Raw genomic sequence first — 113,877 nt, 5'->3', positions numbered from 1 at the left:
ATGGCCGAGCGAGCCCGCAACGAGCAGCCCCAACCCTGAGATCATGACGCCATGGAACATGCGCGGCAGATGGTCAGTTCCGGCTCGCCACTTGAGCCCGAGATCGGATTCTCCCGAGCTGTCCGCAAGGGGAAGCACGTCGCGGTCGCCGGCACCGCACCCATCGGCGACGACGGGGGGACGGTGGGGCGAGGCGACGTCCACGCCCAGACGGTGAGGTGCCTGGACATCGCGGAAGCCGCGCTGAAGGTAGCCGGGGCGTCGCTGGAGGATGTCGTGCGAACCCGCGTCATGCTCACGGACGTGACGCGATGGAAGGAAGCCGCGAGGGCGCACGGCGAGCGGTTCGCATCCGTGCGCCCGGCGTGCACCTTTGTCGAGGTCTCACGTTTCATCGACCCCGACTGGCTCGTCGAGCTGGAGCTCGACGCCATCCTCGACTGATCAACAGCGCCAGAAGCTGACGTCCCCGCCGGCGCCGCTCACCACACCGAGCAGACGCTGCGTACGGTCGGGCCGCGCCCGGCGGGGGAGCGTGAAGAGTACTTCTCCGGCTGCCGACGCCAGCCCGTCACCCAGGGCCCCGTCCCGGGGTGGGGGAAGCGGGCCACGTTGATGTGCTTCCCCACGCCCTGGATGTCGGCGACGTTGAAGGCGATCGTGGCGGCCGGTCTCCCCTCGGTCGACTGCCAGCGGTAGATCAGGTGGCGCCGGGTGGGGTCGATCGTCGCCGACACCCGGTACACCCCTGTCCGCGGCTTGTGGATGGCGGTCGTGGCCGGGCTGGAGGCGTCGGCCGAACCGTTCGCGACGTACGGGATACGGGCGATGGCCGTGGCCCATTCGGTGCTGCTCGGCAGAGCGTCGGTCCACAGGTGGATGACGAACGGCGTCCTGGCGCCCTGGCGACAATCAGGGCGCCAGGGCGTACTCCTTTGCTGACCTATGGTCCGGGTACGTACCCGGACCCGGACCCGGACACATCCTGGAGGAACGCGGACCAGGCGGTGGGGGAGACGGTGAAGGGGGGCAGGGTGGTGTCTTTGGAGTCACGGACGTGGACGGTGTGGGGGCAGGTGGCGATTTCGACGCAGTTGCCACCCTGCTCGCTGCTGTAGGAGGACTTCGTCCAGGTGACGGCGACCTCGATGCAGGCCCCGCCCTGTTCGCTGCTGTAGCTGCTCTTGAACCAGTTGAGGTCGGTGCTCATAGCTCTCGTGCCACCTGTTCGATCAGTCGTACGGACTCCTCCGGCGTGAGGGCCTGCGCTCGCAAGGCGCTGTAGCGGGCGAAGACGTCACCCACGTCCGGCTGTTCGCTGAGAAAGTACCTGCCGCCCTGTCCTTCGACATAGACGATTTGGCTCTTGCGCTCCTCAGTCTCCAACAGGATGAAGGGCCCGCTGAGTCCTGCGTGAGTCTCCCGGCCTTCCGGCATCACCTGGATCGTGACGTTGCGCAGCTCCGCGCACTCGCACACGTACAGAAGGCACTTCCGCAGTACATCCGAACCGCCGAGCGGTTTGCTCAGCGCGGCCATCTCCAGGACGAACGTGACCAGCGGCGTGGGCTTACGGAAGAACACCTGCTGCCGCTTCAGCCGGGCCGCGACACCGGCCTCTATGTCGTCGTCGTCCAAGGCTGGGACGGCGCAATTGAAGACGGCACGGGCGTACTCCTCCGTCTGGAGCAGACCCGGGATGAGGTGGGTCTCGTACCAGTGGATGCCCGCCGCCTTCTGCTCCTCCTCCAGGTAGTCCTCGAACCACGCCGCCACCCCGCTCGCCGTCACCTCCTCCGCGACCTCCAGTAGTGCACCTTGTGCACCCAACAGCTTGTCCACGGTCTCTACGAAACGCCCTCGCGGTCGACGCTCACCGCGCTCGATCATCGCCACCTGGGACTTGGAGTATCCGGTCTCCTTGCCCACCAGCTCCTGCGACACCTTCGCTCGCTCCCGGTGGAAGCGAAGGAGCCTGCCGAAGGCCTTCGCGGCCCCCGGGCTCCCCGTGTTCACGTTGTTCACAGACCGCCTCCCCTAGTGCACAGTCCGCCACAAACAGCCTGTGGCGCTGGTCACAGTAGAGCGGTACCGGAAAGCTGGCCGCATGAATTCGCGCAAGTCACTTGACAGCGTGCCCTCTTGGGTGCCCGCCACCGGTCATGCCCTCCGTCACGCGGGCGTGCACTTCGATGCCGTACGGATCGGGGGGTTCCTCGGTGAGGACGTGGCGTACCGGCTCATGGAGTTCACGGATTTCCAGGCCGGGCCGATCGTGCGTCAGCTGACGGGGGAGCGGAACTCGTACTTCCTGCTGCCCCCGAAGACCGCCGCCGCGTACGCCTGGCCGGCCCCCGCGCGGGCGCTGAGCAGGGAGGGGCGGAGTGCGGCCTTCGTCGGCATCCCCGCGCTCGACGGCCTGACCTGGCCCCTGGACTGGCGCTCCCGGCCCACGGTGGAAGACCCCTTCGTGGAACCGGACTTGTTGCACAAGATGGTCATCGATGCGGTACGGTGACCGCGACATCACGCTCCGTGAGAAAAGGAGCGGTCCCCGGGGGTGCGCCAACACCGTCCGAGGACCTTCACTTCGAGTGCTGCTTCGGAGGCACCCAAAATGCTTCGGCATGCTATCGCGCCTGCTCGCTGCTTCACCAAGGTCTCGCACGATGTCGTGCGCCATCCGCGTCTCAACAGCGACGCCAAGCTCCTGATCATCTACGTGCAGGGGCTCCCCGAAAGCCTGGCCGCCAAGCCGCTCGGCGAACACGCCACAGCCCTGGGGATGAAGCCCCGGGCATACCAGCGGGCCAAGGAGTCCCTGACTGCCTGCGGCTTCCTCCACGAGTGGAGGTGGCAGGGCGGGCGCGGTCACTGGATCACCGACCAGCTGCTCTCCAACGTCACCCTCACGCGTGAGGAGGCGAGCGCCACTCGCGACGGCCGGTCACCGACTGCCGTGGATCCGACGGTCGGTTCTCCGAAGGGCCCATGCCTCGGCTGTCCTCCTCCGGAAGAGAAAGACGGTGGGAAGAAGAACCTTCCCCACCCACCCCCCGAAGAGCCGGACTTGAATCCGGAGCCCGAGCCGGAGCCGGTGCCGCAGCCCGACCAGGCTCCGGCACCGGACCCGGCCCAGGCTCCGGCCCCGGAGGCCGTACCCGCCCCACCCGCCGCACCCGAGCCCGACCCGGCACCGGCACCCGCACCCGCACCCGCGTCCGAAGTCGTCCTGGCAGAGCGCGTGCTGCTGGAGCTACGCCACCACAACCGGGATCTGCTTCTCGGGGCCCGCGAGGCGCGCGGTCTCGCCGAGGTGGCGGCGGAGTGGCTGCGGCGCGGGGTGTCCGTGGCCGACCTGCGGCATGCCCTGACCAACTCCCCGCCGCCCACCATCCGCTCGGCGGTGGGCTTCCTGCGCCACCGCCTGACCGTGAAGCTCCCCGCCCCGGTGCCACCGCCCGCGCCGGCCGAACCGAACGCCTCCGCCGCCGCTCCCGCCCCCGGGGCGCTGGTCATCTGCGACGGGCCCGGTGACGACCACGTGTTCCGGCCGGTCGCGGGCGAGACCCGCTGCCGCCGTTGCCGTACCGAAGCCGCGCGGCCCCGGACACCCGAGCCCCGGCCGGCTACCGCCCGGCCCTCCTGGCGCGCCCTCGTGGCCGGGACGTGAGGGTCACCCCTGCCCCCTCGTCACTGGCCGACCCGCCCGTCGACGCACTCGCGCAGCAGGTCGGCGTGCCCGCAGTGCCGGGCGTACTCCTCGATCCTGTGCACCATCAGCTCCCGGACCGTGATCCGTTCCCTCCCCAGGCGCTCACCCAGGTCCGGGTGTTCGGCCAGTACGGCGTCGACCTCGGCCTGCTCGCGGGCCAGCGCGGAGTACGCCTCGTCGACCACGGCCTGGTCGGCGACGGCTCCGTCGAAGTCACCGTCGTCCTCGCCGTACAGCGTCGGCAGCGGGTCGTCGTCGCTGATCCAGTTGCGCCAGTCCCGCTCCACCTCGGCGAGGTGCCGGATCAGGCCGAGCAGCGACATCGTCGACGGCGGGACCGAGCGACGGGCCAGTTGCTCCGGGTCCAGGCCCTCGCACTTCATCAGCAGCGTCGTGCGGTAGTCCGTCTGGAACTCCAGCAGGGTCGCCAGCTCGCCGTCGGGGCCGTCTCCTTCTCTGTGGCGGGGGTCGTCGTCGGGGTCGGCCCACATGTCGGGGTAGACGGTGGCCTGGGTCCATCGCACGGGTTGGTCGCTCATGCGCGCCATGGTCGTTCGGGGGTGCCCGGGCCCGCAACGGCTTTAGCGCCGGATGCGGAGAGCCGCCGCCACGATTCCGGACGGCGGAAGGCCGCCCGGTGGATACCGGGCGGCCTCCGTATGGGCGTGCGGTGTCACCGCACCGGGTCAGACCAGAGGTACGGCGTCGATCACCCGCTGCGGAACCGTCCACACCCCGGTCGTCACGTCCGTCGCGGTCCGGCGGCCCTCGGTGATCAACCAGAGGTCCGGCGAATCGGGGGACTTCAGACGGGTGCCGTCGGCGAACTCCGTGGACAGCGACTGCCAGACACGGTTCGGCACCACCTGCATGGGATCGTCCGCGTACCCGCTGGCCGTCAGCTCCTCCATGCTGTGGAACGGGACCTTCGCCCCGCCCACGACCGCCGCCTGGCTCAGCGAGCCGGCATCCTTGATCCGGGTCCCGTCCGCGATCTTCGTGGTCATGCCGTCCCAGACCCGGACGGGGATGACCAGACGCGCCTTGGCGCCGTAACCGGCGGCCTGGAGTTCGTCCATGGAGTGGAAGTCGACCCGGGCGCCGCCGACCACCGCCGCCTCGGACGTGGCCCCGCTCTTGGCGATCCGGGTCCCGTCCGCGATCCTGGTCGTCATGCCGTCCCAGACCCGGACGGGGATGACCAGACGCGCCTTGGCGCCGTAGCCCGCCTCGTTGCGCTCGGCCTCCGTGTAGAAGTCGACGCGCGCTCCGCCGACCACCGCGGCCTCCGACGAGGCCCCGCTCTTCGCGATCCGGGTGCCGTCGGCGATCTTCGTGGTCATGGCGTCCCAGACCCGTACGGGGACGACCTCGCGCGGCTTGCCGCCGTAGCCGGCGTCGTTGCGCTCGGCCTCGGTGTGGAAGTCGACCCGGGCTCCGCCGACCACGGCGGCCTCCGACGACCAGCCGCTCTTGGCGATCCGGGTGCCGTCGGCGATCTTCGTGGTCATGGCGTCCCAGACCCGGACCGGGATCACCTCGCGCGCCTTGCCGCCGTAGCCGGCGTCGTTGCGCTCGGCCTCGGTGTGGAAGTCGACCCGGGCTCCGCCGACCACGGCGGCCTCCGACGGGGACCCGCTCTTCGCGATCCGGGTGCCGTCGGCGATCTTGTTCGGGAGCGCGTCCCACACGCGGTCGGGGATGGTCCACATCCGCTTCTCGCCGTACCCGCAGGCGATCAGCTCGTCCATCGACACGAACGGCACCTTCGCCCCTCCGACGATGCCGGCCTGCGAGCTGCTGCCCGCCTTCTTCACGCGCGTGCCGTCCGAGATCCGGTCCGGGATGAGGCTGAACGCCCGGCCCGGCAGCGCGCGGACCTTCGACGCCCAGTCCGTACCGAAGCCGGAGTCGATGACCTCCTGCGGCGAGGCGAAGTTGACCCGCGCACCGCCCATCATCGCGGCGACCGGCGTACTGCCGCCGGTGCCCTGGATCAGGATGCCGTCGTCGGGCACGTCGGCCCGGATCATGTTGAACGCGCGCGCCGGGACCGTGCGGACCTTGCTCGCCCAGTCGGTGCCGAAGCCGGCGTCGATGACCTCCTGCGGGGAGGCGAAGTTGATCCGGGCGCCGCCGAGCATCATCGCCACCGGCGTCGGTACGCCGTTCGCGATGCCCTGGACGAGCGAGCCGTCCGGCGGGATGTCGGCGTGGAACTCGTTGAAGACGCGGCTCGGGATCGCGCGCACCTTCTCACGCCAGTTGGTCCCGTATCCGGTCTCGACCACTTCCTCGGGCGAGAAGAAGTTGATCCGCGACCCGGCCACGAACATGGCCACCGGCGTCGAGGAGCCACCGCCCGTGCCCTGGACGAGCGTGCCGTCCTTCGGGATCGTTCCGAGGTTGTTGAACGAGTAGTCCGACACGATGACGACCTTGCTCGCCCAGTCCGTGCCGAAGCCCGTGTCGATGACCTCCTGCGGCGAGGCGAAGTTGAGCCTCGCCCCACCGACGGTCTGCGCGACCGGTGTCGCGTTGCCGGCGTTCCAGCCCTGCACGAGGTTGCCGTCGGCCGGGGCCTGGTTCATGTGGTCACGGGCGTCGATCGACCAGTCCGAGATCTTCGGCGGCCGGCCGCAGTTGACCGGGGAGTTGCAGTGCGACTGATGCAGTGGCGCACCGCCGACGAAGATGTAGATACGGCCGCGCTGGTCGATGGCGGACGAGCCGTTGCGCGGTGTCTTCGGACCCGCGTCGATGACCGACTGGTACGTGGGGCGGGGCGTGGAGTCGCAGATGCCGCTGTCGCACGTGGCCTGCCAGACCGGCGCGCCGCCGACCATCTTGTAGATGCGCTTGGTGTCCGTGGTGTGCAGGATCGTACCGTCGGCCAGGCCGTGGACCGAGGTCACCGGCTGCGGCTGCGGCGGGGCGGGCGGGTTGGTCGCGCCGGGTGTCCCGAGGCCGCCCCGGCCCGGGGACCGGGTCTCCTTCTTGAATCCCTCGCTCTTCGGGAGCTGCACCCACATGGAGCTCGCGAAGCTCTGAAGCGTGTACGGCCATCCCACGTTGCAGCCGGCCGGGGACCAGTTGCGCATCATGAAGACGCGTTCGGTGAAAACGCCGTAGGAGACGTAGGTGATCTCGTGGGCCGGGGACACGGTGTTGGTCTTCAGACCCACCGAGCTCGTCCACGAGGCCTTCGCGCTGATGCTGATCTCGGCGTTGACCGTGGCCACGAGCTTCTCGGCCGATATGCCGGCGGTGAACTGGGCGCCCACCTCGATGGTGCGGGACTTGGTGACGGTCACCTCGAGGTTGTCTCCGGGAGCCACCCGCCAAGGCCCGTCGGCCGGTGCGAACTCCTCGTAGTGCTTGCTCACATACCAGGGGCCCGGTTCACAGGAGGGGACCGGGAAGGGCAGGGGTGGTGGATCGGCCTGGGCGACCTGCGGCGTCGTCGCCACAAGTCCGCCGGCCATCAAGATGCCGACCAGCGCGGTGAGCGCCGGCCTCAGTCTCTGTCTGAGCATCGTGGCTTCTTTCTCTGTCGAGGTATGACGAACCACCCGCTGGGCGTGCGGGTGTCCGGTACATGTCATCGGTGCGGGGACCGGGTACGGCCTTCTCCAGGCTCAGCCGCTCGCTTGCCGCGTGAGGGCAGCCCACTGCCCACCAGGCGACGTCGGGTCAGTAGCCGTCGAACCGAGGACAGGCGCCTGGAGCGCGTTCAGCGCGCGTATCGGCGGCTGCCCCGGTCGGCCTGGGCAGTGCTTTTCGTGTGAAGCCGCATGCGGTGCCGGCTTGCTGAGGCTGCGGTCAGGGCAGCACACATCGCCATACAAACGTTCCCCCCGTTGAGAGCCACACCCATATGACCCCGTGGGTGCCGGCTCCTTTGGCGCAGTACAGCTCGGAGGTTAGACCTGGCCGCTCCTGCTCTGTCAATGCCTGTCGACAAACTGCAGCATTGGCGCGGCCCGGCACCCTCCCCGGATCTACGAGGAGCTCTCCTTCGGGTCCTCGGCGTTGCGCCAGATCGTGAGGTCGAGGGTGATGTACTTACTCGGGTCCTTGGCGCCGGACTTGCCGCGGTAGGTCGCCACCGCGATGTGGCCCGCGTCGCTCAGGACGCAGACCTGCGAGCCGTTCGTCAGCTGGTCGAGGCGGATCTTCTCGGTGAAGCGCGTCTCGCTGCGGCAGGTCTCCAAGGAGCCCTGCTGCGCGTTGGTGAGCAGGACCAGCTTGCCGTTGGCCGTGCCGACCTTGTCGTCCTCGAAGAGCGTGTCGTGGTAGTAGTACAGGTCACCGTTGCCGTAGGCCACGCCGCTGCCCGTGTCCTCGGCCGGGCGCGGCGGGTTGTCGGCGAGCATGAGGGAGTAGTTCCCCGTCACGTCGACGTTCTTGTACGAGACCGGCTTCGGGTCGGTCCTCGGCTGGGCCTTGCCCGAGGAGCCGCTCGAACCGCTCGAACCGCTCGAACCGCCCGAAGCGCCCGCGCTCGTACTGCCGCTGGACGACGCCGAGTTCTTGCCGTTCGGAGTCTTGGGGAGCAGCGATCCGATGATCACGAGGCCGATCACGCCTGCCGCGATGGAACCGCCGACGATCAGCCCCGTCCGCTTGGGCTTCTGCGGGGCGGGCGCGAAGCCACCGGGATGGAACGGGGGCGGTGTGTTGTAGCCCGGCGGCACATAGCCGGGCGCCGGGGTGCGGTAACCGGGCGGCATCCCGCCCGGAGCACCCGGAGCGCCGGGGGCTCGGGGCGGCATCATGCCGGGGGCGCCCGGGTATCCGCCGGGCGGCATCCCACCGGGGACGCCCCGAGCGGCCTGTGTCGGGGCGTGGGACACACCGGCACTGGTGGGCGCGTACGGGTGGACGCCCCCCGGCGGCGTCGGGGCCTGCGGGGAGCGCTCGGTCGGCGTCGCGGTCGGCGGGGCGGGCGGCTGCGTGGCGGGCGCGGTGGGCGGCGGGGTCTTCGCCGGCTCGGGCAGCACCAGGCGCTCGGTGATCGAACCGGCGATGGCCCGGGGCAGCCAGTCCTCGCCCTGGCGCAGCGGGACCGGCGAGACGGCGTGGCACAGCTCGATGACCTCGCTCAGGGCCGGGCGATCGGCCGGGTCCCGGCTGAGGCACCGCGTCACCAGCGGCCGCAGCTCCTCGGGCAGCCTGCTGAGGTCGGGGTCCTCGTGGACGATGCGGTAGAGCACGGCGTGTGAGGGACCGTCACCGAAGGCGGGGGCGCCGATCGCCGCGTAGGCCGCGATCTGGCCGAGGGCGAAGATGTCCGTGGCCGCCGTGACCGTACCGGCCGAGGCCTGTTCGGGCGCCATGAACGCGGGTGTACCGACGCTGACGCCGGTGCTGGTCAGGGAGGTGGTGTCGGCCGCGCGGGCGATGCCGAAGTCGATCACGCGCGGGCCGTCGGAGGCCAGCAGGACGTTGGCGGGCTTCAGGTCCCGGTGGACGATGCCCGCGCCGTGGATGACATGGAGGGCCTCGGCCACTCCGACGGTCAGCAGCAGGACGCTCCGCAGCGGCAGTCCGCCGTGCTGGGCCACGGCGAGCGCGAGGGACGGGCCCGGCACGTAGGCCGTGGCCAGCCAGGGCTGCGAGCCGTCGGTGTCCGAGTCGATGACGGGCGCCGTGTACAGGCCCTGCACCCGCTCCGCGGCCCGCACCTCCTGCTGGAAGCGCCGCCGGAACTCCGGGTCGCCGCTGAACTCCGGGCGGATCACCTTGATGGCGATGGGCCGGCCGCCCGGCGTGTACGAGAGGTACACCTTGCCCATGCCGCCGGTGCCGAGCACGGCCGCGAGGCGGTAACCGCCCACGACGGCCGGGTCGTCCCCCTGGAGAGGCTGGAAAAGGTCGGCCGAAGGCACATTGCCCATCTGGAATCATCCCCCTGCTAGCGGCGATCCGGGGGCTGCCGACGCCCTGCCGACGCCCCGGAGTCGAGCGAGAGCGTACCGAAGAACCGGCCCCTCCAAGCCGCCCGGGGCCAACCCCCGTACAGCGCGCAGGCCCCCACCCGGAGGTGGGGGCCTGGAGCCGACGCGGCGGGAACACGCTCCCGCCGCCCGGAGGGAGGCTCAGAACGAGAGGACGGCGCTTTCGGCCACCCGCGTGCGCATCTCGCACGTGTTGGAGTACGTGGCCGACCAGCTGACGCGCTTGCCCTGCCACACGCCGTCACCGGTCACCGTGACCGGGTCCCACTCGCGGGTGCAGGGGCGGTCGCCCGGTAAGGCCGTCAGCCGGTTCAGGTCACCGTCGGCCGCGGCCAGTTCCTCGCAGGCGGCGGCGGGGGAGGGGTGGCTGCCTCCGGGGACGGGTGCGCACTCGAGGGTGACCGCCCGCTCGACGGTGGCCGTCCCGGCGGCCTCGCCCCTGGCGACCGTCAGCACGAGGGCCGACGGCGAGTAGAGGGAGGCCGGCTGCGCGGCCCCGGCGTACGCGATGCCCGAGGTCGCCGTGCCGACGCAGGCGAGGCCGGTGGCGACAGCGATGGCGCCGAGGGTCTTGCGGAGGTAACGCACGAATGACTCCTTTTCGGATAGAGGTGCGATTGCGGAATGGAGTCTTGTCGGGGCGCACCGTGATCGCACATCCGCCGCTGTTTTCCGGCCGCATACACGTATAAACCACTGACCGATCGGTCGTTCGGGCAGTTCGGGGCGTATGCGCACCCTGGTCCGAGGGGTCCCGGGACGGCGGGAGCTGACGGCAGTTCAACCCGAAACGACCGTCTGACCTGCTGCTTCGTCAGAACGGTTCTGTTTTGGAGTACTTACGGCACCGCCTGGTCGACCGGAAGACTCCGCTCCCACCCCGGCTCCAGGCGGAACCGCCTGCCCTGCGCGCAGTCGTCGCACGGCTCCAGCAACCGGGCGTCCAGCAGCGGCAAGTGGCAGCCCTGGGTGAACGACGCCTCGTAAGAACGGGACGAAGACAGGCCGCCGTTTCCTCCCGGGAAGTGGCGGCCTCCCCCTCGGCTGAGCCTCCTCAGCCCTTGCTGACCGCCGCCAGGATCTCCGGCAGCCGCGCCGCCGTCCGGGGCGCCGCCAGCCTCAGGCCGCCCCAGGCGATCAGGGCGCCGTACACCGCCCCGACCGGCAGCAGCATCCACGACGAGGACTGCTCGTCCGCCACGTGGAGGTAGATCGCGGTCCCGATGAGCGGGGCGCACATCAGCGCTGCCACGATCACCCCGCCGAAGATCGAGATCCAGGCGAGGCCGCCCTGCCCCGGTGCCACGTTCTTGAAGGCGCCGTCCTGCGGGATCGAGTACGGGAACAGCGCCGAGGCCAGCGCCCCGACCGCCACCATCGCGCCGAGCAGCGCGAGCGCGAGGCCCAGCGCCTCCGGCAGTGCCGACCAGTCGCCCGAGACCGCCGCCGTCCCCGACGTCACCAGGACCGTGAACGGAACGGTGATCAGCAGCAGCGCCAGCGCCCGCGCCCGCAGTTCGGCGTACGCGTCCGCGGGCGTGGAGATCGTCTGCGCGACCATCCAGAAGGCCGAGGTGTCCTGCCCGAACTGGTTGTACATCAGCATGCCGAGCATCCACGAGGCGAAGACGGCCCAGTAGACCGAGCCCGTCCCCTGGAGCGCGTTGAACATCGGCACGATCGCACCGATCACCAGCGACGTCGTCCACGCCGCCTTCGTCTTCGGGTCGCGCCAGATGTAGCGCAGGCCGCGCTCCATCACCGTGCCCGTACGCCCGCCCGGCAGCAGCCGCCCGAGAAGGCCCGTACCCGCCCGGTCGCGGCCCGGGGCCGAAGCGGCGCCGATCGTCGAGCCGTCCGGTGTCGTCATCAGCTTCACCAGGCTCCGCTGCCACCAGTACAGCAGCCCGCCGAGAGCGACGACCGTCAGCAGCAGCCGGCCCGCCGCGAGCGCGTAGTCGCCCTCGCTCGCCGAGTCCACCGCCGCGACCGCCGAGGCGGGCGGCAGCCAGCTCACCACCGCCGCCGCCGGTTCGAGCGCCTCCAGGCCCCCGGCGCGGCTCAGCCGCTGCGCGCCGAAGTTGACCACTTGGATCCCGACCGCGATCAGCAGACCGCTCAGCACCGCCAGGTCACGGCCCTTGCGCGAGGTCAGCAGCCGTACGTTCGCGGCGGCGACCGCCCGCGAGAGCGCCACGCACACCAGGACCACCAGCGGCACGGCGAGGACCGACGCCACGACACCCGCCGCGCCGCGCGCCAGCGCCAGCGCCGCGCCCACCGCGACGATCAGGGTGAACGCGGGGCCGGTGCCCACCAGCGAGGCCACCAGGAGCGAGCGCACCAGCGGGCGCGGGCGCAGCGGCAGCATCACGAGCCGCGATGGGTCGAGGGTCTCGTCACCACCCGGGACGAAGAGCGGCATGACGGCCCACGACAGGGCGAGGAACCCCGTCAGCAGGGCGGCGACCGAGTCGGCGTCCGCGTGGCCCCGCAGCAGGACGAACGCGAGCAGCACCGCCGCTCCGAAGAGAACGGAGACGACGATCGACGTCACATAGGCGGCGGTCCGCCCGGCCGACTGCCGCAGCCCGTTGCGCAGCAGCGACAGCTTGAGCCGTACGAAGACCGAGGTGATGGATTCGGGCGCGGGAGCCGTGGCCGTCATCGGGCCGTCCCCCCGCCCAGCCAGTCCAGCGAGTCCCCGGTGTCCCGCCCGTTCGCCCCGACCAGCTCCAGGAACGCGGCCTGCAGGGACGGCGCCTCCCCCCGTACGGCCGCCAGCGGGCCCTGTGCGCGGATCCGGCCGGCGGCCATCACCGCGACCCAGTCGCACAGTGACTCCACCAGCTCCATCACATGGCTGGAGAAGACGACGGTCGCGCCCGAGGCGGTGTACCGCTCCAGAACGCCCCGGATGGTCTGCGCGGACACCGGGTCGACGCCTTCGAACGGCTCGTCGAGGAAGAGCACTTCGGGGTTGTGCAGCAGCGCCGCCGCGAGCCCGATCTTCTTGCGCATACCGGTGGAGTAGTCCACGACCAGCTTGTGCTGCGCGCCCGCCAGGTCCAGTACGTCGAGCAGCTGCGTGGCCCGCTTGTCGACCTCCGCACCGGGCAGCCCCCGCAGCCGCCCGCTGTACGCCAGGAGTTCACGCCCCGAGAGCCGCTCGAAGAGCCGCAGGCCCTCCGGCAGGATGCCGATCCGGGCCTTGACCTCGGCCACCGATTCGGCGTCGGCCCAGACGTCGTGGCCGGCGACCAGGACGCGTCCCTGATCGGGCCGGAGCAGGCCGGTGATCATGGAGAGGGTGGTGGTCTTGCCGGCGCCGTTCGGCCCGACGAGGCCGATGAACTTCCCCGCGGGCAGCACGAGATCGATACCGCTCACCGCGATCTGCTGGCCGAAACGCTTCCACAGCCCCTCGACACGAACGGCGGGCGTCGCACCGTCGCCCGGTGCGCTGCCCGCCTGTTCGAACACTCCGTCAGATGCCTGGTCAGGCATATCCCTTCAACCCTTCGGTTGTCCCCGTGCAGTGGGGAACAACCTTACGGTGGCGGTCCTGGCGGCCGCCCCGTCACGGACGCCGGGCGCGCGCCGCCGCCGCTTCCCGGCCACACGCGTACGCGAGCGGACTGATCAGCTCCTCCGCGTCGGGCAGCCAGCGGTTGGCCGGAGTGGGCCGCCGCGCCCACTGCACGGCCCCGTGCCCGCCGACCCGGGTGGGCGGCGCCGCCACGAAGTGCCCCTCGCCGCGCGTGACCAGGTCGATCGAGGTCGGGGCCCACCCCAGCTTGCGGACCAGGTCGGGCACCTTGGCGGCGGCGCCCGGCAGGACGAAGAAGAACATCCGGCGGTCCGGGGCGCAGGTCACCGGGCCGAGCGTGAGGTCCATCCGCTCCATCCGGGCCAGCGCCAGGAAACCGGCCGACTCCGGCACGTCGATCGCGTCGAAGGTGCGGCCGGTCGGCAGCAGGATCGACGCCTTCGGCTGCTTCGACCACATCCGCCGCGCACCGACGGCGCTGCCGGTCGCCTGGGTCGACCAGTCGGGCCGAGCCGGGTGGGCGCCGGGAGCGGCACAGCTCTCGACGCCGCAGGAGCAGCGTTCCCTGCCCTCCACGGCCTCCAGCCAGGTCCCGGGGAACACGTCCCAGTGCCGCTCTTCCGCATACCGCACGGCGCAGTCCAGCAGCTGCTCGCCTCGCTGCTTGGGGATGTGTGCGGCTTCCGTGACTCCGATGGTCTCTTCCACGGTGAACTCAACTCCCGCCGTCACCGGGGGTTACGGCCGTGCGCGAAGAGCGGTGTGGAGCATCGATCCTGCATGCGGGGCGCATGGGTGCATGGGCGGGGGCGCGCGGGGGGCCGGGGAGCGGCGGCGGGGTAGCCAAGGGCGGGGGCATCGGCAATGGTGACATCGCCGACGCGTCCGGTTTCGCGTGTTCACATCGGCATTGACCGGATATCCGTCGGGCAGTGATCAGTGCGATTCAGTCCAGTTCCACTGATCGCTCACGGCCTCAGGGGGTAGTCATGGCAGCCAGGCCACTCGTTGCCCGTCAGCCGAACGAACGGCTGCAGGCACTCATCCAGGAGGCCGGGTGCTCCAACGCCGGCCTCGCTCGCAGAGTGAACATGGTCGGGGCCGAACGCGGCCTCGACCTGCGGTACGACAAGACGTCGGTGGCACGCTGGCTGCGCGGGCAGCAGCCGCGCGGCCGGGCGCCGGGCATCATCGCCGAGGCGCTGGGCCGCAAACTGGGGCGCACGGTCACGATCGACGAGATCGGCATGGCGAACGGCAGGAACCTCGCGTCGGGCGTCGGGCTCCAGTTCTCGCCGACCGTGCTGGGCGCGATCGAGCAGGTCTGCGAGCTGTGGCGCAGCGACGTGGGCCGCCGGGACTTCCTGTCGGGGTCGACGGTGGCTGCCTCCGCCCTTGTCGAGCCGAGCCGGGACTGGCTGATCACCGGCGCGGACCCACAGGTGGCCCGGTCGGCCGGGGCCCGGGTCGGCACCGCCGACGTGGAGGCGGTCCGGGCGATGACGGCGGCGCTGGTCGACCTCGACCGCCGGTTCGGCAGCGGGCACGTACGGCCGGTGGTGGTGCACTACCTCAACAGCGTGGTGTCGGGGCTGCTCTCGGGGTCGTACCGGGAGGCGGTGGGGCGGCAGCTGTTCGCGGCGGTCGCCCGACTCACGGAACTGGCCGGGTACATGGCGGTGGACACCGGTCAGCCGGGGCTCGCCCAGCGTTACTACATCCAGGCGCTGCGGCTCGCGCAGGCGGCGGGCGACCGGGGTTACGGCGGCTATGTGCTCGCGGCCTCCATGAGCCATCTCGCGGCGCAGCTCGGAACCCCCCGCGAGATCGCCCAGTTGGCGCGGGCGGCGCAGGAGGGGTCGCGGGGACGGGTGACGCCGAGGGCGGAGGCGATGTTCTACGCGGCGGAGGCCCGGGGGCACGCCCTGCTCGGGGACGCCCGCTCCTTCGAGGTGGTGGCGGGACGGGCCGTACGCGCCCTGGAGCAGGCGGACCCGGAGTCGGGCGACGACCCGGACTGGATCGCGCACTTCGACCACGCCTATCTCGCGGACGAACTGGCGCACTGCTACCGCGACCTGGAGCGGCCGGAGGAGGCGGCGAGGGCGGCGCAGGAGTCGCTGGACGGGCATCCGGAGACCCGGGCGCGGCGGCGGGCGATCGGACTGGTGCTCCTCGCGTCGGCGCAGATCCAGCGGCGGGAGGTGGAGCACGCCTGCCACACGGGCACACGCGCGCTGGAGTTGCTGGCCACGCTGCGGTCCTCGCGGGGCGCGGAGTATCTGGACGACCTCAAGGGCCGCCTGTCGCCCTTCGCGCGGGAGACGGCGGTACGGGAGTTCGGGGTGCGCCTGGAGACGCTCGCCGCGTGACGGGGGCGGGCGGACGCCGTTGTCGCGGGTCTCACACGCGTGTGCGGAGCGCTGGACGTACCCGGTAGCGTGAGCCGACGATTCCGTAGGTCCATCAGTAGGAGTCCCGGTGACGCAAAGCGGACAGGGTCCGGAGCCGCAGTATCCGCCGGCGGTTCGGCCCGCGCACGAAGGTGTCGTGCTGCCCGCCGAAGGCGGCGCGGAGGGCGGCCCCGCCGCCGGCCCGGCCGGCGGCCAGCCGTGGGGCGGCGCCTGGGGCCCCGGCGGCGGACAGCCGGGCGGTGCGCAGCCCCTGCCGCCGGCGCAGCCGCTGCCGCCGGAGGCCGTACCGGGCGGCGCCGCGGACATGCAGGCGACGCAGTACCTCGCACCGGTCCCGCCGACGCAGGGTGGACCGGGACCGATGCCGGGTCCGATGCCGGGTCCGATGCCGGGGCAGTACCCGGGACAGGGGCAGTTCTCGGGGCAGGGTCAGGGGCAGGGGCCGTACGCCGGGCAGGGTCAGGGCCAGGGGCCGTACGCCGGGCAGGGTCAGGGCCAGGACCAGGGGCCGTACGCCGGCCAGGGCCAGGGCCAGGGGCCGTACGCCGGGCAGGACCAGTTCCCGGGCCATGGCCAGGGGCAGGGGCAGGCTCCGGGGCCGATGCCCGGGGCTCCCGGGGAGATACCCGGGGCGCATCCCTTGCCGGCTCCTCTGCCGCCGCAGGGCGGTTACGGCTATCCGCCGGTCGCCTCCGCCGCCGACATGCAGGCCACCCAGCACATTCCGCCGGTCGCGCCCCAGGGCGGCGGCTCGGACACGCAGTTCCTCGGGACCGGGCCGCTGGGCCGGCAGCCGGGCGCGCCCGCTCAGCCGGCGGGCGCCTCCGACGCGACCCAGTACATCGCTCCCGTACCGACGCAGACGCCCGGTGAGCGGCAGCCGCCGGCCGAGTTCGACAACCTCTTCCGCAGCGACTCGACGCAGCACCTGCCCCAGCCGCCCCACCCGCAACACCGCCAGCCTCAGTACGCTCCCCAGCCCCAGGCACCCCAGCCGCCCCCGCCGCCTCAGCGGCAGGGATACGGGTTCGAGGACGCCTACTACGACGACGGCGACGAGCCCGCGCCGCGCCGCAAGTCGCCCGTCGCCCTCATCGCCGCCGTCGTCGTCGGCTGCGCGATCGTCGGTCTCGGCGCCGGGGCGCTGCTCAGCGGTGGCGACGAGGACAAGAAGCAGGGCCCCGGCCAGACCGTGGCCGCGAGTTCGAGCGCCCCCTCCACCGCCCCGACCGAGAAGCCCGTCGACCCGGCCGAGACGCAGGCGCAGGCGCTCGACAAGCTGCTCGCGGACAGCAGCGACAGCCGTGACGCGGTGATCCGCTCGGTCGAGTCCATCAAGCAGTGCAAGAACCTCGACCAGGCCGCCACCGATCTGCGCGGGGCCGCAGCCCAGCGCCGCCAGCTGGTGACCCGGCTGCAGGGCCTGTCCGTCGACAAGCTGCCGGACAACGCGGCGCTGACCACCGCCCTCACCAAGGCGTGGCAGGCGTCGGCCTCCGCCGACGACCACTACGCCGCCTGGGCGGTCGAGACGAAGGGCAAGAAGGCCTGCAAGGACGGCGAGGCCCGCAGGACCAAGCAGACGTCCGCGGCGGGCAAGAAGAGCAGCGAGGCCACCGTCGCCAAGCGCCAGGCGGCCGCTCTGTGGAACCCGACCGCCAAGAAGTACGGACTGCCGCAGCGGACGCCCACCCAGCTCTGACGGGCCGGGCCCGCGTCAAGGCGCGCTGAGCACCGTCTCGCCGACGTCGACGAAACCGGGCTTCTGCGCCACGAGCCGCCCCTGGCGGACCACTTGGAACGTCACCTCGCCGTTGACGATCCGCGGGAAGCCGGGGGCTCCGAGCATGTCCTCGTAGTGCCAGCGCAGTTCGGGCGTGAGACCGCCGGTGTCGATCCGTACCCCCCGGTCGAGGGCGTGCGAGACGGCGCTCGCCGAGATCGATTCGCTGTCGAGCGACTCGATCACCTGCCTCAGGACGGTGTAGGCGATCCAGGTCGTCTGGACGCCCGCGTCGGCCGGGTCCACGCGGTTGTCGGCGAAGGCGTGCTCCTGGATGACCTTGCGCATCGGCGTCCAGCGGGCGTCGTTCGCCTCCGGGTACCAGCCGGTGACGTACGCACCCTCGAAGGGGCTGCGCGCGCCGCCCGTGCGGTCGATGACGGGCTGGCTGACGCTGCCGAGCACCGAGGAGATCCGTACGCGGGACGGGTTCTCGGAGCCCTGGCCGGCCTGTCCTGCCTGCCCCTCCCCGTCGTCGTCCGCGGGCAGCCGGCGGAAGGAGTCGAAGAACGTCTGGGTGCGCTCGCCGAGCACGGCGGCGACGCAGCCGTTCCTCCCTCCGGCCTTGCTGCGGGCGCGCCCGGCCGGCTGGGTGTACTCGGCGGCGTCCTCCAGCGCCGGGATGTCCGTGGCGCTCCCGTGCCGGGACGTGCGCAGACCGGAGTTGAGGAGGTCGGGCAGCTTGTCGCCGGCGATGGTGTCGGGACGGACGAGCGAGACCTTGCGGCAGGACTCGGCGAGCTGCATGCCGTGGCCGGCGAGGAGGGACGCCTGGCCGCCGTTGACGGGGTAGGAGAGCGGGCTGGTGAACTCGTCCTCGGAGATGCCGTAACCGCCGATGTACGGGATTCCGGCTGCCTCCAGAGGCGCCATGAAGGCGCGCCCGTTCTGGCTGTAGGAGCCGACCACGGCGACGACCTTCTCGCGGACGGCCCGGCGCGCGCAGGCCGCGGCGCCGGCGGAGGTGTTCTGCTCGTTGCAGGTGAGGATGCGCAGCTCGTGGCCGTCGATGCCGCCGTGGGCGTTCGCCCAGCGGGCGTACGCCTGGGCCATGGCGGGCATTCCGGGCATGTTGGTGGCGCGGGTTCCGTCGGGGGCCCACGTCATCACCGTGACGGGCTCCCTGGAGCCCCCCGTGGTCCCAGGGAGCACGCCACAGCCGGCGAGCAGCGACGCCCCGGCCGCTGCCGTCGTGACATACGCGAGGAGTGAGGTCAGTCGCCTACCGGTCATGGGCATGCACAATTCCGCCTCACGGGTAACGCGGGAGTGAGCATGGTTCAACGCTGGGTGACACGAAGGTGAATTGCGGGGGCCGGTCCGTCCGTGGGGATGGGGAACGTACGATCGAAACGTGTCCAGTCCACTCTCCAGTTCGGTGAACTCTTCCCGTCGCGGCCGTCGCTCCTCCACCATGGGCGGCATGCCGCTCAATGACATGCCGTGGTGGCGCTGGCGCAGCAATGTGCGCTCGGCGCTGCACATGCTCTCCGACCCCGGGTTCCACGAGACGACCTGGCTGGCGGGCCACGAGGGGTACGGCGATGTCACCGACGCCGTCTACCGCCTGGTCGAGGACACCTGGCTGGACAACTGGTCCGCCGAGAAGTACGTCGGGACGATCTTCCGCGACTCAGGTGAGGCCGCCCTGGTGGACGTGGCCGTGCTGCGCGTGCTGCGGATCATGCACCAGGTGGGCCCGGACGCCCCGGTCTCGGCGTACATGGAGCACCACGGCTGGCCGGAGGCGGTACGCGCGGCCCGCGAGGCACACGTACGGATGGCGTCGGCGGACGGCGAGGACCCGGACGTACCGCCGCGCTCCCTCGACGTGCTCCGCATCATGACGCGGTCCGCCTGACGGACGCCGTCCCGGGCGGCCCCGCGCCGTGTGGCAGGCTAATGGGATGACCGACCAGTACGTCCTCACTCTTTCCTGCCCCGACAAACAGGGCATCGTGCACGCCGTGTCGAGCTACCTCTTCATCACGGGTTGCAACATCGAGGACAGCCAGCAGTTCGGAGACCGGGACACGGGTCTCTTCTTCATGCGGGTCCACTTCTCGGCGGAGGCGCCGGTCACGGTGGACAAGCTGCGGGCGAGCTTCGCGGCGGTGGGCGACTCGTTCGGGATGGACTGGCAGATCAACCGGGCCGACCAGCGCATGCGCGTCGTGCTGATGGTGTCGAAGTTCGGGCACTGCCTGAACGACCTGCTGTTCCGCTCGCGGATCGGGGCGCTGCCCGTCGAGATCGTGGCGGTCGTCTCCAACCACACCGACTTCGCGGAGCTGGTGGGCTCGTACGACATCCCGTTCCGGCACATTCCGGTCACGAAGGACAACAAGCCGCAGGCTGAGGCGGAGCTCCTGGAGCTGGTCCGCTCCGAGGAGGTCGAGCTGGTGGTGCTCGCCCGCTACATGCAGGTGCTCTCCGACGATCTGTGCAAGCAGCTGTCGGGCCGGATCATCAACATCCACCACTCCTTCCTGCCGAGCTTCAAGGGCGCGAAGCCGTACCACCAGGCGCACGCGCGCGGCGTGAAGCTGATCGGCGCGACCGCCCACTACGTGACGGCGGACCTCGACGAGGGCCCGATCATCGAGCAGGAGGTCGAGCGCGTGGGCCACGAGGTCACCCCGGACCAGCTGGTGGCGGTCGGCCGCGACGTGGAGTGCCAGGCGCTGGCGCGCGCGGTGAAGTGGCACGCGGAACGCCGCATCCTCCTCAACGGCCGCCGCACGGTGGTCTTCGCGTAGGGCCTCTCGTTCGAAAGACCCTAGGCCTGCCGCCCGGTCGCGGGCTCCGGCCCCTCCGCTTCGGCCCCCGTCTCTCGCCCTGCCCTCGGCGGCGCTATGGTTCCGCTCAAGATCGCGTACACCTGAGGGGGACCACATGATCGGAACGCGCACCATAGGCTCCGTCCTGGCCACCGCCGCGCTGGCGGCCACGACCGTCGTCGGGGCCGCCGGGGGTGCCTCCGCCGCGCAGGAGCCGGCGTTCAGTGTCAGGAACGCCAACAGCGGGCAGTGCCTGCTGGTCCAGGGCTTGGAGAACGGCAACACCGCCGTGCAGTACGAGTGCGGCGACTGGGCCGATCAGAAGTGGGTGCTCGACGAGACCTATGTCGAGCACCCCGGCGGCTACCGCCTCAAGAACGTCAACAGCGGCAAGTGCCTGGTCGTGCAGGGCATGGAGAACGGCAACACCGCCATGCAGTACGACTGCGGCGAGTGGCGCGACCAGCTGTGGCAGAAGATCGCCGTCACGGACGACACCTTCAAGCTGCGGAACCTCAACAGCCGCAAGTGCCTGGTCGTACAGGGCCACGACTACGGCAGCCGGGTGTTCCAGTACGACTGCGAGGACCACGCCGACCAGAACTGGTACATCCGCTGACGCACGATGTCACGGTGCCCGACGCGGGACGTCGGGCACCGTGACATCGCGCGTTCCGCCGGACAGACCCTAGAGGCGGCTCAGGTTGGCCGCGGCGAAGAGGACGTCGCGGATCGCCTCCCGGTCGCCGTCCTGGCCCGCCGCCGCCTCTCCCGGAGGGACGTGGCCCGCCACGAGCTGGCAGAACTCGACGCCGTCCATCGCCACCTGTGCCACCGCGTGATCGGGTGAGCCGACGGCCGCCGGGGAGTCCAGGGCGATGTACCAGTGGCCGCCGCCCGCGCCCTCGACCTCCAGATGGAGCGAGCGGCCCGGGGCGCCCGCCGTCACCAGGTGGCGGGGCGGACCGGCCAGGCCCGAGCGGCGACGTTCGGCCAGGGCCGCCGGAAGCAGCCGGGCCGCCAGGTCGATCATGCCGTGCAGATGCGCCCCGCTGGGCGGCTCGTACGGATAGTCCACCGCGTTCGCGATGTCCTCCGCGTGCACCCAGCACTCGAAGGCCCGCTCGAGCAGCGAGTCCCGCAGGGGGAGCGCGAAGTCCCCGTACGTCACCGTCAGGTCAGCGACGCCCCGGCCCGCGAACGACACCGTGCGGATCAGTGTGTGCGTCTGCTCGCGCCACGGCTCGCGGATCCGGCGCGTCGGCGGGTGGTACGCGCCCCTCCAGTACGCCTCCGTGCGCTCCGTCGGCGTCAGATCCCGGCCCGCCACGCCCAGCGGGTCGTCCAGGCCCAACGCCGTCGAGACCAGGCCGTCCACGGTCAGCAGATGTCCGATCACTCCCGCCACGGTCGTCCTGCGGCTCACCGGGCCTTCGCCCTCGAACCACTTCAGGCGCACCGGGGCGTGCCACTCCGATTCGCCGATGTCGCGCAGCAGCGCGTCCAGCCGGGCCGACTCCGCGTCGTACGGAGTCGCCCAGGCGGGCACCGGGATACGGGCGGGGCGGCGGCCGAGGCAGTTCTCCAGGACCCGGGAGCGCAGCAGCGGATCGAGGTCGAGGTCCCGCTCGGCGTGCAGCAGGCCGACCGCGTCACGCAGGCGCAGCGCCTCGTCCGCGCACGGGGCGCACTCCGTCAGGTGCTCCTCCACGGCCTGGGTCTCCTCCGGCGAACACGCGGACAGCGCCCACGCCCCGAGGAGGGACTTGAGCACGGCGTGCGTCGGAAGGGACGGAGGGGACGGCGGCGGGGGTGGCGGAGGCGCTACGGCCTCGGCCACGGACTCGGTCACGAGCTCCGCCACAGGCTCCGGCTCCGCCCGTACCTCGGCGTCCGGCCGTACCTCGGCGTCCGGCCGTACCTCGGCGTCCGGCCGTACCGCCGCCTCCGGCCCTGTCCGTACCGCGCCCGACAGGTCCGCGTGGTCGTCCGCCGCCCACCGCGGCCCCGGTATCCGTGGAGCGCGTGCGACCTCGTCCGGGTCGTCGTTCGCCCCGCTCACAGCGTGCGTCCGTAACCGGGCGGCGAGGACCCCTCCAGCGGGCGGGTGTTCGCCGTCGACAGCAGCTGCAGACCGAGCCGCAGCCGGCGCCGCGCCTCGTCCTCCGTGACCCCGAGGTCGGCAGCCGTCTGGCGGTAGTCGCGCCGCTGGAAGTAGGCCAGTTCCAGCGCGGCGCGCAACGGAGCAGGCATCGACGTGACGATGTAGTCCGCGCGGGCCGCGACCGAGGCCCGCCGCACCTTCTGCTCCAGCTCCTCCGCCGAACCCTCGCCGGTCTCCGCGTACGCCGTCGCCTCCGTCTGCCGCAGCCGGTGCACGGCCTGCCGCTGGGTCAGCTTGGCCACCCAGGAGCGCATGTTGCCCTGCCTGGGGTCGTACGCGTCGGGGTTCTCCCAGATGTAGCCGAAGACCTCGCGGGTGACCTGGTCGGCGGCCGCGTCGTCGTCGAGCACGCGGTGGGCGAGGCTGTGCACCAGGGAGGCGAACCGGTCGTACAGCTCTCCGAGCGCGGCCGCCTCACCGCGCGCCAGCCGCTGCTGCATCCTGCGGTCCCAGCGCGGTGGTGTGTCCTTCGCCATACGAAGCCCTCCGGAGCTCTTCGGCTGCCCTCCCGACCCGAGTTCACCGTCCAAAGTAATGGGCCGCGCCGTTGTGCACCCCCCTTTGCGACAAGTGCGCCCCCCGGCGGAGCCGGGATGGTAAGGAAAGCGTCAAGCCGGGACAGAGGGGTTTCAGGGTGTCGAGGCAGGGCAGCCGGAGGGACAGGAAGGCCTGCCTCCGCTTGAAGGGCGCGATGCGTGACGCTCCATGTCGACGAAGACGAGCAAGGCCCTTGGACCGTGCTGCGCGTCCAGGGCGAACTCGACCTGGTCACCTCGCCGCAGGTCCGCAGACATGTGCACGACGCCGTCGCGGGTGGGCGGCACCATGTCGTCCTGGACCTGTCCGGCGTGCTGTTCTGCGACTCCAGCGGGGTGGGTGTGCTGATCGCCACCCGTCGGCTGATGCGTTCCTGCGGCGGCCGGCTGCACATGGTGCTCCCCGCGCGCGGTGAGCTGGAAGGCTCGCACGTCAACCGGGTCATGGCAGCGCTCGGCGTCCGGCGCCTCTTCGATGTGTACGCGGACGCCGCCGACGCGGTCGACGAGCGGGCGCGGCCCCTCCCCGTGGACTCCCTCGCCGGACAGACCGCCTCCGTGCCCGAACAGTCCTCCCCGTCACGGCGCCTGGCCGCTCCGCCCCTCTCGGCATAGCGGCCCTCCCCGTCGTAAGGTCCGCACATGCAGCCCATGGAACCCGAGCAGCAACCTGTGCAGCAGCTCCACCAGCGCCGGATCGCCTCCCGCTTCGCCGCGTTCGACCAGGACGGTGACGGGACGATCTCGCGCGAGGACTTCAGTACGGCGGCGAAACGGCTCCTCACGGAGTTCGACACATCCTTCCGCTCCGACAAGGGCCAGGCGCTGGTCACCGGCGCGGAGGCGTTCTGGCAGGGCCTGGCGGGGATGGCGGACGTCGACGGAGACCAGCGGGTGAGCCAGCAGGAGTTCGTCGGCGGCGCGATCAAGCGGCTGCACGACCACCCCGACCGCTTCGCCGAGATCGCCCGCCCCTTCCTGCGCGCCCTGCTGGTCCTCGCCCCCACCCGGGCCGACGTGGAGCGCGCGCTGCGCGCGCTCGGCATCGCCCCGGAGGCGGCCGCGCTGAGCGCCCGGTCGCTGCCGACCGACGACTCGGGACGGGTCGAGGAGGAGGCGGCCGTGTCCGCGTTCGCCCGCTACTTCATGACGGAGGACCGGCCGGACGCCTCCTAGGGCCCGCCTGGAGGAGGTGGAGGCGGTCGCCCCGCAACCGCCGCCGCCGCCGCTGTGCCGCCGCCGGGACTCCGGCGCTCACGGAGCGTCGATATCGGGTTGTGTCCTTCGGGAGGGCCGTCACGGCCCGGAGTCGGGGCCCTGCTCCGGTACCCTCCGTGGGATGCGAGTGGTTGAGAGCCCGGTTCGTCCCGGTGCTGCCCGTGCGGCGGCTCCGGCGCGGGGAATGCCCGCCGCTCGCGCCCCGTGGAGGCGCTGTGCGCGCCCTTGTTCGACTATCCGCAGCGTGCGTCGCACAGTATGGACCATGCGTACTCCTTCGCGCTGGAATATGCCTGAAGCGCTTGTTGCGGTGACTGTACGTCAACCATGCTGCTTCACAAGGAATTCACGTTCCGTAAGGGCGTCGATGGCTGTGAGGCGCGAGGCGATGTGTCCGCCGGTTCGGATGGTGTGAGCGGTGCAGGTGCTTCAGGTTCAGTTGGAAGTCGGGCCCGACCCGGCAGAGGTGGGACGAGCCCGGCGATGGGCCCGTTCGAGGCTCGCGGGATCGGGCATAGAGGATGACGAGCCGCTGGCCGAGACGCTGGTGCTGCTCATCTCCGAGCTCGTGACCAACGCCGTGGTGCACACCGGCTGTCCGGCCGTGCTGCGGATGCTGTTCGGCGCGGGCGTCCCGGAGGCCGGGACGGTGAGGGTCGAGGTCGCCGACCGGAGCGACCGGCCGCCGCGACCGCGCCACGCGGAGGGCGAGGACTGCAACGGGCGCGGCCTGGAGCTGGTGGACGGCCTGGCCGACCGGTGGGGGTGGCAGCGCGAGGGCATGGGCAAGAGCATCTGGTGCGAGGTGGACCGGGGAGCGCCGATGGCGCCCTCGGCCGTCCCGCCCTCCGCCGGCCCTTCCGTCACCGCCACGCTCCCCGCCGCCCCTTCGGCCTCGTCCTCCGCTTCGACTTCCGTCTCCGCGGCGCGCTGTTGACGGTTCGTGGGGATTTGTTCACCCTAGGGTGAGCGATTCGTCGCGAGGGGAGTCGAGGGCGGAAGCCCTCGACGAGTACGGATCGCGACCGGGTGGCGGCCTCCCCCGCAGTGCGGCAGTGATGTGCGCGCGGGGGATCCCCATGCGCCGCGCTCGCCGTGCTCGGGGCGCGCGCGAGCGCGCCGCCACCCGTCAAGGCGCCCGTCAAGAAGGAAGGCGTACCGCCCCCGCGCGGAAGGTCCGGCGGTAGGCGCTCGGCGTCACCCCGATCGCCGCCTGGAGGTGGGAGCGCAGCGACTGCGAGGTGCCGAAACCGGCGTCCCGCGCGACCTGGTCGACCGGCAGATCCGTCGACTCCAGGAGGTGCCGGGCGCGTTCCACCCGCTGCCGGGTCAGCCACTGCCCCGGGCTGACCCCCACCTCCTCCCGGAAGCGGCGGGTGAACGTCCGTACGCTCATCGACTCCCGTGCCGCCAGGTCCCGTAGCTGGATCGGCTCGTGCAGCCGCGCCAGCGCCCACGCCCGCGCCGCCGTCGTGGTCGCCGTCCCCGGCTCCGGCAGCGGGCGCGCGATGTACTGCGCCTGGCCGCCGTCCCGGTGCGGCGGTACGACGGTCCTGCGAGCCACCTCGTTGGCGACGCCCGTGCCGTGGTCCTTGCGCACGATGTGCAGGCAGAGGTCGAGCCCGGCGGCCACGCCCGCCGAGGTCAGCACGTCCCCGTCGTCGACGAACAGGACGTCCGCGTCGACCCGCACGCTCGGGAAGAGCCGCTGGAAGTGCGCGGCCGAGGCCCAGTGCGTGGTGGCGGGCCGGCCGTCGAGGTATCCGGCGGCGGCCAGGACGTACCCGCCCGTGCAGATGGACACCAGCCGGGTGCCGGGCCGGATGTGGGCGAGGGCGGCGGCCAGCTCGTCGGTCAGCCGTCCCTCCTCGTAGACCGGCCCGAGTTCGTAGGAGGCCGGGACGACGACGGTGTCCGCCGTGGCGAGCGCCTCCGGGCCGTGGTCGACGTGGATGGAGAAGTCCGCGTCCGTGGGGACCGGGCCGGGGACCGCGGCGCAGGTCACGATCGTGTACAGCGGACGGCCCGCCGAGTCCTTGGCGCGGCCGAAAATCCGGTGGGGAATGCCCAGTTCGAAGGGGAGGAGGCCGGGCAGGGCGAGGACGACGACGCGATGCGGCACAAGAAATCCCCTTGGTGGTCCAGACCAGTTGGTGCTAGAAGTCGGGTCCGTGACGGACAAGCAATCGGAGCACTGCTCGTACAAGTCTGAGGTGCGGGAGCCCATTCCCGCGCCGGTCGGGGCACCCACCCTCTGGAACCGTAACTTCCGCCTCTTCTTCACCGCCCGCGCGGCCGCCGTTTTCGGCGAGGGCATGGTGCCCGTCGCCCTCGCCGCCGGACTGCTCGGAGCGGGGCACTCCGGCTCCTCCGTCGGATACGCGCTCGGTGCCTGGATCGGCCCCTTCGCGCTCTTCGTGGTCGTCGGCGGCGTCCTCGCGGACCGTTTCACCGCCCGTCGGATGATGATCCTCGCCGATGTGCTGCGGCTGCCCGGCGCGGCCGTCCTCGCCGTCTCCTTCGCCGCAGGCGGCCCGCCCCTGTGGAGCGTGTACGCGCTCTCCGCCGTCAGCGGCGTCTGCGCGGCGCTCTTCCAGCCCGGGGTCGCCTCCACGATCCCGCGCGTCGCCCCCGACGTGCAGCGCGCCAACGCCGTCCTGCGGGTGGTCGAGTCCCTGATGACCATGGCGGGACCGGCCGTGGCCGGCCTCCTCGTCGCGCTCTCCGGCGCGGGAGTCGCCTTCGCCGCCAACGGCCTGACCCTCGCGGTCAGCGCCCTCTGCCTCGGCCTGATGCGGATTACCCCGGTCCCCGGCGACACGGCCGCGCGGGGCTCTCTCCGCGCCGAGATGGCCGTCGGCTGGCGGGAGTTCACGGCCCGGAGCTGGCTGTGGGGGGTGATCGCGATCTGGACGGTGTACGGACTGACGGTCGCCGGGCCGATGGTGCCGCTGACCGCCACCCTCGTCACCGGGGACCACGGCTCGGCGGCGTACGGCGTGCTGATGGCGGTCAACGGCGCGGGCAGCGCGGCCGGCGGTCTGCTCGCGCTGCGGCTGCGCCCGCGCCGCCCGCTGGCGGCCGGAGCGGTGGCGCTGCTCGGTCTCCCGGTGAACCTCGCCCTGCTCGCTTCGGGCGCGTCCGTGGCGGTCCTCGGCGTGGGGCAGTTCCTGGGCGGGGCGGCGTTCGCGTTCTGGCTGGTGATGTGGTCGACCTCGGTCCAGACGCATGTGCCGCAGGACGCGCTGAACCGCATGCACGCGTACGACGTGGCCGGTTCGCTGCTGATGATGGCGGCGGGCCGCGCGCTGGCGGGCCCGGTGGCCGAGGCGGTGGGGACGGAGGAGGTGCTGCTGGCGGGAGCGGGGGCTGCGGTGCTGGTGGTGGTGGCGTTGCTGGTGGTACGGCCGATCAGGAGGCTGCCGAGGGTGTGACCGCTCCGGGCCGCCCCCGGGCCGCCCCCGGGCCGCCCCCGGGCCGGTCCTGACCCTGGGCCGGTCCCTGACGGGCCGGCCCCCGGCCCGATCCCTGGCTGGACCCCTGGCCTGATCTCTGCTCTGCTCCGTGGCCCGATCCTTGCGAAAGCTGTCATCCGGGCCAGTGGTCGGGGCAGCCGCCGCTCACGATGCTGTGTGACGTGACCCAGACAACCGAGACCGCCTCCTCGCCGCCCGCCCCCCTCCGTACCCCGCGAGTGCACCGTGCCTGGTTCGTCGCGGCCGTCACCTTCGTCACGATCATCGGCGCCGCGGCCTTCGCCTCGCTGCCCGGACTGCTGATCGAGCCCCTGCACCGCGACTTCGCCTGGTCGCGCGGCACGATCGGCTTCGCGGTCTCGGTGAACCTCGCGCTGTACGGCCTGACGGCACCGTTCGCCGCGGCGCTGATGGACCGGTTCGGCATCCGCCGGGTCGTCGCCCTCGCGCTGAGCGTGATCGCCCTCGGCTCCCTGCTGACCGTGTGGATGACGGCGGCCTGGCAGCTCGTGCTGTTCTGGGGCGTCCTCGTCGGTCTCGGCAGCGGCTCGATGGCCCTGGCGTTCGCCGCGACGGTGACCAACCGGTGGTTCGTCGCCCGGCGCGGCCTGGTGACCGGCATCCTCACCGCCGCCGGCGCCTCCGGCCAGCTCGTCTTCCTGCCGCTGCTGGCCTGGCTGGTGGAGAACCACGGCTGGCGCCCGGCCTCGGTGACCGTCTCCCTGGCCGCCCTCGCGGTCGTCCCCTTCGTCTGGCTGCTGCTGCGCGACCACCCGGCGGACGTCGGCCTCGCGCCCTACGGCGGCGAGTACGCCGAGAAGCCGGCCCCGGTGCCGGGCGCCGCCCGCCGGGCGGTCGCGGTGTTGCTCAAGGCCGCCCGCACCGGCCCCTTCTGGCTGCTCGCCGGGACCTTCGCGATCTGTGGCGCCTCCACGAACGGTCTGGTCAAGACGCACTTCGTGCCCGCCGCCCACGACCACGGCATGCCGATCACGGCGGCGGCCTCGCTCCTGGCCGTCATCGGCGTCTTCGACGTCGTCGGCACGATCGCCTCGGGCTGGTTCACCGACCGCTTCGAGTCCCGGCGCCTGCTGGCCGTGTACTACGCGCTGCGCGGTGTGTCCCTGCTCTTCCTGCCCCTGCTGCTCGCGCCCTCGGTCCACCCTCCGATGGTCTTCTTCATCGTCTTCTACGGCCTCGACTGGGTCGCCACGGTCCCGCCGACGATCGCCCTGTGCCGCGAGCACTACGGCGAGGACAGCGCGATCGTCTTCGGCTGGGTCCTCGCCTCCCACCAGGTGGGCGCGGCCGTGGTCGCCTTCGCGGGCGGTGTGGCCCGGGACGTCTTCGGCTCGTACGACGTCGTCTGGTACGCCTCGGGCGGCCTGTGCGCGGCGGCCGCCCTGATGGCCCTGGTGATCCGGCGGCGACCGGCGGCGGCGAGCACCGCGGCGTGAAGCGGCCGTGGGCGGTCGGCGGGCAGCCGCTCGCCGTCCCGTACCGCCCGGAGCCGTGGCCCCGGGCGGTGCTCCACGGCCGTGGGCGCACCGGCCGAGCTGGGGTATCGGACGGCGTGGCCGCCAATTTGGCGTGTCCCATCACCTCGCCATTGAAGCTGACGAGGTGTCAGATAGGAACCTCCCGGACCTTCCGGGGCGCCCCGGCCGCGCACGGCTCAGATCAGCGCGTCCTTGTACGCGATGTTCACCCGGCGGTCGCCCGACTCCCCGGACGCGAAGCCGAAGGACAGCCGGGGCAGATAGCCACCGGGCCGCGCCGGGTCGGGGACGAGCATGATGTTCATGCCCTCCGGCTCCCGGTAGACCAGGCTCTTCAGGGCGCGGGTGAGAGCACGCTCCGAGGTTCCGGTGTTCAGATCGACCTTGGTGATGTACGTGGTGCCCTCGTCCGTCGTGTCGGTCGGCCCGCCGCTGGTGTACGCCCCGCCCTCCAGCATGTACATGTACGAGCCGTAGAGGCAGAACCCCTGCGAGGAGTACACCGGCCTGGGCAGGTCGGCGAAGTGGTGCAGCGGCGCGCCCAGCGGTGCGGCGACCGCCGTGTCCAGGTCCCAGACCGCGCACTGCAACTGCCCGTTGCGGTTGAACCGCACCATCACCCGGCGGTGGTGCATGTCGACGACCGGCCGCGGCGCGCTCAGCGTCGTCCCGGCGCCCGGCAGCTTGAGCGGGTCGGGCGTACGGTCCTTGAAGTCCATGGCCGTACGGTCCGCGGCACTGTCCCAGTGGAAGCTGCGCGGCGGCTGGTCGGCCGCCGGGCCCATGTACTTGATCCGGCACAGCTTGGTGCCGAAGCCGGTGTCGCCCGCCGCGTTCGGCTCCGAGTCGTACTCGATCCAGATGTACGGAGCGGAGCCCGCGGCCGTCGGCTCGATGCCGATCTGGGCGGCGTGCCCGAAGCCGCGCAGGTACATCCGGCCGAGCTTGGTCGAACCGTCCGCGCTCAGCTTGGTGATGGCGATGTCGCCCTCGCGCTTGCGCGTCGCGTAGGACACCCCGTCACCCGGGTTGTACATGACCTGGGCGACGTACCAGTGCTTGTTGATGTGGTCGTAGCCCGCGCACTGCATCACCGTGGGGCACCAGGCCTGTTTGTGCATGAACGCGGCGGTCGACCCGTCGGCGAGGTCGAAGGACAGCGATCCGGGCAGTGCCGTGGCACCGGCTTCCCCGGTCAGGCTCCGCGCCTGTGCCGGCGAGGCCGCGGCCCCGCCCAGCACCAGGGCGGCGGCGGCACCCCCGCCGAGCCGTATGAGCCTTCGTCGACTGACCGGATCCGTACCGAAAGCGCTCATCATGTTCCCCTCGTGTCACAGACGTTGAGGGGACAACCTACGTCGCCAAGCGCCCGCCCGCACGCGGTGAACAAGCCTGGATCGCGTCCGGAGGTCTCGCCTGGTGCGCGACGCCCCTACCGGCCCCGGTCGCCCGCCACGGTGGTGCCCGGTGTCCCGGGATGCCGGGCACCGCGCTCGCGTCGCTCAGGGCCTCGCGGACGGCTTCGCGGCCCGGCGGGCGATGCCCCGGGCGATCTTCTCCGCGTCGATCGCCATCTCCCGCAGCATCCCGCTGATGGGGTTGGTGAACCCGGTGAAGTAGAGCCCGGGCGCCCGGCGCGAGGTGCGGGCGCCGTGCGTCATCGGCAGCCCCCGGTCGTCGAGCACGTCCAGGTGGCCGACGAGGGGTTCCAGGGCCCGGCGGTATCCCGTCGCGGCGATCACGGCGTCCGGGCCTATCCGGGTCCCGTCCGCGAGCACGACCTTGTCCCCCTCGAAGGACTCCACCGCGGCGACCACCTCCACCTTCCCGGCGCGTACGGCGTCGATCAGGCCCACGTCCTGCACCGGGATCGCCCCCTCGCGCACCCGCGAGTACAGCCCCGTGTCCGGGCGCGGAAGGCCGTGCTCGGACAGGTCCGGTACGGAGACCCGGGCCACCAGCGCGCCCGCCCGGTCCACCAGGCGCACCGGCAGCCGGCGCACCAGGATGCCCGTGCGCTGCGCGGGCCAGCCCGCCGTCGAGCGGCGCACGATGTGCGGCACCGTGCGCACCGCGAGCCGCACCCGCCCCGCCCCGCCGTCGGCGAGATCGGCCGCGATCTCGGCGCCGGTGTTCCCGGCGCCGACGACGAGCACGTCCCGGCCGGCGTAGGGCGAGGGGTCGCGGTACGCGCTCGCGTGCGCGAGTTCCCCGGCGTACGAGGGGAGGCCCGGCCAGTCGGGCAGGCGCGGGGTGTGGTTGTAGCCGGTGGCCACGACGACGGCCGCGCCGGTGAGCCGGCGTCCGCCGGTGGCGTGCAGGAGCCAGTTCTCGCCGTCCTCGGCGCGCTCGACACGGGAGACCTCGACGCCCGTCACGATCTCCAGATCATGGAATTCGGCGTACTTCTCCAGGTACCGCACGACGTCCGCGCGGGCGACCCAGCGGCCGAAGGAGCGGGGCATCGCGAGACCCGGGAGCGCGGACAGCCGGCGGGTGGTGTGCAGCCGCAGCCGGTCGTAGTGGGAGCGCCAGGACGCCCCGACGGCGTCCGACCTCTCCAGGACGACGGCCCGCACGCCCCGTCGGCGCAGGGCGGCGGCGACGGCGAGCCCGCCGGGGCCGCCCCCGATGACGTACACAGGGTGGCCGGGTCGGGCGTGGGGGGTGTGGTCCATGAATGCTGAGCGTAATGACGCGCTCACTTGTTGGGTCTCGGTCAAGAGGGGGTTCGGTTGCGAAATGGTCACGCGTGCAAGGGCCTTGCGCGCGTGGTGTGAAGTCATGGCGGAACTGACATACCGTCAGATGTGTTGTCGCGGACGAGTCCGGAGAAGAGACCGGGAGGTCACGTTCCGGGCAGAGGGCGGATTCCGGCACCCGGTCTTCACGCCGCGACGACGGTGACCCGCTCGCCGCAGAGCTTGATCAGGTCGTCCGCGTCGGATGTGACGATGATCCGGGGCCCGCTGTAGCCGAGAGCCGTGGCTGCCACGACGGAGTCGATCGCGTACTTGTGGCCGTGCAGGTTCGCGTTGCGCAGCAGGTCCAGGGCGCGCCAGGTGATCGTCTCTCCGACGCCCAGTTCTGGATCTCCGGTGTCGGCGGGCCGATCTCCGCCTCCACGTCGTGGAGCAGCTCTTCGAGCCGGTCGCGCTGTATCCGCCGCTCGTCCGCGCGGCTCCGAACGAGTGGACTCGCCGGAACACGCCGGGCGGACGCCTCCGCGACGGGTACCGGTGGTCATGCCGCCTCCGAGCCCGTGACCTGGAAAGGCAACCCCGCCGTGCGACGACGTAGCCCCCACAGCCGCCTGTTCGCCGCAGCACTGCTCGCGGCGGCCGCGCTGACGCCGATGACGGCGGCCCCCGCCACGACCGTCCACGCCGCGCCCGCTCCGCCCGCGCCGACCGCCACGACACCCACGACGGCCCCACCCACCTCGCCCGCCGCGACGCCTCCGACCGCCACGACCGCGCCACCCACGCCGCTCGCCGCCACACCCCCGCCCGCCACGACCGCCGACTGGTACGACCACGACGACTGCCACCGGGACGGGTTCAGCGCCGAGCTGATGGCCCGGCTGGACAGGACGATCGAGGACGTCCGCCGGAAGGCGAAGATCCCCGGCGCGGTCGTCGGGCTCTGGATGCCGAACAAGGGGTGCTACGTCCGCGCGTCCGGCGTCGCCGACACCGCCACCCGCAAGCCGATGTTCGCCGACACCTTCGTCCGGATCGGCAGCGAGACCAAGACCTTCACGGTCACCGCGCTCCTCAAGCTCGTGGACGAGCGCCGCGTCCGGCTGGACGACCCGATCTCGAAGTACATCCTCGGCGTGCCGAACGGCCACCGGATCACGCTCCGCCACCTCGCCGAAATGCGCAGCGGACTGTTCCCGTACACCTCCGACCCGGACTTCCTCCGCGACCTGCTGAGCGACCCCCGGCGCACCTTCACCCCGTGGGAATCGCTCGCGTACGGCTTCAAGCACCCGAACACCTTCGCAAGCGGCAAGCGGTTCCAGTACTCCGACTCCAACCTCGTCCTGCTCGGCCTGGTGATCGAGAAGGCCAGCGGGACCAAGCTCGCCGACTTCATCGGCAAGCGGGTGCTCGGCCCGGCCCAACTGCGCCACACGCTCTTCCCCGAGGGCGCCGAGTTCCCCGAACCGCGCGTGCGCGGCTACACCGACCGGACCAAGAGCGGTGCGGTCGCGGACGCCACGGACTGGAACCCGAGTTGGGCGTCGGCGGCCGGGGCGATGATCTCCAACCTGCACGACCTCCACCGCTGGGCCAAGATCCTCGCCACCGGGGAGCTGCTCAACCCCGAGACCCAGGCAGAGCGGCTCAAGACGCTGCCGACCGGTGCCCCCGGCACCACCTACGGCCTCGGCATCTTCCAGACCAACGGATGGCTCGGGCACAACGGCTCGATCCCGGGCTACGAGACCGTCACCGTCTACCTGCCCGCGCAGAAGGCCACCCTCGTCATCATGATCAACACGGACGCCGAGAGCCAGGGCCAGGAACCGTCCACGCTCCTGGCTCGGGCGATCACGGCGGTCGCCACGCCGGGCAACGTCTACGACGGCGCGGTCGCCACCCCGTAGGCCGCCTCTCGTGCGGTCACGCAGCGGACGCCACGGCCACGAACGCCGCCCAGGCGGAGGGGGCGACGGCGAGCTGGGGGCCGTGGGGGTTCTTGGAGTCGCGGACGTGGACGGTGGTGGGGTGGGCGGCGACCTCGACGCAGTTGCCGCCTTCGGCGCTGCTGTAACTGGACTTGCGCCAGTGGTAGGCCACTTCGATGCAGTTGCCGCCTTCGCCGCCGCTGTAGCTGCTCTTGAACCAGGCCAGTTCCGTCGTGCTCATAGCTCTCCCAGCATCTTCTCGATCAAGTCCAGCGACTCGTGGGGCGTGAGTGCTTGTGCGCGGATAATCCCATAGCGCTCGGTGTACATGCGCACTTCTTCCGGGTCGGTGATCAGCCGGGCGTGACTGTAGCTCTCGGTGTACGCGACCTCTCGCCGCCCCCGGGGTGTGAGAAGGGTGAACGCGCCTTCCAGGCCCGGGTGTTCCTGACGGTCGGCGGGCATGATTTGGAGGTGTGCGGTCCGCAGCCTGCCGACCTCGATGAGGCGGCGCAGCTGCTCACGGAAGGCATCCCGGCCGCCCAGTGGGCGGCGCAGCACCGCCTCCTCGATGACGAAGCTCAACGTCGGGGCCGGCCACTTCTCGAAGATGGCCTGGCGGGCGAGTCGGTCGGCCAGGCGCTTTTCGATCGTCTCCTCGTCGTACAGCGGACGGCGGTAGCGGAACACGGCCTCTGCATAGGCGGGGGTCTGCAGAATGCCGGGCACCGCCTGCACCTCGTAATAGTGCAACGCCACCGCCTCCGCCTCCGCCTTCGCGAAGTCCCGGAACCAGTCCGGGTGCCGCGTCCGCGCCCGCGCCAGTGCCTCCCGTACGTCGTCCACCGCCGCCGCCAGCACGCCCCCCGCCCCCAGCGCCCGGTCCGCCCGCAGCAGGAAGTCAGGTTGAGGCGTCCGTACCCCTCGCTCCACCGACGAGACCAGGTCCTCGCTACAGTGCGTGGCCTCCGCCAGCTCCGCCTGGCTCAGGCCCGCGTTCCTGCGCAGGACCTTGATGATCTTTCCGAGCGCACTGAACAGATGCGCCGTTCCGTCGACTTCGGACGGCCGTTCCGGCCGTTCCTCCCGGTTCCCCGACATCCGTACCGCCTTCTGGGCGTGCTCGTACCACTACTCAGCGTCGTGCCGTCGTCGCTGGTCAGCGTACGGCCGGGACGCCAGGCTCGACCCCATGAAGTCCGAAATCTCCACTCCAACCGGTGAGTTCGCGCAGCGCCTCTCGGCCACCCGCCGTGGCGCCCGCCTCGCCCGTCTCCTCGCCGTGCGACAGCTCCACGACTGGGGCGTGACCGCCACCGAGGCGGCCGAACTGGTCGTCGCCGAGCTGGCCAACAACGCGGTCACCCACGGGCGCGTCCCGGGCCGCGACTTCGAGGTGCGCCTGGTCCTGTCCGCCGGCCACCTCCGCGTCGAGGTCTCCGACGCCCGGGGCGAGCGGGAGCCCGAGCCCGTCTCCGTACCGGACGAGGGCGGCTACGGACTGCTGCTGGTCTCGGCCCTCGCCACCGCGTGGGGCGTCAAGTCCCGCTGCGTCGGCAAGACGGTCTGGGCCACGCTCCCGCTCTCCCCTCCCCGGCCCGCCCGGCACGATGCCGAGCGGGCCGGCCGGGACAGGTCGGTCTGACCGTCACCGGGCCCCCGGAGCTACCGCCGCTCCACCAGCCCCCGCACGTACGCCGCCTGCCCCGCGTGCTGGTTCTCCTCCGCGATCACGCTCACCAGGCGGACGCCCAGGGTGACCGGCGGGTCCCAGGAGTCATCGACGATCCGGTCCAGGTCCGTGTTGGTCACCGAGGCGAGGTGTTCGAGGGAGCGCTCGTGCACGGCGTCGTAGTAGCCGAGCAGCAGCTCCGCCGGGGCGCGGACCTGGCCGACCTGCTTGCTGGAGTGGCCGTAGCCGGTCGCGTTCTTCGGGAACGGGAGGCCGAAGCGGGACGACCAGTCGTCGGCGGTCCACAGCTGCTCCGTGCCGAAGGCCCCGGCGATGTGGTCGTCCTGGATGCGGGTCAGGTGCCAGACGAGCCAGGCGATCGAGTTGGCCTCCTCGTCGACCCGGACCGCGAGTTCCTCCTCCGACAGGCCCTCGACGGCCCCGTGCACCGCGTCCTGGACGCGTCCGAACAGATCCAGCAGCAGGTCGGCACTCTTCATGTCGGTCACTCCTCGTCGATCGGCTCATCCGTCAGCGCGTTCAGCTCGGCCAGGGCCTCGTCGTCGAGGCGGAGGCCGGCCGCCGCGATGTTCTCCTCCAAGTGGGCCACCGATGAGGTGCCGGGGATGGGCAGAACGGCCGGGGACTGGGCCAGGAGCCAGGCCAGTTTCACCTGGGCGGTGGAGGCGTCGTGCCGTGCGGCGATCCGGGCGAGGGTGTCGACGGGCTCCGGGCGGCCGAGCGGGTCGAGGGAGAAGAACGGCACATAGGCGATCCCCCGCTCGGTGCACACGTCGAGGACCGCCGGCTCGGGGCGGTGGGTGACCGCGTACATGTTCTGCACGGCGGCGACCGGGGCGATCCGCAGCGCCTCGTCGAGATGGGCGGTGGTCACGTTGCTGATGCCGAGGTGCCGTATCAGCCCCTGCTCGCGCAGCTCGGCGAGCGCGCCGAACAGCTCGGCCATCGGATTCCCGGCCAGCTGGGACGGCAGCAGCCGCAGATGGACCAGGTCCAGATGGTCCCGGCCGAGTTCGCGCAGCGAGCGGTGGACGTCCTCCCGGAGCCTGCGCGGGTCGGCCGGCTCCATCCAGCTGCCGTCCGGGTTCCGCCCCGGGCCGACCTTGGCCGCGATCACCAGGTCGTCGGCGTAGGGGTGGAGCGCCTTGCGGATCAGGTCGTTGGCGGCGATGTCCTCGTGGAAGTAGAACCACGCGGTGTCGATGTGGTTCACGCCGAGATCGACGGCGCGCCGCAGCACCTTCACCGCCGTCTCCGGGTCGTTCGCGGGGCCTTCCCATCCCCGGGCCGGGAGCCGCATGGCGCCGAAGCCCATCCGGGTCACCGGAAGATCGCCGCCGAGAAGGAATCGAGTGTCGCTGGTTGTCGTCATGAACGAGATCTTGCGGGCCGCTCGCACGACGTGCGAACAACCCGCGATCCGGACCACTGCCAGCGTCGCCGCGCTCGGCGGTCCCACCGGTCACCGCTTACCGGCCGGGGTTCTGGCGTCCCGTCCGCCACTCCTCGACCGTGGCCTCGACGTCGAACGGCTTGAGGTGCAGCGGCGGCCCCGCCGGCGGGCGCTTCAGCGCCTCGGTGATCTTCTTGTTGATTTCGGTGAGGATGCGGCGGACCTGGGGTTCCGAGACGGCCCGGCCGATCGCCTCCGCCGCGTCCTCGGCCTCCTTGCGGAGGGCGAGCGAGGGCGGCAGGACGGACGCGCCCTCGCGGTGCAGCTTTCCCTTGATCCACCACAGCTCGTCATAAGGAGCGCGGTCGTCGTCGAGGGGCCGTCCGAAGCCGGCCAGCCGCTGGAACTCGCCTCGTTCCTCGGCCTCGCGGATCTGCTTGTCCACGAATGACTCGAAGCTGACGCCGGGCGGTTTGCGTTCGGTCATGCGTCCAGCGTAAAAGGCAGGAGCCCCGCTCGTGCCCGAAGGCGCGGAGCGGGACTCCTTGGGTACTTCTCTAGCCGTGCGCGATCGCCGACCCGGGCAACTAGGCCGGGGTGACGTTCTCCGCCTGCGGGCCCTTCGGACCCTGCGTGACGTCGAAGTTCACCTGCTGGTTCTCCTCAAGAGAGCGGAAACCAGACGCGTTGATCGCGGAGTAGTGGACGAAGACATCCGGGCCGCCGCCGTCCTGGGCGATGAAGCCGAAGCCCTTTTCAGCGTTGAACCACTTGACGGTTCCGGTAGCCATAAGCCCTCCTTGGGCCAAAGGGTTGCCCTGCTCCAGAACCTGCAAAGAAGTCTGAAAACTACAAAAGCCTGCGGGTCACATGCTCCGCAGGCTCTGTACTGCAAGGGAAACCAAACTGCAACTTGCGAGGAGCGTAGCACGCAGGGTGCGTCACGCACTAGAGGTAAAGATCACGTCACTCGCATGTTTGAAAGGCTCGCCAGGTGCTGACGGGCCGAGGCCCGGCCCCCGGCGATGTCCACCGTACGAGACGGGGCTAGCCTCGCGTTGTGGACAATGCGAACGACGACCACCAGCGCAGCCGGCCCCGCGTCGGACACATCCAGTTCCTGAACTGCCTGCCCCTCTACTGGGGCCTGGCCCGCACGGGAACGCTTCTCGACCTGGACCTGACCAAGGACACCCCCGAGAAGCTCAGCGAGCGGCTGGTGCGCGGCGATCTCGACATCGGCCCCGTCACTCTCGTCGAGTACCTCCGCAACGCGGACGATCTCGTCGCGCTGCCGGACATCGCCGTGGGGTGCGACGGTCCGGTGATGTCCTGCGTGATCGTCTCCCAGCGTCCGCTGGAGCACCTGGACGGGGCGCGGGTCGCGCTCGGTTCCACCTCCCGCACCTCCGTACGCCTGGCGCAGCTGCTGCTCGCCGAGCGGTACGGCGTCGAGCCCGACTACTACACGTGCCCGCCCGACCTGGGGCTGATGATGCAGGAGGCGGACGCCGCCGTCCTGATCGGCGACGCCGCCCTGCGGGCCTCGCTGCACGACGCCCCCCGGCTCGGCCTCCAGGTCCACGACCTGGGGCTGATGTGGAAGGAGTGGACGGGCCTTCCGTTCGTCTTCGCGGTGTGGGCGGTGCGCAAGGACTATCTCGCCCGGGAGCCGGAGACGGTCCGCGAGGTGCACGAGGCCTTCCTCGCCTCGCGTGATCTGTCGCTGGTCGAGGTCGCGAAGGTCGCCGAGCAGGCGGCCCGCTGGGAGTCCTTCGACGCGGAGCTTCTGGAGCGGTACTTCCGGACGCTGGACTTCCGCTTCGGGCCGGAGCAGCTGGCGGGCGTCCGCGCGTTCGCCCGCCGGACCGGCCCGACGACCGGCTTCCCGGCGGACGTACGGGTGGAGCTGCTCGGCTCCCTCCGCTAGGGAGTCCGCCCCCGCCGGCTGCCCCTACGGTGCGGGGACCGGCCCCTGCATGTGCTGGCTGATCCAGGCGATCGAGCCTTCCTCCATGCCCTGCATATACGTCTTGGCGTTGTGCCCGCCGCCCTGGATGACCTGGAGGCGGGTCTTCACCGGGCCCTTGGTGTAGTTCTTCATGAACGCCTTGAGCCGGGCCATGCCGGATTCCTTGGTGCCGATCTGGAACGCCAGATACGTCGCGTTGTCCTTGGTGTCCGGCTTCGTGCCGAGCGCCTTGGCGAGCTTCTCCGGGTTGTTCGCCTGCCGCTCGGCCTCGTGCCCGGCCCACAGCGGCGAGTCGGGGACGGTGTCCGGCCCGGACGCGATCACGGCCTTGAACCTGTCCGGATGCTGGAGGACGGACTTCAGCCCGACGAAGCCGCCCGAGGACGATCCCATGAAGGCCCAGCCGTCACGGGACGTGAACGTACGGAAATTGGCGCGCACGAAATCCGGCACGTCCTCGGTCAGCCAGGTGCCGATCCTCGGCCGGCCCGGGATATCACTGCCGTCGTAGTAGTACTTGTCGTCCGGATTGAGAACGGGCATCACGACGATGAACGGAAGGCTCTTCCCCTCCTGCGACCACCGGCTGATGCTCGACTGGAGTTTGAGGTCCGTGCCCATCCAGTAATTCGTCGGATAGCCCTTTCCGCCCGGCAGGGCGATGAGCACCGGGAAGCCGCTGTCGGCGTACTTCGGGTCGAAATACTGCTTCGGCGCCCACACCCACACCTTGCCGGTGAACCCGGACTTCGCGCCCGGGAGCGTGGTGACACCGATCTTGGTGCCGTCCTCAAGGGTGTTGGCGGTGGTGAAACTCGCCGCCGGACCGGTGGGGAGAAGCGTTTCGGGGCCGCTCGCGCGCCGGGTCTGCCGCGGGGTCCGCTCCGGCTTTTCGGCCGTGGCCGTGGCCGTGGCCCTCGGGGTGTCGAAGGTGAGCGGCGCGCCCTCGTCGGAACAGCCGGTGACCAGAGCGGCCGCGGAACCGAGGGCGAGGGCGGCGGCGGCGAACCTGGGCAGGCGCTTCGGCGGACGCGTCGGCAGGCGTTTCATGGTGGGGCTCCGGGTGCTTCGGGACACGACGGGTGATTACGGAAGGAAGGAGGGGCGGGAGAGGGGATCGGTTGACTCGGTACCGTTCCGAATCGTCGTGATCCGGCCCACGAAGCGCTCCGCGCTGCTAGAAGGGGAGACATGCAGCCGCTCGAAGCAGGGGAACCGAGGACCATCGGCGGCTACCGCATCCTCGGCAGACTCGGGTCCGGCGGCATGGGGCGCGTCTACCTGGCCCGCAACGAGGGCGGCCGGACCGTGGCCGTGAAGATCGTCCACCCGCACTTCGCGCTCGACGAGCAGTTCAGGGCCCGGTTCCGGCGCGAGGTCGAGGCCGCGCGGAGGGTCGGCGGGCGGTGGACCGCGCCCGTCCTGGACGCCGACCCGGAGGCGGCCGTGCCGTGGGTGGCGACCGGATACGTCGCCGGCCCGACCCTCGACCGGGCCGTGGCCCGGGTCGGCCCGCTGCCGGAGACGGCGGTACGCGCCCTGGGCGCCGGACTCGCCGAGGCGCTGGCGGGCGTCCACGCCCTGGGGCTCGTCCACCGTGACGTGAAGCCGTCGAACGTGCTGCTCACCCTCGACGGTCCCCGGCTCATCGACTTCGGCATCGCGCGCGCCATCGAGGGGACGGCGTCCCTCACCGCGACCGGCGCCTCCATCGGCTCACCCGGCTACATGGCGCCCGAGCAGGTCCTCGGCCGGGAGGCCACGGCCGCCGCCGACGTCTTCTCGCTCGGCGCGGTCCTCGCGTACGCGGCGACCGGCACCCCGCCCTTCCGCGGCGACACCTCGGCCGCGCTCCTCTACAAGGTCGTCCACGAGGAGCCGGAGCTGGGCGCGTTGGGGGAGCTGCGGCAGCTGGTGGCGGGCTGCCTGTCCAAGGACCCCGCCTCCCGCCCGACCCCGGCAGCCGTCGCGACCCGCCTGGCCCCGAGGGGCGCGGCGTCCCTCGTGACGACCGGCTGGCTGCCCGGACCGCTCTTGGAGGAGGTCAGCCGCACGGCCGTCCGCCTCCTGGAACTGGACGCGGACGGGCCGTCTGCCGAAGGGGAGCTCTCGGGCCGGGGGGTGGCGGCGCCGTCTCCGGACGGGGTCCTTTCGCGCTCCGGGCGGCCTGGCGTCGCGTCGCCGTCCCCCGACGCGGCCGGCCCCCGCGCGGACGATCCGTACGCCTCGGGACCGGTGCCGTTCACCGCGCCTTCCGTGGCGCCCGCGGCGGGCTTCGGGCCGCCGATGGAGCCGGCACCCGGCCTCTGGCCCGCCGCCGGCCCCGGGCTCCCGAGCGCGCCCCCCACCCCGCGGGACCTGCCCACCACCGGCCCGGCGGCGACGGCCACCGCGCCCGGTGGCTCCGCCCGGCCCGCTGACGTGCGTACCCCCGACACCGGGCGGAAGCTCTCCTTCTCCTTCGCCGCCGGGCGGCGGGTCGGGTGCACCGCCGCCCTCACCGTCACCGCCGCGCTCGTCGGCGTCACCCTGGGCGCCGGGTACCTCTTCGACCTGATGCCCGGCGGCCGCAGCGACACCAGCGCCGACAGGACCGGGAGGACGCCCAGCGCGAGCCCGCCCGCCGCCACCGCTCCCGCCGGCTCCGTGCCCCCCGCCTTCCTCGGGACCTGGACCGGCCCCACCACCGAGCGCAACGGCTCCCCGCACGGCGACTTCACCGCCGTCATCGGCAAGGGCAGGACCGGCGAGGACGTCGTCCGCACCAGCCACGTCATCAGCGTGCTCGGCACCACCGTGAAGTGCCACGGCATCGGCAGGCTCACCTCCGCCACCGCCCGCGAACTCCGCATCGCCGACCGCACCGACCCCGACCGCCCCGGCACCGCCGGCCTCTGCACCGGCGGCACCTCCACGTTCACCCTCACCCTCACCGCCGACGGCACGCTCGCCTACCGCTCCCACGAGGAGGCCGCCGGCCGCCCGACCGGCACCCTGCGGAAGTCCTGAGAAACGCTGGCGTACGCTGGTTCGGTCCGTCCAGCGACCCTCCGAAGGGACTCACCCGGTGACCGAGAAGGCCGACCTTCAGTCCGTCCTCGACCGCGCCGCCGAGGGTGGCCGGATCACCCCCGAGGAGGCGCTCGACCTCTACCGCTCGGCGCCGCTGCACGCGCTCGGCTCGGCCGCCGACGCCGTACGCCGCCGCCGGTACGCAGGTACGGAGCACATCGCGACGTACATCATCGAGCGGAACATCAACTACACCAACGTGTGCGTCACCGCGTGCAAGTTCTGCGCGTTCTACGCCCCGCCGAAGGACACCGCCAAGGGCTGGACCCGCGACCTCGACGACATCCTGCGCCGCTGCGCGGAGACCGTGGAGCTCGGCGGCACGCAGATCATGTTCCAGGGCGGGCACCACCCGGACTACGGCGTCGAGTACTACGAGCAGCACTTCTCCGCCATCAAGAAGGAGTTCCCGGAGCTGGTCATCCACTCCCTCGGCGCGTCCGAGGTCGAGCACATGGCCCGGATCTCCAAGGTGTCGGTCGAGGAGGCCATCCAGCGCATCCACGCGGCCGGCCTCGACTCCTTCGCCGGCGCGGGCGCCGAGCTGCTGCCGGCCCGGCCGCGCAAGGCGATCGCCCCGCTCAAGGAGAGCGGCGAGCGGTGGCTGGAGATCATGGAGATCGCCCACGGCCTGGGCGTCGAGTCCACGTCCACGATGCTCATGGGCACCGGCGAGACGAACGCCGAGCGGATCGAGCACCTGCGGATGATCCGCGACGTGCAGGACCGGACGGGTGGCTTCCGGGCCTTCATCCCGTACACGTACCAGCCCGAGAACAACCACCTCAAGGGCCGTACGCAGGCGACGATCTTCGAGTACCTGCGGATGATCGCGGTCGCGCGGCTCTTCATGGACAACATCGCCCACATCCAGGGCTCCTGGCTGACCGTCGGCAAGGAGGCCGGCCAGCTGTCCCTGCACTACGGCGCGGACGACCTGGGCTCGATCATGCTGGAGGAGAACGTCGTCTCCTCGGCCGGTGCCAAGCACCGCTCGAACCGCATGGAGATCATCGACCTGATCCGCAAGGCGGGCCGGGTCCCGGCGCAGCGCGCGACGACGTACGAGCACCTCCTCGTCCACGACGACCCGGCGAACGACCCGGTCGACGAGCGCGTCGTCTCGCACATCTCCTCCACGGCGCTCGAAGGCGGCACGGCGCACCCGGAGCTGAAGCTCCTGAACGCCAACTGACGCACCCGTGCTGACGATCCACGCGGCGGACCTGGTCCTGCCCGGCGGCGGGCAGGCGCCTGTGCCGGGCGGCGCCGTCGTCGTGCGGGGCACGGAGATCGCCGCGATCGGCCCGTACGAGCAGGTGGCGGCGGACCACCCGGACGCGCGGGTACGCCGCTGGCCGGGCGTCCTGACGCCGGGGCTCCGCCAGTGGCACGGCCTGTGGTTGCTGACCAGGGTGTACCACCCCGATCCCCGCGAGGCCGACGAACTGGGCACCGCACCGCTCTCGGGACCGGCGTTCGCCGCGCTCGCACCCGACGCGGCCCGGATGGCGGGCAGCGTACGGCGCGGCATCCAGCGGATGCTGGCGCACGGCACCACCCATGTCGCCCTCGGACCCGGGCCGGCGGAGGTGCGGCAGGCCGTGGCGCGGGCCGGCCTGCGAGAGGTGCCGAAGGCGCACGTGCTCGCCCCGCCCGTCCGGGACGGGCCCGACCTCGACCCCTTCGTCGAGGGGCACGACCTGCCCGGCACCGCGCACGGCCCGCTGACCGTGGGCGGCCTCGCCGACCTGGCGGTCTTCGACGTCGCGGACGAGGCCGACCTCGTGACCCGGACCGCGTCCACCTGCGTCGCGACCGTACTCGGCGGCCGCCTGCTCTACCGCGCCCGCTGACCGCACCCGTTCCCCCGCCCCCCTGGCCCGCACACGGCACCGGCATGCCCCGCACGTGGGTCGTGCCGTCCGCCTGAGACAATGGGCGCGCCCGCCCGTACCCCGATTCTGCGAGGCCGAACGCCAGTGACCCGAGCATCCCTGGACAAGCAGCCGCACGAAGTCGCCTCGATGTTCGACGACGTGGCGGCGAACTACGACCTGACCAACGACGTGCTCTCGCTGGGGCAGGACCGGCGCTGGCGCAAGGAGGTCGCCAGGGCGGTCGGCGCCCGGCCCGCGCAGCGGATCCTGGACCTGGCCGCCGGGACGGCGACCTCCTCGCAGCCGTTCGCCCGGGCCGGGGCGTACGTCGTGCCCTGCGACTTCTCCCTCGGCATGCTCCAGGTCGGCAAGAAGCGGCACCCCTGGATGCCCTTCACCGCCGGCGACGGCATGCGACTGCCGTTCCGCGACGACGTCTTCGACGCGGTGACGATCTCCTTCGGCCTGCGCAACATCCAGGACACCGAGGCGGCGCTGCGCGAGCTGTACCGGGTGACGAAGCCCGGCGGCCGGGTGGTGATCTGCGAGTTCTCGCACCCGACCTGGGCGCCGTTCCGCACGGTCTACGAGGAGTACCTGATGCGCGCCCTGCCCTCGGTGGCCCGCGCGGTCTCCTCCAACCCGGACGCGTACGTCTACCTCGCCGAGTCCATCCAGTCCTGGCCGGACCAGCCGACCCTCGCGGGAATGCTCCGGAAGGCCGGCTGGTCCAAGGTCGCCTGGCGGAACCTCACCGGCGGGATCGTCGCCCTGCACCGGGGGTTCAAGGCCTGACGGCCGGGGGCTGCCTCGCGTACATGCCGTAGCCGCCGTACGGACGTGCGAGTGATGGTCACGCGTCCCGACGATCTCCTACGCATCTCCTCTGGAGGGTGGCCCTCCGGACGGTCCGCGACGGGCCCCATAGACTGCTCCCGTCCTGATCCGTGCCGTCCGGTACGCACCGTCGAGTCTTCGGGAGACCCCGCCGTGACCGAGCAGCCCCTCTCCGAGCACAGCGCAGACGTGATCGTCGTCGGGGCAGGCCCGGCCGGATCGACGACCGCGTACTACCTGGCCAAGGCCGGACTCGACGTCCTGCTCCTGGAGAAGACCGCGTTCCCCCGCGAGAAGGTCTGCGGCGACGGGCTGACCCCGCGCGCCACCAAGCAGCTCGTCGCCATGGGCATCGACATCTCCGAAGAGGCCGGCTGGCTGCGCAACAAGGGCCTGCGGATCATCGGCGGCGGCTCGCGGCTTCAGCTCGACTGGCCGGACCTCGCCTCGTACCCGGACTACGGACTGGTCCGCAAGCGGGACGACTTCGACGAGCAGCTCGCCCGGCAGGCGCAGAAGGCCGGCGCGCGGCTGTACGAGCGGTGCAACGTCGGCGCCCCGGTCGTCGACGACCGCACCGGCCGGATCACCGGCGTGCACGCCAGGCTCGGCGAGGAGAAGCGCGAGGTCACCTTCCACGCGCCGCTCGTCGTCGCCGCCGACGGCAACTCCACCCGGCTCTCCCTCGCCATGGGGCTGCACCGGCGCGAGGACCGGCCTATGGGCGTGGCCGTACGCACGTACTTCACCAGCCCCCGGCACGACGACGACTATCTGGAGTCCTGGCTGGAGCTGTGGGACCGGCGCGGTCCGCAGGACCGGCTGCTGCCCGGTTACGGCTGGATCTTCGGCATGGGCGACGGCACCTCCAACGTCGGCCTCGGCATCCTCAACTCCTCCTCCGCCTTCAAGGAGCTGGACTGGCGCGAGGTCCTCAAGGCGTGGTGCGCCTCGATGCCGGAGGACTGGGGGTTCACCCCGGAGAACATGACGACGCCGATCCGCGGCGCCGCCCTGCCGATGGCCTTCAACCGCCAGCCGCACTACACCAAGGGCCTGCTGCTCGTCGGTGACGCGGGTGGCCTGGTCAACCCGTTCAACGGCGAGGGCATCGCGTACGCCATGGAGTCCGGCCAGATCGCGGCCGACGTCATCGTCCAGGCCCACGCCCGGACCACCCCCGCCCAGCGCGAGCTGGCGCTGCACAACTACCCCAAGATCCTGAAGGACACCTACGGCGGGTACTACACCCTGGGCCGCGCCTTCGTGAAGATCATCGGCAACCCGAAGATCATGAAGATCGCGACGCAGCGGGGCCTGACCCACCCGGTCCTGATGAAGTTCACGCTGAAGATGCTGGCCAACCTCACCGACCCGACGGGCGGGGACGCGATGGACCGCATCATCAACGGCCTCTCGAAGGTGGCCCCGAAGGCCTGAACGCCCGGGTAGTCGCTCGGCGAGACCCCGACCGTACGCGGGAAGTGCCGCCGGAGGTTCGCCGCCGCCCCCAGGCCGCTGCGGTCGCCGACGGGCGGCTGCTCCGGCCGCACCTGGAGCTGACGCGCGGCGCGGTCGAGGCGGGGCACGGCGGGGACAGCTGCGCCCGGCTCATCGAGGCATTCCGGAAGCAATCCCCCATGGACGGGCAAACCGAAGGGCCGTCGCTCCCCCGAGGAGTGACGGCCCTTCACCGCTGAACGCGGGAATCGAAAGCGGGGATCAGAGGATGCGCACGGCGCCGGACGGGGTGTCCCAGTCCAGCGACCGCTCGACCACACCGGTCGACGGGTTCTGCGCGCCGACGTACATGCCGCCGCCCACGTAGACGGCCACGTGGTACGAGCCGCTGCGGCTGCCCCAGTACAGGATGTCGCCGGGCTGGAGGCTGCTCAGCGAGACGGAGGTGCCCATGCTCGACTGCGAGCTGGAGACCCGGGGCAGGTCGATGCCGGCCTGGCGGTACGCGGCCTGCACGAGACCGGAGCAGTCCCAGGAGTTGGGTCCGGTGCCGCCGGAGACGTAGGCGTCGCCGACCTGGGCGCGGGCGAAGGCGACGATCGCGGCGGCGGAGCCGGAGGCCACCTGGGTGTCGGCGCTGTACGAGCTGCTGCCGGAGGAGTCCGAGGAGTCCGAGGAGGCGGACGCGGAGAGCGTGGTGCGCTCGGCGGTGCGGGAGGCACGCTCCCGGGCCTCCTCGCGGGCCTTCTCCGCGCGCTCGGCCTCGGCCTTGCGGTCGGCCTCGTCCTTGGCCTTCTTGGCCTCCTGGGCGGCCTTCTTGTAGGCGGCCTCCTCCTGGGCCCGCAGGCTCAGGTCGAGGGCCTCCTGCTGGGACGCCTCGGCCGAGGCGGAGACGGCGCTCGCCAGTTCGGCGTCGAGCGCGCCCAGGGTGGGCATCTCGATGGTCTCGGTCACCGGCTCGGCATTCGCCGGCCCGGCAGCACCGGCCACCGCGATGGTGCTGAGGACGCCACCGGCAACTCCGGCACGGAGAGCGAGCTTGGAAGCGCTGCGGCGGGGCTTCCGGTGGCTGGGTATGTGAGCGGTGTGGGACATGAGTACAACCGCTATCAGGGGTTCACGGTTCCCATCAAGAAACGTGTGTTGCGCCACAGTTACGAACGGAACCACCCAATCCGCTGCCCTGGGCCCCTTATTGACGCCGTAACGGGCAATTCGGGCGCCCCTCATCAGGGCCTTGATCACGGGTTTTCCGCGAAAGGTCCGAATTGACCGGCGCTTACCACCTCTTCACGCGGTTGGCCAAGCCCCACAGTTGACGGGGCGTAGGGAACGTGACGCAGGTCACAAGCGGCCAACTTCCGGGCCTCGCCGGGCCCTCGGCGGGCGCCCCCGCGCGTCCACTTCGCTCCTCGTGACCCCTCGGCCGGGTGGGGTGAGCCCTCTATCACCCGTGCGAGTCCATCGCGAATTTGCCTGTAGTCACCATCGTTTGATAGGGCAAGGCGGCTCCGACCAGGGACAACCCCCTCCGATGTCACGTCTCGTACTCGCTTGGCTACTTGTCGTATGAAGATCACCGTTCATCCGAATTCATGATCGTTCGCCTCGTGGTGGAGATCACAAAGTCCTTGTCGTACCCCGTGTCGCAGATCACAGAGCGACAGGCATAAGATGCGTGGCAAACGGGCTTGTGAACTGCCTCACATGTACGCGATCTTCGAGGCGGCGAGACGAATGCCCGCTGCGGTCCAACGGTCAAGGACGACTGGAAGGAGCGAGGAGCGTGAATGCGTACGCGCCCATCCTCGTGCTCGGCGCCCTCGGGGCAGGGTTTGCGATCTTCTCCGTGGTCATGGCCACGCTAATCGGCCCAAAGCGGTACAACAGGGCGAAGCTTGAGGCGTACGAGTGCGGCATCGAACCGACGCCCACTCCGGCCGGAGGTGGCCGCTTCCCGATCAAGTACTACCTGACGGCGATGCTCTTCATCATTTTCGACATCGAGATCGTCTTCCTCTATCCCTGGGCCGTCACCTTCGACGCCCTGGGGCTTTTCGGGCTCGTGGAGATGCTGCTCTTCGTGCTCACCGTCTTCGTCGCCTACGCCTATGTGTGGCGGCGCGGCGGCCTGGAATGGGACTGAGGGGCTGAGGGGCACCTATGGGACTCGAAGAGAAGCTGCCGAGCGGATTCCTGCTGACGACGGTCGAACAGGCCGCGGGCTGGGTGCGCAAGTCGTCCGTCTTCCCGGCGACCTTCGGCCTGGCCTGCTGCGCCATCGAGATGATGACGACCGGCGCGGGCCGCTACGACCTGGCGCGGTTCGGCATGGAGGTCTTCCGCGGCTCGCCGCGCCAGGCCGACCTGATGATCGTGGCCGGCCGGGTCAGCCAGAAGATGGCGCCCGTCCTGCGGCAGGTCTACGACCAGATGCCCAACCCCAAGTGGGTCATCTCCATGGGGGTGTGCGCGTCTTCGGGCGGAATGTTCAACAATTACGCGATTGTGCAGGGCGTTGATCACATTGTTCCGGTTGACATCTATTTGCCGGGCTGCCCGCCGCGCCCGGAGATGCTGATGGACGCGATCCTCAAGCTCCACCAGAAGATCCAGACCTCCAAGCTCGGCGTGAACGCGGAGGAAGCGGCACGCGAGGCGGAGGAGGCGGCGCTCAAGGCGCTGCCGACGATCGAGATGAAGGGTCTGCTCCGGTGACCGACGCACGCGCGGCCGCCGGGCCGCGGACGACGACGAAGGCCGCGCTTCTGCGCCGCGCGGGCGGAGAAGGGAACGGGACACACAGTGAGTGACGAGACACCCAATCCCGACAAGGAGCTCAGCGCGCAGAACCTGCCGGGGCAGCGCGGGGACCATGGCGAGGAGGTCCGGGTCCAGCGCGGGATGTTCGGTGCCCAGAGCGGCGCCGACACCAGCGGCTACGGCGGTCTCGTCCGCTCCGTCCGGCTGCCCGGCCCGGCCGCCCGTCCGTACGGCGGATGGTTCGACGAGGTCGCCGACGAGCTGGAGGGCGCGCTCGACGAGCAGGGACTCCTGCCGGAGAACGCCATCGAGAAGACGGTCGTCGACCGCGGCGAGCTGACCTTCCACATCGCCCGCGAGCATCTCCTCCGCGTCGCCCGCACGCTCCGCGACGACCCCGCGCTGCGCTTCGAGCTCTGCACGGGCGTCTCCGGCGTGCACTACCCGGGCGACAAGGGCCGCGAGCTGCACGCCGTGTACCACCTGCGTTCGCTCACCCACGGCCGGCTGATCCGGCTCGAGGTCGCCGCACCCGACGCCGACCCGCACATCCCGTCGCTCGTCGAGGTCTACCCGACCAACGACTGGCACGAGCGCGAGACGTACGACTTCTTCGGCATCGTCTTCGACGGCCACCCCGCCCTCACCCGGATCATGATGCCGGACGACTGGCAGGGCTTCCCGCAGCGCAAGGACTACCCCCTCGGCGGGATCCCCGTCGAGTACAAGGGCGCCCAGATCCCGGCTCCTGACCAGCGGAGGTCGTACTCGTGAATACCCCCTCTGCCTCCCCCCGGGAGACCACCGAGGGCACCGTCTACACCGTCACCGGTGGCGACTGGGACGAGGTCGTCCAGTCCGCCGCGAAGGCCGACGACGAGCGGATCGTCGTCAACATGGGTCCGCAGCACCCGTCGACGCACGGCGTGCTCCGGCTGATCCTGGAGATCGACGGCGAGACGGTCACCGAGGCCCGCTGCGGCATCGGCTATCTCCACACCGGCATCGAGAAGAACCTCGAGTACCGGACCTGGACGCAGGGCACGACCTTCGTCACGCGCATGGACTACCTCACCCCGTTCTACAACGAGGCGGCGTACTGCCTGGGCGTCGAGAAGCTGCTCGGCATCACGGACCAGATCCCGGACCGGGCCAGCGTCATCCGCGTCCTGCTGATGGAGCTCAACCGGCTCTCCTCGCACCTGGTGTGCATCGCCACCGGCGGCATGGAGCTCGGCGCGACCACGATCATGATCTACGGCTTCCGGGACCGCGAGATGATCCTGGACCTGTACGAGCTGATCACCGGCCTGCGCATGAACCACGCGTTCATCCGCCCCGGCGGCCTCGCCCAGGACCTTCCGCCCGGCGCGGTCGACGCCGTGCGCGAGTTCGTGAAGACGATGAAGAAGAACCTGCCGGAGTACGACAAGCTCGCCACCGGCAACCCCATCTTCAAGGCCCGGATGCAGGACGTCGGCTACCTCGACCTCACCGGCTGCATGGCGCTCGGCGCCACGGGACCGATCCTGCGCTCGGCGGGCCTCCCGCACGACCTGCGCAAGACGGACCCGTACTGCGGATACGAGAACTACGAGTTCGACATCCCGACCGCCGACTCCTGCGATTCGTACGGCCGCTTCCTGATCCGCCTCGAAGAGATGCGGCAGTCGCTGCGGATCGTCGAGCAGTGCCTGGACCGCCTGGCGCCGGGCCCGGTCATGGTCGGCGACAAGAAGATCGCCTGGCCCGCGCAGCTCGCGCTCGGCCCCGACGGCCTCGGCAACTCCCTCGACCACATCAAGAAGATCATGGGCACCTCCATGGAGGCTCTGATCCACCACTTCAAGCTGGTCACCGAGGGCTTCCGGGTCCCCGCCGGACAGGCCTACGCCGCCGTCGAGTCGCCCAAGGGCGAGCTGGGCGCGCACGTCGTCAGCGACGGCGGCACCCGCCCCTACCGGGTCCACTTCCGCGACCCGTCCTTCACCAACCTGCAGGCCATGGCGGCGATGTGCGAGGGCGGCCAGGTCGCCGACGTCATCGTCGCCGTCGCCTCCATCGACCCCGTGATGGGAGGCGTCGACCGATGACGGACGGACACACGAGTCTCGGGATGCCCCAGCTCCCCGCCCCCGACTACCCGGCCGAGGTGCGCGCCCGGCTGGAGGCGGACGCCAAGGAGATCATCGCCCGCTACCCGGGGTCCCGCTCCGCGCTCCTGCCGATGCTGCACCTCGTGCAGGCAGAGGACGGATTCGTCACCCGTACCGGCATGCGGTTCTGCGCCGAGCTCCTCGGCCTGACCACGGCGGAGGTCACCGCGGTGGCCACCTTCTACTCGATGTACCGCCGCAGGCCGTCCGGCGACTACCAGGTCGGGGTCTGCACCAACACGCTCTGCGCGGTCATGGGCGGCGACGCGATCTTCGAGGAGCTGAAGCAGCACCTCGGCGTCGGCAACGAGGGCACGACCGACGACGGCAAGATCACCCTGGAGCACATCGAGTGCAACGCGGCCTGCGACTTCGCGCCCGTGGTGATGGTCAACTGGGAGTTCTTCGACAACCAGACGCCCGAGTCGGCCAAGCGCATGGTCGACGACCTGCGAGCCGGCCGTCCGGTCGAGCCGACTCGTGGCGCCCCGTTGTGCACGTTCAAGGAGACGGCCCGCATCCTGGCCGGCTTCCCCGACGAGCGTGAGGGCGCCGTCGAGGCCACCGGAGGGGCCGGCCCGGCCTCGCTCGTCGGACTGCGCCTGGCCAAGGGCGAGATTCCGCACCACAAGATCGTCCACCCGCGCGGCGAAACGGCCAGTGGGGAGGGGGAGTGATGACCTTGGCAGCCGAGATCGACCACAGCAGCCCCGAGAAGCTTCTCGCGCCCGTTCTCTCGGCGTTCTGGGACCAGCCCGACTCCTGGACCCTGGAGACGTACAAGAGGCACGACGGGTACGAAGGGCTGAAGAAGGCCCTCGCGATGTCGCCCGACGACCTCATCGCGTACGTCAAGGACTCCGGCCTGCGCGGCCGCGGCGGCGCCGGCTTCCCCACCGGAATGAAGTGGCAGTTCATCCCGCAGGGCGACGGCAAGCCGCACTACCTCGTCGTCAACGCCGACGAGTCCGAGCCGGGCACCTGCAAGGACATCCCGCTCCTCTTCGCCAACCCGCACTCGCTGATCGAGGGCATCGTGATCGCCTGCTACGCGATCCGGTCCAACCACGCCTTCATCTATCTGCGCGGCGAGGTCGTCCCCGTCCTGCGCCGGCTGCACGAGGCGGTGCGCGAGGCCTACGAGGCCGGCTACCTCGGCGAGAACATCCTCGGCAGCGGACTGAACCTCGAACTCACCGTGCACGCGGGCGCCGGCGCCTACATCTGCGGCGAGGAGACCGCCCTGCTCGACTCCCTCGAAGGGCGGCGCGGCCAGCCCCGGCTGCGTCCCCCCTTCCCGGCGGTCGCCGGTCTGTACGCCTGCCCCACGGTGGTGAACAACGTCGAGTCCATCGCGTCCGTTCCCGCGATCCTCCACCGGGGCAAGGACTGGTTCAAGTCGATGGGCAGCGAGAAGTCCCCCGGCTTCACGCTCTACTCGCTCAGCGGGCACGTCGCCTCGCCCGGCCAGTACGAGGCCCCGCTCGGCATCACGCTGCGCCAGCTCCTCGACATGAGCGGCGGGATGCGCCCGGGCCACCGGCTGAAGTTCTGGACCCCGGGCGGCTCCTCCACCCCGATGTTCACCGACGAGCACCTCGACGTCCCGCTGGACTACGAAGGCGTGGGCGCGGCCGGCTCGATGCTCGGCACCAAGGCGCTCCAGTGCTTCGACGAGACCACGTGCGTCGTGCGCGCGGTGACCCGGTGGACCGAGTTCTACGCCCACGAGTCCTGCGGCAAGTGCACGCCGTGCCGTGAGGGCACCTACTGGCTGGTCCAGTTGCTCCGCGACATCGAGGCCGGCCAGGGCTCGATGAGCGACCTCGACAAGCTGAACGACATCGCCGACAACATCAACGGCAAGTCGTTCTGCGCGCTCGGCGACGGCGCCGCCTCCCCGATCTTCTCCTCCCTGAAGTACTTCCGCGAGGAGTACGAGCAGCACATCACCGGCCGGGGCTGCCCCTTCGACCCGGCCAAGTCGACCGCCTGGGCGGACCACCACAAGGAGGTGACCGCATGACCGTCACCACGTCCTCCCCCGCGGGCGGCGGCGCGGCCGTGCCACCCGAGGACCTCGTGACGCTGACCATCGACGGCGCCGAGATCTCCGTCCCCAAGGGGACGCTGGTCATCCGGGCCGCCGAACAGCTCGGCATCGAGATCCCCCGCTTCTGCGACCACCCGCTCCTCGACCCGGCCGGCGCCTGCCGGCAGTGCATCGTCGAGGTCGAGGGCCAGCGCAAGCCGATGGCCTCCTGCACCATCACCTGCACCGACGGCATGGTGGTGAGGTCGCAGCTGACCAGCCCGGTCGCCGAGAAGGCCCAGCACGGCGTGATGGAGCTGCTGCTCATCAACCACCCGCTGGACTGCCCGGTCTGCGACAAGGGCGGCGAGTGCCCGCTGCAGAACCAGGCGCTGTCCCACGGGCAGGCCGAGTCCCGCTTCGACGGCAAGAAGCGGACCTTCGAGAAGCCGGTGCCGATCTCCCCCCAGGTGCTGCTCGACCGCGAGCGGTGCGTGCTGTGCGCGCGCTGCACCCGGTTCTCGAACCAGGTCGCCGGCGACCCGATGATCGAACTCCTCGAGCGCGGCGCCCTCCAGCAGGTCGGCACCGGCGAGGGCGACCCCTTCGAGTCGTACTTCTCCGGCAACACCATCCAGATCTGCCCGGTCGGCGCCCTCACCTCGGCGGCCTACCGGTTCCGCGCCCGCCCCTTCGACCTGGTCTCCTCGCCGAGCGTCTGCGAGCACTGCGCGGGCGGCTGCGCCACGCGCACCGACCACCGGCGCGGCAAGGTCATGCGACGGCTCGCCGCCGAGGACCCGGAGGTCAACGAGGAGTGGGTGTGCGACAAGGGGCGGTTCGCGTTCCGGTACGCCCAGCAGCGTGACCGGATCACCACCCCGCTGGTCCGCAACGGCGAGGGAGTGCTCGAACCGGCGTCCTGGCCCGAGGCCCTGGAGGCGGCCGCCCGCGGGCTCGTGCCCGGCCGCACCGGTGTCCTGGCCGGCGGGCGGCTGACCGTCGAGGACGCCTACGCGTACGCCAAGTTCGCCCGGGTCGCCCTCCACACCAACGACGTCGACTTCCGGGCCCGCGTCCACTCCAGCGAGGAGGCCGACTTCCTGGCCTCCACCGTCGCCGGCCGCGGACGGGACCTGGACGGCAGCGGGGTCACGTACACCTCGCTGGAGGCCGCGCCGGCCGTGCTGCTCGTCGGCATCGAGGCCGAGGAGGAGGCCCCCGGGGTCTTCCTGCGGCTGCGCAAGGCGTGGCGGAAGAAGGGCCAGAAGACCTACGCGCTCGCCTCGTACGCGACCCGGGGCCTGGTCAAGGCGGGCGGCACGCTGCTGCCTGCCGCGCCCGGCACCGAGACCGAGTGGCTGGACGCCCTCACCTCCGGTGTCGGCCTCGACACCGCCGGTACGGAGGCGGCCGAGGCGCTGCGGCGGGACGGTGCGGTCATCGTGGTCGGCGAACGCCTCGCCGCCGTCCCGGGCGCGCTCACCGCGGCGGTCCGGGCCGCGACGGCGACCGGCGCCCGGCTGGTGTGGATCCCGCGCCGGGCCGGCGAGCGCGGCGCGCTCGAAGCCGGCGCGATCCCCACCCTGCTGCCCGGCGGCCGCCCCGCGACCGACCCCCGCGCGCGTGAGGAGGTCGCCGTCGCCTGGGGCGTACGCGAACTCCCGCACGGCTACGGCCGCGACACCGGCCAGATCGTGGAGGCCGCCGCCACCGGCGAACTGGGCGCGCTGCTCGTCGGCGGCGTCGAGGTCCGCGACCTGCCCGACCCGGCACGCGCGCGTGAAGCCCTCGACGCGGCCTTCGTGGTCTCCCTGGAGCTGCGGCCGAGCGAGGTCACCGACCGGGCCGACGTGGTCCTCCCGGTCGCCGCCGTCGCCGAGAAGGCCGGCACCTTCCTCAACTGGGAGGGCAGGGCGCGCCTCTTCGAGGCCGCGCTGAAGCCCGAGCAGATGACCCGGCGCCTGGCACCCGCCGACGCGCGCGTGCTCCACATGCTCGCCGACGCCCTCGACGCGCACCTGGCCCTGCCCGATCTGCGGTCCGTGCGACGCGAGATGGACCGGCTCGGCGGCTGGACCGGCGAGCGGGCCACCGAACCCGTCGAGCCCGCGCAGCCCGCGCCCCGGCCGGGCGAGGGCGAGGCGGTCCTCGCCGGCCACCGGCTCCTGCTCGACCTGGGCAGGCTCCAGGAGGGCGACACGGCCCTGGCGGGCACCCGGCACGCGGCGCCCGCCCGGCTCTCGGCGGCCACCGCGGCCGAGACCGGCGTCAAGGACGGCGACATCCTGGCCGTGACCGGCCCGGCGGGCACCGTCCAGCTGCCGCTCCAGGTCACGGAGATGCCCGACCGGGTGGTCTGGCTGCCGCTCAACTCGACCGGCGGCGGCGTCCTCTCCGACACCGGCGCCCGCCCGGGCGACCTGGTCCGCATCGGTCCCGCGGCTTCCACGGAGGTGCAGGCATGACCACGCCGCTCGCTGCCGAGGACCTGTCCATGTTCGGCACCGACCCCTGGTGGCTGGTGCTGATCAAGGCCGTCTTCTGCTTCGCCTTCCTGATGATCACCGTGCTCTTCTCCATCGTGTGGGAGCGCAAGGTCGTCGCCTGGATGCAGCTGCGCGTCGGCCCCAACCGGCACGGCCCCTGGGGCCTCCTCCAGTCCCTCGCGGACGGCATCAAGCTGATGCTGAAGGAGGACGTCGTCGTCAAGCGCGCCGACAAGGTCGTCTACATCCTCGCGCCGATCATCGCCGCGGCCCCGGCGTTCATGGCGATCGCCGTGATCCCCTTCGGCCCGGCCGGCAACGAGGTCTCGATCTTCGGCCACCGCACCACGATGCAGCTCACCGACCTGCCGATCGCCATGCTGTACGTCCTGGCCATCGCGTCCGTCGGTATCTACGGCATCGTCCTCGCCGGCTGGTCCTCCGGCTCCACGTACCCGCTCCTCGGCGGGCTGCGCTCCTGCGCGCAGATGATCTCCTACGAGATCGCGATGGGCGCCGCGTTCGCCTCCGTCTTCCTCTACTCCGGGTCGATGTCGACCTCGGCGATCGTCGAGGCGCAGGCGGACCGCTGGTTCATCATCCTGCTGCCGGTCTCCTTCATCATCTACGTGGTCACGATGGTCGGCGAGACCAACCGCGCCCCGTTCGACATGCCGGAGTCCGAAGGCGACCTGGTCGGCGGCTTCAACACCGAGTACAGCTCCATCAAGTTCGCGATGTTCATGCTCGCCGAGTACGTGAACATGGTGACGGTCTCGGCCGTGTCGGTGACGCTCTTCCTGGGCGGCTGGCGCGCTCCGTACCCCGTCTCCACCTTCTGGGAGGGCGCGAACCACGGCTGGTGGCCGATGCTCTGGTTCGTCCTCAAGGTGCAGCTGCTGCTGTTCTTCTTCATCTGGCTGCGCGGCACCCTGCCCCGCGTCCGCTACGACCAGCTGATGAAGCTCGGCTGGAAGGTCCTCATCCCCGTCTCGGTGGTCTGGCTGATGCTGGTCGCCACCGTCCGGGCGCTGCGCAACGCGAACTACGACTTCCAGACGATCGTGCTCTACGTCGCGGGCGCCGTCCTCGCCGTGCTGCTGCTCTCCTTCATCGCCGACATGTTCCGCGACAAGAAGGCGAGGAGCGAGGCCGGCAAGGCCGCCCCCGAGGAGCCGTTCGACCCGATGGCCGGCGGATTCCCCGTACCGCCCAAGCCAGGGCAGTCCCTGCCGCCGGTGCCCCGGCGCCGGCCCCGCCACGAGGCGGAGCTGGTTGTCAGTGGCACCCCCGATACTGCTACTGCGAGTGATGGAAAGGAGACGGACGGTGTCTGATTTCCAGAATCCGGTGGCCGGCTTCGGCGTGACCTTCAAGGCCATGTTCAAGAAGCGGCTGACCGAGCAGTACCCGGAGCAGCAGAAGACGACGGCGCCGCGCTTCCACGGCCGGCACCAGCTCAACCGTCATCCGGACGGGCTTGAGAAGTGCGTGGGCTGCGAGCTGTGCGCCTGGGCCTGCCCCGCCGACGCCATCTATGTGGAGGGCGCCGACAACACCGACGAGGAGCGCTACTCCCCGGGCGAGCGGTACGGCGCGGTCTACCAGATCAACTACGCCCGCTGCATCCTGTGCGGCCTGTGCATCGAGGCCTGCCCCACCCGGGCGCTGACGATGACCAACGAGTTCGAACTGGCCGACTCCTCCCGCGAGAACCTCATCTACACCAAGGAGCAGCTCCTCGCGGGCCTGGACGAGAACATGGTCGACACGCCGCACGCCATCTACCCCGGCATGGACGAACAGGACTACTACCGGGGTCTGGTGACCGAGGCCGCGCCCGGCACGGTCCGGCAGGTCGCCACGTCCAAGGGGGAGAAGGGCGAGCCGGAAGAGGTGGACGTATGAGCGCCGACCTCGCGGCCACGACCCTGGCGGCGTACACCACCTCCGGCGGCGAGGCCTTCCAGTTCTGGGTCCTCGGCACCGTCGCCGTCATCGGCGCCCTGTGCACGATCCTGATGAAGAAGGCCGTGCACAGCGCCCTCTGCCTGGCCGGCACGATGATCGTCCTGGCGGTCTTCTACCTCGCCAACGGCGCGTACTTCCTCGGCATCGTCCAGATCGTCGTCTACACCGGCGCGATCATGATGCTGTTCCTCTTCGTCGTCATGCTGGTCGGTGTCACGGCCGCCGACTCACTGAAGGAGACCATCAAGGGGCAGCGCTGGTGGGCCGTCGGCTGCGGGCTCGGCTTCGGCGTCCTGCTGATCGCCGGGATCGGCCGTGCCTCGCTGACCGAGTTCAACGGACTCGGCCCGGCCAACAGCGCCCACGGCGGAAACGTCGAGGGCATCGCCGCCCTCATCTTCACCAAGTACGTCTTCGCCTTCGAGATCACCGGCGCGCTGCTCATCACCGCGGCCGTCGGCGCGATGGTCCTCACCCACCGCGAGCGCACCGAGAAGGCCCGCACCCAGCGGGAGCTCGCCGAACAGCGGGTGCGCGAGGGCAAGCACGTACCGCCGCTGCCGGCGCCCGGTGTCTACGCCCGGCACAACGCCGTGGACATCCCCGGTCTCCTGCCGGACGGCACCCCCGCCGAACTGACCGTGATGCAGACCCTGCGCAAGCGCGGCCAGATCCGCGACGTGTCCACCGAGGCGCTGGCCGACCTCAAGGCGCTCGAGCAGCGCGCCGAGGAGCGGCTGGGCCGGGACCGGGACGATGAGGAGGCCACGCGGTGAACCCCGTCAACTACCTGTACCTCGCCGCCCTGTTGTTCACCATCGGCGCGGCCGGAGTACTGATCCGGCGCAACGCGATCGTGGTCTTCATGTGCGTCGAGCTGATGCTCAACGCCTGCAACCTCGCGTTCGTCGCCTTCTCCCGTATGCACGGCAATCTCGACGGCCAGATCATCGCCTTCTTCACGATGGTCGTCGCCGCCGCGGAGGTCGTGGTCGGGCTCGCGATCATCGTGTCGCTCTTCCGTTCCCGCCACTCGGCCTCGGTCGACGACGCCAGCCTGATGAAGCTGTGAGGGGCTGAAACGTGCAGAATCTGATTGCGCTGCTGGTCGCGGCGCCCCTGCTGGGAGCGGTCGTCCTGCTGTGCGGCGGCCGGCGCCTGGACAAGGCCGGGCACTGGCTCGGCACGCTCCTCGCGGCCGCCTCCTTCGTCATCGGCGCCGTCCTGTTCACCGACATGCTGGGCAAGGGCGCCGAGGACCGGGCCCTGCACCAGCGGCTGTTCAGCTGGGTCCCCGTCGAGGGATTCCAGGCGGACGTCGCCTTCCAGCTCGACCAGCTGTCGATGACCTTCGTGCTGCTGATCACCGGCGTCGGCTCGCTCATCCACGTGTACTCCATCGGCTACATGGAGCACGACGAGCGCCGCCGCCGCTTCTTCGGCTACCTGAACCTCTTCCTCGCGGCGATGCTGCTGCTCGTCCTCGCCGACAACTACCTGCTGCTGTACTTCGGCTGGGAGGGCGTCGGCCTCGCCTCGTACCTCCTGATCGGCTTCTGGCAGCACAAGCCCTCCGCGGCGACCGCCGCGAAGAAGGCGTTCCTGGTCAACCGGGTCGGTGACATCGGCCTGTCGATCGCCATCATGCTGATGTTCACCACCTTCGGGACCTTCGCCTTCGGGCCGGTGCTCTCCTCGGTGGGCGAGACGTCCGAGGGCACGCTGACCGCGATCGGGCTGATGCTCCTCCTCGCCGCCTGCGGCAAGTCGGCCCAGGTGCCGCTCCAGTCCTGGCTCGGGGACGCGATGGAGGGCCCGACCCCGGTCTCGGCCCTCATCCACGCGGCCACGATGGTCACCGCCGGTGTCTATCTCATCGTCCGCTCCGCCGACATCTTCAACGCCGCGCCCGACGCGCAGCTCGCCGTCACCGTGGTCGGCGCGGTCACGCTCCTCTTCGGTGCGATCGTCGGTTGCGCCAAGGACGACATCAAGAAGGCGCTGGCCGGCTCGACGATGTCGCAGATCGGCTACATGATCCTGGCGGCCGGCCTCGGCCCCATCGGCTACGCCTTCGCGATCATGCACCTGGTGACGCACGGCTTCTTCAAGGCCGGGCTCTTCCTCGGCGCCGGTTCGGTCATGCACGGCATGAACGACGAGGTGGACATGCGCAAGTACGGCGGGCTGCGGAAGTACATGCCTGTCACCTTCGCCACCTTCGGTCTGGGCTATCTCGCGATCATCGGCTTCCCGGGCCTGTCCGGCTTCTTCTCCAAGGACAAGATCATCGAGGCCGCCTTCGCCAAGGGCGGCACCGAGGGCTGGATCCTCGGCGGGGTGGCGCTGCTCGGCGCGGCCATCACCGCGTACTACATGACCCGCGTGATGATCATGACCTTCTTCGGTGAGAAGCGTTGGCAGCCCGCCCCCGACCCGGCGACGGCCCCGGGCGTCGAGCCCGGCGTCGAGGCGAAGCCCGGCGAGATGCCGCACCCGCACGAGTCCCCGAAGTCGATGACGATCCCGATGATCCTGCTGGCCGTCGGATCGGTCGGCGCGGGCGCCCTGTTCGGGATCGGCGACCGCTTCGTGAAGTGGCTGGAGCCCGTGACGAAGTTCGAGCACGGACACCCGCCGATCAGCGCCGGAGCCATCACCTCCGCCACGGTCGCCGTCATGGTGATCGGTGTCGCGATCGCCTACCTCCAGTACGGGCGCCGGCCCGTCCCGGTGGTCGCCCCGCGCGGCTCGCTGCTCACCCGGGCCGCCCGCCGCGACCTGCTCCAGGACGACTTCAACCACGTCGTCCTCGTCCGCGGTGGCGAGCACCTCACCCGCTCGCTCGTCTACGTCGACCACAGCCTGGTCGACGGCGTGGTCAACGGCACCGCGGCCTCCGTCGGCGGCCTGTCCGGCCGGCTGCGCAGGCTGCAGAACGGCTACGCCCGCTCCTACGCGGTCTCCATGTTCGGAGGTACGGCGGTGCTGATCGCCGCGACCCTGCTGATGAGGGCGGTGTAACTCTCATGTCCTTCCCTCTTCTGACAGTGACGGCGGCGGTACCGGCGGTCGGTGCGATCCTCACCGCCGCCGTGCCCGCGACCCGCCGCACGGCGGCCAAGTGGCTGGCGCTGCTGGTCTCGCTGGTCACGCTCGTGCTCGCCGCGCTCGTCATGATCCGCTTCGAGCCCGGTGGCGACCGCTACCAGCTCGTCGAATCGCACTCCTGGATCAAGGACTTCGGGGTCCGCTACGAACTGGGCGTGGACGGCATCGGGGTGGCGCTGATCGCGCTCACCGCGCTGCTGATCCCCTTCGTCATCCTGGCCGGCTGGCACGACGCCGACCCCCTGGAGACGAAGAGCAGCCGCTGGCGGCCGACGCAGGGCTTCTTCGCCCTGATCCTCATGGTCGAGGCGATGGTGATCCTCTCCTTCGAGGCCACCGACGTCTTCCTCTTCTACATCCTCTTCGAAGCCATGCTCATCCCGATGTACTTCCTCATCGGCGGCTTCGGCGACCGGGCGCACGCGGGCTCCGACGAGCACGCGGCCGCCCAGCGCTCCTACGCGGCGGTCAAGTTCCTGCTGTACAACCTGGCCGGCGGGCTGATCATGCTCGCCGCCGTCATCGGGCTCTACGTGGTGGCGGGGAACTTCTCCCTCACGGAGATCGCCGAGGCACGGGCGAGCGGGCAGCTGGAGATGGCGACCAACACCGAGCGGCTGCTCTTCCTCGGCTTCTTCTTCGCCTTCGCGGTGAAGGCGCCGCTGTGGCCGCTGCACACCTGGCTGCCGAACGCGATGGGGGAGGCGACCGCCCCGGTCGCCGTCCTCATCACCGCCGTGGTGGACAAGGTCGGCACCTTCGCGATGCTCCGCTTCTGCCTCGGGCTCTTCCCCGAGGCGTCGAAGTGGGCGACCCCGGTGATCATCTCGCTCGCGCTGATCAGCATCGTGTACGGCGCGCTGCTCGCCGTCGGCCAGCGGGACATCAAGCGCCTGGTCGCGTACGCCTCGATCTCCCACTTCGGCTTCATCATCATGGGCATCTTCGCGATGACCAGCCAGGGCCAGAGCGGTGCCACGCTCTACATGGTCAACCACGGGCTCTCGACGGCCGCGCTGATGCTGGTCGCCGGCTTCCTGATCTCCCGGCGCGGTTCGCGGCTCATCGCCGACTACGGCGGTGTGCAGAAGGTCGCCCCGGTCCTCGCCGGCACCTTCCTGATCGGCGGTCTGGCCACCCTCTCGCTGCCGGGCCTCGCGCCCTTCGTCAGTGAATTCCTGGTCCTCGTCGGCACGTTCGCCCGCTACCCGGTCGCCGGCGTCATCGCCACCACCGGCATCGTCCTCGCCGCGCTCTACACCCTCGTCCTCTACCAGCGGACGATGACGGGCCCGGTCAAGGAGGAGGTCCGGACCATGCCGGACCTGCGGGTGCGCGAACTGGCCGTCGTGGCCCCGCTGATCGCCCTGCTGATCTTCCTCGGGGTGTTCCCGAAGCCGCTGACCGACATCGTCAACCCGGCCGTCACCCACACCATGTCCGACGTCCAGCAGAAGGACCCTGCACCCGAAGTGGAGGCGGCCAAGTGAGCGCATCTGCCGTCGCGCCAGCTGTCCACAGCCTGTGGACGACGGCCGCCGAGCCGTTGAACAAGATCCCGGCCCCCCACATCGAGTACGTCCAGCTCTCGCCCGTACTCATCGTGGTCGGCGCCGCCGTCCTCAGCGTCCTCGTCGAGGCCTTCGTGCCCCGCAAGGCCCGCTACTACAGCCAGGTGTTCCTCAGCGTCCTGGCCCTGGCCATCGCCTTCGCCGCCATCGTCGGCCTGGCGGCCGGCGGATACGGCTCCACCAAGGCGCACATCGCCGCCATGGGGGCCATCGCCGTCGACGGCCCGGCGCTCTTCCTGCAGGGCACCATTCTCCTCGCCTCGATCGTCGCGGTCTTCACCTTCGCCGAGCGCAGGCTCGACCCGGCCGACCACGGCCACAAGGTCGACTCCTTCGCGGCCGAGGCCGCCGCCGTCCCCGGCAGCGACCAGGAACGGGCGGCGGTCAAGGCCGGGTTCACCACCACCGAGGTGTTCCCGCTGGCCCTGTTCGCGGTCGCGGGCATGCTGGTCTTCCCGGCCGCCAACGACCTGCTGACGCTCTTCATCGCCCTGGAGGTCTTCTCCCTCCCGCTCTACCTCCTCTGCGCCATCGCTCGCCGCAAGCGGCTGATGTCGCAGGAGGCCGCGGTCAAGTACTTCCTCCTGGGCGCCTTCTCCTCGGCGTTCCTGCTCTTCGGCATCGCCCTGCTCTACGGCTACGCGGGCTCCGTCTCGTACGCCACCATCGCGAACGTCGTCGACGGCACGGTCGCCGCCGTCGACCCGGCGCTCGCCGCCACCATGGGCAACGACATCCTGCTGCTCATCGGCTTCGCCATGGTCCTCATGGGGCTGCTGTTCAAGGTCGGCGCCGTGCCGTTCCACATGTGGACCCCGGACGTCTACCAGGGCGCGCCGACCCCCGTCACCGGCTTCATGGCCGCCGCGACGAAGGTCGCCGCGTTCGGCGCGATGCTGCGCCTGCTGTACGTGGTGCTGCCCGGCCTCACCTGGGACTGGCGGCCGGTCATGTGGGGCGTCGCCATCGTCACCATGCTGGGCGGCGCGATCGTCGCGATCACCCAGACCGACATCAAGCGGCTCCTCGCGTACTCCTCGATCGCCCACGCCGGGTTCATCCTGGCCGGTGTCATCGCGGCCACGCCCACCGGCGTCTCGTCCGTCCTGTTCTACCTCGGCGCCTACTCCTTCGTGACGATCGGCGCCTTCGCCGTGGTCACCCTGGTCCGCGACGCGGGCGGCGAGGCGACGCACCTGTCCAAGTGGGCGGGTCTGGGGCGCCGTTCGCCGCTGGTGGCGGCCGTCTTCGCGGTCTTCCTGCTCGCCTTCGCCGGGATCCCGCTGACCTCCGGGTTCGCCGGGAAGTTCGCGGTCTTCAAGGCGGCGGCGGAGGGCGGCGCGGGCGCGCTGGTCGTGGTCGGCGTGGTCTCGTCGGCGGTCGCCGCGTTCTTCTACATCCGGGTGATCGTGCTGATGTTCTTCAGCGAGCCGAAGGCCGACGGCCCCACGGTCGCCGTGCCGTCGGGCTTCACGACGGTCGCGATCACGGCCGGTGTGGCGGTGACGCTGGTGCTCGGCGTCGCGCCGCAGTACTTCCTGGACCTGGCGAACCAGGCGAGCGTGTTCGTCCGGTAGCCCGTACGGCACAGCTCAGGGCCCGGTCCCCGCGAAGGCGGGGCCGGGCCCTGCGGCGTGCCTACGGCTTCGCCTGCTCCGGCGGGCAGCACTCCACCCGCGGGTTGTACGGGGTGAGGACCCCCTTCGGGTTCTTCTTGAAGAGCCAGGCGTGCAGCGTGTACACGTTGCCCACGTCGGGGATGACGTCAGGGCCGTCGAAGCCTCGGCCGAAGATCTCCGGCCGGGGCTGGCCGGTGTTGGGAACGACCCACTCGAGCGCGACCAGCTTCCGCTCGCCCTTGCCGTGGCCCTTGTCGTGACCCTTGTCCTGGGCGTTGCTCCGGCCGTTCGGCTTGCCGTTCTCGTGACCCTTGTGGTCGTCCGCGTACAGCAGGGCCGCGGGCCTCGTCGGGTCGGTCGAGCCGACGTGCGCGGGCTTCACGTAGTGGTAGCCCATGCCGCCCTTGTCCGAGGCCACGCACTCGTCCGTCCGGATGTAGCCGTCGTCCAGGGCGGCCTGTTCCGACTTGTACTTCACCGTGGCGTCGTAGGCCCTCGCCAGGTCCCCTTCGAAGGGGTTGCCGCCGTGTGCGCCATCGGGTGCGGGGTCGGTGGCCGACGCGGGGACGGCCCCCAGGGCTATCGAGGTGAGGGCGGCCAGGCCGACGGCGGCCATGGCGGTGCGGCTGCGGGGTCGTACGGGCATTGCGTTGCTCCTTGGAAGGGACGCGCGCCCCTCGGGGGCGCCGGATTCGAGCGGGCTCTCCCCTGTTCCCACAGAGCAGCATGGGCCGCCCGGCCGGGTCACCGCACGCCGGGTGACCCATTCGGGACGGCCCCGCTCAGACGCCCGGCGCGGCCACGATCCGGCCCGTCACCTCGCCGAGCGCGACCTGGGTTCCGTCCGGTCCCGGCGCCCAGGCGGTCAGGGTGACGTCGTCGCCGTCCTCCAGGAACGTCCGCTTCCCCGAGGGCAGTTCGAGCGGATCGCGGCCGTTCCACGTCAGTTCGAGGAGCGAGCCGCGCTGATGCGTCTCGGGGCCCGAGACCGTACCGGAGCCGTACAGGTCGCCGGTCCGCAGCGAGGCGCCGTTGACCGTCATATGGGCGAGCTGCTGGGCGGCGGTCCAGTACATCGTCGAGAACGGCGGCTCGGAGACCACCTCGCCGTTGATCCGGACCGTGATCCGCAGATCGAAGCCGCCGGGCTCCTCCTCGGCGGAGTCGTCGAGGTACGGCAGCAGGTCGTGGGTCCGGGCGGGCGGGCGGACGCGCGCCGCGTCCAGCGCCTCCAGCGGGGTCACCCAGGCCGAGACGGACGTCGTGAACGACTTCCCGAGGAACGGGCCGAGCGGTACGTACTCCCACGCCTGGATGTCCCGCGCCGACCAGTCGTTGAGCAGCGTCAGACCGAAGACGTGCTCGCGGAAGTCGCCGAGCGCGACCGGGGTGCCGAGGGTGGAGGGGGTGCCGACGACGAAGCCGACCTCCGCCTCGATGTCCAGCTTCACCGAGGGGCCGAAGACCGGCGCGGGGTCGGTGGGCGCCTTGCGCTGCCCGGCGGGGCGTACGACATCGGTGCCGGAGACGACGACCGTGCCCGCGCGGCCGTGGTAACCGATCGGCAGGTGCTTCCAGTTCGGGGTGAGCGCGTCGCCGTCGGGGCGGAAGATCCGGCCCACGTTGGTGGCGTGGTGCTCGCTCGCGTAGAAGTCGACGTAGTCCGCGACCTCGTACGGCAGGTGCAGCGTGACCGAGTCCAGCGGGTGCAGCAGCGGCTCTATGTCGGGCCGGTGGGCGGGCACCGTCACCCAGGCGGTCAGCGCCCGGCGCACGTCACGCCAGGCGGTGCGCCCGGCGGCGAGCAGCGGGTTGAGGCTGGGCTGCGCGAGCAGGGCGGCATAGGGCGAACCGAGCGCGTGCGCGGCGGCACCCGCGTCGAGGACATGCCCGCCGATGCGGACGCCGACCCTCCGCCGGTCGGGCTCGTCGGCGGTGGAGAAGACGCCGTACGGAAGGTTGTGCGGGCCGAAGGGATCGCCCTCGGCCAGGTCGAGCGGGGACTGCTCGGGCATCGGTGCTTGCCTCGCTTTCCACGGGTGTGGGGGACACGTTACGGGGCGGGCCGCGCGGCGCGGATGACATGGGTCACACAGAAAGTGTGCCCTCCTTGGGCAACTGTCCCTGTTCGGGGGATTCGTACCTCCTGTGAGGGTCCTGTGGGTCGAGCCGGCCGGCAACTTTCCTCGTCGGCAGCGTCGTTCAGGTCATACGATCGCCGGGACGAAGCGCCGCGTGAGGTACCCGCAGGCGCTCGCCCCCCACCGTCGTTTCCTCTTCTTCCCCATCAGAGACGGGTTCGTTGTGAACATTCGCCGTACTCTCGCGGTCGTCGTGGCCACCGCCGTGACCACCCCGGTCCTCCTCCTCTCCGCGGCACCCGCCTTCGCGGACACGAAGCCGGCGCCGGCCGCCGGAACGCAGAAGACGCCGACGCACGATGAGCTCAAGGCGGCGGTCGCCGCCGCGCAGAAGACCTACGACGAGGCCGCGGCCAAGGTCGACGCGGCGGTCCAGGCATTCAGGGACATGGACAAGACGTCCCCGCTGAAGGCCGCCGCCGACGCGGCGGAGAAGGCCGCCGACGAGGCCGCGGCCGCCAAGACCGCCGCCGACGCCGCGGTCGTCGAGGCGCAGGCCAAGCTGGACGCCGCCGCCACCGACGAGGAGAAGACCGCCGCCCGGACGGCCCTCGACGAGGCGAGGAAGACGGCCGAGGAGGCCGCGGCCGCCAAGACCGCCGCCGACACCAAGGCGTCCGAGGCGTCCGGAAAGTACCAGGACGCGCGGGTCGCCGCGTCGCAGGAGATCCACCGTCTGCAGGCGGCGGAGGATGCGGCCCTCAAGGCCCTCGACAAGGCCGAGAAGGCGCTCGAGGAGTACGACGAGCTGCCTCCGACCGACCCCTGCGTCGTGGACGAGAAGTTCACCACCGTCGTCCGCGGGCTGCCCGGGAAGCTCGTCGCCGGCACCACCGTCCCCTTCACGCTCCGCGTGACCAACGGCGGCGACGAGACCCTGGACAACGTGTTCCCGGAGGTCGACATCTGGGCCAACCACTCCAAGGGCACGCTCGACACGTACCTGGACCTGGAGTGGTCCACCGACGCCAGCCCGAAGTGGCAGGACGTCGACCGCTACCGCTCGCTCGCGCTCGGTTCGATGAAGGCGAAGACCTCCGTCGACGTCAGGCTGCGACTGAAGATCGACGCCAAGTCCCCCGCCGGCCAGGGCACCGTCCAGGCCTCCGGTCACCACGTCGAGAACAACGACGGCGGCTGCGGCACCACCACCGGCATGAACGTCTACGCGTTCTCGCTCGCGAAGGCCCCCAAGGGCTCGACCGGCGGCAGCGGCAGCGGCAACGGGAACGGCACCGGCGGCAACACCGGCACCACGCAGCAGGGCGGCACCTCCACCACCCCGGTGACGGGCAACCGCACCACCACCGGGGGCACGCTCGCGAAGACCGGATCCAGCGACGCCGTACCGCGGATCGCGCTCGCGGGTGCGGCGGCCGTCGCGCTCGGCGCCGGAGCGATGGTCGTCGCCCGCCGCCGCAGGACCGGCGCCGACGCGTAGCCGTACAGGTACGCGCCCCGGCTCCGGAGGGGGATGACATGCATCACACAAAAACTGAGGCCTCCGTGCACAACTGTCCGTGTTGGCGGCCTTTGCTCAGCCTGTGAAGCTCCTGTGCCCGGGAGGGCTCTGAATTCTCCCTGTTCCGCGGCCTTATGCGGGCCATACGATCGCGTCGGCGTCCTGCCGCGTGAGGTATCCGCAGGCGCGACTCCCACCACTCTTTTCATCTTCTCGACCAGAAAAGGTCCATCTTGAAGATCCGCCGCATTCTCGCGACCGCCGTGGCCGCCGCTGTGACCACGCCCGTCGTGTTCCTCTCCGCCGCTCCCGCTTTCGCGGACACGAAGCCGGCCGGGGCCCAGACGCAGAACCAGAAGCCGTCGATCGAGCAGCTGAAGCTCGAGGTCGCCGCCGCGCAGAAGACCTACGACGCCGCTGTCGTCGCCGTCGCCGACGCCGAGAAGGCGCTCAAGGCGCTGGAGAACGCCGAGCACCCGCTGGTGGTCGCCAAGGCCGCCGCCAAGAAGGCCGCCGACGAGGCCGCCGCCAAGAAGACCGCCGCCGACGCCGCGGTCGTCGAGGCCCAGGCCAAGCTGGACGCCGCCACCACCGACGAGGACAAGGCCGCCGCCCAGACGGCCCTCGACGAGGCGAAGAAGACCGCCGAGGAGGCCGCGACCGCCAAGACCGCCGCGGACACCAAGGCGTCCGAGGCGTCCGAGGACCTCGACGACGCGCGCGTCGCCGCCGTCCGGGCGATCGGGGTTGCCCAGAACGAGCAGAAGAAGGCCCTCAAGGCGCTCAAGGCCGCCGAGAAGGCCCTCGCCGACGCCGAGGCCGCCGAGGGCGAGGAGCCCGGCGACGACTGCGTCGAGGAGTCCAAGCTCAAGGTCGGCCTGACCGGCCCGAAGAAGGTCGTCGCCGGTACCAGCGCCGTCTTCACGCTGAAGATCAGCAACGGCACGGCCAAGGTGCTGGACGAGGTCGGCGCCTACGCCGAGGTCTTCAGCATGGACTCGACGGAGGACAAGGACTTCGACAAGTACCTCGACCTGACCTGGTCCACCGCCGCCAACCCGAAGTGGCAGCACTTCGACGACGAGACCGGCGCCCTCGCCGGCGCCGTCAAGCCCGGCGGCCACGCCGACATCAAGCTGCGCCTCACGGTGGACGCGAAGTCCCCGGCCGGCGACGGCATCCTGTTCGCCGCGGGCGGCTACGAGAACAAGGACGGCTCCTGCGGCTGGTCGAAGGACGCCGGCTCGGCCGAGTTCGACATCGTCGCCAAGTCGAAGCCGGGCACCGGCACCGGTGGCACCGGTGGCGGCAACGGCAACACCACCGAGCAGGGCGGCACCTCCACCACCCCGGTGACCGGCGGCGGCAACGGCAACACCGCCACCAACGGTTCGCTCGCCAAGACCGGCTCCAGCGACGTCGTTCCGCAGATCGCCCTCGCGGGTGGCGCGGCCCTCGTCCTCGGTGCCGGCGCGATGTTCGTCGTCCGCCGCCGTAAGGCCGGTTCGAACGCCTGACACGCGGTATGAGAATGGGCCCGCATTCCTGACGGAATGCGGGCCCGTTCCCTTTCCCGTCACCGGGACTTCACCCCGCTGTTCGCGGAATCCGCTTCTCCCAGGTGCGGTGGAAGAGGACTTCGCCGCCCTCCTTGCACACCACTTCGTCCGACGTGCGGAATACCTCCGCGTCGCAGGAGATCTCCGAACGCGTGTCGACCGTGACGTCCCACGCCAGATCCGGACGGTGCAGCCGGATCGACCAGTCCGAGCGCGTACGGGCGCTCAGCGGGCCGCTCTCCTCGATCGTGTACGTCTCCAGGACGTCCTCGCCGCACTCCAGGCCGTCGGGATAGAGCCGCGTACCTCCGTACCGGGGGTCGACCTCGAGCCGCCACTCGCCCTTGGCGACGTCGCGCACCAGGAGCCGCTCCGGGCGGGGCTCCTCCAGCGTCGCCGGGACGCTGACGCCCAGCGGCGCGGACTGCTCCGGCTCGTCCCACCTCACCGCGTCCGACGTGGGACGGCGGACCGGGAGGATCAGGTGCGAGGCGGCCGGGTCGAGCGTGAAGCCCGCCGCGTCCGGCCGGGGCCAGATCCACGGCCAGTACGTGGAGGAGACCGCCAGCCGGACGCGGTGACCGGGCGGGAAGGCGTGGCCGATGCCGTTCAGCTCGAAGACGTGCTCCTCGCTCACGCCGGCGCGCGCCGGGACCGCCCGGTCGTCGCCGTGGCGGGCGGAGAAGTTGAGCGCGCCCCGGGTGACCAGGGTCGAGGAGCCGTCGGGCGCGACGTCGCAGAGGCGCGCGATCACCTGCCCGGTCGCCGCCCCGGGGCGCAGCGAGAGGCTCACCCGGGGCCGGCCCAGAATCTCGACGGGCCCGCCGTCCTGCGGTACGGCGAAGTCGAAGCAGGCCGAGTGGGCGTCCTCGGCGCGCTGGTCGGGCGGCAGGTCGGCGTCGTTGCCGAGGGGGCGGAAGCGCCCCGCGTCCAGGCCGGTCCGCTGGGGGGAGCGGACCAGCACCGGATCGCCCTGGAAGGCGTACGTCACGGGGGTGACGTGCGGCGAGGGCCAGGCGGGATCCGCGACCCAGCGGCCCGGCAGCTCCTCGTACACCGTGGCGGGCGGATGGGACTCGCTGATCCAGGAGCGGAGCAGCGGCTCGGCCATGATGCTGTTCTTCGCGCCCTTGAGATGGTGGTCCCACCAGCGCAGGGTCTCCTGGAGGAAGCCGATCGCCGGGCCCGGCGGCAGGCCGCGGTCGGGGTACTGGTGCGACCAGGGCCCGATGATCCCGCGGACCCGGTCCGGGGGCAGCTGCTCGACGAGCCGCAGCACGGTGTCCCGGCACGGGTCGTGCCAGCCGCCCACGGCCAGGACGGCCGCCCGTACGGCGCCGTAGTCCTCCCGGACGCTGCCGTGCCTCCAGTAGTCGTCGCGGGTCTGGTGGGCGAGCCAGGTGTGGATGAAGGGGTCCACGGCCTCCAGGCGGCGCAGCCACATCTCGCGCCACTCCTCGCCCACGTACAGCGGGTCGGGCGGGCGGGAGACGGAGGCGAGCAGGGTGGCGGCCGAGGCGTGCATACCGGCGGCGAGGACGGAGCCGCCGAGGTAGTGGACGTCGTTGTCGTAGCGGTCGTCGGTGGAGCAGACGGTGACGACAGCCCTGAGCGGTTCGGGGGCGAGCGCGGCGATCCGGAGCGCGTCGAAGCCGCCCCAGGAGATGCCGAACATGCCGACCCGGCCGTTGCACCAGGGCTGCTCGGCGAGCCAGTCGATCACCGCCACCCCGTCGGCGAGCTCGGTCGCGTCGTGCGCGTCGCCGGGCAGGCCCTCGCTGTTGCCGTGGCCGCGGACGTCGACGCGTACGGAGGCGTAGCCGTGGCCCGCGTACCAGGGGTGGCGCTGCCGGTCGCGGGCGGCCGTCCCGTCGGTGAGGCGGTGCGGCAGGTATTCGAACAGGGCCGGGACCGGCTCGTCCGCGACCGGCCGCCAGACGCGTGCGTACAGCCTGGTGCCGTCCGGCAGCGGGATGCGGAGGTCGGTGCGGGTGGTCTCGTACGGGAACGCGGTGCGGATGCGCATGTCAGGGCCTCGGTGGACGGGATACGTGGTGCGGCGCGTGATCGTCCTCCGGCGCAGGCCGCTCTCCGCCGGTGTCGCGGTCGGTCACTCTTCGGTGCAAAACGTCCTACTCCTGGTCGTATCGCCTGATCACGAACATACCGGGGGTGGCGGGAAGGCGCCCATGGTGATCGAAACGCGACCGGATACGCTGACTTGAGCGAATCGAGCGACACATCGACAATCCGTGTGATCGTCAGCAGGCGTCAGCAGACAGGAGACCCCCTCGTGACCGTCGTCGGGCCGTTCGGTCTTAGCGTGCGGGACCAGGCTCTTGAGGCCGATGTCCAGGCCGGATTGGCGGCTGTGGAGGCGGGTCTCCTCGACGCCACCAAGAGCGAGATCCCGTTCATCACGGAGGCCGCCCAGCATCTCGTCCTGGCGGGCGGGAAGCGTTTCCGGCCGCTCCTGGTGATGCTCGCCGCCCAGTTCGGCGACCCGCACGCGCCGGGTGTCGTGCCCTCGGCCGTCGTGGTCGAGCTCACCCACCTGGCCACGCTCTACCACGACGACGTCATGGACGAGGCCGACGTACGGCGCGGTGTCCCGAGCGCGAACGCCCGCTGGAGCAACTCGATCGCCGTCCTGACGGGTGACTTCCTCTTCGCCCGCGCCTCGCACATCCTGGCGGACCTCGGACCGGAGGCCGTGCGCATCCAGTCGGAGGCGTTCGAGCGTCTGGTCACGGGCCAGATCCTGGAGACCGCGGGGCCGCAGGCCGACCGGGACCCGGTCGACCACTACCTCGACGTCCTCGGCGGCAAGACCGGCTCGCTGGTCGCGGTCTCCTGCCGCTTCGGCGCCATGATGTCCGGCGCGGACGAGAGCGTCGTCGCCATCCTCACCCAGTACGGCGAGCGGCTCGGCGTCGCCTTCCAGCTCGCCGACGACGTCCTGGACATCGCCTCGGACTCCCACGAGTCCGGCAAGACCCCCGGCACCGACCTGCGCGAGGGCATCCCGACCCTGCCCGTGCTGCGTCTGCGGGCCGCCGCGGCGGCGCACGGGCGCCCCGAGGACGTCGAACTGGTCGAGCTCGTGGACAGCGACCTCACCGACGACGCGCGGCACGCGGAGGCCCTGCGCCGGCTGCGTGCCCACCCGGCCCTGGAGCAGGCCCGCCGGGACACCGTCCGCTACGCCGAGGAGGCGCGGGCCATGCTGGCGCCGCTGCCCGCGGGGTACGCGAAGGCGGCTCTGGAGGAGCTGTGCGACGCGGTGGTCCACCGCGCGGGTTAGTACGTCTCAGGGTTCCGTCATCCCGTAGCAGTAGGCGAGGTTGCGCCCGGAGACTGACGATTCCTCACCGCCGTTTTGGTCAGATGGATGCCATCGACCACGGAGGTAGGGCAGACCATGGCACCGAACGACAGCACTGAGACCACCGAGCGCACGAGCGGACGCGCGAGCCGGAAGATGAGCCGTTACGTCGTCCCGGTCGCGGTGGCCGGAGTGGCCGCGGCGACCATCGGACTCGTGCCGGCCCTGGCGGCGTCCGGAGACCCGAAGCTGCCGGAGATCACGGCCCAGGAGCTCGTCGAGAAGATCGCCGCGTCGGACACCCAGACGGTGTCCGGCACGTTCAAGATCAGCACCGACCTGGGGCTGCCGTCGATCGCGGGCCTCGCGGACGGCCTGGCCGGCGGCGGGGCGGGGTCCTCCTCGGCGGACCCGCAGGACAAGCTGGCCGAGCTGGTCTCGGGCACCCACACGCTGCGCGTGGCGGCGGACGGCCCGGACCGCCAGAAGCTGACCGTCCTCGACGGCTCGGACGAGTACAGCCTGATCCACAACGGCGAGGACGTCTGGGCGTACGACAGCAAGTCGAACGAGGTGCTCCACGAGAAGGCGGAGACCGGCGGGGCGAAGGAGAAGGAGCTTCCGAGCACCCCGAAGGAGATGGCGGACGAGATCCTGAAGGCCGCGGACGGTACGACCTCGATCACGGTGGGCGGCACGGCGAAGGTGGCCGGCCGGGACGCGTACCAGCTGGTGATCAAGCCGAAGCAGAGCGGCTCCACGGTGGAGTCGGTGAAGGTGGCGGTGGACGCGGAGAACGGCGTGCCGCTGAAGTTCACGCTCGCCTCGACGGCCGGCGGGAAGCCCGTCGTGGACGCCGGCTTCACCAAGGTCGACTTCGGCAGGCCGGCCGCGTCGACGTTCGACTTCAAGGCGCCGAAGGGCGCCAAGGTGACCGAGGGCGAGGTGTCGCAGGGCGAGGACTCCTCCGCCGAGCACGGCAAGCCCGCCGAGGGGCTGGAGAAGGGCCTCGCGGACTTCAGCGGTATGAACGTCATCGGCGAGGGCTGGACGACGATCGCGACGCTGGACACCGGAGCTCCCGCGCCGAAGACCGACGAGGCCCCGGCGGAGGTCAAGGGCTTCCTGGACGCGCTGGGCGACAAGGTCAGCGGGAAGTTCGGCTCGGGCACCGTCTTCAAGACCAAGCTCGTCAACGCGCTGATGACGGACGACGGCAAGGTCTACGTCGGCGCGGTCACCCAGGACGCGCTCGTGGACGCGGCGAACGCGGCGAAGTGAGTGGGACCCCGGGTGGGTCGGGGGCTGAGGTCACCGACCCACCCGGGAGTTCGTGCGGGGCCTCGGCTCAGGACGTGAGCGCGAAGCCGTGCTCGGAACGCGAGCGCGAAGCCGTTCTCAGAACGTCAGCTTGAAGCCGCTGATGTAGCCGGTGTCCTGGGACGCCTTGTCCTGGACGCGGAGCTTCCAGGCGCCGTTGGCGACCTCGCTGGAGGCGTTGACGGTGTAGGTGGCGATCACGTTGTCGGCCGAGTCGGAGGACGAGAACGGCTTGAGGTTGTAGACCGAGCCGTCCGGGGCGACGAGGTCGACGACCAGGTCACCGCGCCAGGTGTGGACGATGTTCACGTCCACCTTGAGGGTGGAGGGCGCGTTGCCGGTGACGCCGGTGACGTCGACCGAGGAGGTCACCGCGGCGCCGTTGTCCGGGATCGACACGTCGGCGGTGTTCTCGAAGACCGGTCCCGGCGGGGTGGTCGAACCGGCCGACAGCGTCCAGATCGCGTGGGCGACGGCGTCGCTGTTGCGGTCCAGGGCGGTGTCGTTGATGTTCGACGTGGTGTCGCAGGAGGAGTGGTAGCAGCGGTCGAAGGCCGTGGTCGTGCCGCCCCACTTCTGGACCTGCGCACTGGTCTTGACCCGGCTGGCACCGGTGAACAGACCTCCGACGGGGATGCCGACGTTCTTGAACGAGGCGTGGTCGGAGCGGCCGTCGCCCTCGGTCTCGATCTCGGTGGGGACACCGAGGCCGGCGAAGTAGGACTTGAAGGTCTGCTCGATCGTCGGGTCGTCGTCGTAGACGAAGTAGCCGGGGTTCGGCGAGCCGACCATGTCGAAGTTCAGATAGCCGCTGAACTTCGAACGCTCGGTGCTGGGAAGGTTGTTGACGTAGTACTTCGACCCGACGAGCCCGAGCTCCTCGGCGCCCCACCAGCCGAAGCGCAGATGCTTCGTGGGTTTGAGGCCGGCCCGGGAGACGGCGAGCGCGGTCTCCAGGACGGCGGCGGAACCCGAGCCGTTGTCGTTGATCCCGGCGCCGGAGGACACCGAGTCGAGGTGGGCCCCCGCCATGAGGACCTGGCCCGGGTCGCCGCCGGGCCAGTCGGCTATGAGGTTGTAGCCGGTGGTGCCGTTGTAGCTGAACTGCTGGACGGACGTGGTGTACCCGGCCGCGTCCAGCTTGGCCTTCACGAAGTCGACGGACGCCTTGTAGCCGGGACGGCCGTGGGCGCGGTTGCCGCCGTTGGCGTTGGCGATCGACTGGAAGTCGGTCAAGTGCTGCTTGACGTTGGCCAACGGGATGTCGGGCGCGGCGAGCGCGCCGGCGGGTGCGGCGGGGGCCGCGGACGCCGTGGTCCCGGCGAGCCCGCCGAGGGCCATCGCCGCCACGGCGGCGAGTGCGGCGGTACGTCTGGGAACGGAGAGTTTCATGTGGGGGCTCCGGATTCCGAACGGGGATGGGACGGAACGTGCGAGACGCCCCGCGGCGTGGGTGCCACGAGGCGCTGGAGCTGTGCGTGATGCGGCTGCGCGTCTGTGCGTCGTACGGATGTGCGTGCTGAATGTTCAGCGAGACTTTGACTCTCCGTCAAGAGCGGAAACCGGTCAGCCCCGTTCGCTGACCGGACAGATCGCCCGTAACGCGACGTCCGGATTCCGCCGGTGGTGCGGGGCGATCGGGCGCGAGGCTGGGCCCATGACCGCCTACACCGCACGCGCCATCGAACCCGCCGTCCTCGCGGAGCTCCGCGTCGTGGACGACGCGGGGCGGCCCTGTGTCCCGTTCGTCCACGAGGAGGGCGGTGATCCGCTGCGCTGCTGTCTGCGGCCCGCGCGCGCCGGGGAGCGCGTCGCGCTCGTCTCGTACGCGCCGCTGCGCCGCTGGGCGGTGGGGACCGGTGCGGAGCCGGGGGCGTACGACGAGCAGGGCCCCGTCTTCATCCACGCCGAGGAGTGCCGGGGGCCGGGCGACACCGAGGCGTACCCCTTCTCCCGCCCCGGCACCCTGCGCACGCTGCGCCGGTACGGGGCCGACGGCCGCATCGTCGGCGGCCGGTTCCTGCGGATCCCGGATGCCGCGACGGAGGCGTTCGACGCGGCCTTCGCGGAGGCTTTCGCCGATCCGGAGGTGGCGCTCGTCCATGTCCGGGCGGTCGAGTACGGCTGCTTCCACTACGAGGTTCGCCGGGACTTGTAGCGCCTATCGTTTCTCGATAGATTCCCATCGTAAATCGATCGAAGGGGAAGCGATGGGAAAGCTGACAGTGCTCGCGCTGCGCGCCGTGATCGTGGCGTTGCTCGCCGGCTCGGTGTTCGTGCAGGCGGTGATGGTGCCCCTGCTGGCGCGCGACATGGAGGGGCTCGACGCCGACGTCGCCCATCTGCGCACCCCGGTCCTCGTGATCACGGTGCTGGGCATCGTGGCCGCCCAGGTCGTCCTCGTCTCCGTATGGCGCCTGGTGACGATGGTGCGGCGCGGCACCGTCTTCTCCCACGCGGCCTTCCGGTACGTGCACATCGTGATCGGCGCGATCGTGGCGGCCGCGCTGCTGGTCTTCGCCTTCGGCGTCGTCCTTGCCCCGGGCGAGGCGGTCGCCCCGGGCGTCGTCCTCCTGATCGGCGGGGCCGGCGTGGCCGTCCTCGGGGTCGCGCTCATCGTGCTGGTGCTGCGGATGCTGCTCGCCCAGGCCGTCGCCCGCGACGCCGAGGCGGCGAAGATGAAGGCCGAGCTGGACGAGGTGATCTGATGCCGATCGCCGTCGACATCGACGTGATGCTCGCCAGGCGGAAGATGTCCGTGGGCGAACTCGCCGAGCGCGTCGGGATCACCCCCGCCAACCTCGCGGTACTCAAGAACGGCCGCGCCAAGGCGGTGCGCTTCGCGACACTCGCGGCGCTCTGCGAGGTGCTGGAGTGCCAGCCGGGAGACCTCCTCCGCTGGGAGGCGGAGGAGGAGCCGCAGGCCGACTGACGGTGAGTCACCCCAGGCCGCCCCCGGGGCGCGTGGGTCACTGCACGCAGAACTCGTTCCCCTCCGGGTCCGCCATCACCACCCACGTGCCCCCGGGCTCCGATACGCGGCGCAGGATCGACGCCCCCTGTGCCGCCAGGCGGTCGACCTCCGCGTCGCGGGCGTCAGGGCCGGGGTGGAGGTCCATGTGGAGGCGGTTCTTGGCGGTCTTCTTCTCCGGGACGCGCTGGAAGAGCAGACGGCGGCCGAGCCCGGCGCCGGACTGCTCGTCGTACGGGTCGTCCGGATGGCGGACGGCGGCCAGATCTCGCCATGCGAGGCGGCCGGAGACCGAGAGCGTCATCTCGGGCGTCACGACGCCCAGGGTGAGGAGCCGGGTGATCTGGGCGCTGTGGTCCTCGTCCGTGTAGCCGAGAGCGGCCGCCCAGAAGGCGGCCTGGGCGTGCGGATCGGCGGCGTCGATCACGAGCTTCCAGTGGATCGGAGTCATGTAACTACTTATACTGGTTTCGTGACGCGGACCACAACAGCGATGGCACTGCACCACCCGGACGGCCAGACCTTCCCGTTCGACGCGGGCTCCCTCTGCCTGGAACTGCTGGTGACGGGCGGGCCGGGCCCGGTGGCCTCGCGGTTCGAAGTCCTCGACCGGACTGACGGGCTGCTCGACTGGGTTCGCCGGTGCCGGCTCGCGCCCGGACTCGACCTGACGGTCACGGCGGACGAGCTCGCGCGGGTACGGGAGGTGCGGGACGCGCTGTGGCGGCTGGCCGGTGCCCGGGCGCACGGCCGGCCCCTCGCCCCGGACGACGTCGACACCGTCAACGCGGCGGCCGCCCATCCGCCGCTCGTCGCCCGGTTCACCCCGGCCGGCGCGCACGCCTGGGCCCCGGGGGCGACCGGATCCGCTCTGCTCTCGACCGTCGCCCGCGACGCGATCGAGCTGTTCACCGGCCCCCACGCCGACCGGATCCGCGTCTGCGGCTCCGACGACTGCGCCCTGCTGTTCGTGGACACCTCGCGCCCCGGCCGCCGCCGCTGGTGCGCGATGGAGCGGTGCGGCAACCGGCACAAGGTGCGGGCGCACCGGGCCCGTACCGCCGACGACGGCGAGGGGGAGACCTGAGGGCGACGGCCCCGAAGGCTGTGCCTCCGCTCAGGCCGTGACCGCTTGCCGCTCCGCCGCCTCCCGCGCGTCGTACGCCTGGCGCGCCGCCGCGATCTCGTTCTGGTGCCGCTCCGTCCACGTCACCAGCGAGCGGATCGTCGTGTGCAACGTCCCGCCCAGCGGCGTCAGTTCGTACTCCACGCGCGGGGGCACCACCGGATGGACCGTCCGCTTCACCAGGCCGTCCCGCTCCAGCTGCCGCAGCGTGACCGTCAGCATCCGCTGGCTGATCCCGTCGATCTCCCGCCGCAGCTCCGTGAAGCGCAGCTTGCGCCGGTCCAGCAGGGCGATGACCAGCAGCGACCACTTGTCGGCAACCCGGTCGAGGATCTGCCGTACCTCGCAGTCCTCCCGGGTGTCCCACTGAAAGGGATCGGTGTCTCCGCCGTCCCCGGCGCCGTAGGTCACTCCGCAGTGACTCGGTGACTTCGAAGTGCCTTCTTCCATGGCACCTGATGCTGCACCAGGATGCAGGTGGTTACAAGAGGGAACCGACCCTCTGGCCGGTAACCGCCCCTGCCCCCTCCCGCCCTGGAGACAGCTGTGTCCGTACGCGCCTGGAGCCTTCTTCTCGTCCTCTGCGGCACGATCTTCCTCGAAGGCATCGACGTCGCCATGCTCGCCGTCGCGGTTCCCTCGATCAGATCCGACCTGGAGCTGTCCACCTCCACCGCGGCCTGGGTGATGTCCGCCTACGTCCTCGGCTACGCCGGCTTCACCCTCCTCGGCGGCCGCGCCGCCGACCTCCTCGGCCGCCGCCGGATGTTCCTCGGCTGGCTCACCGTCTTCCTGCTCTTCTCCGGCCTCGGCGGCTTCGCGACCGAGGGCTGGATGCTGATCGTCGCCCGCTTCGTGACCGGTGTCGCCGCCGCCTTCATGACCCCCGCCGCGATGTCGATCATCACCACCTCCTACGACGAGGGTCCGCAGCGCAACCAGGCCCTGCTGGTCTTCGCCGGCACCGCCGCCGGCGGCTTCTCGCTCGGCCTCGTCATCGGCGGACTGCTCACCCAGCTCGGCTGGCGCTGGGTCTTCTTCGCGCCCGTGCTCCTCGCCGGGGCGGTGCTGCTGGCCGCGCTGCGTCTGATCCCGAAGGAGCCGCGGCCCGAGAAGGCGGCGGGCGGCTTCGACCTGCGCGGCGCGCTCACGGCGGCCGGGGCGATGCTGCTGCTGGCGTTCGCGATCGTACGGCTGGAGCACGGGCTCGACGGCTGGGCGCCGACGACGCTCGTCCTCGCCGCCGGACTCGCCCTCACCGGGGTGTTCGTCGCCGTGGAGCGGCGCGCCGCGGCCCCGCTCGTACGGCTCGGTCTGCTCCGCAAGGCCTCCATGGTCCGCGCCGACCTCGGAGCGCTCCTCTTCGTCGGCTCGTTCTTCGGCTTCCAGTTCGTGGCCACGCTCTACCTCCAGGAGCTGCGCGGCTGGTCCTCCCTGGAGACCGCGCTCGCCCTGGTCGTGATGGGCATCGACGCCGTCCTCGCGCCGACGCTGACGCCGAGGCTGGTCGCGCGGTTCGGCAACGGCAAGGTGATCCTCGGCGGCTTCGTCCTCGCGGTCGTCTCGTACGCGCTGTTCCTGCCGGTGGGCCCCGACTGGTCGTACGCGGCGATGTTCCCGACCCTGCTCCTGACCGGCCTGGCCTTCGCCCTCGCCTACGGACCGCTGACGATCGCCGCGACCGACGGCGTCGCCGAGGAGGAGCAGGGGCTCGCGAGCGGACTGCTCACCACGGCGACGCAGTTCGGCTCCGCGGTCGGCATCTCGGCGGTGACGGCGGTGTACGGGATCGTCGGCGGCGGACTCGGCGGCTTCCGGGCGGCGTTGGCGGTGCCGGTGGCGATGGTGGCGCTCGGCGCGGTGGTCACCGCGACCGGACTGCGGCCGGACAGGTCCGTGTCCGAGGCCTCGGCGGCTGCGACCAAGGTCACGGTCCCGTAGCCGGGACGCGCTCTCAGTGTGGGGGAATGAACGATTCGCCCAGCTGTCCGCTGGTGGGCGTCGCCGCCACGTACATGCCCCGGCTCGCGGAGTTCTCCTTCGAGCCGGGGCTTGTGGCCGCCGTGGACCAGCACGCCGCGGCGGTCCGGGACGCCCTGGCCCGGCCGTCCCGGCTCAGCGGAGCCCGGAGGGCGGGACCGTCCGCCGGGAGGACCTGTCGGACTACGTCCTCGGCTTCACCAACTGGCTGTCGGAGGCGGACTGGGTGGAGCCGGTGGGTACGACTTCGCGACGCTGCGGCTGACGGCCGTCTGCTGGCTGATCCGCGAGCACGACCTGCTGGGCTCGTAGCACCGGCGGCCACCAGCGGCAGTACGGGGCCCATCGGCTACATCGGGTCCACCGGCTCCGGGCCCTGCCCCATGTCGCGGCCGCCCCGGCCCGTCTCCCGGCCGCCCATGTCGCGTCCCTGGTCCGGCCTTGGACTCCCGACGTAACACCGCCCCCCTCGGCCGTGCCTCCGGTCAGCGTCCCGGCTGGGCCGATGGAGTGGAAACCGGCGTACCGTCCGGGTCGTCGGCCTTACCGCCCGGGTCTTCGGCGGGGCCCGTGGCCGCCGAGACTCCGGTCACCTGGAGCGCGGCCCGCGCCGCCGCCTCGACGGCCGCCCGGTTCCGGTGGGCCGTCCGCAGGGCGTCCCAGGTCAGCAGCGTCAGGGCCAGCCACACCAGCGAGAAGCCCGCCCAGCGCTCCGGCGGCATCGCCTCGTGGAAGTAGACGACCCCCAGCAGGAACTGGAAGACCGGCGCCAGGTACTGGAGCAGTCCCAGCGTCGACAGCGGCACCCGGATCGCCGCGGCGCCGAAGCAGACCAGCGGTGCCGCCGTCACGACGCCGGTCGCCGCGAGCAGGGCTGCGTGGCCCGCCCCCTCCGCGCCGAAGGCGGCCTCGCCGGTCGAGCCGAGCCAGAGCAGATAGCCCAGGGCCGGCAGGAACTGGATCGCCGTCTCGGCCGCCAGCGACTCCAGGCCGCCGATGTTGACCTTCTTCTTCACCAGGCCGTAGACGGCGAAGGAGAACGCCAGCATCAACGAGAGCCACGGCGGCCGCCCGTAACCGACCGCGAGGACGAGCACGGCCGCGAAGCCGATGCCGACCGCCGCCCACTGCACGGGCCGCAGCCGTTCCTTGAGGAGCAGGACGCCCATGGCGATGGTGACGAGCGGGTTGATGAAGTACCCGAGGGAGGCCTCGACGACCTGGCCGGAGTTCACGGCCCAGATGTAGCCGCCCCAGTTGACGCTGATCACGGCCGCGGCCAGGGCGATCAGGCCCAGCTTGCGCGGGCTGCGGAGCAGCTCGCGGATCCAGCCCCAGCGGCGCAGCACCGCCAGCGCGACGCTGACGACGACCAGCGACCAGACCATCCGGTGGGCGAGGATCTCGACCGCTCCGGCCGGCTCAAGGAGCGGCCAGAAGAGCGGGAACAGCCCCCAGATTCCGTAGGCGCCGATCCCGTACAGGAGTCCCGCTCGCCCCTCGTCGTCCGTCTTCACCGAACCTCCTGCCCTGTGCCGCGCCGTTCCGAAGACGGTAACGCCGCACAGGGGGCGATGTCATGTCCGTACCGCGATACGGTCATGACCTTTCGGTGACGGTTCAACAGGAGGTTCAAGGCGAGGGCTCAGGCGGCCGCGGCGAGCGCCTCGGTGATCGTCTCGGCGATCGGTGTGGTCGGGCGCCCGATCAGCCGCGCGAGGTCGCCGTCGCCGCGCGCGAGGGCGCCGCGCTCGATGGCCCTGTCGACGTCGACCAGGATCTCCGCGAAGGGCCGCGGGACCCCCGCGCCGGTGAGGATCGTCAGGTGCGTCTCGGCGGGGACGGCGTTGTAGACGATCTCCTTGCCGCTCAGGCGGGCGACCTCGGCCGCGTACTCGGCGAAGGACCAGGCGACGTCGCCGCTCAGCTCGTACGCCTGCCCGAGGTGCCCCTCACCGGTCAGGGCGGCGGCGGCCGCGGCCGCGTAGTCGGCGCGGGAGGCCGAGGCGACGCGGCCCTCGCCCGCGTTGGCCACGACGGCGCCGTGCGCCAGGACCGGGGCGAGGTTGGCGGTGTAGTTCTCGCTGTACCAGCCGTTGCGGAGGAAGGTGTACGGCAGACCGGAGGCGAGGATCAGCCGCTCCGTCTCCCTGTGCTCGGCGGCCAGGTCGAAGTCGGCCTCCGGGCCCCCGAGAACACTCGTGTACGCGAGCTGCGTCACGCCCGCGGCCTTGGCCGCGTCGATCACCGCGGAGTGCTGCTGTACGCGCTGCCCGACCTCGCTGCCGGAGATCAGCAGCACCCGGTCGCCGGCCTCGAAGGCGTCCGCCAGCGTCTCCGGCCGGCTGTAGTCGGCGATCCGCAGCTCGACGCCGCGCTCGGCGAGGTCGGCCGCCTTCGCCTTGTCGCGCACGACGGCGACGACGGACTCGGCGGGGACGCGGGTCAGCAGCTCGTCGATGACGAGACGGCCGAGCTGTCCGGTGGCTCCGGTGACGACGATGCTCATGGCGTTCTCACTCCTGGAGAGGGGGTTCGTTCTTGTCCCACTCACCGTATGGGGGGCGCCAACTATTCGAAAGTACCCACTTTGAAGTAAGGTACCGGCATGGGAGTAAGTGTGGAGGGAGTCGACGGAAGCGGGCAGGGCGGCGCGTGGCGGCCCGACGTCAGGGACCCGTCCTGCCCGTCGCGGCTCGTTCTGGAGCACGTCACCAGCCGCTGGGGCGTCCTGATCCTGATCGTCCTCCTGGAGCGTTCGTACCGCTTCGGCGAGCTGCGCCGCGAGATCGGCGGCGTCAGCGAGAAGATGCTGACCCAGACCCTCCAGACCCTGGAGCGCGACGGCTTCGTCCACCGCGACGCCAAGCCGGTGATCCCGCCCCGGGTCGACTACAGCCTCACCGAGCTGGGCGCGGAGGCCGCCCGGCAGGTCGCGGAGCTGGGTCGCTGGACGGAGCGCCGGGTCCCGGCGGTGCAGGAGGCCCGCGCGCGGTACGACGAAGCCCGGCGCGAGAGCGCCGGCTGATCCCGCCGCCGACTGATCCCGCCGCCGACGGGACACACGTGAGGGGCGCGGCAGCCCGGCTGCCGCGCCCCTCACGCCGTACGGCGCCTGTCCTAGCCGACCACGGTCCAGGTGTCCTTGCCCGTCAGGAGCTGGCCCAGGTCTCCCTTGCCGTGCTGCTCGATCGCCGTGTCCAGCTGGTCGGCCATCAGCGTGTCGTAGACCGGCCGGCGCACCGACCGGAACACCCCGATCGGTGTCTGGTGCAGGGTGTCCGGGTCCGCGAGGCGGGACAGCGCGAACGCGGTGGTCGGGGAGGCGGCGTGCGCGTCGTGCACCAGGACGGCGCTCTCGTTCTCGGGGGTGACCGTGACGACCCTCAGATCGCCGGTCGCCGGGTCCCGGACGACGCCCTTGGCCAGGTCGGTGCCGAAGCGGATCGGCTGCCCGTGCTCCAGCCGGATCACGGCCTCCTGCGCCTGCTCCTTGTCCTTCAGGGCATCGAAGGCGCCGTCGTTGAAGATGTTGCAGTTCTGGTAGATCTCCACCAGCGCCGTGCCCGGGTGGTCGGCGGCCTGCCGCAGCACCTCGGTGAGGTGCTTGCGGTCGGAGTCGACGGTCCGCGCCACGAACGACGCCTCCGCGCCGATCGCCAGCGACACCGGGTTGAAGGGCGCGTCGAGCGAGCCCATCGGGGTCGACTTGGTGATCTTGCCGACCTCGCTGGTCGGGGAGTACTGCCCCTTGGTCAGGCCGTAGATCCGGTTGTTGAACAGCAGGATCTTGAGGTTGACGTTGCGGCGCAGGGCGTGGATGAGGTGGTTGCCGCCGATGGAGAGCGCGTCGCCGTCGCCCGTGACGACCCAGACCGACAGGTCGCGGCGCGAGGTGGCCAGGCCGGTGGCGATGGCGGGGGCGCGGCCGTGGATGGAGTGCATCCCGTACGTGTTCATGTAGTACGGGAATCTGGAGGAGCAGCCGATGCCGGAGACGAAGACGATGTTCTCCTTCGCCAGACCCAGCTCCGGCATGAAGCCCTGCACGGCGGCGAGGACGGCGTAGTCGCCGCACCCCGGGCACCAGCGCACCTCCTGGTCGGACTTGAAGTCCTTCATCGACTGGGCGGCTTCGGCCTTGGGCACGAGGTTCAGGAGTGACTCAGGCATCGATGGCCTCCTTGAGTGCCGTGGCGAGCTGCTCCGCCTTGAACGGCATGCCGTTGACCTGGGTGTACGACTGGGCGTCGACGAGGTACTTCGCCCGGACGAGGGTGGCGAGCTGGCCCAGGTTCATCTCGGGGACGACCACCTTCTCGTACCGCCCCAGCACCTCCCCGAGGTTCTTCGGGAAGGGGTTCAGATGGCGCAGGTGCGCCTGGGCGATGTGCGCCTTCTCCCGGCGTAGCCGGCGGACGGCCGCCGTGATCGGGCCGTAGGTGGAGCCCCAGCCGAGGACCAGCGTCGTCGCGCCGTCCGGGTCGTCGACGTCGAGGTCCGGGACCTCGATGCCGTCGATCTTGGCCTGGCGGGTGCGGACCATGAAGTCGTGGTTGGCGGGGTCGTAACTGATGTTGCCGGTGCCGTCCTGCTTCTCGATACCGCCGATGCGGTGTTCCAGACCGGGGGTGCCCGGGACGGCCCACGGCCGGGCGAGGGTCCGCGGATCGCGCTTGTACGGCCAGAAGACCTCGGTGCCGTCCGCCAGCTCGTGGTTGGGGCCGGAGGCGAACTGCACGCGCAGATCCGGCAGCTCGTCGAGGTCCGGGATACGCCAGGGCTCGGAGCCGTTGGCGAGGTAGCCGTCGGAGAGCAGGAAGACCGGAGTGCGGTACGCGAGCGCGATCCGGGCCGCGTCGAGAGCCGCGTCGAAGCAGTCGGCGGGCGTCCTCGGCGCCACGACCGGCACCGGCGCCTCGCCGTTGCGGCCGTACATGGCCTGGAGGAGGTCGGCCTGCTCGGTCTTGGTCGGCAGACCGGTCGACGGGCCGCCGCGCTGGATGTCGACGATCAGCAGCGGCAGCTCCAGGGAGACCGCGAGGCCGATCGTCTCCGACTTCAGCGCCACCCCGGGACCGGAGGTGGTGGTGACGGCCAGCGAGCCGCCGAACGCCGCACCGAGCGCGGCGCCGATGCCGGCGATCTCGTCCTCGGCCTGGAAGGTGCGGACACCGAAGTTCTTGTGCCGGCTCAGCTCGTGCAGGATGTCCGACGCCGGGGTGATCGGGTACGAGCCCAGGTAGAGCGGGAGATCCGCCTGCCGGGACGCGGCGATCAGACCGTAGGAGAGGGCCAGGTTCCCGGAGATGTTCCGGTACGTGCCGGCGGGGAAGGCCGCGGTGGCGGGGGCGACCTCGTAGGAGACGGCGAAGTCCTCGGTCGTCTCGCCGAAGTTCCACCCGGCCCGGAACGCGGCCACGTTCGCCTCGGCGATCTGCGGCTTCTTCGCGAACTTCTGCCGCAGGAAGGTCTCCGTGGCCTCGGTCGGCCGGTGGTACATCCAGGAGAGCAGCCCGAGCGCGAACATGTTCTTGGAGCGCTCGGCCTCCTTCCGGGACAGGCCGAACTCCTTGAGCGCCTCGATCGTGAGCGTGGTCAGCGGCACCGGGTGGACCCGGTACCCGGCCAGCGAGCCGTCCTCCAGCGGGGAGGTCTCGTAGCCGACCTTGGCCATGGCGCGCTTGGCGAACTCGTCCGTGTTGACGATGATCTCGCCGCCGCGGGGCACGTCCCCGATGTTGGCCTTCAGCGCGGCCGGGTTCATCGCGACCAGCACGTTCGGGGCGTCGCCCGGGGTCAGGATGTCGTGGTCGGCGAAGTGCAGCTGGAACGAGGAGACACCCGGCAGGGTGCCGGCGGGCGCCCGGATCTCGGCGGGGAAGTTCGGCAGCGTCGAGAGGTCGTTCCCGAAGGACGCCGTCTCGGAGGTGAACCGGTCACCCGTGAGCTGCATACCGTCGCCGGAGTCCCCCGCGAAGCGGATGACCACCCGGTCGAGACGCCGGACTTCCTTCTCTGCGCCGTGGTGGGGCGCCGCCGGAGCGCTGCGCTGCTCCCCGAGCAGGGCCTCACCGGCCTCGTTGCTGACCTGGCTGGTCACTGAACTGGACCTCCCTCGCGGCAAGGGTCTCCTCCGCCCGTGGCGGGAGAAGGCTCGGGCGACGGCCGGCGGACCGGTCGTCCCGTGGCCCACCCTACGACGGTAAGGGCGGCCTTCCCGGGACTTCTCGCAGAGCGGACCTCTTTTTGAGACGCCCTCTTGCCCTGGATTATTACGTTATGTCGTGCCCTTACCGTGAACGGAGCGTGACGCTCCGCTCGTACTTCGGTCCTACGACCGTTCCGGTCGCTTCCTCGTCCGGCAGGGTGTCAGGTCGTCACGAGTTCAGGTAGGTCAACACCGCGAGTACCCGACGGTGATCCCCGTCACTCGGCGCCAGTCCCAGCTTCAGGAAGATGTTGCTGACGTGCTTCTCCACGGCGCCGTCGCTCACCACGAGCTGCCTCGCGACCGCCGAGTTGGTCCGGCCCTCCGCCATCAGGCCGAGAACCTCCCGCTCACGGGGGGTGAGGTTGGCCAGCACGTCCTGCTTGCGGCTGCGGCCGAGGAGCTGCTGCACGACCTCAGGGTCCAGCGCCGTACCGCCCCTGGCCACCCGGACCACCGCGTCCACGAACTCCCGGACCTCCGCCACCCGGTCCTTCAGCAGATAGCCCACGCCCCGGCTGGAGCCGGCGAGGAGCTCGGTGGCGTACCGCTCCTCCACGTACTGCGAAAGGACCAGGACCCCGACGCCGGGGTACTCCTTGCGCAGCCGTACCGCCGCTCGCACGCCCTCGTCCGTATGGGTGGGCGGCATCCGCACGTCGGCCACCACCACGTCCGGCAGCGCGTCCTCCCCGGCCAGCTCGGCCACGGTCTTCACCAGCGCCTCGCCGTCACCGACACCGGCGACGACCTCGTGCCCCCGGTCGGTCAGCAGCCGGGTCAGCCCCTCCCGGAGCAGCACCGAATCCTCGGCGATGACCACCCGCACCCTGTCCGCCACGTCTTCCACGCCCACGATCCCGCAGCCCCCATGTCGATGTTCCGATGAGCCCCCAGCATCGCAGCAACGCCGTTCCCCCGGACGGGTGCAGGGGGAGGGAGCGGCCGGTCACGCGCGCCAGGGCAGCTCCGCCGTGACCGTCGTCGGGCCGCCGGCCGGCGAGTCGACCGCAAGGATGCCGTCGACCGCGTCGAGCCGCTCCGTGAGACCGGCCAGACCGCTGCCGCCGGCGATGTCCGCGCCGCCCCGGCCGTCGTCCCTGACCTGGAGCATCAGCCGGTCGCCCGTGCGCCACACCTCCACCGACGCGCGCCGTGCCCGCGCGTGCTTGGAGACGTTCTGCAGCAGCTCCGACACGGTGAAGTAGGCGATGCCCTCGATCGCCGGGGCCGGCCGGGTCGCCAGATCCACCTGCACCGACACCGGGACCGTGCACCGGGAGGCCACCGCCGACAGCGCCGCGTCCAGACCGCGGTCGGTGAGGACCGCCGGATGGATGCCCCGGGCCAGATCGCGCAGCTCCCGCAGCGCGATCTTGACCTCGCCGTGCGCCTCCTCCACCATCCGCGCCGCCGCCTCCGGGTCCTCCAGGAGCTTCTCCTTCGCCAGACCCAGATCCATGGCCAGCGCCACGAGCCGGGCCTGCGCGCCGTCGTGGAGATCGCGTTCGATACGGCGCAGGTCGGCGGCGGCCGTGTCCACGACCACGCCCCGGTCCGACTCCAGCTCCGTCACCCGCGTCGCCAGCCGCGACGGACCGAGCAGCCCCGACAGCATCAGCCGGTCCACGGCGGCCAGCCCGCGGATCAGCCACGGCCCCACCAGCACGAAGAGCAGCCCCACGGCGCTGGTGACCGCGATCTCGAAGGGCGAGTCGAGATAGAAGGCGTGCGTCCTGTCGCCGTACAGCTGAAGGCCGTCCTGTCCCCCGTACAGCGGGAACACCCACTGCCACAGCGGATACGTGAAGAGGGACCAGCCCCAGCCCATGAAGGCCACCGAGACCGAGAAGGCGAACACCGCCCACGGGAAGTGGAGGACCGCGTACAGCAGATGGCGCCAGGACGCCCCGCTCTTCAGCATCGCGCCCATCCACGCCATCGGCCCGCCGCCGGGACGGCCCCGCGCCGGCTCGGGCGCCCCCACGTCCAGCCGCAGCAGAACGCGCGCCCGGGCCCGCTCCACCGCGCCGAAGCCGCGGCACATCGCCAGCCCCGCGGCCAGGACCGGAATCCCCAGGAAGGTGATCAGCAGACCCGCGCCCGCCGACACCATGGCGACGGAGAGACCGAAGTACAGGCAGGCGAGCGGCAGCCCGAGCAACAGGTGGCCGAACTCCCGCCAGGTGCGGGCCTCGAACGGCGCGCGGATCGCTGCGGGAAGGCGGTGGAGGGCCATCGCTGGTGTCCGTTTCTGCTCGAAGAGGTCCATGCGGTGCATGCCTCAAGACTTCCGGTCCGGCGCCCGCCGGACCATGAGGAGGGTCGGCGTCCTGGGCGGGGGATTTCCCTACCACCCGGGACGGTTACGGGGACGGGGGCGGGGCGGCGCCATCGGTGCGCAGCCCACGCGCCCGGGCTCACGCGCTCGGCCTCACGCCGCCGGGCTCACGCGCCCCCAGCTGGCGCGCCCGGCTCACACGCCGGGGCTCACGCGCCCGCCCGCTCCCGCCACGGCAGCTCGGCCGTGACCGTCGTCGGACCGCCCTGCGGCGAGTCGAGGACGAAGACCCCGTCCACCGCCCCCAGCCGGTCCGCGAGCCCCGCCATCCCCGTGCCGCCGTCCAGCCGCGCCCCGCCGCGGCCGTCGTCCCGTACCTGGAGCAGCAGCCGGTCGTCCCGGCGCCACACCTGCACCGAGGCGGAGCGCGCCCGCGCGTGCTTGGAGACGTTCTGGAGCAGCTCGGAGACGGTGAAGTACGCGATGCCCTCGATGGCCTCGGCCGGACGCCGGTCCAGATCGACGCTCACCCGCACCGGCACCGTGCACCGGGCGGCGACGGCGGACAGGGCCGCGTCCAGACCGCGGTCGGTGAGGACCGCCGGATGGATGCCGCGGGCCAGATCGCGCAGCTCCCGCAGTGCCAGCTTCACCTCGCCGTGCGCCTCGTCGACCATCGCGGCCGCCGCCTCCGGGTCCTCCAGGAGCTTCTCCTTCGCCAGACCGAGCCCCATCGCCAGCGCCACGAGCCGGGCCTGCGCGCCGTCGTGGAGATCGCGCTCGATACGGCGGAGGTCGGCGGCGGCCGTGTCCACGACCACGCCCCGGTCCGACTCCAGTTCGGCGACCCGCCGCTCCAGCTCGTCGGAGGGCGACAGCAGACCGCGGACCATCGCCCGGTCGGCGTTGGCCAGACCGCGTGCGATGAACGGCAGTACGGGCCAGAGCACGATCAGCCCGACGAGGGCCACCGTGAACGTCACGACCCCCCAGGGCAGCCGGATGAACCCGTACAGCATCGCCCGCCACGCGACCGGATCCTTCAACGCCGTCCACAGCCAGGGCAGCAAGCCGTGCCGGCGGGGGAGCGGACTGGGTTCCTCCACCCGTACCCCGAGGAGCGCCCGGGCCCTCGCCCGCTCGGCCCGGCCCATCCCGCGCGCCCCGGCCAGACCGAGCGCGAGGAGCGGCAGACCGATCACGGTGACGGACAGGCCCACCCCGACGAGGACCGAGACCACCGCGTACACGAAACCGACCAGCGCGAACGGCAGATTGGCGAGGAGGAAGGAGACCTCCTGCCAGGTGTGCCGGCCGTAGGCGAGGCGCGCGGGCGGCAGTCTGTCGCTGTCAGGGCTTTCGGAGTCGACGCTCATGGGCCCAAGCCTGCCGGTCGGGAGTCCGGCGACGCCATGGGGTCCGTGGGTGGGCCGGAGTAGGGATATCCCCACCGTGCCGCCGGCTGTGACCCCGCCGGTGCCTCCCTCCGCGTCCGCGGCGGCCCTCCTCGCGCGCCGCGCCGCCCACTCCTCGACACGACCGCTTACCGGCTCTTTACGAGGGCCTAGACTCCCGTGCGTACAGATCGTCGATACGGGCAGGGAGCGAGGGGTGGACGTGCCGGATCCGACCGTACGGGCGGGACTCGCGGCGGACTACTTCCAGACGTACTCCGTCGTCGGGCTGCTCGCCGCCCTCGGCGTGCTCTTCGTCGCCATCGCCTTCGGAGCGGGCCGGCTGCTGCGGCCCGTCGCGCCGACGCCGGAGAAGCTGCTGACGTACGAGTGCGGCGTCGACCCGGTCGGCGAGGGCTGGGCCCACACGCAGGTCCGCTACTACGTCTACGCTTTTCTGTACGTCATCTTCGCCGTGGACTCGATTTTCCTCTTCCCCTGGGCGACGGTCTTCGCGGCGCCTGGCTACGGCGCGACGACGCTGGTCGAGATGTTCATCTTCCTCGGCTTCCTGGCCGTGGGACTGCTCTACGCGTACAAGAAGGGCGTCCTGACATGGACGTGACCCCGCAGACCCCGCAGATGTCCCGGACCGGGCAGGTCCCGGCGGCCGGGCGGTCGTCGCAGCCGACGCCGCTGCCGGCCCCCACGCTCGGTCCCCTCGCCCGACTCGCTCCCGAGCCGATGAAGGTGGTCCTGAACTGGGGCCGCCGCTACAGCCTCTGGGTCTTCAACTTCGGCCTCGCCTGCTGCGCGATCGAGTTCATCGCCGCGTCGATGGCCCGGCACGACTTCATCCGGCTCGGTGTCATCCCCTTCGCGCCCGGACCGCGCCAGGCCGACCTGATGATCGTCTCCGGCACGGTGACGGACAAGATGGCACCGGCGGTGAAGCGTCTCTACGAACAGATGCCGGAGCCGAAGTACGTCATCTCCTTCGGCGCCTGCTCGAACTGCGGCGGCCCCTACTGGGACTCGTATGCGGTGACGAAGGGCGTCGACCAGATCATCCCCGTCGACGTCTACGTCCCCGGCTGCCCGCCGCGCCCGGAGGCGCTGCTCCAGGGAATCCTGAAGCTCCAGGAGAAGATCGCCCGGGAGTCCCTGGGCGAGCGGTACTCGGCCCCCTCCGTGGGCCAGCTGACCAGCGGCCTTGTCTCCCCGCCGGGCGGTGAGAAGTGAACGCGTACGACACCCTGCCGGACGCCGTGACCCAGGTCTTCGGCGAGGAGGCGACGGCGGAGCGGGCGTACGACCTGCTCACGGTCGACGTGCCGGCGGACTCGTGGATCGCGGCACTGGAGACCGCCCGGTCCACGCTGGGCTGCACGTACTTCGACTGGCTGAGCGCCGTCGACGAGCCGGGCACGGGCTTCCGCGTCTGCGCGCACGTGGTCGCGCTGGAGGGCGGCACGGTCCGCCGCCTCCTGGTGCGCACGACCGTCCCGCACGAGGCGGCGACCCTGCCGACGGCGGTGGGGGTCTACGCGGGTGCGGCCTGGCACGAGCGCGAGACGCACGAGATGTTCGGCGTCACCTTCACCGACCACCCGAACCTGGCCCCGCTCCTCCTCCCGGAGAACTTCGAGGGCCACCCGCTCCGCAAGGACTTCGTCCTGGCGGCACGGGTCGCCAAGGCCTGGCCGGGCGCGAAGGAGCCGGGGGAATCCGAGCACGGCGGACCCAAGCGCCGCCAGATGCTCCCGCCGGGCGTCCCCGACCCCAACGACTGGGGCCCCCTCAAGGGCCAGCTCCCCCCTGCCCCGGCCCGCCCCGCCCGCACGGCGCGCACCCGCACGACGACGGAGGGCGCGGCACCGGCCGCGGCCACCCCGCGCCGCGCGCGTACGACGGCGGAGGGCTCGGCGAGCCAGGCGGCCGAGACCCCGGCGGCAGCCCCCGAAGCAGCTACGGAAGCACGCCCTGAAGCGGGCCCCGCGCGCCCGGCGCGCCGGGCGCGCTCCGTGAGCGAGGGCTCGGCGACGCAGCGCGCCGAGACACCGGCCGTCAGCGGTACGGACGGCGGTACGGACGGCGGTACGGACGGCGGTACGGAGGCGACTCCCCAGGCCCGCCCGCCGCGCCGCACCCGCAGCGCGGACGCCCCCTGGCACCACGCCCGCCCGGCCTTCGAGGACGAGCCCCCGGCTGCCGGAGAACCGGCACAGGCGCCCAAGCCGTCGGCCGAACCGGCCCCCGGGAGCCCGGCCCCGAAGAGCCCGGCCGCCGAGAACCCGGCCTCCGCTACGGAACCGGCCCCCGCTACGGAACCGGCCCCCGAGAGCCCGGCCCCTAAGAGCCCGGCCGCCGAGAACCCGGCCCCCGAGAGCCCGGCCGCCGAGCCGAACCCCGGCCCCCAGCCCGACCCCGCTCCCGACCCCGAGGGCGGTTCGCCGGAGGACCCGTCCACCCACCACCCCGCCGGAGGCGATCCCGCGTGAACGACGCACTCGACGTCGCCCTCCGGCTGCTCGTCGTCTTCGGCGTGTTCCTGGTGCTGCCCCTCGTCATCGGGCAGACCGAGCACAAGGTCATGGCCCACATGCAGGGCCGCCTCGGCCCCATGTACGCCGGCGGCTTCCACGGCTGGGCCCAGCTCGTCGCCGACGGGGTGAAGTTCGCGCAGAAGGAGGACGTGGTCCCGGCCAACGCCGACCGCCGCGTCTTCCAGCTCGCCCCCGCCGTCGCCCTCCTCCCGTACCTCCTCGTCCTCGTCGCCATCCCCATCGGCCCGAGCGAAGGAGCCGTCGGCGTACTCGTCGACGCGGGCATCTTCTTCGTGCTCGCCGTGATGGGCGTCGGCGTCCTCGGCAGTCTCATGGCCGGCTGGGCCTCCGCCAACAAGTTCTCCCTCCTGGGAGGACTCCGCACCGCCGCCCAGCTCCTCTCCTACGAGCTGCCGATGCTCCTCGCCGCCGCCTCCGTCGCGATGGCCGCCGGCACCGTCTCCCTCCCCGGCATCCTGAACGCCTTCGAGTGGTGGTGGCTGCCCTGGCAGATCGTCGGCGCGCTCGTCTTCTTCGTCGCCGGCCTCGCCGAGCTCCAGCGCCCGCCGTTCGACATGCCCGTCGCCGACTCGGAGATCATCTTCGGCGCGTACACCGAGTACACCGGCCTCCGCTTCGCGCTGTTCCTCCTCGCCGAGTACGCCGGCATCGTCGTCCTCTGCGGTCTGACCACCGTCCTCTTCCTCGGCGGCTGGCACGGCCCCTTCGGCGCCGACGGCCTCGGCTGGGTGTGGACCCTGCTCAAGACCGCGGTCCTCGCCTTCGTCGTCATCTGGCTGCGCGTGAGCTACCCCCGCCTGCGCGAGGACCAGCTCCAGAAGCTCGCCTGGACGACGCTCGTCCCCCTCGCCCTCGCGCAGATCGCGCTCACCGGCATCGTGAAGGTGGCGATCGACTAATGGCCCCCATCCCCGGCAGCGGCCTGGCGAAAGGCCTCGCCGTCACCCTGCGCACGATGACCAAGCGCGCGCACACCGCCCAGTACCCCGACGTCCAGCCCGAGCTCCCGCCGCGCAGCCGCGGGGTCATCGGACTGTTCGAGGAGAACTGCACGGTCTGCATGCTCTGCGCCCGCGAGTGCCCCGACTGGTGCATCTACATCGACTCCCACAAGGAGACGGTCCCGGCCGCCGCCCCCGGCGGCCGCGAGCGCAGCCGCAACGTCCTCGACCGCTTCGCCATCGACTTCTCCCTCTGCATGTACTGCGGTATCTGCATCGAGGTGTGCCCCTTCGACGCGCTCTTCTGGTCGCCCGAGTTCGAGTACGCCGAGACGGACATCCACGACCTCACGCACGAGCGCGACAAGCTCCGTGAGTGGATGTGGACGGTCCCCGAGCCGCCCGCGCTCGACCCGGCGGCGGAGGAGCCGAAGGAGATGGCCGCGGCCCGCAAGGCGGTCGAGAAGCAGGCCGCCGCCGAAGCCGCCGCCCGGGCCCAGGCCCAGGCGGAGGCGCAGCCCCAGCCCGGGTCCGCACCGGGAACCCCCGGCGGTCCCGGCACCCCCGGCGGTCCCGCCACCCCCGAGCCCCAGACGCCCGGCGCCTCGGACACGCCCGGAGGCCCCGAGTCCCCCCGCGCCCCCCGTTCTTCCGAGGGAGGTCCCGCGTGAGCCTCGCCGCCGCCCATCCCGGCTTCCTCTCGCCCTCCGGCGTCGAGATCGCCTTCCTCCTCGTCGGCCTCGTCACCCTCGGCGCGGCCCTCGTCACCGTCACCACCCGGCAGCTCGTCCACGCCGCCCTCTGGCTGGTCGTGACGCTCGGCGGCATCGCCGTCGAGTACCTCCTCCTCACCGCCGAGTTCATCGCCTGGGTCCAGGTGCTGATCTACGTCGGCTCCGTCGTCGTCCTCCTCCTCTTCGGTCTCATGCTCACCAAGGCCCCCATCGGCCGCTCCCCGGACGCCGACTCCGGCAACCGCCCGGTCGCCCTCGCCGTAGCCCTGGCCGCGGCCGCCGCGCTCGTCTGGGTGGTCGTCGACGCGTTCCGTACGACCTGGATCGACCTGGACGGACCGGCCCAGGGCTCCACCAAGGTGTCCGGCGAGATCCTCTTCCGGCACTGGGTGCTGCCCTTCGAGGCCCTGTCCGTCCTCCTCCTAGCCGCCCTGGTCGGCGCGATCGTCCTCTCCCGCAAGGACCGCCCCGAGGAAGGACCGCGCTGATGCACCTCGCCTATCCCGCCGTCCTCGCCGCCCTCCTCTTCTGCGTCGGCCTCTACGGCGTCCTCGCCCGCCGCAACGCGATCCTGGTCCTGATGTCCGTCGAGCTGATGCTCAACGCCGTCAACCTCAACCTCGTCGCCTTCGACGTCTGGCTCCGCGACACCCTCCACGCCGGCCAGGCACTCACCCTCTTCGTCATCGCCATCGCCGCCGCCGAGATCGGCATCGGCCTCGCGATCGTCCTGATGGTGTACCGCAACGGCGGCACCTCGGACGTCGACCGGCTTCGCGACACCGCGGAGGCCGACGGGGCCTCCGCGTCCGACGAGACCTCCACGTCCGGCGACGAGAAGGCCGAGGCCACCGCGTGACCACCACGACCCTCGCCGTCCTCGTCCCCCTCCTGCCCTTCCTCGGCGCCGCCGCCGGTCTCCTCCTGGGCCGCACCGCGCCCGGCTTCGTGCGCCCGCTGGCCGTCCTGCCGACCCTCGCCGCGGCCGTCCTCGCCGTCCTCGTCGCCATCCGCCAGGGCGGCGGCAGGACCGTCGAAGCCGCCACCCAGCTCACCCCCACCGGCTCGGTCCCCATCGACCTGGCCCTGCGCCTCGACGGCTTCGCCGCCCTCACCGCCGTCCTGGTCTGCGTCGTCGCCGGCTGTGTGCAGATCTACTCCACCGGGTACCTCCGCGACGACCCGCGCTACCCCTCGTACGCCTCGCTCGTCTCCCTCTTCACCTCCGCGATGCTGCTCGTCGTCTACTCCGGCGACCTGATGGTGCTGCTGGTCGGCTGGGAGATCATGGGCATCTGCTCCTACTTCCTCGTCGGGCACTACTGGGAGACCCCCGAGGCGCGCGCCGCCTCCCTGAAGGCCTTCCTGGTCACCAAGCTCGGCGACGTGCCGTTCCTGATCGGTCTGTTCGCGCTCGCCGCCGACGCGGGCACCTTCCGGATCGGCGGGATCCTCGGCGCCGTCGCCGCGGGCGGCCTCGACCACCCCACGCTGATCGCGCTTCTGCTCCTCGCCGGCGTGGCGGGCAAGTCCGCGCAGTTCCCGCTGCACACCTGGCTCCCCGACGCGATGGCCGGCCCCACCCCCGTCTCGGCGCTGATCCACGCGGCGACGATGGTCGCCGCCGGCATCTACTTCATCGCCCGGCTCCTCCCCGTCTTCGCCGCCTCCGCCGCGGCGCTGACCGTGCTCGCCGTGATGGCCGCGGTCACGATGGTCGGCTCGGCGCTCGCCGCCCTCGCCCAGGACGACATCAAGCGGGTCCTCGCCTACTCGACCATCGGCCAGCTCGGCTACATGGCGGGCGCCCTGGCCGTCGGCGACCGCGGGGCCGCCGTCTTCCACCTCCTGTCCCACGGCGCCTTCAAGGCGCTGCTCTTCCTCGCCGCCGGGGCGATCATCCACGCCGCCGGCACCAACTCGCTCTCCGCGATGTCCCGGATGAGCGGCCTGACCAAGCGGATCCCCGACGCGTACTGGACGATGACCGTCGCCCTGCTCGCGCTGGCCGCCCTCCCGCCGTTCGCCGGCTTCTTCTCCAAGGAAGCCGTCCTCGTGGCCGCCGAGCACACCGCCCTCGGAGACCGGACCGTCGCCCCCGCCGGGGCCGGCTGGACCGTCCTCGTCGCGGGCCTGGTCACCGCCCTGCTCACCGCCGCCTACGCGACCCGCCTCTGGCTTCTCGCCTTCCGCGGCCGTGGCGCCGAGGTCCCCGACCACGGCCGCCAGCCGATCGCCATGACCACGGTCCTCTGGGTGCTCGCCGTCCCCTCCCTCGGCTTCGGTCTCGCCGTCACCCACCTCGACGACTGGTTCGACGGCCAGGCCCTCACCCCGACCGCCACCACCGCCGTCCTCGGCACGGGCATCGCCGTCATCGGCGGCGCCGTCACCTACGCCGTCTGGCAGCGCACCCGCGCCCTCGCCGCCGGCACCCCGCTCGGTGCCGTCGCCGCCCACCCCGAGGGCGACGCCGGCCTCGTCGAGGCCGAGGCGATCGCCGCCCACGCCCCCGCCTACGGCGATGTGGCCTCCGCCCCCGACCCCGCCGACCCCGGCCGCGTCCTCCTCGGCCCGCTGCACCGCCACGCGGTCACCGGCTTCCACCTGGACGCCCTCTACCGGACCCTCTTCGTCCGCCCCGTCCTGGCCGCCGCCTCCCTGGTCCGCTTCCTGGACCGCGAGGTCGTCGACACCTACGTCAGCGGCGCGGGCACCGGCACCAACTGGCTGGGATGGCTCGTCCGCCGCGCCCAGACCGGCAACGTGCAGACCTACCTCAGCGCCCTGCTCGCCGGCTCCGTCGTCCTGGCGATCGCCGCCGTCCTCGTCGCCGCCGGAGCGTGAGCCGTGATCGATATCAGCGAATCCGTGATGCAGTTCCTTCTCGCGTTGATCGTCGCCGGGCCGCTCCTCGGCGCCGCCGCCGCCCTCCTCCCGGCCCCGCCCGGCCTCAAGGGCAGCTCACCCGACCAGGCCGTGCTCCGCCACGGCGTGATCGTCACCGGCGCGATCCTCGCCGCCACGATCGTCCTCACCCTCGGCTTCGACCACGGCCGGCCGTCGAAGATGCAGGCGAGCACGGACATCACCTGGATCCACGCACTCGACGTGCGCATCCACCTCGGCGTCGACGGCATTTCCCTCCCCCTCCTGGTCATGACCGCGCTGCTGACCTTCCTCTGCGCGCTCTACAGCTACTTCAAGATGCCGAGCGGGCCCTCCCCCAAGGCCTTCGTCGCCCTGCTGCTCGTCCTCGAGTCCGGCACCCTGGCGACCTTCGCGGTCCTCGACCTCGTGCTGTTCTTCCTCGCCTTCGAGATGGTCCTCATCCCGATGTACTTCCTCATCGCCCGCTGGGGCGGCGAGGGCAGGCAGGCCGCCGCCTGGAAGTTCATCCTCTTCACCCTCCTCGGCTCCGTCGTCATGCTGCTCGGCCTGCTCCTCATCGGCCTGAAGGCGGGCACGTTCGACATGGTGGCACTGGCCACTGACAACGGCCGCGGACTGACCACATCCGTGCAGGTCATCGCCGTTCTGGCGATCGGGATCGGGCTCGCCGTGAAGACCCCGATGTGGCCCCTGCACAGCTGGCTCCCGGACGCCCACACCGCCGCCCCGACCGTCGGCTCCGTCCTCCTCGCCGGCGTCCTGCTGAAGATGGGCACGTACGGCTTCGTACGGATCGTCCTGCCGATCGCCCCCGACGGCATGCGGGTCTTCGCCCCCTACCTCGCCGCCTTCGCCGTCGCCGGCGTCATCTACGGATCCCTCGCCTGCCTCGCCCTCGCAAGGCCCGGCCGCAAGGGCGACCTCAAGCGTCTGATCGCGTACTCCTCCGTCGGCCACATGGGCTTCGTGCTCCTCGGCATCGCGACCATGACCCCCACCGGAGTCAACGGCGCGCTCTTCGCCAACATCGCCCACGGCCTCATCACCGGCCTGCTGTTCTTCCTCGTCGGCGCCCTCAAGGACCGGTACGGCACCGCCGACCTCGACACCCTCGCCGGCGCCACCGGCGCCGCCCTCTACGGCCGCGCCCCCCGCCTGGGCGGACTGCTCGCGTTCGCCGCCGTCGCCTCCCTCGGCCTACCCGGGCTCGCCGGGTTCTGGGGCGAGATGCTGGCCCTGTTCGGCGCCTTCGACCCGGCGGAAGGTCTCAGCCGCCCCGCCTTCCTCACCTTCATGGCGATCGGCGCCTTCGGCACCCTGCTCACCGCCGCCTACCTCCTCCTCGTCGTCCGCCGTGTCTGCATGGGCGGCCCCCGCCCCTCCGGCGAGACGGCCATCGCCGACGTCCAGGGCTACGAGTTCGCCGCCTGGACCCCGCTCGTCGCCCTCACCGTCCTCGCCGGCCTGTGGCCCGCGGTCCTCCTCGGCCTCACCGACCCGGCCGTGCAGCAGCTCCTCGCCGGAGGCAAGCAGTGACCCCTACAGCCGCGAGCCTCGTCCAGTCCGTCGACTGGCTCACGATCGCGCCGCCCACCCTCACCGCGGTGGCCGGCCTCGCCGTACTCGTCGCCGACCTCTTCGTCCCCGCCCAGCGCAAGCGGCTCCTCGGCTGGGCCGCGATCGCCGGACTCGTCGCCTCGATCGCCCTGCTGATCCCGCTGCGTGCTGGCGACCGCTCGACCTTCTGCCTCACCCCCGAGGCGGCCGAGGCCGCCTCGATGGCGCGGGCCGCCTCCGGGGCCGCCGGTTGCAGCTACACCGCCGACCACTTCACGCTGGTCATCCAGTTCCTGGTGCTCGGCGGGGCGCTCCTCACCGCCCTGCTCTCGCTCTCCGACACCGAGGAGAAGCTGCCGGCGGGGGAGTACTGGTTCCTGCTGCTCTCCTCGGCCGCGGGCGCCGCGCTGCTGCCCGCCTCACGTGACCTCGCCACCCTCGTCGTCGCCCTCGAAGTGGCCTCGCTGCCCGCCTTCGCCCTCGTGGGCCTGCGCCGCGGCGACCGGATGTCCAGCGAGGCCGCGCTGAAGTTCTTCCTCTCCTCGGTCACCGCCACCGCCGTGACCCTGCTCGGCGTCAGCTTCGTGTACGCCGCCACCGGCACCCTCCATCTCCCGGAGATCGCCCAGCGGCTCGACGACGTCCCCGCCCAGCTGCGGACCCTCGCCGAGGCGGGCGTGGTCCTGACCCTGATCGGCTTCGCCTTCAAGACCGCCGCCGTCCCCTTCCACTTCTGGGTCCCCGACACGTACGTCGGCGCCCCGCTGCCCGTCGCCGGCTACCTCTCCGTGGTCGGCAAGGCCGTCGGCTTCACCGGCCTCATCCTCGTGACCGTCGTCGCCTTCCCCTCGTACGCGCACGTCTGGGGCCCGGCGCTCGCCGTCCTCGCCGCGCTCACCATGACCGTCGGCAACGTGGCCGCCCTGCGGCAGGTCTCCACGCGCGCGTGGAGCGCGGTCCGGCTGCTCGCCTGGTCCTCCGTCGCCCAGGCCGGCTACCTCCTGGTGCCGATCGCCGCCGCCGCGTACTCCAGCGACGACCAGATCGGCGCCACCGTCGCGTACGCGCTGATGTACGCCGTCGTGAACCTCGGCGCCTTCGCCGTGGCGGCACTGGTCGCCCGGAGCCGGCCGGAGAACCGGATCGCCGACTACCGCGGCTTGTACGCCACCCGGCCGCTCACCGCCCTCACCATGGGTTTCTTCCTGCTCAACCTGGCCGGCCTGCCGCCCGGCATCATCGGCCTCTTCGCCAAGGTCACCGTCTTCTCGGTGGCGGTCGACGCCGGACTCGGCTGGTTGGCCGTCGTCATGGGCGTCAACGTCGTGATCGCGCTCTACTACTACCTTCGGTGGACAGCGCTCCTCTTCCGCGCCCCGAAGGGGGAGCCGGTCAGCCACCGCGTCCCCGCCCCGCTGACCGCGGCGATCGCGCTGACCGCCGTCGCGGGCGTCGTACTGTCGGGCTACCCGCAGTTCGCCCTCCGTTTCGCGGCGAACAGCCTCTTCTGACCCTGTCGCGCCCGACAGAGAAGCACCAAGGAGCATCACCCGTGCTGAACGGCTTCAAGGACTTCATCCTCCGCGGAAACGTCATTTCCCTGGCCATCGGTCTGGCCGTCGGATCGGCGTTCACGGCTGTCGTCAGCGGCTTCAGCAAGGCGTTCATCACCCCGCTCATCGGCCTGGCCACCGGCTCGGTCGGCGACTTCAGCGAGGCCAGCTTCACCATCCGCGGCGCCGTCTTCCCGTACGGCCTGCTCATCGCCGCCACGATCGCCTTCGTCATCACCGCCGCGGTGCTCTACTTCCTGGTCGTCGTCCCCATGACGAAGATCCAGGAGCGGTTCGCCCGCCAGGAGACGGACATCAAGTCCGAGAAGCGCGACTGCCCCGACTGCTTCACCGAGATCCCGGCCGTCGCCACCCGCTGCGCGCACTGCACCAGCCACGTCGAGCCGGTGGCCACGGCGCTGGGGAACGCCCTCGACAGCTCCCTGGACAGCCCCCTGGAGAAGACCGCGGTCCCCGCCGCGCGCTGACCGACCGGCCCCCGTCACCCGGACGGCCCACACCGCCCTCCGTGCCCCCAGGGGAACCCGTGCCTCCCGCCTGGCGTTGACCAGTACGGGAGGGTCCACTGGACCAGTGGACCAGCACCGAGCAAGGGTTCCCCTGCCGCACGACTTGGAGGGCGTACCGTGCACCGCCGGCACAACGGGCTGAGGACCGCCGTACTCCTCGGAGGGCTCTCGGCCCTCATCATCGTCATCGGCAGCTTCTTCGGACGTACGGGGCTGATCGTCGCGCTCCTCGTGGCGCTCGGCACCAACGCGTACGCCTACTGGAACAGCGACAAGCTGGCCCTGCGCGCCATGCGGGCCCGGCCGGTCAGCGAGTTCGAGGCCCCTGCCCTCTACCGGATGGTGCGCGAGCTCTCGACCCAGGCCCGCCAGCCGATGCCCCGGCTCTACATCTCGCCCACGCAGGCCCCCAACGCCTTCGCCACCGGCCGCAACCCGCGCAACGCCGCCGTCTGCTGCACGGAGGGCATCCTGCGGCTCCTCGACGAGCGCGAGCTGCGCGGCGTCATCGGCCACGAACTGAGCCACGTCTACAACCGGGACATCCTGATCTCCTCGGTCGCCGGCGCCCTCGCGTCCGTGATCATGTTCCTGGTCAACTTCGCCTGGCTGATCCCCGTCGGCCGCTCCAGCGACGACGACGGCCCCGGACTCCTCGGCATGCTGCTGATCATGATCCTCGGCCCCGTCGCCGCCTCCGTCATCCAGCTCGCCATCAGCCGCTCCCGCGAGTACGAGGCCGACGCCTCCGGCGCTCAGCTCACCGGCGACCCGCTGGCCCTGGCCAGCGCCCTGCGCAAGCTCGAAGCCGGCACGAAGCAGCTCCCGCTGCCGCCCGAACCGAGGATCGAGACCGCGAGCCACATGATGATCGCCAACCCGTTCCGGCCAGGACAGGGACTGTCCAGGATGTTCTCGACGCACCCGCCGATGGCGGAGCGCATCTCCCGACTCGAGCAGATGGCAGGTCGCCGCCCGTGAAGACGATCCTCAACGTCATCTGGCTGATCCTCTGCGGCCTCTGGATGTTCCTCGGCTACCTCCTCGCCGGCGCCCTGCTGTGCGTCACGATCATCGGCATCCCGTTCGGGGTCGCCGCCTTCCGCATCGGCGTCTACGCCCTGTGGCCCTTCGGCCACACGGTCGTGGACCGGCGCGACGCCGGCGCGCCCTCCTGCGTCGGCAACGTGCTCTGGCTGGTCCTCGCCGGCTGGTGGCTGGCGCTCGGCCACATCGTCACCGGCATCGCGCTCTGCGTCACGATCATCGGCATCCCGCTGGGCCTCGCGAACTTCAAGCTGGTCCCCGTCTCCCTGCTGCCCCTCGGCAAGGAGATCGTCCCCACGGACCAGCCCTACCCGTACGGGTACGCCGCCCACTAGGGCTTCGGCCCCACCTAGGGTCTTTCGTTTGGATCATGCCGGGCTCGCGTGCCCTGGCACCGCGCCTCGCCGCGTTGTCGTCGGTCGCCAACTCCCCCGTAGCCCTTCGGGCACGGGTGGTGCCCCCACCGCGTTGGCTCCCTCCTCCGCCTTGCGATCCGTCCCCTCGGCCCTGGCGGGCCTGGGGAGACCCCATGCACCAGACCCCGCTCCCTGATCCGGCCTGATCCAAACGAAAGACCCTAGGGCCCGCGCCCGGCGGACCAGGGCCGGGCACCCCCTAAGGCACTCCCGGACGCCCCCTAAGGCCCCCCTCACCCCGAACATGCGGCACTCGCCCGATGCGGCCGCACCCCCTGGGCGACGACAGTGGAGGCATCGCGAGAAGCGACACCGACACCCCAGGGAGAACGAGATGTTCGCGTACGAACTGCACCGCGCCCACCACGCCGACCTCGTCCGTGAGGCCACCGCCCAGCGGCTGTCCCGGCAGGCCGCCAAGGCGCGGCGGGCCGCGAAGGCCGCCGCCCGCCGGTCCGGCGACCATGACGGGGAAGGGCGGGTGGGAGCCGAGCGGAGCCGCTTCGCCAGGGCGGCGTGACCCCCGTATGAGCACGGCCCCGGACGGCTGTGCGATGCTCGGCGCCGTGGAGACCAGCTCAGTCAGCCCCGTGTTCGTCGGCCGGGCCGGCGAACTCACCGCCCTCACCGACGCGCTCGCCCGGGCCCACGCGGACGGCGAGCCCCAGGCGCTCCTCATCGGCGGCGAGGCCGGTGTCGGAAAGACGCGGCTCATCGAGGAGTTCGTCGACGCCGCCCGCGCCCGGGGCGCGATCGTCGCCCTCGGAGGCTGCGTGGAGGTGGGCGCGGACGGGCTGCCGTTCGCGCCCTTCTCCACCGCCCTGCGCTCCCTGAGCCGCCGGCTCCCCGAGGAGCTCGCGGCCGCCGCGGCGGGACAGGAGGGCGAACTGGCCCGCCTGCTGCCCGAACTCGGCGACGTCGGCAGCCACGAGCCGTCCAACGAGGACGCCACCGCCCGCCTCTTCGAACTGACCGTACGGCTCCTGGAGCGGCTCGCCGCCGACCACACGATCGTGCTCGTCCTGGAAGACCTGCACTGGGCCGACGCCTCCACCCGGCACCTGCTCGCGTACCTCTTCCGCACCCTGCTCCGCGGCCGGATCGTGGTCGTCGCCAGCTACCGCGCCGACGACCTCCACCGCCGCCACCCGCTGCGCCCCCTCCTCGCCGAACTGGACCGGCTCCGGACCGTCCGGCGTATCGAACTCCCCCGCTTCACCCGGGCCGAGGTGCGCCGCCAGCTCACCGGCATCCTCGCCGCCGAGCCCGCCCCGGCCCTCGTCGACGAGATCTTCGAGCGCTCCGACGGCAACGCCTTCTTCGTCGAGGAGCTCGTCGCCTCCCACGGATCCGGCCGCGCCCCCGGCTCCCTCACCGACTCCCTGCGCGATCTGCTGCTCGTACGGGTCGAAGCGCTGCCCGAGGACGCCCAACGGGTCGCCAGAACCGTCGCCGAGGGCGGCTCCACCGTCGAGTACGCGCTGCTCGCCGCCGTCGCCCGGCTCTCCGAGGACGACCTCATCGAGGCCCTGCGCGCCGCCGTCGGAGCCAACATCCTGCTCGCCGTCCCGGACGGCGACGGCTACCGCTTCCGCCACTCCCTGGTCCGCGAAGCCGTCAGCGACGACCTGCTGCCCGGCGAACGCTCCCGCCTCAACCGGCGCTACGCCGAAGCCCTGGAGGCCGACCCCTCGCTGGTACGGGCCGACGAACGCGCCACCCGCCTCGCCACCTACTGGTACCACGCGCACGACCCCGTCAAGGCGCTCCCGGCCGTGCTCCGCGCCTCCGTCGACACCCGCAAGCGCGCGGCGTACGCGGAACAACTCCGTCTTCTGGAACGCGCCTTGGAGCTGTGGGACGAGGTCCCCGCCGAGGTGCGCGGCTCCCTGCGGCCGCTGGACCACGCCGAGGCCTACCCCGCCTGCGGCTGCGACCCGGAGACCACCCCGCTGCGCTACCTCGACCTGCTCGCCGAGGCCGCCGTCGCCGCCCGCGTCTGCGGCGAACGCGAACGCGCCCTGAAGATAGGCAAGATGGCGCTGCGGCTGCTCGAAGGGGACGACGGCGAGGAGCGCGACCCGCTGCGCGCCGCCTGGTTCTGGACCGAACGCTCCCGCGTCATGTCCGGCCTCGGCCGCTCCGACGGCTGGGCCGAGATCGCCACCGCGCAGGAACTCGTCCGCGGCCTGCCCCCGTCGCCCGTCCACGCCGTCGTCCTCGCCGTGGCCGCCGGCTGGGGCATGCTCCACAAGCCCGGCCCCGAAAGCCTCGCCGCCGCCGAACGGGCCTACGAGTACGCGCGCCTGGTCAAGAACGAGGCGATCGAGCTCCACGCCCGGCTCACCCTCGGCACCCTCCAGGTCTCCGCCGGCGACCGCGACGCGGGGATCGCCGCCCTCTACGAGGTGCGCGACCGTACCCTCGCCCTCGGGCTCTACCACGAGTCCGCGCGCGCCCACATCAACCTCTCGCACGCCCTGGAGAACCTCGGCCGCTCCCGCGAGGCCGTCGAGGTCGCCGACGACGGCATCCGCTTCGCCCGCGAGCACGGACTGCTCGACAGCCAGGGCTGGATCCGCGCCAACCAGGCCGAGTCGCAGCTCCCCCTCGGGCTGTGGGAGGAGGCCCAGCGCAACTGCGAGTGGCTGGAGCGGGCCGGCACGAGCTCCAAGCCGCGTGGGAGCGCCGCCGTACGCCTGGCCCAACTCGCCGTCGCCCGAGGGGAGCTGGACACGGCCGCCACCCTGCTCGCCGCCGCCCGCGGCCACTACGGCACGGCCGACCCGATGCCGCAGTACACGGTTCCGGTGGAGCTGGTCGAGCTGAGCATCGCCGCCGCGGCCGGACGGATCCAGGACGTACGGACCGTCCTCGCCCGGGCCGCCGGGAGCGGCTTCCCGCCCGGCACCCACCGCGAAGGCTGGCCGCTGCTCCTCGCCGCCGCCACCGCCGAGGCCGACGGCCTCGGCCTGCCCGCCGCCGCACCGGGACGCGACGAGGCGCTGGCCCTGATCCGCCGGTGCGCGCGGCGGATGACGACCCCGGCGCCCGTCTGGCAGGCCTACTCCCTGCACGTCTCCGCCGAGCTCGACCGCGCCGAGGGCCGCGGATCCGTCGAGCGCTGGGCCGAGTGCGTCGCCGCGTACGAGCGGATGGAGCGCCCCTACCAGCTGGCCCTCGCCCGGCACCGCCTCGCCGACGTCCTCCTCGTCGAAGGCGGCCGGCGCGAGGAGGCCGCGGCCCTGCTGCGCGGGGCGCACGCCACGGCCGTACACCTGGGAGCGCATCCGCTGCGCGAGGACGTGGAGCTCCTGGCCGCCCGCGCCCGCCTCCCGCTGACCGCACCCGACAGCGCGCCCCCGCCGCGCCACGGCGGCGACGCCTTCGGCCTGACCCCCCGGGAACAGGACGTGCTGCGCCTCGTCGCCGCCGGCCGCACCAACCGCCAGATCGCCGAGGAGCTCTTCATCTCCCCGAAGACGGCGAGCGTCCACGTCTCCAACATCCTCGCCAAGCTCGGCGTCTCCGGCCGAGGCGAGGCCGCCGCCATGGCCCACCGCCTCCACCTTCTCCGGGAAACCGTCTGAACGACCGCACCGAACGGGCAGACTGGCAGCCGACCGAGGAGCCGAGCGGAAGCCGTTGGGGGAGCTGGAATGAAGTACGCGATGCTGGTGGGACCGGGGGCGGCGCCGGACGGCGCGGCACGGCTCGAGGTGCCGGACGGCGCCACCCTGGACGACACCGCCGGCGCGCTCGACCTCCTGCTCGCGACCCGGCCGGTGGCGGACGGCGTGGTCCTCGTCGTCGGCGGCACGGTCGTCGGGGTCACCACCCGGGCCCACCTGAGCACCGTGCGCGCGCTCGGGGTCGTACGGGGCGCGGGCGAGGAGGACCGTGGCCGCCAGCCGGTCGAATCCACCCAGTACACCCTGCTCACCTTCCGCTGCCCGTCCTGCGAGCGGACGGCCTGGACCGCCTTCTACGACGAGCGGTACCGGCCGTCGTGCGAGACGGACGGCCACGGGCCGATGGAACTGCGGTGAGCCGCCGATGAGCCAGGCCGGCCTCGCCACCGTCGCCACGGCACCCCCGGGCCTCGCCTCGGGCAGCTCCGGACGGTTCTTCCTCGTCTCCTACCTGCCCACCTACGCGGGGGCGTTGGGCATCCTGTGGCTGCTCTGGGCGGGCGCCCCCGGCGGCGCCCTGTCGATGCGCCGCGCCTGGCGCACCGCCGCCGGCCTCGGCGTCGGCGAGATCGTGCTGATCGCCGCCGGCATCACCGTGGTCGCCGTCGTCTTCCAGCCCCTGCAACTGGCCATGGTGCGGCTGCTCCAGGGCGGCTGGCCCGACGCCCTCGGCGCGGGGCTGTGCCGTGCCCGGCAGCGCCGCCGCAAGGCCCGGCTCGAACGCCGTACGGTCCTGCCCCCGGCCACGGGCGACGGGGCGCCGGCGGAGGTGACGGCGGCGGCCGTGCAGCGAGCCGGTGCGGCCGCCGCGCGACTGCGCCGCCGGTATCCGCTGCCCGACCACCTCGTCCGGCCCACCGCCCTGGGCAACGTCCTGACCGCCGCCTTCGACACCGCCGGCCGCGACCACGGCTGGGACGCGGCGGTGGCCTGGCCCCGGCTCTACCTGGTCCTCGGCGACCGGTCGCGCGCCCTCGTCGACGACTCCCGCGACTCGCTCGACGGCGCCGTGCGGCTCGCCGTCACCGGGGGAGCCACCGCGCTCACCGCCGCCGTACTGCTGTGGTCCAGCGGGTGGTGGCTCGCCCTCGCCCTGATCCCGCTGGCCGTCGCCTGCCTCGCCTACCACGGAGCCGTCCAGGCGGCCGTCGCCTACGCGGACGCCGTACACACCGCGTTCGACCTGCACCGCTTCGACCTGCTGCGGGCTCTGCACCTTCCGCTGCCGGCCGGCCTCGACGAGGAGCGGGCCCGGGCCTCGGCCCTGTGCGCGTCCTGGCGACAGGGGCTGCCGCCGCCTGACACGTACGAGCATCCCGAAGTACCCCCCGCCGTCTGACCCGTTGAGGCCCCGGTCCGCGCCGAAGCGCAATACCGTGACCCCATGTCAGCCATGGGGGACCGCCGCCGCAACGACCGTGTCCAGGCTCTGCACGAGCGCGGACTGCGGGAACTCGACGCCTACATCCGCTCCCGCGACCCCGCCGCCCTCGAACGGGCCCGGATCGTGTTCCACACGACCGTGGCCTCCCTCGGCCGGCACACCCCCGACCGGCACGTCCATTTCCGGAACCTCGCCTACAGCGAGGAACTGACCTACGAGGAGACCGGCGCCCTCGGCCCGCTCCAGGACGCCGTCGCCTCCTACCGTCAGGCGCTCACGGAGGCTCCCGCCGACCACCCCTACCGGCGCGCCTACGCCTACGGGCTCGGACGCGCCCTGCGCCGGCTGCACGGAGCGACCGGCGACCCCGCCCATCTCGACGAGTCCGTCGAGTGGCAGCGGCGGGCCCTGTCCGGCGAACCGGGCGCCCGGCTGGAGCCCGCCGCCCAGCTGGCCGGCCTCGCCGAGACGCTCTTCGACCGCAACCGCCTGACCGGCGACCGGGGCGACCTGGAGGAGTGCGTCGCGCTGTACCGCCACGCCGTACGGCTCACGCCCGAGGCCGAACAGGAGGACCTCGCGATCCGGCTGGTCAACTTCGGCTCCGCGCTCGGCGTCCTCCACAAGCTGACCCGTGACCCCGGCCACCGCGACGAGTCCATCGACGCCCACTCCCGGGCCCTCGCCCTGCTGCCCGCCGACCGCCCGCAGCAGCGGCAGGCCCTTCTCGACGCCCTCGCACAGGCAGTACAGGACCGCTACGACACCACCGGCCGGCTGGAGGACCTCGACACGGTGATCGCCCTGCGCCTGCGCGCCGTCGCGAACACCGACCCCGGCACCACCGACCACGGCGAGGCCGCACTGCAAGCCGCGGACGCGCTCCTCGACCGGGCCGTCACGACCGGCCGGCCCCACTTCGCCGACCAGGCGATCGCCGTACTCCGGCGCGCCGCCGCCGGCCGACCGCCCGGCAGCGCCGAACGCGCCGTGCTGACCGGCATACTCGGATCGGCGTACGACACCCGATACGACCTGACCGGGGAGGGCGACTTCCTGGACGAGGCCGTCGCCCTGCTCCGAGCGGCCGTGGACACGCCCGGCATCGGGCACCACAACGCCTGCGGCCTGCGCACCAAACTCTCCGCCGCCCTGCGGAGCCGGCACTCGGCGCGCGGAGACCTCGCCGACCTCGAAGAGGCGATCGCCGTGCACGGCGAGGCCCTGGCCACCGGGGCCGACCTGGACGCGGCATACCGGGCGCTCCACCAGGCGGGCCTCGCCGCGGGCCTGAACCAGCGCTTCGGCGTCCACGGCGACATCACGGATCTCGACCGGTGCGCCGAACTGTGCCGCCAGGCCCTGCTGGTACTGCCCGAGGGGGACGCGAACCGCCCGGTCGTCCTCGTGCTGCTCGGCGACGCCCACCTCGCCCGGTTCTTCCACACCGCCCGGCCGGAGGCGCTGGGCCCGGCGCTCGGCGCCTTCCGGCAGGCCCTCGACGCCGCCGACCCCAAGCTGCGGGCGGCCGCGATGAGCAACCTCGCCCGCGCCCTGCTCGCCCGCTTCGACCACGCCGGCGGCACACCGGCCGACCTGGACGAGGCGATCGGCCTGCAACGCCACGCCATGAGCCTGCTCGCCACCCAGCGGGAGGTGACCGGATACAACCTCGCCCAGTCCCTGCGCAGCCGCTACGAGATCAACCACGACCTCACCGACCTCGAGGAGGCCGTCGCCCTCCTCCGTACCGTCGTACGGGACCGCCCCCGGGACGACCCCGACCGGACCAAGCCCGGCACGGCCCTCGCCGAGGGCCTGTACAGCCTGCACCTGCGGACCGGGGACCGCGACCTGCTCACCGAGGCCCTCACCGTCGCCCGCGACATCACCGCGGTCACCTCCGCCCCGGTGCGCGAACGGCTCGCCGCCCACGTCACCTGGGGCCAGGTGTCCGGCGTACTGGAGGACTGGGAGACGGCCTGGCGCGCCCTGCGGACGGCCACGTCGCTGCTGCCCGAGCTGGCGACGCGCAGCCTCACCCGCAGCGACCAGCAGTACGCTCTGGCCCGCCTGCCGGGCATCGCGGCGGAGGCCGCCGCCTACGCCCTCCAGGCCGGACGGCCCGAGGAAGCCCTGGAAGTCCTCGAACACGGCAGGGGAGTGCTCCTCGGCCGGCTGCTGCGCACCCGCGACCTCGACCTCGACCGGCTGCGCCGGCAGGCACCCGCCCTGGCCGACGAGTTCCTGCGGCTGCGCGAGGAGGAGACCGGCGGGCCGGCCGGTCCCTCCGTACCGACGGCCACGACCGAACAGGCCGCCGAACGGCGTCGCGCGCACGCCGCCGCATGGCAGCACCTGCTGGGCCGGATCCGGGCACTGCCGGGGTTCGACGGCTTCCTGCGCCCGCCCCCGGCCGAGGAGATCCTCCGCCAGGCGGGAGACGGACCCGTGGTGCTCCTCAACATCAGCATCCGCTGCGACGCCGTCATCGTGGCCGACGGCACGATCGACGTCCTGCCGCTGAAGGTGCGCTCCGGCATCGTGGCCGAGCAGGTCGCCGTCTTCCTCGACGCCACCCGCGCCGCCTCCCGGCCCGGAGCCTCCCTGGAGGAGATCTGGTCCGCTCAGGAGACCCTCTCCGGCGTACTGGAATGGCTGTGGGACACCGTCACCGGACCCGTGCTCCAGCGCCTCGGCCACACCGAACCCCCCGCCCCCGGGGAGTCGCCCCGGCGGGTCTGGTGGTGCCCGCAGGGCACGCTGGCCTTCCTGCCGCTGCACGCCGCCGGCTACCACGGCGCCCGGGCCGACCCGGACCGGCCGCGCTGCGCACTCGACCTCGCCGTCTCCTCCTACACCCCGACCATCGGCGCCCTTCACCACGCGCGCCGACGTCCCGAACCCGCCCCGGCGGGCGCGCGGCCGCCCCTGGTCGTGGCCATCCGCGACACGCCGGGGGCAGCGCCCCTGCCGAACGCCCTGCGCGAAGCGGAAGCGGTACGGACCCTGCTCCCCGGAACCAGCCCGGCACCCCTGCTGACCGGTGCCGAGGCCACCCGCGACCGGGTCCTGGAGGCCCTGCGCTCCAGCCCGTACGTCCATCTCGTCTGCCATGCCGTCACCGACCCGCACGACCCCTCCGCCTCGCGCATCCTCACCCACGACCACCTCGAAGGGGCGCTCACCGTCGCCGACATCTCCGCGCTGCGGCCGACGGGAGCCGGTCTGGCGTACCTCTCCAGCTGCTCCACCTCCGGGACCCGCCCCGAGCTCGCGGACGAGGCGATCCACATCACCAGCGCCTTCCAACTCGCCGGATACCGCCATGTCGTGGGCACGCTGTGGCCCGTGACGGACCAGATGGCCCCGCGCATCGCCCAGTCCTTCTACGGCCGGCTCCCGCACGGCGCCGCGCACGCGCTGCACGCGGCCGTCCGGCAGGCGCACACGGAGCATCCGCTGCTCCCGTCGCTGTGGGGAGCGCACCTCCACATCGGCCCGTGAGCGCCTGCCCGCGCCAGGGCGTGTCCCAGGGCCTCTCGTCCGGATCACGCCGGGCTCGCGTGCCCTGGTGCCTGATCCGGCCTGATCCAGACGAAAGACCCTAGCCGCGGGCGGCCCGGACCATCCGCAGGTTCTCCCGGGCCTGCGCCGTGCGAGGGTCGGTCGTGCCGTAGAGCCGTTCGTAGCCGGCGACGACCAGGCGGCACTCCTCCTCGGCCTGGGCGTGCCGGCCCGCGTTGAAGAAGGTGGCGGCCAGGCTGGTGCGGTACTCCAGGACGTTCGGATGGTCGGCGCCGTGCAACCGCTCCATGCCCACGACGGCCGCCCGCAGCTCCGACGCGGCCTCCTCGACCTTGCCGAGCGCCTGGAGCATGGCGCCCAGGGTGGCGTGGGCGGAGAGCGTGTCCGGATGTCCGGCGCCCTTGACCTTCACCGACTGCCGCACCGCGCCGCGCATCGACCGCGCGGCCTGGGCGACATGCCCCAGGTGGTACTGGACGGCCGCGTGGTTGATCCGCGCCGTCAGGGCCAGCTCCGACTTCCGGCCCAGCAGCCGCTCGGCATCGCGCAGCACCGAGAGGTAGAGCGCCCCGGCCTCCTCCAGCGCGCCCCGGGCCCGCAACACCCCGGCCAGCGTGTTCCGGCTGCCGAGCGTGTCCTCGTGCTCGGACCCCAGCACCCGCGTCCGGCGGTCGAGCGCGGTGCGCGCCAGTCGCTCCGCCTCCTCGTGCCGCCCCAGGGCGAGCACGACGAGGGCCAGAGCCCCCAGGGCGGTGAGCGTGTCCGGGTGGTCCGGGCCCAACGTCGCCTCGCGCTGGGCGAAGACGGAACGGCGCAGCCGCTCCGCGTCCTCCGGCCGCCCGCGAGCCCGTAACAGGGAGGCGAGCGCGGTCTCCGCAGCGAGGGTGTCCGGGTGGGCGGGGCCCAGGTCCGCCCTGCGCTCCGCCACGACCCAGCGGAAGACCTCCTCCGCCTCGTCGAACTCTCCCTCCTGGCGGAGCTGCTCGGCCAGCTCGAACGAGAGCCGTACGACCTCCGGATGGTGCGGGCCGTTTTCGCGCGCGAGATGACTCAGCTTCATGCGCGTCATCCCCGACGGCGTCAGGGAGAGCTCCACATTCATCACCGGGACGCCGTCCTCGCCCTCGCGATGGGTGATCCGGTACGAGCCCAGGCCCTCCAGCTCACCCTGGTCGGCCGCCCCGTCCGGTGCCGGCGACGGCCCGGGCACGGCGGCCGAGGACGGCCCGGTCCGCGCGGCCGGGCTCCCCGTCTCCGAGCGCTCGCCCCGCCCGCGCCGGCGGAACGGCCATCTGCCCCGACCCGCACTGTCCGTATCGGTCATCCCCACTCCTTCGTCGACCGAGGGAGTCGTTCCCCGTCCACCGGAGGTCCACCCCCTCGGGTCCGCCCTCTCACCGCACGTCCAGCCGGAGGATCCTGTCGTCACCGCGACCGGGGGTCCCGCGTGTGTCGGTCTCGCTGGTCGTCAGCAGGAGCCGGCCGTCGCCCACCGCCACCACCGTGCGCAGCCGGCCGTACTCCTCGGTCAGGAACGCCTCGGGCTCCCCGGCGCTTCCGGCCCCCGAGACCGGGACGCGCCACAGCCGCTCGCCCCTGAGCCCGGCCATCCAGATCGCGCCCCGGGCGTAGGCGATCCCGCTCGGCGAGGCCTCCGACGTCCTCCACTGGGCCACCGGGTTCACGAAGCCGGAGGCGTTCCCACGGCCCTCCACCTCCGGCCAGCCGTAGTTCTTCCCCGGCTCCACGAGGTTCAGCTCGTCCCAGGTGGTCTGGCCGAACTCGGCCGCCCACAGCCGCCCGCCGGTGTCCCAGGCGAGGCCCTGCACATTGCGGTGCCCGTACGAATAGACCACCGAGCCGGGGAAGGGATTGCCGGGCGCGGGGTCGCCCTCGGGCGTCATCCGCAGGATCTTCCCGCCCAGTGACTCCACGCTCTGCGCGAGGTCCGGCTCACCCCGCTCGCCCGTGCCGGCGTACAGCATCCCGTCCGGACCGAACGCGATCCGGCCGCCGTTGTGGACGTTCCCCTTGGGGATGCCGGAGAGGACCACCTCGGGCGCGCCCAGCCGGTCCGCCTCCCCGCCGCCGTACCGCATCCGGACGATGCGGTTGTCCGAGTCCGCCGTGAAGTACGCGTACACGAAGCCGCCCCGCACGGCCAGGCCGAGGAGTCCGCCCTCACCTCCGGGCACCACCCCCGGCACCTCTCCGGCCGGCGTCTTCCTTCCGGTTCCGGCGTCGACCCGGGTGACCGTCCGCTCGTCGCGCGAGGAGACCAGCAGATCCCCGTCGGCGAGCGCCGCCACACCCCACGGCGACCTCAGATCCTCGGTGAGCGTGCCGGTGACGGTCACCCGCGCCCGCTGCGGAGAGACGGCCGGCGAGGAGGCGGCCGGTGAGGAGGCGGCGGGCGGTGAGGGTGTGGACCGCTCCCCGTCCGCGCCCTCGCCGGGGGCGCATCCCGCCACCAGAAGGAGCGCGGCGGCGGCCCACAGGGCCTTCACAACAGGTCGGCTCACGGTTCGGTCCCCTCTCGGAGCGGCATCCCCTCCACCCTTGATACACCGCCCCACCCGATCGCGGTCCCGCTCTCAGTCCCACGACCCCCGTGGCGGCGGCAGCGCGGCGATCTCCGACAGGTCCGCCGCCGTCAGGACGAGCCCGGCCGCCCGCGCGTTCTCCACCGCCCAGCGCTCCCGCTTCGTCCCCGGGATCGGGACCACGTGCCGCCCCTGCCGCAGCACCCACGCCAGCGCCACCTGCGCCGGGGTGACCTCCTCGCCGTGCCGGGCCGCCACCCGCCGCAGCCCCACGACCAGGGGCTGGTTCGCCGCCATCATCTCGGCCGTGAACCGGGGGTGCCGGGCCCGCGGGTCGTCCGGCTCGAAGCCGCCGCCGGGCGTGAGCGTCCCGGTGAGGAAACCGTTCCCCAGCGGCATCGCGGCGAGGAACCCCACACCCCGTGCCTCGCACCACGGCAGCAGCCGCTCCAGCGCCTCCGGTGACCACACCGACAGCTCGGCCTCCACCGCGGCCACCGGGAAGACCTGCTGGACCCGCTCCAGCTGCCGGATCGTTCCCTCGTACATGTGGGACGCTCCGCCGCGCCGGGCCGCCCGCGCGCCCACCGCGCACAGCCCGAGCGCGCGCACCTTGCCCGCCGACACCAGCTCGGCCATCGCACCCCAGGTCTCCTCGACCGGCACCTCCGGGTCCGCGCGGTGCAGCTGGTACAGGTCGATCACATCCGTCTGCAGCCGCCTGAGCGACGCGTCGCAGGCCCGCCGTACGTACCCGGGACGGCCGTTGGCCACCACATGCTGGTCGCCGACGAGGAGGCCGCACTTCGTGGAGACGAACGCCTCGGCCCGGCGCTCCTTCAACACCCGCCCCACCAGCAGCTCGTTGGTGAAGGGCCCGTACATGTCGGCGGTGTCGAGCAGGCTCACCCCGGCGTCCAGCGCGGCGTGCACCGTCCGCAGCGACCGGTCGCCCCGCTGCTGGGAGCGGCT

General features: G+C 71.8%; 103 protein-coding genes and 1 pseudogene (1 of these 104 only partly in view). 63 read left to right on the top strand and 41 right to left on the bottom strand.

The features are described from left to right. Nucleotides 1-51: 51 nt before the first annotated feature. The gene (locus ACWDX6_RS04355) at nt 52-444 is read left to right on the top strand and encodes a RidA family protein (protein WP_451483409.1); all 393 of its coding nucleotides are present in this window, start codon (nt 52-54) and stop codon (nt 442-444) included. 38 nt (nt 445-482) lie between these two features. On the opposite strand, the gene ACWDX6_RS04350 is transcribed toward ACWDX6_RS04355, so the two are convergent. From ACWDX6_RS04350 to ACWDX6_RS04340, 3 genes are all read right to left on the bottom strand, one after another. Further along, the gene (locus ACWDX6_RS04350; RefSeq protein WP_451483408.1) at nt 483-737 is read right to left on the bottom strand and encodes a hypothetical protein; all 255 of its coding nucleotides are present in this window, start codon (nt 735-737) and stop codon (nt 483-485) included. Nucleotides 738-943: 206 nt separating this feature from the next. Continuing rightward, nucleotides 944-1,210: a DUF397 domain-containing protein gene (locus ACWDX6_RS04345; protein WP_451483407.1), complete on the bottom strand. Its 267-nt coding sequence runs from the start codon at nt 1,208-1,210 to the stop codon at nt 944-946. Further along, entirely contained in the window at nt 1,207-2,025 is an 819-nt protein-coding gene (locus ACWDX6_RS04340) for a helix-turn-helix domain-containing protein (protein ID WP_451483406.1), read from the bottom strand. Before ACWDX6_RS04340 ends, ACWDX6_RS04345 begins: the two co-directional genes overlap by 4 nt. 109 nt (nt 2,026-2,134) lie before the next feature. Between ACWDX6_RS04340 and ACWDX6_RS04335 the strand changes: the two genes are divergently transcribed. Next, the gene (locus tag ACWDX6_RS04335) at nt 2,135-2,518 is read left to right on the top strand and encodes a hypothetical protein (protein WP_451483405.1); all 384 of its coding nucleotides are present in this window, start codon (nt 2,135-2,137) and stop codon (nt 2,516-2,518) included. Nucleotides 2,519-2,617: 99 nt separating this feature from the next. Next, nucleotides 2,618-3,673, top strand: a complete 1,056-nt coding sequence (locus tag ACWDX6_RS04330; protein ID WP_451483404.1) for a hypothetical protein — start codon at nt 2,618-2,620, stop codon at nt 3,671-3,673. A 20-nt stretch (nt 3,674-3,693) separates the two neighbouring features. On the opposite strand, the gene ACWDX6_RS04325 is transcribed toward ACWDX6_RS04330, so the two are convergent. From ACWDX6_RS04325 to ACWDX6_RS04295, 7 genes are all read right to left on the bottom strand, one after another. Beyond that, complete coding sequence (locus ACWDX6_RS04325; protein WP_451483403.1) at nt 3,694-4,263, bottom strand: DinB family protein; 570 nt, start codon at nt 4,261-4,263, stop codon at nt 3,694-3,696. 138 nt (nt 4,264-4,401) lie between these two features. After that, nucleotides 4,402-7,251 (bottom strand): hypothetical protein, encoded by a 2,850-nt coding sequence (locus ACWDX6_RS04320; protein ID WP_451483402.1) that lies wholly within the window; start codon nt 7,249-7,251, stop codon nt 4,402-4,404. 465 nt (nt 7,252-7,716) lie between these two features. After that, nucleotides 7,717-9,615, bottom strand: a complete 1,899-nt coding sequence (locus tag ACWDX6_RS04315; RefSeq protein ID WP_451483401.1) for a serine/threonine-protein kinase — start codon at nt 9,613-9,615, stop codon at nt 7,717-7,719. A 201-nt stretch (nt 9,616-9,816) separates the two neighbouring features. Beyond that, nucleotides 9,817-10,263 (bottom strand): subtilase-type protease inhibitor, encoded by a 447-nt coding sequence (locus ACWDX6_RS04310; RefSeq protein ID WP_451483400.1) that lies wholly within the window; start codon nt 10,261-10,263, stop codon nt 9,817-9,819. A gap of 466 nt (nt 10,264-10,729) precedes the next feature. Further along, nucleotides 10,730-12,343, bottom strand: coding sequence for a transporter (locus ACWDX6_RS04305; protein ID WP_451483399.1), 1,614 nt, complete (start codon nt 12,341-12,343; stop codon nt 10,730-10,732). After that, nucleotides 12,340-13,182, bottom strand: a complete 843-nt coding sequence (locus ACWDX6_RS04300) for an ABC transporter ATP-binding protein (RefSeq protein ID WP_451483398.1) — start codon at nt 13,180-13,182, stop codon at nt 12,340-12,342. The genes ACWDX6_RS04305 and ACWDX6_RS04300 overlap by 4 nt, the downstream gene beginning before the upstream one ends. A gap of 73 nt (nt 13,183-13,255) precedes the next feature. Beyond that, complete coding sequence (locus ACWDX6_RS04295) at nt 13,256-13,933, bottom strand: bifunctional DNA primase/polymerase (protein WP_451483397.1); 678 nt, start codon at nt 13,931-13,933, stop codon at nt 13,256-13,258. 281 nt (nt 13,934-14,214) lie between these two features. Between ACWDX6_RS04295 and ACWDX6_RS04290 the strand changes: the two genes are divergently transcribed. Next, nucleotides 14,215-15,597, top strand: coding sequence for a transcriptional regulator (locus ACWDX6_RS04290; RefSeq protein WP_451483396.1), 1,383 nt, complete (start codon nt 14,215-14,217; stop codon nt 15,595-15,597). A gap of 94 nt (nt 15,598-15,691) precedes the next feature. On the opposite strand, the gene ACWDX6_RS04285 is transcribed toward ACWDX6_RS04290, so the two are convergent. After that, a complete protein-coding gene (locus ACWDX6_RS04285; RefSeq protein ID WP_451483395.1) occupies nt 15,692-16,276 on the bottom strand; it encodes a hypothetical protein in 585 nt (194 codons plus the stop codon). Nucleotides 16,277-16,279: 3 nt separating this feature from the next. Here ACWDX6_RS04285 and ACWDX6_RS04280 point away from each other — a divergent pair, with 3 nt between their 5' ends. After that, nucleotides 16,280-17,341: a hypothetical protein gene (locus tag ACWDX6_RS04280; protein WP_451483394.1), complete on the top strand. Its 1,062-nt coding sequence runs from the start codon at nt 16,280-16,282 to the stop codon at nt 17,339-17,341. A 15-nt stretch (nt 17,342-17,356) separates the two neighbouring features. On the opposite strand, the gene ACWDX6_RS04275 is transcribed toward ACWDX6_RS04280, so the two are convergent. After that, the gene (locus ACWDX6_RS04275; protein ID WP_451483393.1) at nt 17,357-18,655 is read right to left on the bottom strand and encodes an ABC transporter substrate-binding protein; all 1,299 of its coding nucleotides are present in this window, start codon (nt 18,653-18,655) and stop codon (nt 17,357-17,359) included. Between the two features lie 181 nt (nt 18,656-18,836). Here ACWDX6_RS04275 and ACWDX6_RS04270 point away from each other — a divergent pair, with 181 nt between their 5' ends. The 3 genes from ACWDX6_RS04270 to ACWDX6_RS04260 all read left to right on the top strand — a co-directional run bounded on the left by ACWDX6_RS04270 (nt 18,837) and on the right by ACWDX6_RS04260 (nt 20,821). Further along, nucleotides 18,837-19,283: an SCO4402 family protein gene (locus ACWDX6_RS04270; protein ID WP_451483503.1), complete on the top strand. Its 447-nt coding sequence runs from the start codon at nt 18,837-18,839 to the stop codon at nt 19,281-19,283. Nucleotides 19,284-19,329: 46 nt separating this feature from the next. Next, nucleotides 19,330-20,181 (top strand): formyltetrahydrofolate deformylase, encoded by an 852-nt coding sequence (gene purU / locus ACWDX6_RS04265; RefSeq protein ID WP_403287761.1) that lies wholly within the window; start codon nt 19,330-19,332, stop codon nt 20,179-20,181. 136 nt (nt 20,182-20,317) lie between these two features. Next, nucleotides 20,318-20,821, top strand: coding sequence for an RICIN domain-containing protein (locus ACWDX6_RS04260; protein ID WP_451483392.1), 504 nt, complete (start codon nt 20,318-20,320; stop codon nt 20,819-20,821). Nucleotides 20,822-20,890: 69 nt separating this feature from the next. Here the strand turns inward: ACWDX6_RS04260 and ACWDX6_RS04255 are convergent, their stop codons facing one another. After that, on the bottom strand, nt 20,891-22,264 hold the full coding sequence (locus tag ACWDX6_RS04255) for a zf-HC2 domain-containing protein (RefSeq protein ID WP_451483391.1): 1,374 nt from the start codon (nt 22,262-22,264) through the stop codon (nt 20,891-20,893). Beyond that, nucleotides 22,261-22,842 (bottom strand): sigma-70 family RNA polymerase sigma factor, encoded by a 582-nt coding sequence (locus tag ACWDX6_RS04250; RefSeq protein WP_451483390.1) that lies wholly within the window; start codon nt 22,840-22,842, stop codon nt 22,261-22,263. Before ACWDX6_RS04250 ends, ACWDX6_RS04255 begins: the two co-directional genes overlap by 4 nt. Before the next feature lie 219 nt (nt 22,843-23,061). On the opposite strand from ACWDX6_RS04250, the pseudogene ACWDX6_RS04245 reads away from it, so the two are divergent. The 3 genes and pseudogenes from ACWDX6_RS04245 to ACWDX6_RS04235 form a co-directional block, all read left to right on the top strand. Continuing rightward, nucleotides 23,062-23,427 (top strand): annotated as a pseudogene (locus tag ACWDX6_RS04245) (STAS domain-containing protein); the annotation flags it as partial. A 117-nt stretch (nt 23,428-23,544) separates the two neighbouring features. After that, complete coding sequence (locus ACWDX6_RS04240) at nt 23,545-24,078, top strand: EF-hand domain-containing protein (RefSeq protein WP_451483389.1); 534 nt, start codon at nt 23,545-23,547, stop codon at nt 24,076-24,078. Nucleotides 24,079-24,538: 460 nt separating this feature from the next. Beyond that, the gene (locus ACWDX6_RS04235) at nt 24,539-25,057 is read left to right on the top strand and encodes an ATP-binding protein (protein ID WP_451483388.1); all 519 of its coding nucleotides are present in this window, start codon (nt 24,539-24,541) and stop codon (nt 25,055-25,057) included. Nucleotides 25,058-25,261: 204 nt separating this feature from the next. Here the strand turns inward: ACWDX6_RS04235 and ACWDX6_RS04230 are convergent, their stop codons facing one another. Further along, the gene (locus ACWDX6_RS04230) at nt 25,262-26,347 is read right to left on the bottom strand and encodes a GlxA family transcriptional regulator (protein WP_451483502.1); all 1,086 of its coding nucleotides are present in this window, start codon (nt 26,345-26,347) and stop codon (nt 25,262-25,264) included. Between ACWDX6_RS04230 and ACWDX6_RS04225 the strand changes: the two genes are divergently transcribed. Continuing rightward, nucleotides 26,334-27,554, top strand: coding sequence for an MFS transporter (locus tag ACWDX6_RS04225; protein WP_451483387.1), 1,221 nt, complete (start codon nt 26,334-26,336; stop codon nt 27,552-27,554). The two genes, ACWDX6_RS04230 and ACWDX6_RS04225, sit on opposite strands and share 14 nt — an antisense overlap. 191 nt (nt 27,555-27,745) lie before the next feature. Then, nucleotides 27,746-29,053, top strand: a complete 1,308-nt coding sequence (locus ACWDX6_RS04220; protein ID WP_451483386.1) for an MFS transporter — start codon at nt 27,746-27,748, stop codon at nt 29,051-29,053. 218 nt (nt 29,054-29,271) lie between these two features. Here the strand turns inward: ACWDX6_RS04220 and ACWDX6_RS04215 are convergent, their stop codons facing one another. Beyond that, nucleotides 29,272-30,411, bottom strand: coding sequence for a hypothetical protein (locus ACWDX6_RS04215; protein ID WP_451483385.1), 1,140 nt, complete (start codon nt 30,409-30,411; stop codon nt 29,272-29,274). Nucleotides 30,412-30,597: 186 nt separating this feature from the next. Continuing rightward, nucleotides 30,598-31,773 carry a flavin-containing monooxygenase gene (locus ACWDX6_RS04210; RefSeq protein WP_451483384.1) on the bottom strand — a complete coding sequence of 392 codons (1,176 nt, stop codon included), beginning with the start codon at nt 31,771-31,773 and terminating at the stop codon, nt 30,598-30,600. Nucleotides 31,774-32,381: 608 nt separating this feature from the next. Between ACWDX6_RS04210 and ACWDX6_RS04205 the strand changes: the two genes are divergently transcribed. Continuing rightward, nucleotides 32,382-33,710 (top strand): serine hydrolase domain-containing protein, encoded by a 1,329-nt coding sequence (locus ACWDX6_RS04205; protein WP_451483383.1) that lies wholly within the window; start codon nt 32,382-32,384, stop codon nt 33,708-33,710. 16 nt (nt 33,711-33,726) lie between these two features. Here the strand turns inward: ACWDX6_RS04205 and ACWDX6_RS04200 are convergent, their stop codons facing one another. Together ACWDX6_RS04200 and ACWDX6_RS04195 are read right to left on the bottom strand one after the other, a co-directional pair. Beyond that, a complete protein-coding gene (locus ACWDX6_RS04200) occupies nt 33,727-33,972 on the bottom strand; it encodes a DUF397 domain-containing protein (protein ID WP_451483382.1) in 246 nt (81 codons plus the stop codon). Next, a complete protein-coding gene (locus ACWDX6_RS04195) occupies nt 33,969-34,832 on the bottom strand; it encodes a helix-turn-helix domain-containing protein (RefSeq protein ID WP_451483381.1) in 864 nt (287 codons plus the stop codon). Before ACWDX6_RS04195 ends, ACWDX6_RS04200 begins: the two co-directional genes overlap by 4 nt. Nucleotides 34,833-34,923: 91 nt before the next feature. Between ACWDX6_RS04195 and ACWDX6_RS04190 the strand changes: the two genes are divergently transcribed. Further along, nucleotides 34,924-35,376, top strand: a complete 453-nt coding sequence (locus ACWDX6_RS04190) for an ATP-binding protein (RefSeq protein WP_451483380.1) — start codon at nt 34,924-34,926, stop codon at nt 35,374-35,376. 20 nt (nt 35,377-35,396) lie between these two features. On the opposite strand, the gene ACWDX6_RS04185 is transcribed toward ACWDX6_RS04190, so the two are convergent. The 4 genes from ACWDX6_RS04185 to ACWDX6_RS04170 all read right to left on the bottom strand — a co-directional run bounded on the left by ACWDX6_RS04185 (nt 35,397) and on the right by ACWDX6_RS04170 (nt 37,608). Then, nucleotides 35,397-35,903 carry a mycothiol transferase gene (locus ACWDX6_RS04185; RefSeq protein WP_451483379.1) on the bottom strand — a complete coding sequence of 169 codons (507 nt, stop codon included), beginning with the start codon at nt 35,901-35,903 and terminating at the stop codon, nt 35,397-35,399. 5 nt (nt 35,904-35,908) lie between these two features. Further along, complete coding sequence (locus ACWDX6_RS04180; protein ID WP_451483378.1) at nt 35,909-36,796, bottom strand: oxidoreductase; 888 nt, start codon at nt 36,794-36,796, stop codon at nt 35,909-35,911. A 97-nt stretch (nt 36,797-36,893) separates the two neighbouring features. Then, a complete protein-coding gene (locus tag ACWDX6_RS04175; protein ID WP_451483377.1) occupies nt 36,894-37,304 on the bottom strand; it encodes a DnaJ family domain-containing protein in 411 nt (136 codons plus the stop codon). A gap of 100 nt (nt 37,305-37,404) precedes the next feature. Continuing rightward, nucleotides 37,405-37,608 carry a cold-shock protein gene (locus ACWDX6_RS04170; RefSeq protein WP_007265804.1) on the bottom strand — a complete coding sequence of 68 codons (204 nt, stop codon included), beginning with the start codon at nt 37,606-37,608 and terminating at the stop codon, nt 37,405-37,407. A gap of 269 nt (nt 37,609-37,877) precedes the next feature. Here ACWDX6_RS04170 and ACWDX6_RS04165 point away from each other — a divergent pair, with 269 nt between their 5' ends. Beyond that, on the top strand, nt 37,878-38,747 hold the full coding sequence (locus ACWDX6_RS04165; RefSeq protein ID WP_451483376.1) for a menaquinone biosynthetic enzyme MqnA/MqnD family protein: 870 nt from the start codon (nt 37,878-37,880) through the stop codon (nt 38,745-38,747). A 24-nt stretch (nt 38,748-38,771) separates the two neighbouring features. On the opposite strand, the gene ACWDX6_RS04160 is transcribed toward ACWDX6_RS04165, so the two are convergent. Next, entirely contained in the window at nt 38,772-39,839 is a 1,068-nt protein-coding gene (locus ACWDX6_RS04160) for an alpha/beta hydrolase (protein ID WP_451483375.1), read from the bottom strand. A gap of 141 nt (nt 39,840-39,980) precedes the next feature. Between ACWDX6_RS04160 and ACWDX6_RS04155 the strand changes: the two genes are divergently transcribed. From ACWDX6_RS04155 to ACWDX6_RS04135, 5 genes are all read left to right on the top strand, one after another. Further along, nucleotides 39,981-41,798, top strand: a complete 1,818-nt coding sequence (locus ACWDX6_RS04155) for a protein kinase domain-containing protein (protein WP_451483374.1) — start codon at nt 39,981-39,983, stop codon at nt 41,796-41,798. A gap of 58 nt (nt 41,799-41,856) precedes the next feature. Beyond that, nucleotides 41,857-43,056: a cyclic dehypoxanthinyl futalosine synthase gene (gene mqnC, locus ACWDX6_RS04150; RefSeq protein ID WP_403287793.1), complete on the top strand. Its 1,200-nt coding sequence runs from the start codon at nt 41,857-41,859 to the stop codon at nt 43,054-43,056. A gap of 7 nt (nt 43,057-43,063) precedes the next feature. Continuing rightward, entirely contained in the window at nt 43,064-43,717 is a 654-nt protein-coding gene (locus ACWDX6_RS04145; RefSeq protein WP_451483373.1) for an imidazolonepropionase-like domain-containing protein, read from the top strand. Nucleotides 43,718-43,843: 126 nt separating this feature from the next. Further along, complete coding sequence (locus ACWDX6_RS04140) at nt 43,844-44,536, top strand: demethylmenaquinone methyltransferase (protein ID WP_451483372.1); 693 nt, start codon at nt 43,844-43,846, stop codon at nt 44,534-44,536. A 129-nt stretch (nt 44,537-44,665) separates the two neighbouring features. Further along, a complete protein-coding gene (locus tag ACWDX6_RS04135) occupies nt 44,666-46,018 on the top strand; it encodes a geranylgeranyl reductase family protein (RefSeq protein WP_451483501.1) in 1,353 nt (450 codons plus the stop codon). Nucleotides 46,019-46,300: 282 nt separating this feature from the next. Here ACWDX6_RS04135 and ACWDX6_RS04130 read toward each other — a convergent pair whose 3' ends face one another. Then, nucleotides 46,301-47,134: a C40 family peptidase gene (locus ACWDX6_RS04130; RefSeq protein WP_451483371.1), complete on the bottom strand. Its 834-nt coding sequence runs from the start codon at nt 47,132-47,134 to the stop codon at nt 46,301-46,303. 691 nt (nt 47,135-47,825) lie between these two features. Here ACWDX6_RS04130 and ACWDX6_RS04125 point away from each other — a divergent pair. From ACWDX6_RS04125 to nuoN, 14 genes are all read left to right on the top strand, one after another. Continuing rightward, nucleotides 47,826-48,185 carry an NADH-quinone oxidoreductase subunit A gene (locus ACWDX6_RS04125; RefSeq protein WP_007490928.1) on the top strand — a complete coding sequence of 120 codons (360 nt, stop codon included), beginning with the start codon at nt 47,826-47,828 and terminating at the stop codon, nt 48,183-48,185. 17 nt (nt 48,186-48,202) lie between these two features. Then, nucleotides 48,203-48,757 carry a NuoB/complex I 20 kDa subunit family protein gene (locus ACWDX6_RS04120; protein ID WP_010041554.1) on the top strand — a complete coding sequence of 185 codons (555 nt, stop codon included), beginning with the start codon at nt 48,203-48,205 and terminating at the stop codon, nt 48,755-48,757. A gap of 87 nt (nt 48,758-48,844) precedes the next feature. Beyond that, a complete protein-coding gene (locus ACWDX6_RS04115; protein ID WP_451483370.1) occupies nt 48,845-49,576 on the top strand; it encodes an NADH-quinone oxidoreductase subunit C in 732 nt (243 codons plus the stop codon). Continuing rightward, nucleotides 49,573-50,895, top strand: coding sequence for an NADH-quinone oxidoreductase subunit D (locus tag ACWDX6_RS04110; RefSeq protein WP_451483369.1), 1,323 nt, complete (start codon nt 49,573-49,575; stop codon nt 50,893-50,895). Before ACWDX6_RS04115 ends, ACWDX6_RS04110 begins: the two co-directional genes overlap by 4 nt. Continuing rightward, a complete protein-coding gene (nuoE, locus tag ACWDX6_RS04105) occupies nt 50,892-51,635 on the top strand; it encodes an NADH-quinone oxidoreductase subunit NuoE (RefSeq protein WP_451483368.1) in 744 nt (247 codons plus the stop codon). The genes ACWDX6_RS04110 and nuoE overlap by 4 nt, the downstream gene beginning before the upstream one ends. Continuing rightward, on the top strand, nt 51,635-52,984 hold the full coding sequence (nuoF, locus tag ACWDX6_RS04100; protein WP_451483367.1) for an NADH-quinone oxidoreductase subunit NuoF: 1,350 nt from the start codon (nt 51,635-51,637) through the stop codon (nt 52,982-52,984). Before nuoE ends, nuoF begins: the two co-directional genes overlap by 1 nt. Beyond that, entirely contained in the window at nt 52,981-55,458 is a 2,478-nt protein-coding gene (locus tag ACWDX6_RS04095; protein WP_451483366.1) for an NADH-quinone oxidoreductase subunit G, read from the top strand. Before nuoF ends, ACWDX6_RS04095 begins: the two co-directional genes overlap by 4 nt. After that, a complete protein-coding gene (gene nuoH, locus ACWDX6_RS04090) occupies nt 55,455-56,816 on the top strand; it encodes an NADH-quinone oxidoreductase subunit NuoH (RefSeq protein WP_451483365.1) in 1,362 nt (453 codons plus the stop codon). The genes ACWDX6_RS04095 and nuoH overlap by 4 nt, the downstream gene beginning before the upstream one ends. Then, nucleotides 56,809-57,387, top strand: coding sequence for an NADH-quinone oxidoreductase subunit NuoI (gene nuoI / locus ACWDX6_RS04085; RefSeq protein WP_451483364.1), 579 nt, complete (start codon nt 56,809-56,811; stop codon nt 57,385-57,387). The genes nuoH and nuoI overlap by 8 nt, the downstream gene beginning before the upstream one ends. Continuing rightward, nucleotides 57,384-58,226: an NADH-quinone oxidoreductase subunit J gene (locus ACWDX6_RS04080; RefSeq protein ID WP_451483363.1), complete on the top strand. Its 843-nt coding sequence runs from the start codon at nt 57,384-57,386 to the stop codon at nt 58,224-58,226. Before nuoI ends, ACWDX6_RS04080 begins: the two co-directional genes overlap by 4 nt. Then, complete coding sequence (gene nuoK, locus ACWDX6_RS04075; RefSeq protein ID WP_069927518.1) at nt 58,223-58,522, top strand: NADH-quinone oxidoreductase subunit NuoK; 300 nt, start codon at nt 58,223-58,225, stop codon at nt 58,520-58,522. Before ACWDX6_RS04080 ends, nuoK (ACWDX6_RS04075) begins: the two co-directional genes overlap by 4 nt. A gap of 11 nt (nt 58,523-58,533) precedes the next feature. Further along, the gene (nuoL, locus tag ACWDX6_RS04070; RefSeq protein WP_451483362.1) at nt 58,534-60,474 is read left to right on the top strand and encodes an NADH-quinone oxidoreductase subunit L; all 1,941 of its coding nucleotides are present in this window, start codon (nt 58,534-58,536) and stop codon (nt 60,472-60,474) included. A gap of 5 nt (nt 60,475-60,479) precedes the next feature. After that, nucleotides 60,480-62,051, top strand: a complete 1,572-nt coding sequence (locus ACWDX6_RS04065) for an NADH-quinone oxidoreductase subunit M (RefSeq protein ID WP_451483361.1) — start codon at nt 60,480-60,482, stop codon at nt 62,049-62,051. Continuing rightward, entirely contained in the window at nt 62,048-63,709 is a 1,662-nt protein-coding gene (nuoN, locus tag ACWDX6_RS04060) for an NADH-quinone oxidoreductase subunit NuoN (RefSeq protein ID WP_451483360.1), read from the top strand. Before ACWDX6_RS04065 ends, nuoN begins: the two co-directional genes overlap by 4 nt. A 61-nt stretch (nt 63,710-63,770) precedes the next feature. On the opposite strand, the gene ACWDX6_RS04055 is transcribed toward nuoN, so the two are convergent. Together ACWDX6_RS04055 and fahA are read right to left on the bottom strand one after the other, a co-directional pair. Beyond that, entirely contained in the window at nt 63,771-64,397 is a 627-nt protein-coding gene (locus ACWDX6_RS04055) for a hypothetical protein (RefSeq protein WP_451483359.1), read from the bottom strand. 136 nt (nt 64,398-64,533) lie between these two features. Further along, nucleotides 64,534-65,766 (bottom strand): fumarylacetoacetase, encoded by a 1,233-nt coding sequence (fahA, locus tag ACWDX6_RS04050; protein ID WP_451483358.1) that lies wholly within the window; start codon nt 65,764-65,766, stop codon nt 64,534-64,536. Between the two features lie 319 nt (nt 65,767-66,085). Here fahA and ACWDX6_RS04045 point away from each other — a divergent pair, with 319 nt between their 5' ends. Then, on the top strand, nt 66,086-67,333 hold the full coding sequence (locus ACWDX6_RS04045; protein WP_451483357.1) for a peptidase: 1,248 nt from the start codon (nt 66,086-66,088) through the stop codon (nt 67,331-67,333). A gap of 254 nt (nt 67,334-67,587) precedes the next feature. Beyond that, on the top strand, nt 67,588-68,871 hold the full coding sequence (locus ACWDX6_RS04040) for an LPXTG cell wall anchor domain-containing protein (protein WP_451483356.1): 1,284 nt from the start codon (nt 67,588-67,590) through the stop codon (nt 68,869-68,871). Between the two features lie 70 nt (nt 68,872-68,941). On the opposite strand, the gene ACWDX6_RS04035 is transcribed toward ACWDX6_RS04040, so the two are convergent. Further along, nucleotides 68,942-70,939, bottom strand: a complete 1,998-nt coding sequence (locus ACWDX6_RS04035) for a CocE/NonD family hydrolase (protein WP_451483355.1) — start codon at nt 70,937-70,939, stop codon at nt 68,942-68,944. 267 nt (nt 70,940-71,206) lie between these two features. On the opposite strand from ACWDX6_RS04035, the gene ACWDX6_RS04030 reads away from it, so the two are divergent. Together ACWDX6_RS04030 and ACWDX6_RS04025 are read left to right on the top strand one after the other, a co-directional pair. Continuing rightward, the gene (locus ACWDX6_RS04030) at nt 71,207-72,217 is read left to right on the top strand and encodes a polyprenyl synthetase family protein (RefSeq protein ID WP_451483354.1); all 1,011 of its coding nucleotides are present in this window, start codon (nt 71,207-71,209) and stop codon (nt 72,215-72,217) included. Between the two features lie 117 nt (nt 72,218-72,334). Further along, on the top strand, nt 72,335-73,519 hold the full coding sequence (locus ACWDX6_RS04025; RefSeq protein WP_451483353.1) for a LolA family protein: 1,185 nt from the start codon (nt 72,335-72,337) through the stop codon (nt 73,517-73,519). 117 nt (nt 73,520-73,636) lie between these two features. Here the strand turns inward: ACWDX6_RS04025 and ACWDX6_RS04020 are convergent, their stop codons facing one another. Next, entirely contained in the window at nt 73,637-74,950 is a 1,314-nt protein-coding gene (locus ACWDX6_RS04020) for a M28 family peptidase (protein ID WP_451483352.1), read from the bottom strand. Nucleotides 74,951-75,215: 265 nt separating this feature from the next. Between ACWDX6_RS04020 and ACWDX6_RS04015 the strand changes: the two genes are divergently transcribed. The 3 genes from ACWDX6_RS04015 to ACWDX6_RS04005 are packed head-to-tail and all read left to right on the top strand — an operon-like array spanning nt 75,216 to nt 76,490. Then, a complete protein-coding gene (locus ACWDX6_RS04015; RefSeq protein ID WP_451483351.1) occupies nt 75,216-75,716 on the top strand; it encodes a DUF1203 domain-containing protein in 501 nt (166 codons plus the stop codon). A 52-nt stretch (nt 75,717-75,768) separates the two neighbouring features. Continuing rightward, complete coding sequence (locus ACWDX6_RS04010) at nt 75,769-76,266, top strand: DUF2975 domain-containing protein (RefSeq protein ID WP_451483350.1); 498 nt, start codon at nt 75,769-75,771, stop codon at nt 76,264-76,266. Next, nucleotides 76,266-76,490 carry a helix-turn-helix domain-containing protein gene (locus ACWDX6_RS04005; RefSeq protein ID WP_451483349.1) on the top strand — a complete coding sequence of 75 codons (225 nt, stop codon included), beginning with the start codon at nt 76,266-76,268 and terminating at the stop codon, nt 76,488-76,490. The genes ACWDX6_RS04010 and ACWDX6_RS04005 overlap by 1 nt, the downstream gene beginning before the upstream one ends. A 37-nt stretch (nt 76,491-76,527) precedes the next feature. Here the strand turns inward: ACWDX6_RS04005 and ACWDX6_RS04000 are convergent, their stop codons facing one another. Continuing rightward, nucleotides 76,528-76,980, bottom strand: a complete 453-nt coding sequence (locus tag ACWDX6_RS04000) for a VOC family protein (protein ID WP_451483348.1) — start codon at nt 76,978-76,980, stop codon at nt 76,528-76,530. 42 nt (nt 76,981-77,022) lie between these two features. Here ACWDX6_RS04000 and ACWDX6_RS03995 point away from each other — a divergent pair, with 42 nt between their 5' ends. Then, nucleotides 77,023-77,616: a CGNR zinc finger domain-containing protein gene (locus ACWDX6_RS03995; protein ID WP_451483500.1), complete on the top strand. Its 594-nt coding sequence runs from the start codon at nt 77,023-77,025 to the stop codon at nt 77,614-77,616. A 30-nt stretch (nt 77,617-77,646) separates the two neighbouring features. Here ACWDX6_RS03995 and ACWDX6_RS03990 read toward each other — a convergent pair whose 3' ends face one another. Beyond that, nucleotides 77,647-78,105 (bottom strand): winged helix-turn-helix transcriptional regulator, encoded by a 459-nt coding sequence (locus tag ACWDX6_RS03990; protein WP_451483347.1) that lies wholly within the window; start codon nt 78,103-78,105, stop codon nt 77,647-77,649. Between the two features lie 96 nt (nt 78,106-78,201). On the opposite strand from ACWDX6_RS03990, the gene ACWDX6_RS03985 reads away from it, so the two are divergent. Beyond that, the gene (locus ACWDX6_RS03985; RefSeq protein WP_451483346.1) at nt 78,202-79,596 is read left to right on the top strand and encodes an MFS transporter; all 1,395 of its coding nucleotides are present in this window, start codon (nt 78,202-78,204) and stop codon (nt 79,594-79,596) included. Nucleotides 79,597-80,120: 524 nt separating this feature from the next. On the opposite strand, the gene rarD is transcribed toward ACWDX6_RS03985, so the two are convergent. Together rarD and ACWDX6_RS03975 are read right to left on the bottom strand one after the other, a co-directional pair. Beyond that, nucleotides 80,121-81,152, bottom strand: coding sequence for an EamA family transporter RarD (rarD, locus tag ACWDX6_RS03980; RefSeq protein WP_451483345.1), 1,032 nt, complete (start codon nt 81,150-81,152; stop codon nt 80,121-80,123). 128 nt (nt 81,153-81,280) lie between these two features. Then, complete coding sequence (locus tag ACWDX6_RS03975) at nt 81,281-82,144, bottom strand: SDR family oxidoreductase (RefSeq protein WP_451483344.1); 864 nt, start codon at nt 82,142-82,144, stop codon at nt 81,281-81,283. Between the two features lie 99 nt (nt 82,145-82,243). Between ACWDX6_RS03975 and ACWDX6_RS03970 the strand changes: the two genes are divergently transcribed. After that, complete coding sequence (locus tag ACWDX6_RS03970; protein ID WP_451483343.1) at nt 82,244-82,663, top strand: winged helix-turn-helix transcriptional regulator; 420 nt, start codon at nt 82,244-82,246, stop codon at nt 82,661-82,663. A gap of 92 nt (nt 82,664-82,755) precedes the next feature. Here the strand turns inward: ACWDX6_RS03970 and ACWDX6_RS03965 are convergent, their stop codons facing one another. The 5 genes from ACWDX6_RS03965 to ACWDX6_RS03945 all read right to left on the bottom strand — a co-directional run bounded on the left by ACWDX6_RS03965 (nt 82,756) and on the right by ACWDX6_RS03945 (nt 89,503). Beyond that, complete coding sequence (locus ACWDX6_RS03965) at nt 82,756-83,808, bottom strand: 2-oxoacid:ferredoxin oxidoreductase subunit beta (protein ID WP_451483342.1); 1,053 nt, start codon at nt 83,806-83,808, stop codon at nt 82,756-82,758. Beyond that, nucleotides 83,801-85,738 carry a 2-oxoacid:acceptor oxidoreductase subunit alpha gene (locus ACWDX6_RS03960; RefSeq protein ID WP_451483341.1) on the bottom strand — a complete coding sequence of 646 codons (1,938 nt, stop codon included), beginning with the start codon at nt 85,736-85,738 and terminating at the stop codon, nt 83,801-83,803. Before ACWDX6_RS03960 ends, ACWDX6_RS03965 begins: the two co-directional genes overlap by 8 nt. A gap of 277 nt (nt 85,739-86,015) precedes the next feature. Further along, entirely contained in the window at nt 86,016-86,675 is a 660-nt protein-coding gene (locus tag ACWDX6_RS03955) for a response regulator (RefSeq protein ID WP_451483499.1), read from the bottom strand. Nucleotides 86,676-86,795: 120 nt separating this feature from the next. Beyond that, nucleotides 86,796-88,085 (bottom strand): sensor histidine kinase, encoded by a 1,290-nt coding sequence (locus ACWDX6_RS03950; RefSeq protein ID WP_451483498.1) that lies wholly within the window; start codon nt 88,083-88,085, stop codon nt 86,796-86,798. Between the two features lie 251 nt (nt 88,086-88,336). Then, entirely contained in the window at nt 88,337-89,503 is a 1,167-nt protein-coding gene (locus ACWDX6_RS03945; RefSeq protein ID WP_451483340.1) for a sensor histidine kinase, read from the bottom strand. A gap of 241 nt (nt 89,504-89,744) precedes the next feature. Between ACWDX6_RS03945 and ACWDX6_RS03940 the strand changes: the two genes are divergently transcribed. The 18 genes from ACWDX6_RS03940 to ACWDX6_RS03855 all read left to right on the top strand — a co-directional run bounded on the left by ACWDX6_RS03940 (nt 89,745) and on the right by ACWDX6_RS03855 (nt 110,341). Beyond that, nucleotides 89,745-90,146, top strand: a complete 402-nt coding sequence (locus ACWDX6_RS03940; protein ID WP_356886292.1) for an NADH-quinone oxidoreductase subunit A — start codon at nt 89,745-89,747, stop codon at nt 90,144-90,146. Beyond that, nucleotides 90,137-90,763, top strand: coding sequence for an NADH-quinone oxidoreductase subunit B (locus tag ACWDX6_RS03935; protein WP_451483339.1), 627 nt, complete (start codon nt 90,137-90,139; stop codon nt 90,761-90,763). Before ACWDX6_RS03940 ends, ACWDX6_RS03935 begins: the two co-directional genes overlap by 10 nt. Then, nucleotides 90,760-92,022, top strand: coding sequence for an NADH-quinone oxidoreductase subunit C (locus ACWDX6_RS03930; protein ID WP_451483338.1), 1,263 nt, complete (start codon nt 90,760-90,762; stop codon nt 92,020-92,022). Before ACWDX6_RS03935 ends, ACWDX6_RS03930 begins: the two co-directional genes overlap by 4 nt. Next, nucleotides 92,019-92,987 (top strand): complex I subunit 1/NuoH family protein, encoded by a 969-nt coding sequence (locus tag ACWDX6_RS03925; RefSeq protein WP_451483337.1) that lies wholly within the window; start codon nt 92,019-92,021, stop codon nt 92,985-92,987. The genes ACWDX6_RS03930 and ACWDX6_RS03925 overlap by 4 nt, the downstream gene beginning before the upstream one ends. Further along, nucleotides 92,987-93,700 (top strand): NuoI/complex I 23 kDa subunit family protein, encoded by a 714-nt coding sequence (locus ACWDX6_RS03920; RefSeq protein WP_451483336.1) that lies wholly within the window; start codon nt 92,987-92,989, stop codon nt 93,698-93,700. The genes ACWDX6_RS03925 and ACWDX6_RS03920 overlap by 1 nt, the downstream gene beginning before the upstream one ends. Beyond that, entirely contained in the window at nt 93,697-94,251 is a 555-nt protein-coding gene (locus ACWDX6_RS03915; protein ID WP_451483335.1) for an NADH-quinone oxidoreductase subunit J family protein, read from the top strand. The genes ACWDX6_RS03920 and ACWDX6_RS03915 overlap by 4 nt, the downstream gene beginning before the upstream one ends. Further along, a complete protein-coding gene (gene nuoK, locus ACWDX6_RS03910; RefSeq protein ID WP_451483334.1) occupies nt 94,251-94,622 on the top strand; it encodes an NADH-quinone oxidoreductase subunit NuoK in 372 nt (123 codons plus the stop codon). The genes ACWDX6_RS03915 and nuoK (ACWDX6_RS03910) overlap by 1 nt, the downstream gene beginning before the upstream one ends. After that, nucleotides 94,619-96,610, top strand: a complete 1,992-nt coding sequence (locus ACWDX6_RS03905) for an NADH-quinone oxidoreductase subunit 5 family protein (protein ID WP_451483333.1) — start codon at nt 94,619-94,621, stop codon at nt 96,608-96,610. The genes nuoK (ACWDX6_RS03910) and ACWDX6_RS03905 overlap by 4 nt, the downstream gene beginning before the upstream one ends. Before the next feature lie 27 nt (nt 96,611-96,637). Beyond that, nucleotides 96,638-98,191: a complex I subunit 4 family protein gene (locus ACWDX6_RS03900; RefSeq protein WP_451483497.1), complete on the top strand. Its 1,554-nt coding sequence runs from the start codon at nt 96,638-96,640 to the stop codon at nt 98,189-98,191. Continuing rightward, nucleotides 98,188-99,723 carry an NADH-quinone oxidoreductase subunit N gene (locus ACWDX6_RS03895; RefSeq protein ID WP_451483332.1) on the top strand — a complete coding sequence of 512 codons (1,536 nt, stop codon included), beginning with the start codon at nt 98,188-98,190 and terminating at the stop codon, nt 99,721-99,723. The genes ACWDX6_RS03900 and ACWDX6_RS03895 overlap by 4 nt, the downstream gene beginning before the upstream one ends. A gap of 41 nt (nt 99,724-99,764) precedes the next feature. Further along, nucleotides 99,765-100,253 (top strand): large conductance mechanosensitive channel protein MscL, encoded by a 489-nt coding sequence (mscL, locus tag ACWDX6_RS03890; protein WP_451483331.1) that lies wholly within the window; start codon nt 99,765-99,767, stop codon nt 100,251-100,253. A gap of 159 nt (nt 100,254-100,412) precedes the next feature. Beyond that, nucleotides 100,413-101,276, top strand: a complete 864-nt coding sequence (htpX, locus tag ACWDX6_RS03885; RefSeq protein ID WP_451483330.1) for a zinc metalloprotease HtpX — start codon at nt 100,413-100,415, stop codon at nt 101,274-101,276. Next, nucleotides 101,273-101,677: a YccF domain-containing protein gene (locus tag ACWDX6_RS03880; protein ID WP_451483329.1), complete on the top strand. Its 405-nt coding sequence runs from the start codon at nt 101,273-101,275 to the stop codon at nt 101,675-101,677. The genes htpX and ACWDX6_RS03880 overlap by 4 nt, the downstream gene beginning before the upstream one ends. A gap of 415 nt (nt 101,678-102,092) precedes the next feature. Then, nucleotides 102,093-102,278 (top strand): hypothetical protein, encoded by a 186-nt coding sequence (locus tag ACWDX6_RS03875; RefSeq protein WP_451483328.1) that lies wholly within the window; start codon nt 102,093-102,095, stop codon nt 102,276-102,278. A 7-nt stretch (nt 102,279-102,285) separates the two neighbouring features. Next, nucleotides 102,286-105,348 carry a helix-turn-helix transcriptional regulator gene (locus tag ACWDX6_RS03870; protein ID WP_451483327.1) on the top strand — a complete coding sequence of 1,021 codons (3,063 nt, stop codon included), beginning with the start codon at nt 102,286-102,288 and terminating at the stop codon, nt 105,346-105,348. A gap of 69 nt (nt 105,349-105,417) precedes the next feature. Then, complete coding sequence (locus ACWDX6_RS03865; RefSeq protein WP_451483326.1) at nt 105,418-105,807, top strand: hypothetical protein; 390 nt, start codon at nt 105,418-105,420, stop codon at nt 105,805-105,807. A 7-nt stretch (nt 105,808-105,814) separates the two neighbouring features. Continuing rightward, the gene (locus ACWDX6_RS03860; RefSeq protein ID WP_451483325.1) at nt 105,815-106,789 is read left to right on the top strand and encodes a hypothetical protein; all 975 of its coding nucleotides are present in this window, start codon (nt 105,815-105,817) and stop codon (nt 106,787-106,789) included. Between the two features lie 45 nt (nt 106,790-106,834). Then, nucleotides 106,835-110,341, top strand: a complete 3,507-nt coding sequence (locus tag ACWDX6_RS03855) for a CHAT domain-containing protein (protein WP_451483324.1) — start codon at nt 106,835-106,837, stop codon at nt 110,339-110,341. Nucleotides 110,342-110,441: 100 nt separating this feature from the next. Here ACWDX6_RS03855 and ACWDX6_RS03850 read toward each other — a convergent pair whose 3' ends face one another. The 3 genes from ACWDX6_RS03850 to ACWDX6_RS03840 all read right to left on the bottom strand — a co-directional run. Then, nucleotides 110,442-111,686 carry a tetratricopeptide repeat protein gene (locus ACWDX6_RS03850; protein ID WP_451483323.1) on the bottom strand — a complete coding sequence of 415 codons (1,245 nt, stop codon included), beginning with the start codon at nt 111,684-111,686 and terminating at the stop codon, nt 110,442-110,444. Nucleotides 111,687-111,756: 70 nt separating this feature from the next. Continuing rightward, nucleotides 111,757-112,884, bottom strand: a complete 1,128-nt coding sequence (locus ACWDX6_RS03845; protein WP_451483322.1) for a PQQ-dependent sugar dehydrogenase — start codon at nt 112,882-112,884, stop codon at nt 111,757-111,759. A gap of 72 nt (nt 112,885-112,956) precedes the next feature. Further along, on the bottom strand, nt 112,957-113,877 hold the 3' portion of the coding sequence (locus ACWDX6_RS03840) for an aldo/keto reductase (protein ID WP_451483321.1). Its footprint extends 81 nt past the window's final position; only the last 921 of its 1,002 coding nucleotides appear in the window; its start codon lies off the right edge, out of view; the stop codon is at nt 112,957-112,959.

The organism is Streptomyces sp. NPDC003027 (assembly GCF_053591435.1).
The sequence above is the reverse complement of the archived record's forward strand: the minus strand, read 5'-3'. Positions and strand labels throughout refer to the sequence as shown.

Excerpts from the sequence above, each read along its gene's own strand:
- ACWDX6_RS04355 (WP_451483409.1), top strand. The coding sequence starts at position 52 with ATGGAACATGCGCGGCAGATGGTCAGTTCCGGCTCGCCACTTGAGCCC.
- ACWDX6_RS04345 (WP_451483407.1), bottom strand. The coding sequence starts at position 1,210 with ATGAGCACCGACCTCAACTGGTTCAAGAGCAGCTACAGCAGCGAACAG.
- ACWDX6_RS04330 (WP_451483404.1), top strand. The coding sequence starts at position 2,618 with ATGCTTCGGCATGCTATCGCGCCTGCTCGCTGCTTCACCAAGGTCTCG.
- ACWDX6_RS04325 (WP_451483403.1), bottom strand. The coding sequence starts at position 4,263 with ATGGCGCGCATGAGCGACCAACCCGTGCGATGGACCCAGGCCACCGTC.
- ACWDX6_RS04320 (WP_451483402.1), bottom strand. The coding sequence starts at position 7,251 with ATGCTCAGACAGAGACTGAGGCCGGCGCTCACCGCGCTGGTCGGCATC.
- ACWDX6_RS04315 (WP_451483401.1), bottom strand. The coding sequence starts at position 9,615 with ATGGGCAATGTGCCTTCGGCCGACCTTTTCCAGCCTCTCCAGGGGGAC.
- ACWDX6_RS04305 (WP_451483399.1), bottom strand. The coding sequence starts at position 12,343 with ATGACGGCCACGGCTCCCGCGCCCGAATCCATCACCTCGGTCTTCGTA.
- ACWDX6_RS04300 (WP_451483398.1), bottom strand. The coding sequence starts at position 13,182 with ATGCCTGACCAGGCATCTGACGGAGTGTTCGAACAGGCGGGCAGCGCA.
- ACWDX6_RS04290 (WP_451483396.1), top strand. The coding sequence starts at position 14,215 with ATGGCAGCCAGGCCACTCGTTGCCCGTCAGCCGAACGAACGGCTGCAG.
- ACWDX6_RS04285 (WP_451483395.1), bottom strand. The coding sequence starts at position 16,276 with ATGCGCCCCGGGTATCTCCCCGGGAGCCCCGGGCATCGGCCCCGGAGC.
- ACWDX6_RS04275 (WP_451483393.1), bottom strand. The coding sequence starts at position 18,655 with ATGACCGGTAGGCGACTGACCTCACTCCTCGCGTATGTCACGACGGCA.
- ACWDX6_RS04270 (WP_451483503.1), top strand. The coding sequence starts at position 18,837 with ATGGGCGGCATGCCGCTCAATGACATGCCGTGGTGGCGCTGGCGCAGC.
- purU (WP_403287761.1), top strand. The coding sequence starts at position 19,330 with ATGACCGACCAGTACGTCCTCACTCTTTCCTGCCCCGACAAACAGGGC.
- ACWDX6_RS04260 (WP_451483392.1), top strand. The coding sequence starts at position 20,318 with ATGATCGGAACGCGCACCATAGGCTCCGTCCTGGCCACCGCCGCGCTG.
- ACWDX6_RS04250 (WP_451483390.1), bottom strand. The coding sequence starts at position 22,842 with ATGGCGAAGGACACACCACCGCGCTGGGACCGCAGGATGCAGCAGCGG.
- ACWDX6_RS04240 (WP_451483389.1), top strand. The coding sequence starts at position 23,545 with ATGCAGCCCATGGAACCCGAGCAGCAACCTGTGCAGCAGCTCCACCAG.
- ACWDX6_RS04230 (WP_451483502.1), bottom strand. The coding sequence starts at position 26,347 with ATGGGCTCCCGCACCTCAGACTTGTACGAGCAGTGCTCCGATTGCTTG.
- ACWDX6_RS04220 (WP_451483386.1), top strand. The coding sequence starts at position 27,746 with ATGCTGTGTGACGTGACCCAGACAACCGAGACCGCCTCCTCGCCGCCC.
- ACWDX6_RS04215 (WP_451483385.1), bottom strand. The coding sequence starts at position 30,411 with ATGAGCGCTTTCGGTACGGATCCGGTCAGTCGACGAAGGCTCATACGG.
- ACWDX6_RS04210 (WP_451483384.1), bottom strand. The coding sequence starts at position 31,773 with ATGGACCACACCCCCCACGCCCGACCCGGCCACCCTGTGTACGTCATC.
- ACWDX6_RS04200 (WP_451483382.1), bottom strand. The coding sequence starts at position 33,972 with ATGAGCACGACGGAACTGGCCTGGTTCAAGAGCAGCTACAGCGGCGGC.
- ACWDX6_RS04195 (WP_451483381.1), bottom strand. The coding sequence starts at position 34,832 with ATGTCGGGGAACCGGGAGGAACGGCCGGAACGGCCGTCCGAAGTCGAC.
- ACWDX6_RS04190 (WP_451483380.1), top strand. The coding sequence starts at position 34,924 with ATGAAGTCCGAAATCTCCACTCCAACCGGTGAGTTCGCGCAGCGCCTC.
- ACWDX6_RS04185 (WP_451483379.1), bottom strand. The coding sequence starts at position 35,903 with ATGAAGAGTGCCGACCTGCTGCTGGATCTGTTCGGACGCGTCCAGGAC.
- ACWDX6_RS04180 (WP_451483378.1), bottom strand. The coding sequence starts at position 36,796 with ATGACGACAACCAGCGACACTCGATTCCTTCTCGGCGGCGATCTTCCG.
- ACWDX6_RS04175 (WP_451483377.1), bottom strand. The coding sequence starts at position 37,304 with ATGACCGAACGCAAACCGCCCGGCGTCAGCTTCGAGTCATTCGTGGAC.
- ACWDX6_RS04170 (WP_007265804.1), bottom strand. The coding sequence starts at position 37,608 with ATGGCTACCGGAACCGTCAAGTGGTTCAACGCTGAAAAGGGCTTCGGC.
- ACWDX6_RS04160 (WP_451483375.1), bottom strand. The coding sequence starts at position 39,839 with ATGAAACGCCTGCCGACGCGTCCGCCGAAGCGCCTGCCCAGGTTCGCC.
- ACWDX6_RS04155 (WP_451483374.1), top strand. The coding sequence starts at position 39,981 with ATGCAGCCGCTCGAAGCAGGGGAACCGAGGACCATCGGCGGCTACCGC.
- ACWDX6_RS04130 (WP_451483371.1), bottom strand. The coding sequence starts at position 47,134 with ATGTCCCACACCGCTCACATACCCAGCCACCGGAAGCCCCGCCGCAGC.
- ACWDX6_RS04120 (WP_010041554.1), top strand. The coding sequence starts at position 48,203 with ATGGGACTCGAAGAGAAGCTGCCGAGCGGATTCCTGCTGACGACGGTC.
- nuoE (WP_451483368.1), top strand. The coding sequence starts at position 50,892 with ATGACGGACGGACACACGAGTCTCGGGATGCCCCAGCTCCCCGCCCCC.
- nuoF (WP_451483367.1), top strand. The coding sequence starts at position 51,635 with ATGACCTTGGCAGCCGAGATCGACCACAGCAGCCCCGAGAAGCTTCTC.
- ACWDX6_RS04095 (WP_451483366.1), top strand. The coding sequence starts at position 52,981 with ATGACCGTCACCACGTCCTCCCCCGCGGGCGGCGGCGCGGCCGTGCCA.
- nuoH (WP_451483365.1), top strand. The coding sequence starts at position 55,455 with ATGACCACGCCGCTCGCTGCCGAGGACCTGTCCATGTTCGGCACCGAC.
- ACWDX6_RS04080 (WP_451483363.1), top strand. The coding sequence starts at position 57,384 with ATGAGCGCCGACCTCGCGGCCACGACCCTGGCGGCGTACACCACCTCC.
- ACWDX6_RS04065 (WP_451483361.1), top strand. The coding sequence starts at position 60,480 with ATGTCCTTCCCTCTTCTGACAGTGACGGCGGCGGTACCGGCGGTCGGT.
- ACWDX6_RS04055 (WP_451483359.1), bottom strand. The coding sequence starts at position 64,397 with ATGCCCGTACGACCCCGCAGCCGCACCGCCATGGCCGCCGTCGGCCTG.
- fahA (WP_451483358.1), bottom strand. The coding sequence starts at position 65,766 with ATGCCCGAGCAGTCCCCGCTCGACCTGGCCGAGGGCGATCCCTTCGGC.
- ACWDX6_RS04035 (WP_451483355.1), bottom strand. The coding sequence starts at position 70,939 with ATGCGCATCCGCACCGCGTTCCCGTACGAGACCACCCGCACCGACCTC.
- ACWDX6_RS04025 (WP_451483353.1), top strand. The coding sequence starts at position 72,335 with ATGGCACCGAACGACAGCACTGAGACCACCGAGCGCACGAGCGGACGC.
- ACWDX6_RS04020 (WP_451483352.1), bottom strand. The coding sequence starts at position 74,950 with ATGAAACTCTCCGTTCCCAGACGTACCGCCGCACTCGCCGCCGTGGCG.
- ACWDX6_RS04015 (WP_451483351.1), top strand. The coding sequence starts at position 75,216 with ATGACCGCCTACACCGCACGCGCCATCGAACCCGCCGTCCTCGCGGAG.
- ACWDX6_RS04010 (WP_451483350.1), top strand. The coding sequence starts at position 75,769 with ATGGGAAAGCTGACAGTGCTCGCGCTGCGCGCCGTGATCGTGGCGTTG.
- ACWDX6_RS04005 (WP_451483349.1), top strand. The coding sequence starts at position 76,266 with ATGCCGATCGCCGTCGACATCGACGTGATGCTCGCCAGGCGGAAGATG.
- ACWDX6_RS04000 (WP_451483348.1), bottom strand. The coding sequence starts at position 76,980 with ATGACTCCGATCCACTGGAAGCTCGTGATCGACGCCGCCGATCCGCAC.
- ACWDX6_RS03995 (WP_451483500.1), top strand. The coding sequence starts at position 77,023 with ATGGCACTGCACCACCCGGACGGCCAGACCTTCCCGTTCGACGCGGGC.
- ACWDX6_RS03990 (WP_451483347.1), bottom strand. The coding sequence starts at position 78,105 with ATGGAAGAAGGCACTTCGAAGTCACCGAGTCACTGCGGAGTGACCTAC.
- ACWDX6_RS03975 (WP_451483344.1), bottom strand. The coding sequence starts at position 82,144 with ATGAGCATCGTCGTCACCGGAGCCACCGGACAGCTCGGCCGTCTCGTC.
- ACWDX6_RS03970 (WP_451483343.1), top strand. The coding sequence starts at position 82,244 with ATGGGAGTAAGTGTGGAGGGAGTCGACGGAAGCGGGCAGGGCGGCGCG.
- ACWDX6_RS03965 (WP_451483342.1), bottom strand. The coding sequence starts at position 83,808 with ATGCCTGAGTCACTCCTGAACCTCGTGCCCAAGGCCGAAGCCGCCCAG.
- ACWDX6_RS03950 (WP_451483498.1), bottom strand. The coding sequence starts at position 88,085 with ATGGCCCTCCACCGCCTTCCCGCAGCGATCCGCGCGCCGTTCGAGGCC.
- ACWDX6_RS03945 (WP_451483340.1), bottom strand. The coding sequence starts at position 89,503 with ATGAGCGTCGACTCCGAAAGCCCTGACAGCGACAGACTGCCGCCCGCG.
- ACWDX6_RS03935 (WP_451483339.1), top strand. The coding sequence starts at position 90,137 with ATGGACGTGACCCCGCAGACCCCGCAGATGTCCCGGACCGGGCAGGTC.
- ACWDX6_RS03920 (WP_451483336.1), top strand. The coding sequence starts at position 92,987 with ATGGCCCCCATCCCCGGCAGCGGCCTGGCGAAAGGCCTCGCCGTCACC.
- nuoK (WP_451483334.1), top strand. The coding sequence starts at position 94,251 with ATGCACCTCGCCTATCCCGCCGTCCTCGCCGCCCTCCTCTTCTGCGTC.
- ACWDX6_RS03900 (WP_451483497.1), top strand. The coding sequence starts at position 96,638 with ATGCAGTTCCTTCTCGCGTTGATCGTCGCCGGGCCGCTCCTCGGCGCC.
- ACWDX6_RS03875 (WP_451483328.1), top strand. The coding sequence starts at position 102,093 with ATGTTCGCGTACGAACTGCACCGCGCCCACCACGCCGACCTCGTCCGT.
- ACWDX6_RS03870 (WP_451483327.1), top strand. The coding sequence starts at position 102,286 with ATGAGCACGGCCCCGGACGGCTGTGCGATGCTCGGCGCCGTGGAGACC.
- ACWDX6_RS03865 (WP_451483326.1), top strand. The coding sequence starts at position 105,418 with ATGAAGTACGCGATGCTGGTGGGACCGGGGGCGGCGCCGGACGGCGCG.
- ACWDX6_RS03860 (WP_451483325.1), top strand. The coding sequence starts at position 105,815 with ATGAGCCAGGCCGGCCTCGCCACCGTCGCCACGGCACCCCCGGGCCTC.
- ACWDX6_RS03855 (WP_451483324.1), top strand. The coding sequence starts at position 106,835 with ATGTCAGCCATGGGGGACCGCCGCCGCAACGACCGTGTCCAGGCTCTG.
- ACWDX6_RS03850 (WP_451483323.1), bottom strand. The coding sequence starts at position 111,686 with ATGACCGATACGGACAGTGCGGGTCGGGGCAGATGGCCGTTCCGCCGG.